The sequence below is a fragment of the Mediterraneibacter sp. ICN-202921 genome, from assembly GCF_037890075.1.
Taxonomy (GTDB): domain Bacteria; phylum Bacillota; class Clostridia; order Lachnospirales; family Lachnospiraceae; genus Mediterraneibacter; species Mediterraneibacter massiliensis.
This window is the reverse complement of sequence record NZ_JBBKBE010000006.1, coordinates 57672-155512: the sequence shown is the minus strand read 5'-3', so window position 1 is coordinate 155512 and position 97841 is coordinate 57672. Positions and strand designations below refer to the sequence as shown.

Annotated in this window: 105 protein-coding genes and 2 pseudogenes (1 of these 107 only partly in view); 105 read left to right on the top strand and 2 right to left on the bottom strand. The window is 41.1% G+C overall.

What is annotated here, in order from left to right; genetic code table 11:
- Nucleotides 1–130: 130 nt before the first annotated feature.
- From WKT01_RS07545 to WKT01_RS07285, 53 genes and pseudogenes are all read left to right on the top strand, one after another.
- A complete protein-coding gene (locus WKT01_RS07545; RefSeq protein WP_340311882.1) occupies nucleotides 131–325 on the top strand; it encodes a hypothetical protein in 195 nt (64 codons plus the stop codon).
- A gap of 19 nt (nucleotides 326–344) precedes the next feature.
- Entirely contained in the window at nucleotides 345–1292 is a 948-nt protein-coding gene (locus tag WKT01_RS07540) for a DUF1351 domain-containing protein (protein WP_340311881.1), read from the top strand.
- A complete protein-coding gene (locus tag WKT01_RS07535) occupies nucleotides 1289–1492 on the top strand; it encodes a hypothetical protein (RefSeq protein WP_340311880.1) in 204 nt (67 codons plus the stop codon). The genes WKT01_RS07540 and WKT01_RS07535 overlap by 4 nt, the downstream gene beginning before the upstream one ends.
- Complete coding sequence (locus WKT01_RS07530; protein ID WP_340311879.1) at nucleotides 1492–2271, top strand: ERF family protein; 780 nt, start codon at nucleotides 1492–1494, stop codon at nucleotides 2269–2271. Before WKT01_RS07535 ends, WKT01_RS07530 begins: the two co-directional genes overlap by 1 nt.
- Nucleotides 2264–2695, top strand: coding sequence for a single-stranded DNA-binding protein (locus WKT01_RS07525; protein ID WP_340311878.1), 432 nt, complete (start codon nucleotides 2264–2266; stop codon nucleotides 2693–2695). Before WKT01_RS07530 ends, WKT01_RS07525 begins: the two co-directional genes overlap by 8 nt.
- An 11-nt stretch (nucleotides 2696–2706) precedes the next feature.
- The gene (locus WKT01_RS07520; protein WP_340311876.1) at nucleotides 2707–3216 is read left to right on the top strand and encodes an ERCC4 domain-containing protein; all 510 of its coding nucleotides are present in this window, start codon (nucleotides 2707–2709) and stop codon (nucleotides 3214–3216) included.
- Nucleotides 3206–3688: a CHC2 zinc finger domain-containing protein gene (locus WKT01_RS07515; protein WP_340311874.1), complete on the top strand. Its 483-nt coding sequence runs from the start codon at nucleotides 3206–3208 to the stop codon at nucleotides 3686–3688. Before WKT01_RS07520 ends, WKT01_RS07515 begins: the two co-directional genes overlap by 11 nt.
- Before the next feature lie 11 nt (nucleotides 3689–3699).
- Complete coding sequence (locus WKT01_RS07510; RefSeq protein WP_340311872.1) at nucleotides 3700–3903, top strand: hypothetical protein; 204 nt, start codon at nucleotides 3700–3702, stop codon at nucleotides 3901–3903.
- Nucleotides 3884–4258: a TnpV protein gene (locus tag WKT01_RS07505; protein ID WP_340311870.1), complete on the top strand. Its 375-nt coding sequence runs from the start codon at nucleotides 3884–3886 to the stop codon at nucleotides 4256–4258. Before WKT01_RS07510 ends, WKT01_RS07505 begins: the two co-directional genes overlap by 20 nt.
- 366 nt (nucleotides 4259–4624) lie before the next feature.
- Nucleotides 4625–6544 (top strand): tetracycline resistance ribosomal protection protein Tet(O), encoded by a 1920-nt coding sequence (gene tet(O) / locus WKT01_RS07500; RefSeq protein ID WP_000691758.1) that lies wholly within the window; start codon nucleotides 4625–4627, stop codon nucleotides 6542–6544.
- 51 nt (nucleotides 6545–6595) lie between these two features.
- The gene (locus WKT01_RS07495; protein WP_002779755.1) at nucleotides 6596–6769 is read left to right on the top strand and encodes a cysteine-rich KTR domain-containing protein; all 174 of its coding nucleotides are present in this window, start codon (nucleotides 6596–6598) and stop codon (nucleotides 6767–6769) included.
- Nucleotides 6770–7259: 490 nt separating this feature from the next.
- Entirely contained in the window at nucleotides 7260–7769 is a 510-nt protein-coding gene (locus WKT01_RS07490; RefSeq protein ID WP_105116765.1) for a sigma-70 family RNA polymerase sigma factor, read from the top strand.
- A 94-nt stretch (nucleotides 7770–7863) separates the two neighbouring features.
- The gene (locus WKT01_RS07485; protein WP_000323895.1) at nucleotides 7864–8289 is read left to right on the top strand and encodes a sigma-70 family RNA polymerase sigma factor; all 426 of its coding nucleotides are present in this window, start codon (nucleotides 7864–7866) and stop codon (nucleotides 8287–8289) included.
- An 83-nt stretch (nucleotides 8290–8372) separates the two neighbouring features.
- Nucleotides 8373–8847, top strand: a pseudogene (locus WKT01_RS07480) (RNA polymerase sigma factor).
- Nucleotides 8848–9001: 154 nt separating this feature from the next.
- Nucleotides 9002–10034 (top strand): annotated as a pseudogene (locus WKT01_RS07475) (AAA family ATPase).
- Between the two features lie 517 nt (nucleotides 10035–10551).
- Nucleotides 10552–11517 carry a MobV family relaxase gene (gene mobV, locus WKT01_RS07470; protein WP_001820668.1) on the top strand — a complete coding sequence of 322 codons (966 nt, stop codon included), beginning with the start codon at nucleotides 10552–10554 and terminating at the stop codon, nucleotides 11515–11517.
- Nucleotides 11518–11525: 8 nt separating this feature from the next.
- Nucleotides 11526–12380, top strand: a complete 855-nt coding sequence (locus WKT01_RS07465) for a ParB/RepB/Spo0J family partition protein (RefSeq protein ID WP_000743700.1) — start codon at nucleotides 11526–11528, stop codon at nucleotides 12378–12380.
- Nucleotides 12381–12425: 45 nt separating this feature from the next.
- On the top strand, nucleotides 12426–12656 hold the full coding sequence (locus WKT01_RS07460; RefSeq protein ID WP_001206986.1) for a YdbC family protein: 231 nt from the start codon (nucleotides 12426–12428) through the stop codon (nucleotides 12654–12656).
- A gap of 71 nt (nucleotides 12657–12727) precedes the next feature.
- Nucleotides 12728–12919, top strand: coding sequence for a hypothetical protein (locus WKT01_RS07455; protein WP_001820669.1), 192 nt, complete (start codon nucleotides 12728–12730; stop codon nucleotides 12917–12919).
- 54 nt (nucleotides 12920–12973) lie between these two features.
- Nucleotides 12974–14830, top strand: coding sequence for a recombinase family protein (locus tag WKT01_RS07450; protein WP_001820670.1), 1857 nt, complete (start codon nucleotides 12974–12976; stop codon nucleotides 14828–14830).
- A 28-nt stretch (nucleotides 14831–14858) separates the two neighbouring features.
- On the top strand, nucleotides 14859–16559 hold the full coding sequence (locus WKT01_RS07445; protein ID WP_340311866.1) for a DUF927 domain-containing protein: 1701 nt from the start codon (nucleotides 14859–14861) through the stop codon (nucleotides 16557–16559).
- Between the two features lie 230 nt (nucleotides 16560–16789).
- Nucleotides 16790–17014 carry a hypothetical protein gene (locus WKT01_RS07440; protein ID WP_340311864.1) on the top strand — a complete coding sequence of 75 codons (225 nt, stop codon included), beginning with the start codon at nucleotides 16790–16792 and terminating at the stop codon, nucleotides 17012–17014.
- A 163-nt stretch (nucleotides 17015–17177) separates the two neighbouring features.
- Nucleotides 17178–17360, top strand: coding sequence for a hypothetical protein (locus WKT01_RS07435; RefSeq protein WP_340311862.1), 183 nt, complete (start codon nucleotides 17178–17180; stop codon nucleotides 17358–17360).
- A gap of 199 nt (nucleotides 17361–17559) precedes the next feature.
- Nucleotides 17560–17880 (top strand): hypothetical protein, encoded by a 321-nt coding sequence (locus tag WKT01_RS07430; protein ID WP_340311861.1) that lies wholly within the window; start codon nucleotides 17560–17562, stop codon nucleotides 17878–17880.
- A gap of 1 nt (nucleotide 17881) precedes the next feature.
- Nucleotides 17882–18076, top strand: coding sequence for a Lar family restriction alleviation protein (locus WKT01_RS07425; protein WP_340311860.1), 195 nt, complete (start codon nucleotides 17882–17884; stop codon nucleotides 18074–18076).
- An 85-nt stretch (nucleotides 18077–18161) separates the two neighbouring features.
- Entirely contained in the window at nucleotides 18162–18497 is a 336-nt protein-coding gene (locus WKT01_RS07420) for a YopX family protein (RefSeq protein ID WP_445299687.1), read from the top strand.
- Nucleotides 18494–18661 carry a hypothetical protein gene (locus WKT01_RS07415; RefSeq protein WP_340311859.1) on the top strand — a complete coding sequence of 56 codons (168 nt, stop codon included), beginning with the start codon at nucleotides 18494–18496 and terminating at the stop codon, nucleotides 18659–18661. Before WKT01_RS07420 ends, WKT01_RS07415 begins: the two co-directional genes overlap by 4 nt.
- Nucleotides 18662–18688: 27 nt before the next feature.
- Nucleotides 18689–19117: a DUF551 domain-containing protein gene (locus WKT01_RS07410; protein WP_340311857.1), complete on the top strand. Its 429-nt coding sequence runs from the start codon at nucleotides 18689–18691 to the stop codon at nucleotides 19115–19117.
- Nucleotides 19114–19323: a hypothetical protein gene (locus tag WKT01_RS07405; RefSeq protein ID WP_340311856.1), complete on the top strand. Its 210-nt coding sequence runs from the start codon at nucleotides 19114–19116 to the stop codon at nucleotides 19321–19323. Before WKT01_RS07410 ends, WKT01_RS07405 begins: the two co-directional genes overlap by 4 nt.
- Nucleotides 19324–19345: 22 nt before the next feature.
- Nucleotides 19346–19573, top strand: a complete 228-nt coding sequence (locus WKT01_RS07400; RefSeq protein ID WP_340311854.1) for a hypothetical protein — start codon at nucleotides 19346–19348, stop codon at nucleotides 19571–19573.
- 56 nt (nucleotides 19574–19629) lie between these two features.
- Entirely contained in the window at nucleotides 19630–19815 is a 186-nt protein-coding gene (locus WKT01_RS07395; protein WP_340311853.1) for a hypothetical protein, read from the top strand.
- 11 nt (nucleotides 19816–19826) lie between these two features.
- On the top strand, nucleotides 19827–20048 hold the full coding sequence (locus WKT01_RS07390; protein WP_340311851.1) for a hypothetical protein: 222 nt from the start codon (nucleotides 19827–19829) through the stop codon (nucleotides 20046–20048).
- Nucleotides 20029–20517 carry a hypothetical protein gene (locus WKT01_RS07385; protein WP_340311850.1) on the top strand — a complete coding sequence of 163 codons (489 nt, stop codon included), beginning with the start codon at nucleotides 20029–20031 and terminating at the stop codon, nucleotides 20515–20517. Before WKT01_RS07390 ends, WKT01_RS07385 begins: the two co-directional genes overlap by 20 nt.
- 96 nt (nucleotides 20518–20613) lie before the next feature.
- Nucleotides 20614–21252: a DUF4417 domain-containing protein gene (locus WKT01_RS07380; RefSeq protein WP_340311849.1), complete on the top strand. Its 639-nt coding sequence runs from the start codon at nucleotides 20614–20616 to the stop codon at nucleotides 21250–21252.
- Entirely contained in the window at nucleotides 21242–21601 is a 360-nt protein-coding gene (locus tag WKT01_RS07375) for a hypothetical protein (RefSeq protein WP_340311848.1), read from the top strand. Before WKT01_RS07380 ends, WKT01_RS07375 begins: the two co-directional genes overlap by 11 nt.
- 33 nt (nucleotides 21602–21634) lie before the next feature.
- Nucleotides 21635–22120 carry a hypothetical protein gene (locus WKT01_RS07370; RefSeq protein WP_117975376.1) on the top strand — a complete coding sequence of 162 codons (486 nt, stop codon included), beginning with the start codon at nucleotides 21635–21637 and terminating at the stop codon, nucleotides 22118–22120.
- On the top strand, nucleotides 22116–23444 hold the full coding sequence (locus WKT01_RS07365; RefSeq protein WP_340311886.1) for a phage terminase large subunit: 1329 nt from the start codon (nucleotides 22116–22118) through the stop codon (nucleotides 23442–23444). The genes WKT01_RS07370 and WKT01_RS07365 overlap by 5 nt, the downstream gene beginning before the upstream one ends.
- Nucleotides 23437–24789 carry a phage capsid protein gene (locus WKT01_RS07360; RefSeq protein WP_340311845.1) on the top strand — a complete coding sequence of 451 codons (1353 nt, stop codon included), beginning with the start codon at nucleotides 23437–23439 and terminating at the stop codon, nucleotides 24787–24789. The genes WKT01_RS07365 and WKT01_RS07360 overlap by 8 nt, the downstream gene beginning before the upstream one ends.
- A 9-nt stretch (nucleotides 24790–24798) precedes the next feature.
- On the top strand, nucleotides 24799–26469 hold the full coding sequence (locus tag WKT01_RS07355; protein ID WP_340311843.1) for a phage minor capsid protein: 1671 nt from the start codon (nucleotides 24799–24801) through the stop codon (nucleotides 26467–26469).
- On the top strand, nucleotides 26462–26728 hold the full coding sequence (locus WKT01_RS07350; RefSeq protein ID WP_340311842.1) for a hypothetical protein: 267 nt from the start codon (nucleotides 26462–26464) through the stop codon (nucleotides 26726–26728). Before WKT01_RS07355 ends, WKT01_RS07350 begins: the two co-directional genes overlap by 8 nt.
- Before the next feature lie 245 nt (nucleotides 26729–26973).
- Nucleotides 26974–27528, top strand: a complete 555-nt coding sequence (locus WKT01_RS07345; RefSeq protein ID WP_117975373.1) for a phage scaffolding protein — start codon at nucleotides 26974–26976, stop codon at nucleotides 27526–27528.
- A gap of 27 nt (nucleotides 27529–27555) precedes the next feature.
- Nucleotides 27556–28413: a hypothetical protein gene (locus tag WKT01_RS07340; RefSeq protein WP_117975372.1), complete on the top strand. Its 858-nt coding sequence runs from the start codon at nucleotides 27556–27558 to the stop codon at nucleotides 28411–28413.
- Between the two features lie 12 nt (nucleotides 28414–28425).
- Nucleotides 28426–28809 carry a hypothetical protein gene (locus tag WKT01_RS07335; protein ID WP_117975371.1) on the top strand — a complete coding sequence of 128 codons (384 nt, stop codon included), beginning with the start codon at nucleotides 28426–28428 and terminating at the stop codon, nucleotides 28807–28809.
- On the top strand, nucleotides 28806–29216 hold the full coding sequence (locus tag WKT01_RS07330; protein ID WP_117975370.1) for a DUF6751 family protein: 411 nt from the start codon (nucleotides 28806–28808) through the stop codon (nucleotides 29214–29216). The genes WKT01_RS07335 and WKT01_RS07330 overlap by 4 nt, the downstream gene beginning before the upstream one ends.
- The gene (locus WKT01_RS07325; RefSeq protein ID WP_117975369.1) at nucleotides 29216–29548 is read left to right on the top strand and encodes a minor capsid protein; all 333 of its coding nucleotides are present in this window, start codon (nucleotides 29216–29218) and stop codon (nucleotides 29546–29548) included. The genes WKT01_RS07330 and WKT01_RS07325 overlap by 1 nt, the downstream gene beginning before the upstream one ends.
- The gene (locus WKT01_RS07320; RefSeq protein WP_289070424.1) at nucleotides 29545–29976 is read left to right on the top strand and encodes a hypothetical protein; all 432 of its coding nucleotides are present in this window, start codon (nucleotides 29545–29547) and stop codon (nucleotides 29974–29976) included. Before WKT01_RS07325 ends, WKT01_RS07320 begins: the two co-directional genes overlap by 4 nt.
- 7 nt (nucleotides 29977–29983) lie before the next feature.
- A complete protein-coding gene (locus WKT01_RS07315; protein WP_340311839.1) occupies nucleotides 29984–30514 on the top strand; it encodes a hypothetical protein in 531 nt (176 codons plus the stop codon).
- Between the two features lie 93 nt (nucleotides 30515–30607).
- Nucleotides 30608–30946, top strand: a complete 339-nt coding sequence (locus WKT01_RS07310; RefSeq protein ID WP_340311838.1) for a DUF6673 family protein — start codon at nucleotides 30608–30610, stop codon at nucleotides 30944–30946.
- Complete coding sequence (locus WKT01_RS07305) at nucleotides 30943–31563, top strand: Gp15 family bacteriophage protein (protein WP_340311837.1); 621 nt, start codon at nucleotides 30943–30945, stop codon at nucleotides 31561–31563. Before WKT01_RS07310 ends, WKT01_RS07305 begins: the two co-directional genes overlap by 4 nt.
- 187 nt (nucleotides 31564–31750) lie before the next feature.
- Nucleotides 31751–35953, top strand: a complete 4203-nt coding sequence (locus WKT01_RS07300) for a phage tail tape measure protein (protein WP_340311836.1) — start codon at nucleotides 31751–31753, stop codon at nucleotides 35951–35953.
- Nucleotides 35953–36798: a hypothetical protein gene (locus tag WKT01_RS07295; protein WP_340311835.1), complete on the top strand. Its 846-nt coding sequence runs from the start codon at nucleotides 35953–35955 to the stop codon at nucleotides 36796–36798. Before WKT01_RS07300 ends, WKT01_RS07295 begins: the two co-directional genes overlap by 1 nt.
- Nucleotides 36786–37772, top strand: a complete 987-nt coding sequence (locus WKT01_RS07290; protein WP_340311834.1) for a hypothetical protein — start codon at nucleotides 36786–36788, stop codon at nucleotides 37770–37772. The genes WKT01_RS07295 and WKT01_RS07290 overlap by 13 nt, the downstream gene beginning before the upstream one ends.
- Before the next feature lie 16 nt (nucleotides 37773–37788).
- The gene (locus tag WKT01_RS07285) at nucleotides 37789–38646 is read left to right on the top strand and encodes a hypothetical protein (RefSeq protein ID WP_340311832.1); all 858 of its coding nucleotides are present in this window, start codon (nucleotides 37789–37791) and stop codon (nucleotides 38644–38646) included.
- Here the strand turns inward: WKT01_RS07285 and WKT01_RS07280 are convergent, their stop codons facing one another.
- Nucleotides 38647–38979 carry a hypothetical protein gene (locus tag WKT01_RS07280; RefSeq protein ID WP_340311831.1) on the bottom strand — a complete coding sequence of 111 codons (333 nt, stop codon included), beginning with the start codon at nucleotides 38977–38979 and terminating at the stop codon, nucleotides 38647–38649.
- A gap of 43 nt (nucleotides 38980–39022) precedes the next feature.
- On the opposite strand from WKT01_RS07280, the gene WKT01_RS07275 reads away from it, so the two are divergent.
- The 47 genes from WKT01_RS07275 to rfbA all read left to right on the top strand — a co-directional run bounded on the left by WKT01_RS07275 (nucleotide 39023) and on the right by rfbA (nucleotide 91220).
- Complete coding sequence (locus WKT01_RS07275; RefSeq protein ID WP_340311830.1) at nucleotides 39023–39703, top strand: carbohydrate-binding protein; 681 nt, start codon at nucleotides 39023–39025, stop codon at nucleotides 39701–39703.
- A gap of 7 nt (nucleotides 39704–39710) precedes the next feature.
- On the top strand, nucleotides 39711–40001 hold the full coding sequence (locus tag WKT01_RS07270; protein WP_117975354.1) for a CTP synthase: 291 nt from the start codon (nucleotides 39711–39713) through the stop codon (nucleotides 39999–40001).
- Nucleotides 40002–40014: 13 nt separating this feature from the next.
- Nucleotides 40015–40347, top strand: coding sequence for a ribonuclease (locus tag WKT01_RS07265; protein ID WP_117975353.1), 333 nt, complete (start codon nucleotides 40015–40017; stop codon nucleotides 40345–40347).
- Nucleotides 40348–40431: 84 nt separating this feature from the next.
- Nucleotides 40432–40620 carry a type II toxin-antitoxin system HicA family toxin gene (locus WKT01_RS07260; protein WP_117975352.1) on the top strand — a complete coding sequence of 63 codons (189 nt, stop codon included), beginning with the start codon at nucleotides 40432–40434 and terminating at the stop codon, nucleotides 40618–40620.
- A 36-nt stretch (nucleotides 40621–40656) separates the two neighbouring features.
- On the top strand, nucleotides 40657–41055 hold the full coding sequence (locus WKT01_RS07255) for a type II toxin-antitoxin system HicB family antitoxin (RefSeq protein WP_117975351.1): 399 nt from the start codon (nucleotides 40657–40659) through the stop codon (nucleotides 41053–41055).
- 75 nt (nucleotides 41056–41130) lie between these two features.
- Nucleotides 41131–41796, top strand: a complete 666-nt coding sequence (locus tag WKT01_RS07250) for a LysM peptidoglycan-binding domain-containing protein (RefSeq protein WP_270396056.1) — start codon at nucleotides 41131–41133, stop codon at nucleotides 41794–41796.
- A gap of 417 nt (nucleotides 41797–42213) precedes the next feature.
- Nucleotides 42214–43203, top strand: a complete 990-nt coding sequence (locus tag WKT01_RS07245) for a rod shape-determining protein (protein WP_059068970.1) — start codon at nucleotides 42214–42216, stop codon at nucleotides 43201–43203.
- 150 nt (nucleotides 43204–43353) lie between these two features.
- On the top strand, nucleotides 43354–45564 hold the full coding sequence (gene recD2 / locus WKT01_RS07240; RefSeq protein ID WP_117975253.1) for an SF1B family DNA helicase RecD2: 2211 nt from the start codon (nucleotides 43354–43356) through the stop codon (nucleotides 45562–45564).
- Nucleotides 45489–46244, top strand: a complete 756-nt coding sequence (locus tag WKT01_RS07235; RefSeq protein ID WP_445299686.1) for a ComF family protein — start codon at nucleotides 45489–45491, stop codon at nucleotides 46242–46244. Before recD2 ends, WKT01_RS07235 begins: the two co-directional genes overlap by 76 nt.
- 52 nt (nucleotides 46245–46296) lie before the next feature.
- Entirely contained in the window at nucleotides 46297–46722 is a 426-nt protein-coding gene (locus WKT01_RS07230) for a hypothetical protein (protein WP_330671077.1), read from the top strand.
- Nucleotides 46723–46725: 3 nt separating this feature from the next.
- Nucleotides 46726–47847 (top strand): hypothetical protein, encoded by a 1122-nt coding sequence (locus tag WKT01_RS07225; RefSeq protein WP_340311825.1) that lies wholly within the window; start codon nucleotides 46726–46728, stop codon nucleotides 47845–47847.
- A gap of 13 nt (nucleotides 47848–47860) precedes the next feature.
- Nucleotides 47861–48736, top strand: a complete 876-nt coding sequence (gene cdaA / locus WKT01_RS07220; protein ID WP_340311824.1) for a diadenylate cyclase CdaA — start codon at nucleotides 47861–47863, stop codon at nucleotides 48734–48736.
- The gene (locus WKT01_RS07215; RefSeq protein WP_117975248.1) at nucleotides 48723–49973 is read left to right on the top strand and encodes a CdaR family protein; all 1251 of its coding nucleotides are present in this window, start codon (nucleotides 48723–48725) and stop codon (nucleotides 49971–49973) included. The genes cdaA and WKT01_RS07215 overlap by 14 nt, the downstream gene beginning before the upstream one ends.
- 21 nt (nucleotides 49974–49994) lie before the next feature.
- A complete protein-coding gene (locus tag WKT01_RS07210) occupies nucleotides 49995–50270 on the top strand; it encodes an HPr family phosphocarrier protein (protein WP_059068980.1) in 276 nt (91 codons plus the stop codon).
- A gap of 57 nt (nucleotides 50271–50327) precedes the next feature.
- Nucleotides 50328–51245 carry a nucleotidyltransferase family protein gene (locus tag WKT01_RS07205; protein WP_340311823.1) on the top strand — a complete coding sequence of 306 codons (918 nt, stop codon included), beginning with the start codon at nucleotides 50328–50330 and terminating at the stop codon, nucleotides 51243–51245.
- Nucleotides 51246–51286: 41 nt separating this feature from the next.
- Entirely contained in the window at nucleotides 51287–52822 is a 1536-nt protein-coding gene (locus WKT01_RS07200; RefSeq protein WP_340311822.1) for an LCP family protein, read from the top strand.
- Nucleotides 52823–52951: 129 nt separating this feature from the next.
- Nucleotides 52952–54904 carry a polysaccharide biosynthesis protein gene (locus WKT01_RS07195; protein WP_340311821.1) on the top strand — a complete coding sequence of 651 codons (1953 nt, stop codon included), beginning with the start codon at nucleotides 52952–52954 and terminating at the stop codon, nucleotides 54902–54904.
- Nucleotides 54905–54914: 10 nt separating this feature from the next.
- Nucleotides 54915–56111, top strand: a complete 1197-nt coding sequence (locus WKT01_RS07190; protein WP_340311884.1) for a DegT/DnrJ/EryC1/StrS family aminotransferase — start codon at nucleotides 54915–54917, stop codon at nucleotides 56109–56111.
- 58 nt (nucleotides 56112–56169) lie between these two features.
- Nucleotides 56170–56850: a sugar transferase gene (locus WKT01_RS07185; protein WP_340311819.1), complete on the top strand. Its 681-nt coding sequence runs from the start codon at nucleotides 56170–56172 to the stop codon at nucleotides 56848–56850.
- A gap of 16 nt (nucleotides 56851–56866) precedes the next feature.
- On the top strand, nucleotides 56867–58108 hold the full coding sequence (locus WKT01_RS07180; RefSeq protein WP_340311817.1) for a glycosyltransferase family 4 protein: 1242 nt from the start codon (nucleotides 56867–56869) through the stop codon (nucleotides 58106–58108).
- A 1-nt stretch (nucleotide 58109) separates the two neighbouring features.
- Nucleotides 58110–59462, top strand: a complete 1353-nt coding sequence (locus WKT01_RS07175; RefSeq protein WP_340311816.1) for a nucleotide sugar dehydrogenase — start codon at nucleotides 58110–58112, stop codon at nucleotides 59460–59462.
- Nucleotides 59463–59474: 12 nt separating this feature from the next.
- Nucleotides 59475–60548 carry a Gfo/Idh/MocA family protein gene (locus WKT01_RS07170; RefSeq protein WP_340311814.1) on the top strand — a complete coding sequence of 358 codons (1074 nt, stop codon included), beginning with the start codon at nucleotides 59475–59477 and terminating at the stop codon, nucleotides 60546–60548.
- Nucleotides 60548–61084, top strand: coding sequence for an acyltransferase (locus WKT01_RS07165; RefSeq protein ID WP_340311813.1), 537 nt, complete (start codon nucleotides 60548–60550; stop codon nucleotides 61082–61084). Before WKT01_RS07170 ends, WKT01_RS07165 begins: the two co-directional genes overlap by 1 nt.
- Nucleotides 61085–61149: 65 nt before the next feature.
- The gene (locus WKT01_RS07160; protein ID WP_340311812.1) at nucleotides 61150–62289 is read left to right on the top strand and encodes a DegT/DnrJ/EryC1/StrS family aminotransferase; all 1140 of its coding nucleotides are present in this window, start codon (nucleotides 61150–61152) and stop codon (nucleotides 62287–62289) included.
- A complete protein-coding gene (locus tag WKT01_RS07155; RefSeq protein WP_340311810.1) occupies nucleotides 62279–63565 on the top strand; it encodes a glycosyltransferase in 1287 nt (428 codons plus the stop codon). Before WKT01_RS07160 ends, WKT01_RS07155 begins: the two co-directional genes overlap by 11 nt.
- A complete protein-coding gene (locus WKT01_RS07150) occupies nucleotides 63546–64877 on the top strand; it encodes a hypothetical protein (protein ID WP_340311808.1) in 1332 nt (443 codons plus the stop codon). The genes WKT01_RS07155 and WKT01_RS07150 overlap by 20 nt, the downstream gene beginning before the upstream one ends.
- Before the next feature lie 8 nt (nucleotides 64878–64885).
- Nucleotides 64886–65833: a D-glucuronyl C5-epimerase family protein gene (locus tag WKT01_RS07145; RefSeq protein ID WP_340311806.1), complete on the top strand. Its 948-nt coding sequence runs from the start codon at nucleotides 64886–64888 to the stop codon at nucleotides 65831–65833.
- 71 nt (nucleotides 65834–65904) lie between these two features.
- On the top strand, nucleotides 65905–67005 hold the full coding sequence (locus WKT01_RS07140) for a glycosyltransferase (RefSeq protein ID WP_340311805.1): 1101 nt from the start codon (nucleotides 65905–65907) through the stop codon (nucleotides 67003–67005).
- On the top strand, nucleotides 66998–68386 hold the full coding sequence (locus tag WKT01_RS07135; protein ID WP_340311804.1) for a lipopolysaccharide biosynthesis protein: 1389 nt from the start codon (nucleotides 66998–67000) through the stop codon (nucleotides 68384–68386). Before WKT01_RS07140 ends, WKT01_RS07135 begins: the two co-directional genes overlap by 8 nt.
- Before the next feature lie 2 nt (nucleotides 68387–68388).
- Nucleotides 68389–69357: a polysaccharide pyruvyl transferase family protein gene (locus WKT01_RS07130; RefSeq protein ID WP_340311803.1), complete on the top strand. Its 969-nt coding sequence runs from the start codon at nucleotides 68389–68391 to the stop codon at nucleotides 69355–69357.
- 49 nt (nucleotides 69358–69406) lie between these two features.
- A complete protein-coding gene (locus WKT01_RS07125; RefSeq protein WP_340311802.1) occupies nucleotides 69407–70849 on the top strand; it encodes an O-antigen polysaccharide polymerase Wzy family protein in 1443 nt (480 codons plus the stop codon).
- A gap of 1 nt (nucleotide 70850) precedes the next feature.
- Nucleotides 70851–71609 carry a hypothetical protein gene (locus WKT01_RS07120; protein WP_340311801.1) on the top strand — a complete coding sequence of 253 codons (759 nt, stop codon included), beginning with the start codon at nucleotides 70851–70853 and terminating at the stop codon, nucleotides 71607–71609.
- 1 nt (nucleotide 71610) lies between these two features.
- The gene (locus tag WKT01_RS07115; RefSeq protein ID WP_340311800.1) at nucleotides 71611–71991 is read left to right on the top strand and encodes a hypothetical protein; all 381 of its coding nucleotides are present in this window, start codon (nucleotides 71611–71613) and stop codon (nucleotides 71989–71991) included.
- A 24-nt stretch (nucleotides 71992–72015) separates the two neighbouring features.
- Nucleotides 72016–73029 (top strand): glycosyltransferase family 2 protein, encoded by a 1014-nt coding sequence (locus WKT01_RS07110; protein ID WP_340311799.1) that lies wholly within the window; start codon nucleotides 72016–72018, stop codon nucleotides 73027–73029.
- Between the two features lie 78 nt (nucleotides 73030–73107).
- Nucleotides 73108–76524 carry a GH25 family lysozyme gene (locus tag WKT01_RS07105; RefSeq protein WP_340311798.1) on the top strand — a complete coding sequence of 1139 codons (3417 nt, stop codon included), beginning with the start codon at nucleotides 73108–73110 and terminating at the stop codon, nucleotides 76522–76524.
- 147 nt (nucleotides 76525–76671) lie between these two features.
- Nucleotides 76672–78339, top strand: a complete 1668-nt coding sequence (locus WKT01_RS07100; protein WP_340311797.1) for a hypothetical protein — start codon at nucleotides 76672–76674, stop codon at nucleotides 78337–78339.
- A gap of 162 nt (nucleotides 78340–78501) precedes the next feature.
- On the top strand, nucleotides 78502–79710 hold the full coding sequence (locus tag WKT01_RS07095; protein ID WP_340311796.1) for a lipopolysaccharide biosynthesis protein: 1209 nt from the start codon (nucleotides 78502–78504) through the stop codon (nucleotides 79708–79710).
- An 8-nt stretch (nucleotides 79711–79718) separates the two neighbouring features.
- Nucleotides 79719–80765, top strand: a complete 1047-nt coding sequence (locus tag WKT01_RS07090) for an acyltransferase family protein (RefSeq protein ID WP_340311794.1) — start codon at nucleotides 79719–79721, stop codon at nucleotides 80763–80765.
- 19 nt (nucleotides 80766–80784) lie between these two features.
- Entirely contained in the window at nucleotides 80785–81993 is a 1209-nt protein-coding gene (locus tag WKT01_RS07085) for a hypothetical protein (RefSeq protein ID WP_340311792.1), read from the top strand.
- A gap of 26 nt (nucleotides 81994–82019) precedes the next feature.
- Nucleotides 82020–83258 carry an ATP-grasp domain-containing protein gene (locus WKT01_RS07080; RefSeq protein ID WP_340311791.1) on the top strand — a complete coding sequence of 413 codons (1239 nt, stop codon included), beginning with the start codon at nucleotides 82020–82022 and terminating at the stop codon, nucleotides 83256–83258.
- A complete protein-coding gene (locus WKT01_RS07075) occupies nucleotides 83258–83998 on the top strand; it encodes an aspartate/glutamate racemase family protein (protein ID WP_340311790.1) in 741 nt (246 codons plus the stop codon). The genes WKT01_RS07080 and WKT01_RS07075 overlap by 1 nt, the downstream gene beginning before the upstream one ends.
- 17 nt (nucleotides 83999–84015) lie before the next feature.
- Nucleotides 84016–84777: a 4-hydroxy-tetrahydrodipicolinate reductase gene (dapB, locus tag WKT01_RS07070; protein ID WP_340311789.1), complete on the top strand. Its 762-nt coding sequence runs from the start codon at nucleotides 84016–84018 to the stop codon at nucleotides 84775–84777.
- 15 nt (nucleotides 84778–84792) lie between these two features.
- A complete protein-coding gene (locus WKT01_RS07065; protein ID WP_340311788.1) occupies nucleotides 84793–85755 on the top strand; it encodes a glycosyltransferase in 963 nt (320 codons plus the stop codon).
- Nucleotides 85752–88091: an adenylyltransferase/cytidyltransferase family protein gene (locus WKT01_RS07060; RefSeq protein ID WP_340311786.1), complete on the top strand. Its 2340-nt coding sequence runs from the start codon at nucleotides 85752–85754 to the stop codon at nucleotides 88089–88091. Before WKT01_RS07065 ends, WKT01_RS07060 begins: the two co-directional genes overlap by 4 nt.
- Nucleotides 88092–88118: 27 nt before the next feature.
- On the top strand, nucleotides 88119–89252 hold the full coding sequence (gene rffA / locus WKT01_RS07055) for a dTDP-4-amino-4,6-dideoxygalactose transaminase (protein ID WP_117975696.1): 1134 nt from the start codon (nucleotides 88119–88121) through the stop codon (nucleotides 89250–89252).
- Nucleotides 89253–89261: 9 nt separating this feature from the next.
- A complete protein-coding gene (gene rfbB, locus WKT01_RS07050; RefSeq protein WP_117975697.1) occupies nucleotides 89262–90338 on the top strand; it encodes a dTDP-glucose 4,6-dehydratase in 1077 nt (358 codons plus the stop codon).
- Between the two features lie 12 nt (nucleotides 90339–90350).
- On the top strand, nucleotides 90351–91220 hold the full coding sequence (rfbA, locus tag WKT01_RS07045) for a glucose-1-phosphate thymidylyltransferase RfbA (protein ID WP_117975698.1): 870 nt from the start codon (nucleotides 90351–90353) through the stop codon (nucleotides 91218–91220).
- Between the two features lie 99 nt (nucleotides 91221–91319).
- Here the strand turns inward: rfbA and WKT01_RS07040 are convergent, their stop codons facing one another.
- Entirely contained in the window at nucleotides 91320–91544 is a 225-nt protein-coding gene (locus WKT01_RS07040; RefSeq protein ID WP_340311783.1) for a sporulation initiation factor Spo0A C-terminal domain-containing protein, read from the bottom strand.
- 279 nt (nucleotides 91545–91823) lie between these two features.
- Between WKT01_RS07040 and WKT01_RS07035 the strand changes: the two genes are divergently transcribed.
- The 5 genes in view from WKT01_RS07035 to WKT01_RS07015 are tightly spaced (at most 12 nt apart) and all read left to right on the top strand, a layout consistent with a single transcriptional unit that may run on beyond the window.
- Nucleotides 91824–92912, top strand: coding sequence for a glycosyltransferase family 4 protein (locus WKT01_RS07035; protein ID WP_117975700.1), 1089 nt, complete (start codon nucleotides 91824–91826; stop codon nucleotides 92910–92912).
- 12 nt (nucleotides 92913–92924) lie between these two features.
- Entirely contained in the window at nucleotides 92925–94043 is a 1119-nt protein-coding gene (locus tag WKT01_RS07030; protein WP_117975701.1) for a glycosyltransferase family 1 protein, read from the top strand.
- Entirely contained in the window at nucleotides 94043–95008 is a 966-nt protein-coding gene (locus WKT01_RS07025) for a glycosyltransferase family 2 protein (RefSeq protein WP_059069053.1), read from the top strand. Before WKT01_RS07030 ends, WKT01_RS07025 begins: the two co-directional genes overlap by 1 nt.
- Before the next feature lie 11 nt (nucleotides 95009–95019).
- The gene (locus WKT01_RS07020) at nucleotides 95020–96537 is read left to right on the top strand and encodes a lipopolysaccharide biosynthesis protein (protein ID WP_117975702.1); all 1518 of its coding nucleotides are present in this window, start codon (nucleotides 95020–95022) and stop codon (nucleotides 96535–96537) included.
- A 9-nt stretch (nucleotides 96538–96546) separates the two neighbouring features.
- Nucleotides 96547–97841, top strand: partial view of a DUF6020 family protein gene (locus tag WKT01_RS07015; RefSeq protein ID WP_117975703.1) — the 5' portion only. Its footprint extends 463 nt past the window's final position; only the first 1295 of its 1758 coding nucleotides appear in the window; it begins with the start codon at nucleotides 96547–96549; its stop codon lies off the right edge, out of view.

Below are 97841 nucleotides of genomic sequence, written 5' to 3'. Positions count from 1 at the left end.
CAGCAAATGTACCCCGATCGGCGAGGGTGATCACATCTGTGAAGAGAACCCGGCGTTGATCGTATTAGAAGACTATCTGCCGGCAGAAGATTTCTTCTGGTGCGGCGGGAGATATTGGGAGGAAGCGTAAATGGTAAAAAGTATGGTTCTAATAGATGCGGATGAATTTGCCAGACTGAATAGGGTTGATGCGCGGATGGATGCGTTGATCTCATGTATAGAAGAATATGAAGGTCGGGTAAAAAGAGCGAGAAATAAGAAGATACCAATACCGCAAATTGAACTCAATACAGTGAAGGCGATCATTGGAATGTGCGACGAATAAAAAAGGAGGTTATGCGACTATGAACAAATTAGAACTCCGGGTGCAACAAAACCCTGGAACAATCGAACTGAATTTCGATGAGCTGAATGCAGCTCTGGATGCCAGGCTGGCAGAATATGATGGTGCAGTTTTTACAGAAGAGACGAAGGATATTGCGAAGGGCGAGGTGGCGTCGCTCCGTAAGCTGAAGAAAGAGATCGATGACAAACGTAAACTTGTTAAAAGGGAATGGAATAAACCGTTCGAGATATTTGAAGCCAATATGAAAGTCTTGCTTGCTAAAGTGGACGAGCCGATCAATGCGATCGATGAGCAGTTAAAAGCTTTTGAAGAGAAGCGCAAGAAAGAAAAGAAGGAGAAGATTGAAGAGCTCTATGTTGAGCTTATCGAGGATATGGCAGAGTATATTCCTCTTAATAGCATTTATATGGCAAAGTGGGAAAATGCCACCACAACGATGAAATCAATCAAGGAAGAGATTGTAAGCGAAGTAAAGGCTGCGCAGGCTGCAGTTGCCATGATCAGCGGAATGCAGTCAGATGCAGTAGAGAAGGCTCTGGAAATTTACAGGAACACACATGATTCTGTGCAAGCTGTTACATACATTAATAACTATGAAAAGCAGAAACAGGAGATCATGAAGCGTGAGGAGGAGCGACGACGACAGGCAGAGATCGATCGGGTGCGCCGGATGGAGCGCGAAGCTCTGGAGCGTGAGGAACGTGCAAGAAGAGAAGCGGAAGAAGTAGCGCGGAAATCTATGGAGACAAATCAAGCATCGATGGATGTTGAGAAAGATTTTGAAAATCTTCCGAACGATACTGAAACTGATGAGTCTGAAATGCCATTTGTTACACCGTCTACAGTATCTGTAAAATATCGTATTGTTGCGACGGCGCAAGAGGTTGAGGAGTTAGAGGTAGCTATGGATAGTCTGGGAATCTTCTTTGAAAGGTTGGATGCATGATGAGGGACGGTAAGATACATATTCGGGCAAAACGGATTATACCAAATGAACAGGGAGTAATCAAACTTACACCGGAGGCATACAGTGCATTGGCAGAGGTGGCCAATGAATGTGGTAAAAGCATCCGATCAGTGGCGAGCGAGATTATACTGCAGTCCATTGAAAATGAATTGATTGTATACGACAGGGAGGGTGAGTGATGGGAAACGAACCATTGGAAAAAACTGAACCGAAGATCTACGCTGCCATTTTGGGCGTTATGAAAGACATCGGAGCAGTCTCTAAGGATAAGACATGTAAGTCGAATTTTGGAAGTTATAAGTTTCGCGGGATTGATGATGTCATGAATGCCCTTCATCCGGCAATGGTTAAGAATGGAGTATTTGTTGTTCCGGAAGTTAAAGAGAATATAAGAAAGGTTGTAACTTCCAAAAATGGAACGCATATGAATCATTCTATCTGCACAATCCGCTATGAATTTTTTGCAGATGATGGAAGTTGTTTGGAGTGTACTGTTGTTGGCGAAGGAATGGACACGGGCGATAAAGCTACAAATAAAGCAATGTCTATTGCGTTTAAGTATGCCTGCTTTCAGACTTTCTGTATCCCAACGGAGGATATGGATGATCCGGATGCTGAGCGGCCGGAGGAAATAGCAGATAAAGCTCCTGCAGGCAAAAAGAAGGAGAAGCCGGCAGAGAATTCAAAGCAGACACAGGCTGAAAAGTTTGCTCCGGAAAATAAAGTTTCCAAGAATGAACCGGAACAGGCAGCAGGGGATCAAAAGATCACGGAAGCAATGCTTGCTTCTATTCGAGCAGAGCAGGAACGAACAAAAGTAACGGACAAGGCGATTCTTTCCATGCGGGCTGTGAAAGCGAAGAAGATTGAAGATATGACGGTGAATGAGTTTAAGATCGTTATGAAAAAGTTTGAACTGACAAAAACGCCAGTAAAACAGGAGGGTGCAAATGAATAGTGCGAATTTGACCGGACGATTTACGAGAGATCCAGAAATTCGATACACAGACGGAGGAAGCTCTATCGCAAGATTCTTCGTTGCGTGTGATCGGAGATACAAGCAGGAAGGTGGACCGACAGCTGATTTTATTAGTTGTGTCGCATTTGGGAAAACAGCAGAGTTTATAGAAAAATATTTCAGGAAAGGCATGAAGATTGAAATATCTGGAAGGATCCAGACCGGCTCCTATACGAACCAGGAAGGAAATAAGGTGTATACAACAGATGTTATAGCTGAACAGGTTGGCTTTGCAGAAAGCAGAGCGGCATCGCAGGGAAACGGCAGAAATGAAAATAATCCCTCTGGCGGATTTGGACCAGAAGATGATGATGGCTTTATGGACATTCCAGATGGAATCGATGAAGAGCTGCCGTTCAACTAGGAGTGATTGAATTGGTAATACAGATTGACAGCCGGGAGAAAGCCAGAGCGATCAAAAAGATCGTTGAGGAATTCGATCGGCAGGGGGTAAAACACCCGGTATCGAAGTTAATGGTCGGGGATTATATGAATTATGATAATCCCCGGCTGATCATTGATAGAAAGCAGAATCTGTCGGAATTATGCTGCAATGTCTGCCAAGATCATGACAGGTTCCGGCGAGAGCTGATACTTGCGAAGGAAAATGGAATCCAGATCGTTTTTTTAGTGGAACATGGAAAAGGTATTGGGCGGCTTGATCACGTTGTCTTCTGGGAAAATCCGCGGAGATGGAAACGAAGGAAGAATCCAGATACTGGACAGTGGGAAGATGTCGAGACAAAGGCAATGACCGGAGAGGTTCTTTATAAGATCCTGCGGACGCAGGAACGGAAATATGGATGCAAGTTCCTGTTTTGCGATAAAGAACAAACAGGAAGCGAAATCATACGGATATTGAGTGGTAGAAGTTATGACGAGTGATGAGATAAAAGGTATGTGTAGCATGCAGGATATTGCAGAGCAGTATGGTTTTCATCCCAACAGGGCGGGGTTTATTCCCTGTCCATTTCATCAAGGGGATAGGGAACCGTCTATGAAGATATATAAGGATAGTTATTATTGTTTTGGCTGCGGAGCAAATGGGGATATTTTTAGTTTTGTACAGCAAATGGATGGACTTACATTCAGGGAGGCATTTCTAAGCCTTGGAGGGACATACGAAAAAGAAACATTCCATGACCGTATAGAGCTATATCATGCCCGAAAAGCGCAGGACATGCGCAAGAAAGAAAAGGAAAAGCTAAGGGCAAAGCGGAAGCTGAACAATGAGTTGATCGACATATATCGGAACGGATACCATACTGCAAAACCGTTTTCGGAGGCGTGGACAGATTGCTATAATGCCCTGCAATATCAGCTATACCTACACGAAATATTGAACGAACCGAGGTGAGAAGGAGTGTTATGAAACCTTTAAATAGTTATGACAGAAAAGAGATCCTGTCAGAAGAAGTATTCGTAGAGATCTTTGAGCAGGACGATGCGATCAGACGGGCACAGATGCTTCTTTCCTTCCAGGATCGTGCGAAGGATGTAGGACGGATTTTGCGGACATTCAAAATAAAAAAGAATGTGGAGGTAACAGACAATGGCAAAATCATTATTTGAGGAACTGGGCGGCAAATACGAAAGGCAAGGGGATTATTTGATACCGTGCTTAACTGTACCCGCCGAAGAAGAACAGGCAATAGGCATCTGGGGGCAACGGCATTTAGATCATCTAAAACAGTACCGTAAAGTTACATACACCAATCTTCTTACAAGCGGCAGGCTAAACGCCTACCTTGCCGACATCAACAGACAGGCACAGGAACGCTTTGAAAGGCTCATAGAGGGTATGAAACAGGCACAGGGCATAACGGAACAGCTAAAGGCAGAAAACGCCTTAGAATGGACAGGATGCCTCAATAACATAAGGGCTTGTGCGAGGGAGATTGTGGAAAAGGAAATTATTTTTGCATAAACAGATGATTAGTGGCAGGGGGAAATCCTGCCGCTTTTTCTGCTTTAGTTTGTCAGCTTGACAAATAAAGGGTTAAGGAATATAATTAGATTCAGTATTATACAAGGAGTTAATAAATATGCGGCAAGGTATTCTTAAATAAACTGTCAATTTGATAGTGGGAACAAAAAGTAGCAGTCCCGTTTCACTTTTAATATGGGGCTTAGTTTTTTGTACCCAGTTTAAGAATACTTTTATCATGTAATTTTATATGCCCGAAAACATATAAGTGTTTTGGGGCTATTGGAGTTATTTACCCAGTGATAGGAGTATTTATCACTGGGTATTTTTATGCCCTTTTTTGGGTGTTGATAGGAGGAAAATCACATGAAAATAATTAACTTAGGCATTCTGGCTCACGTTGACGCAGGAAAGACAACATTAACGGAAAGTTTATTGTATACCAGTGGTGCAATTGCAGAACTAGGGAGCGTAGATGAAGGCACAACAAGGACAGATACAATGAATTTGGAGCGTCAAAGGGGAATCACTATCCAGACAGCAGTGACATCTTTTCAGTGGGAGGATGTAAAAGTCAACATTATAGATACGCCAGGCCATATGGATTTTTTGGCGGAAGTATACCGTTCTTTATCCGTATTAGACGGAGCAGTATTATTAGTTTCTGCAAAGGATGGCATACAGGCACAGACCCGTATACTGTTTCATGCACTACAGATAATGAAGATTCCGACAATTTTTTTCATCAATAAAATTGACCAAGAGGGGATTGATTTGCCAATGGTATATCGGGAAATGAAAGCAAAGCTTTCTTCGGAAATTATAGTGAAGCAAAAGGTTGGGCAGCATCCCCATATAAATGTAACGGACAATGACGATATGGAACAGTGGGATGCGGTAATTATGGGAAACGATGAACTATTAGAGAAATATATGTCAGGGAAACCGTTTAAAATGTCAGAACTGGAACAGGAAGAAAACAGGAGATTCCAAAACGGAACGTTATTTCCCGTTTATCACGGAAGCGCTAAAAACAATCTGGGGATTCGGCAGCTTATAGAAGTAATTGCCAGTAAATTTTATTCATCAACGCCTGAAGGTCAATCTGAACTATGCGGGCAGGTTTTTAAGATTGAATATTCAGAGAAAAGGCGGCGTTTTGTTTATGTGCGTATATATAGCGGAACATTGCATTTGAGGGATGTTATTAGAATATCTGAAAAAGAGAAAATAAAAATCACAGAGATGTGTGTTCCGACAAACGGTGAATTATATTCATCCGATACAGCCTGCTCTGGTGATATTGTAATTTTACCAAATGATGTTTTGCAGCTAAACAGTATTTTGGGGAACGAAATACTGTTGCCGCAGAGAAAATTTATTGAAAATCCTCTCCCTATGCTCCAAACAACGATTGCAGTAAAGAAATCTGAACAGCGGGAAATATTGCTTGGGGCACTTACAGAAATTTCAGATGGCGACCCTCTTTTAAAATATTATGTGGATACTACAACGCATGAGATTATACTTTCTTTTTTGGGGAATGTGCAGATGGAAGTCATTTGTGCCATCCTTGAGGAAAAATATCATGTGGAGGCAGAAATAAAAGAGCCTACTGTTATATATATGGAAAGACCGCTTAGAAAAGCAGAATATACCATCCACATAGAAGTCCCGCCAAATCCTTTCTGGGCTTCTGTCGGGTTGTCCATAGAGCCGCTCCCTATTGGAAGCGGAGTGCAGTATGAAAGCAGAGTTTCACTTGGATATTTAAATCAATCGTTCCAAAATGCGGTTATGGAGGGGGTTCTTTATGGCTGCGAGCAGGGGCTGTATGGATGGAAAGTGACAGACTGTAAAATCTGTTTTGAATATGGATTGTATTATAGTCCTGTAAGTACCCCCGCAGACTTTCGGCTGCTTTCCCCTATCGTATTGGAGCAGGCTTTAAAAAAAGCAGGGACAGAACTATTAGAGCCATATCTCCACTTTGAAATTTATGCACCGCAGGAATATCTCTCACGGGCGTATCATGATGCTCCAAGGTATTGTGCAGATATTGTAAGTACTCAGATAAAGAATGACGAGGTCATTCTGAAAGGAGAAATCCCTGCTAGATGTATTCAAGAATACAGGAACGATTTAACTTATTTCACAAATGGGCAGGGAGTCTGCTTGACAGAGTTAAAAGGATACCAGCCAGCTATTGGTAAATTTATTTGCCAACCCCGCCGCCCGAATAGCCGTATAGATAAGGTTCGGCATATGTTCCACAAGTTAGCTTAACAGCTTGCAAAAGTCATATAAAATGAGATTTGAAAGGATTAGAGACTAATTATGATGAAATGCGAATGGATATTGTGTCCTGTTTGTGGGAGCAAAACCCGTAATAAAATTAGGAAGGACACTGTTTTGGAGAATTATCCCCTTTATTGTCCAAAATGCAGACAAGAAAGATTGATTAAAGTTGACAACTTGAAGATAACTGTCATCAAAGAGCCAGACGCTTAAGACGCAGAGCCGATGAAATTGTGGAACAATTCACGAATCATCGGCTCTTTTTGTTTCGTATTTGAAAGAACAAACTCACCAAATAAAAAAAACGATATTCGGGTGGGTTATTTTGTTATACCCTAAATTACCCTCTGAATTTGTTTTTAAATTTGGAGGGATTTTTTTATGTCCTTTTTTCGGGCAGTTATCTATCTGCTCATACGAAGCAAAATTTATCAATACATAGCATATCAGAGAACGGCAGGAAACCAGTTAAAAAAATTTCTGCCAGTGCAACGGTACTTCTCACCTTGAAAGTAGAAGTACAATCTCCATACAATAGAATTACTATTTCCTATAACCGTAAAGGTCACAGAGCCTTTGCGGTTTTTCTTTTGTCGATTTTTGTTGGAAAGTGCCGTAGGGCTGTTTCTGATATGCGGTGTCGTTCTCCGCCTCTCCATCTGGATTTTTTACATTTCAAAAATTCAGATGGGAGGTATTTATGGTGAAATATGCACCAAGAAAGGTATATATCAGAGAAAGTGGCGGCTATGTGGAATTATCCTACACGGAGTTCTGCCGTTGCAGGGAATCCGACCAGACCTATATGGACAAGCTGTTTATCCCCATTCAAGGCTGTCTGCTTGAAGTCGTGAGGGAGCAATACACAGACTTCTACCGTGACAAGGAACGGTGGCGTTATCTGCAAAAATTAGATACAAAGAATAGACTGCTATCTCTCGACGGATTTACGGACAGCGAGGGGAATCCTCTGGACTTTATCACTGATGAAGCGGTGGACATTGCAGAAACCGTTGTCAATGCGGTCATGGTGGACAGGCTGAAAGCCGCCCTGCCTTTGCTGTCGGATAGTGAACAGGAGCTGATACAGGCAATCTTTTTTGACGGACTTTCCGAGCGTGAAGTCGGGGCGAGGTTGGGCATAACCCAGAGCGTTGTAAACAAACGCAAAGCCAGAATCCTAATAAAACTAAGAAAGATAATAGAAAATTAAAATTTAAGGCGTTCAGCCCCCTTGTTTTTTCCTTTGGGAAGATGAGGGGGCTTTTCTCTGCCCTCTCAATCAATTCTGATTGGAGGAAGTAAGAATGGCATACAACCACGGACGGGAGGACAGGAAATGGCGTATCTGGAAAGAAGCGGAGGAAAAGCTGCTGCGTGAGTGCGGCGTTGATGAAGCGACCATTGAGCAGATACGCATGGCGGACAGGGCAGACTTCAATTCCAACAGGCGGTTTTACCGATGGACGAATGACGTTGCGGAATATCTTGAGGACATGGCAGGCAGGGAGCGGCAGGCGGAAGTGGGTACGGTTGCGGAGTTACTGGAAGAGATTGAGAGCGAAAATCTCTATCAAGTATTAGTCACGGTGGACGGGCGTACCTTGAAAATCGTCCTGCTGAAAATGCAGGGGTATTCCACAAAGGAGATTGCCCCGCTTGTGCATTTGACGACTGGTGCCATCTATGCGAGGTTAGACCATCTGCGGAAGAAGCTGCGGAAAATTTTATAGCTTCTAAAACAGCCTGCCATCCTGCGGGCTACTGGGTGAGGGATGGAAATCCCCTCACTCATTTTTTGCAGGAGGACAACAGGATGGCATACAGGGTTAAGGCATACACGCTTCGGGAGGAATCCACGGAAAGCGGCACAAGGTATTTTATCAGCTTTAAGGACGGGCAGGGCAAATCCCACGAGTTGGAAGTGTCGGAACAGTTCTTTATGGAGTTTCGGCAGATGGAGCGCAGGAACAGGAATCTTTTCTAATGGGACGAGCGGCACAGGGAGTTTAACGAGGTATGGGACGAAACCCTTTACAGACGGGCGTTGCGTGTGCCTAAGAGCCTTGATGAACGCATGGTTGAGGAAGAACGGAATGAAACGCTCTATAAGGCGGTTGGGAGCCTTCCAGAGATACAAAGGCGGCGTTTCCTGCTCTACTACGAGTATGAGTTCAATTTTTACCAAATCGCCGCTATGGAGCATTGCACCGCTTCGGCAATACAGAAATCTGTTGCGATTGCAAAGGAGAAAGTAAAGGCGGAAATTGAAGAAATATCTCCAACCGTGACCGACACCGCCCGAAAAAGAAATCTGTTTTTTATTTGTGTGGGATTGGCGGCATTACATACTCTCACTTTTTTCCGTGGGAGTAAATCTATTTTTAAGGAGGTCAACGCCTATGTGCAACGAAAACAAAGACACCGCCCGAAAGGAGGAAAGCCATGCAGAAGTTACAGACAGTCAACGCCGAAACGCTCCTTTATGAACCGCTTGAGAAACCATCCTTTGTGGTGGACAGCCTTATCCCGACAGGCTTATCGCTGTTCTGCGGCTCACAGAAGATAGGCAAAAGCTGGCTCATGCTGAAGCTATGCTTATGCGTGTCGCAGGGAATCCCTTTATGGGATATGCCGACAATGGAGGGCGATGTGCTTTACCTCTGCCTTGAGGACACGTTCTGCCGCATACAGGACAGGTTATTTCGTTTGACGGACGAAGCAAGCGGGCGGCTCCACTTTGCCGTGGCAAGCTGCAAGCTGTCAGACGGTCTTATCGTGCAGCTTGAAGATTATCTGAAAGATTACCCAGACAGCAGGCTCATTGTCATTGATACCTTGCAGAAAGTCCGTACAGCTTCAAAAGACAATGCCTATGCAAGCGACTATGGGGACATCTCCCTCATCAAAGACTTTGCCGACAGGCACTCTCTGGCGGTCATTGTCGTACACCACATCCGAAAGCAGAATGACAGCGACGTGTTCAACAAGGTGTCTGGGACGACAGGATTAACGGGGAGTGCGGACGCTACCTTTGTTCTGGAAAAGGAGAAACGTGCGTCTGACACCGCCAAGCTGTATGTGACGGGCAGGGACACGCCTTATCAGGAATACACGCTGCGTTTCCGTGATTGCCGTTGGGAGCTTGTGGAGCGGAAAACGCAGGAGCAGCTTGCGAAAGAAACGATACCAGATGTCCTTTTTCGGTTGGTGGATTTTATGAGGGATAAGGAAGAATGGATAGGCACGGCAACGGAACTGTTAGCCGCTATGGGGGAAACGGAAACCATACCCACGGTGATTACGAAATGGCTGAATGAATACCGCACCACATTTTTAAGCGAGAACCGTATCTGCTACCAGTACAGCCGCAGGAAAGACGGCAGGCGGATTGCCCTTGCAAGGAGGGCGGGTGACAGCGGTGATGGTGGTGACAGCGATATTAGGATACCCCCCTGTTACTGTCATTGACGCTTAAAGCCATGTAAAGCTGGCGGCTCTGCCCTGCGGGTGACAGCAGTGACGGTGGTGACAGTGATTTTAGGATACCCTGCCGCTGTCATCCCTACGGGAGAACACCCCGTAAACGCAAAATGCAGGCGTGAGATTTACTCGCCCTTTTCGGTCGTGTAAAACCACCCCTGCGGTCAGAAAAATCATTCCGATTTTTCCGACTGCGTTTACAGGGTGTAACACACTACACTTTGCCCTGCAAAGTCGTGTGCCAGACGTTCCCTCTGGACTCCCTTAAGGCAGGGCTGTGCCCTGCTATCCTACGCCTTACGGCTTCGGATAAAAGAATGGCGGCATGACGGTGACGGCTCTTGCGAGGGGGGTATCCCAAAAACACCGTCATCATCGACATGACCGTCATGCAGGGGGTGAGGGTGACAGTTGCGGCAGTCGGCAGGGGGTATCCCAAAACTGCTGTCACCACCGTCACCGCTGTCACCCCAAAGGACGGTCACCCGCCGAAAGAAAGGAGGAATCCGCCTATGCCTTATGCAATCCTGCGTTTCCAGAAACGAAAAGCGGGCGGCGTTGCGGCTTGTGAACGCCACAACGAGCGGAAGAAAGAAGCCTACAAAAGCAACCCAGATATAGATATGGAACGCTCTAAAAACAATTACCATCTCATAGCACCACCAAAGTACACCTACAAGAAAGAGATTAACCGCATGGTAGCCGAAGCGGGGTGCAGGACAAGGAAAGACAGCGTGATGATGGTGGAAACGCTCATCACAGCTTCACCAGAATTTATGAACCAGTTACCGCCCGAAGAACAAAAAGCGTATTTCCAGACGGCTCTTGACTTCATTTCGGAGCGTGTTGGAAAGCAGAATATCCTCTCCGCTGTCGTCCATATGGACGAGAGAACGCCCCATATGCACCTCTGCTTTGTGCCGATTACGCCAGACAATAAGCTGTCAGCGAAAGCTATCTTAGGCAACCAGAAATCATTATCCGAGTGGCAGACCGCCTACCATGAGCGGATGTCCTCACGGTGGAATCAGCTTGAACGGGGGCAGTCCTCAATGGAAACCAAGCGGAAACACGTCCCCACATGGCTCTATAAATTAGGCGGCAGGCTTGATAAACAGTATGAAGAAATCGTGTCTGCCCTATCCGACATCAACGCCTTTAACGCAGGGAAGAAAAGGGATAAAGCGTTAGATTTACTCTCTGCATGGCTGCCAGACGTGGAGAAATTCTCTAAGGAAATCGGGAAACAGCAGGCGTATATCGACAGTTTGAAAGAGAGAATTGGGCAGGAATCAGACTATGCGGGGCGTATGCGTGATGAAAAGTACGAGCAGGAACTAAAGGTGCAGAAAGCGAATCAGAAGATATTTGAATTGCAGAGAACCAACGAGCAGATGGGGCGGCTGCTGTCAAAAATACCGCCCGAAGTGTTGGAAGAATTGCAGAAAAATCATAGAAGCAGAGCGAAAGAAAGGTAGATATGTGAATGAAGAAACAGGATTTTAAGGTGTTAAAGACCAAAGACTTGTACCCGTTCCCCGACAATCCGTTTCATGTGGCAGAAGATGAAACACTGTCAGAGTTAGCGGAAAGCATCAAGGAATTTGGCATTGTCACGCCGATAATCACACGCCCGAAAGAGGACGGGGACGGTTATGAAGTGATTGCAGGACAGCGGCGTGTCCGTGCTTCTGAACTTGCAGGGATAAATACCGTGCCTGCGTTTGTCCTGCCCTTAGACCGTGACCGAGCCATCATCACCCTTGTAGACAGCAATTTGCAGCGTGAGAATATCCTGCCATCGGAGCGGGCGTTTGCTTACAAGATGAAATCCGAAGCCATGAAGCGGCAGGGTTTCCGCACAGACTTAACCTCGTCACAAGTTGTGACGAAGTTGCGGACGGACGACAAGGTGGCACAGGGCTTCGGCGTGGGCAGGATGACCGTGCAGCGTTTTATCCGCCTGACGGAACTGATACCGCCGATTTTGCAGATGGTGGACGAGGGGAAAATCGCCCTCACGCCTGCGGTGGAACTGTCCTTCTTGAAGAAAGACGAGCAGGAAAACCTCTTTGCCACGATGGAGAGCGAAGAAGCAACGCCCTCACTCTCACAGGCACAGCGGATGAAACAGTTAAGCCAGAGCGGGCGGCTTGACATGGATACGATATTTGCGATTATGACGGAGGAAAAGGGCAACCAGAAAGAAACCTTGAAAATCAACACAAGCAAGCTGAAAAAATACTTTCCGAAGAACACAACGCCGAAGCAGATGGAGGAAACCATCATCAAACTTTTGGAGCGTGAGTTGCAGAGGAAACGCAACCGTGACAGCCGCTAATCTTCTTTTTTCGGGAAGTAAATACAGAGAGTTGAGGTATGGAGAATGAGAGAAATCCAGTATGAAATCGTAAAGGAAATCGCAGTATTGTCTACGGGCGACAGTGGCTACACAAAGGAAATCAATCTCATTTCATGGAATGGGAAAGAGCCGAAGTATGACATCCGCAGCTTTTCCCCGAACCGTGAAAAGTGCGGCAAGGGAATCACGCTGAACGCTGATGAAGCGGCGGCACTCCTTAAAGCATTACAGAAAGAATTAAACAGCGAGGATTAATGGTATCTGATTGGCAGGGCGGGGACATTTCCAAACTCTTCCCTGCCCTGTCTGGAAAGGAAGATTTAAGTATGGGCGAGGATAAGAAAGCAGATAAAAAGAGAAAGCGTATCGTGCCAAAAGCACCAGTGCAGATGATAATCAGCCGTGAATATGTCGGCACACAGACCGTTACAGAAGCGTTTGTCCCGATTATCTCCGAGGATATTCGGAAGAAGATTGCCGAGGGCGACACCTTCGACAATGAGGGGCTGTCCGCTTAGAATGTACGCAATGGGACATGAAAACAGATAGGACAGATACGGAGGTTTTACAGTATGGCAGGAATCAAAGAAGAAAAGAAAATCTATTTAGTCGGCATTTATTGCCGCTTATCTAAAGACGATGGTACGGATAACGAGAGTGCGAGCATTGCGACACAGAAATCCATCCTCACGGATTATGTGAAAAAGCAGGGATGGCACATAGCAAAAACGTATGTGGACGATGGTTATTCTGGTACAAATTTCCAAAGACCAAGTTTCCAGAATATGATAAAAGACATTGAAAGCGGTCTGATAAACTGCGTGATTACGAAAGATTTATCCCGTCTGGGGAGAAACTATCTTGATTGTGGGTTATATCTGGAAGTTTTCTTCCCAGAGCATAACGTGAGGTATATAGCGGTCAATGACGGCGTAGATACCTTGAATAAATCTGCTATGGACATCACGCCTTTCCGCAACATTTTAAACGAAATGTATGCCGCTGACATATCTGTTAAGATAAAATCGGCATATCGGGCGAGGTTTCAACAGGGGAAATTCATGGGAACTACCGCCCCTTATGGCTATATCAAAGACCCTGCCGACCACAACCATCTGCTGATAGATGATAAAGTGGCACATGTTGTAAAAGAGATATTCGACCTTGCATTAAAAGGGAATGGAGTTGCCAAAATTTGCAGACATCTTAATAAACAGCATATCCTACGCCCTGCCGCTTATGCGGCGGAGCGTGGCGAAACAGGCTTTGAACGTCATTTTGAGGGGAACGAGGACAAACGCTATATTTGGAGTGGGAACAGCGTGAGGAGCATTTTAAGAAGCCCGATATATGCGGGAAATCTTGTAGGCTACAAACGGATTGCCGCCAATATGAAAAGCAAGAAACGCCCCTCTAAGCTGCCCGAAGAATGGGAAGTGATACCCAATACCCATGAGGGAATAGTCACGCAGGAGGAATTTGATATTGTCCAACAGCTTATTACAAGTCGTAGGCTTCCACAGAACAAGGGAGGATTTGTAAATATTTTTGCAGGCGTTATCAAGTGTGTGGACTGCGGATGTGCTCTGCGGGCAATGAACGTACACAGGAGGAAACGCCCAGAGATTATCGACTGTGTACAGTATTCATGTAATAATTATGCAAGAAACGGAAGAAGCGAGTGTAGTGCCCACAATATAGAAGCAAGGGATTTATTCAATGCCGTTCTTGCCGACATCAACTGTTTTGCGGATATGGCAGTGAATGATGAAAAGGCGGTCAGGGCCATAGAAAAGCGGCTCACGGAAACAGACCAGAGCAGGGCGAAAGCATTAGAGAAAGAACGTAAGAAGCTGAACAAACGCCTTGCGGAACTGGACAGGCTGTTTTCCTCTCTCTACGAGGATAAGGTCATGGAGCGTATTACCGAGCGGAATTTTGAGATGATGTCGGGGAAATACCAGAAAGAGCAGCTTGAAATTGAAGCAAGGCTGAAAGAGGTGACGGAAACTCTTAATGAAAGCTACGAGAAATCACGGGGAATCCGTGACTTCCTCGCCCTTATCCGAAATTATCAAGGCTTAAAAGAACTGGATGCAACAGTTATAAACGCACTCATAGACAAGATACTTGTTTCGGAGCGTGAGAAGATGGCAGACGGAACAGTGAAGCAGGAAATCAAGATTTACTATAAATTCATCGGCTTTGTCGATGAATTACATATCATACCTACAAAACGGTGGGCAGCAATGCCCGCTAAAAATTGTACGGTGTGCGGCGTTGAATATGTCCCGGGCTCTGGTGCATCAAGGTATTGTCCTGCTTGTGCCAAGAAGATACGGAGGGAGAAATCAAACGAGAGCAAACGCAGGAGCAGAGAACAGAAAAGGATAGCATGTATGAACTGTCCGCAAAAAATGACCGACTGAACTCGGCGTGAAGGGACAGTTTGACACGATGGTCAAGGCATTTGAGAAAACCGAAAAGGAAATGCAGAAGAAACAACAGTTAAACCAGACGCTGATTGAGAATTGGACAAACTTCACGGGAAAATACGATTCCATGAAGTGCGGCTCCTGGCTGGCTGCAGATAACGGGATCCGGACGTTCAATAAGGATTACTCTAATGAGGTCGTGGTCTGTTATCATCCAATCTTGCCGATCGGCCGGCTGAGGAACCTTGAGACCGGAGAGGAGCAGATCCGGCTCGCTTATAAGCGTAATCATCGCTGGACGGAGATCACGGTCCATAAAGATATTATATCTTCAGCAAGTAAAATCGTGACATTGTCAAAACTGGGAGTAGCCGTAACATCGGAGAATGCGAAACTGATGGTTAAATATCTATCAGATGTGGAGAATCTGAACGACGATGATATTCCGGTTCGGAGATCCAGTTCGAAACTGGGGTGGATCGGGGAAGGCTTCCTTCCGTACGATACGGACGTCATATTCGACGGAGACGGGGCATTCGGGCAAGTCTATGAGAGTATCAGGGAGCGCGGGTCCTGGCAGGAGTGGCTGGATCATGTGCGGGAGCTGCGACGGAGCGGTCGGCCGGAGATCAAGTTTTCACTTGCTGCGTCTTTTGCCAGTATTCTTGTAAGCCGGCTGGGGGCGCTGCCGTTCATCGTGGATCTCTGGGGTGAGACCGAAGGTGGCAAATCCGTATCAATGATGCTTGCGGCGTCGGTGTGGGCGAATCCGGACGGCGGACAGTACATAGGAGATTTCAAGACGACCGACACACAGCTTGAAATCCGAGCGGACCTGCTGAATCATCTGCCGATGATGTTGGATGATACCAGCAAGACCAGTAGCCGGATCCGGGACAATTTCGAGGGCGTGGTATATGATCTGTGTTCTGGGAAGGGTAAGAGCCGATCTAATAAGGAGCTGGGGATCCGCCGGGAGAACAGATGGAAGAATACGATCCTGACGAACGGGGAGCGCCCGTTGTCATCTTACGTGTCGCAGGGCGGTGCGATCAACCGTATCCTTGAAATCGAGTGTGGAGAAAAGGTATTCCAGGATCCACAGAGCACTGCAGAACTGCTTAAGAAGAATTACGGCTTTGCCGGAAAGCGGTTTGTGCAGATTATCAAGAAGATGGATATCGACGAGCTGCGCAATATGCAACAGGACATACAGCGGCAGATATTCAGTATCGACAAGATGCAGAAACAGAGTATTTCCATGTCTATCCTCCTTCTGGCGGATCGTATCGCCACAGGCCACATCTTTTATGATGAGGAGTATATCAGCGTTGAGGAGGCGGAGAGAGTCCTGGTGGATCGAAATGAAGTGTCAGAGCACGAGCGCTGTTATCATTATCTTCTGGACAAGATCAACATGAATCGGCAACGGTTCGATGTCACAGCAACAACGGAGCAATGGGGATTGATCAGCGAGGGTTATGCAGTCATGTATCCACAGGCTGTGAAAGAGCTTTGCCGGCAGGGGGATTATTCCTATAAGGCATTCATGAACTGGGCGGACCGGCAGGGCGTGATTCTGACAGACGGGAAGAATCAGACGAAACTCAAGAAAATCAACGGGAAACCAGTGCGCTGCGTGTTCCTGCGGCTGAATGAATTTCAGGACAAGGACGGATTTGAGCCGGCGGAAGTGACGCAAGAAGAGTTGCCGTTTAAGTAAAGGTAACAAAGTAACAAGGGTAACAATCAAAATCGCATATATATATCTGAAATATATGTATATATAGACTTTCGTTACTTATATAGGAATACGAACGTTACTTTTGTTACCGCATAGAAAAATCAGGACAAACCTAATAAATTCAACAGGTTGCAAGGTAACATTGCATTTTGTTACTTTTTCAAAAAAAGTGTTACAGAGTATGTTTTTTGTTACCACAGGAGGAATTTATGGAAAGAAGAATAAGAAATATACATAACAAGGTCGTGGATATCCAGAATGCGATGTGGGCTGCGTATAAAGAGGCGCTGGACAGCTGTAGTGCACGTCCGATCAACGACGCAGCCAAGAGACTGGAAGAGAAATATAGGATGGATGATACGGTCATGCAGTTTATCTGGTATGAAAAGGCAAAATGGGCTATAGTCGTGTCGGCGATCAGGGAGATGATGTGATGAAAAAAAAACAATCAAGAAGTCGAGAAAGCGAAGGCGGAAGATGTGAGGATATGTGCTTTGTGTGGAAGGACAATTATTGGAGATTATGATTATATCCGGACAAAGCGTAGAACTGAGATGTATTTTTGTAAAGGCATGAAGTGCCGGAAAGGAAATAAGAATGAAAAACGTGATTAGGAGTATCCGGAAAGGTTCTGTACAGTGGAACGAGGAAGATCGGCTTAAGATAGCAACATTGTTATTAAAGGCTGGATACTCTGTCAGAATCGGCAGACAGCAGATTGCGGAATCGGGTAATAAAAAACAGATGGAGTATACAGTGGAGTACTGGGAGGAAGCATGACAAAACAGACTAAAAAACTAAAGCGCCAAATAGGGAGCGATCGCATTTGTGCGGTATGGACAACGGTATCTGCGTATATGAATTTTTATGAGGATTGGGTTAGGACGTGCTGCCGGATTAGTCGGGATAAAAATAACCCGAACAAGAAGCTGCTTAAGCGGTGGGAGAATTAAGGCAAAACAAACGAAGGGAGAAAGCTATGAGTTGGGCAGAAAAAGAACTAAAAAGGGCGAAGCTGAAAAAGAAGATTGATGAAGCCATGAAAAGCCCGGAATACAGGAAAAGAGAGCAGGAACATAATCTGCGTACATTTTTGATCTACTGCATTATTTCTGTAGATTACCTGTACAGGAAGGAAAAGTACGGCGCAAAACGGATAAAGAGATTTTTAGATTTTGTAAAACAGCAGATGAAGTACGTATCAGAAGATGATAAATACGATTTTAAGCTGCTGAATGATGAACTGGAAAAAGAAACGGGCGTAAATGTGATGGGATATATGGGGTTTGAGGAGGACTGACATGCAGGAAAAGAAGATGGAAGAATTAAAGAAATGCCCGTTTTGCGGGGGAGAAGCATATATTAACTACGAACGCATTCCGGGAGATCGCAAAGGATATTGGGCGCAAGTCCTGTGTAAAAATTGTCACAGTAGAAGCGGAGGGACATGGTCAAGTAGTTATGATAAAGCCGAGCATAAAGAAGTAGCATTATAGAACAGGAGAGTGGAAGAATGAGAGAAATCTTTTTAAAGCAAAGAGAAAAGATAATGGTGAATGGGTAGAAGGTTATTATCTAAACATAGCTAAAATAAACCATTTTATTTGCACCGGAAAAATAAAACTTGATGGAGCGTTAAAAGGCATTATAGCTCCTGAAATGTATGCGATTGATCCAGACACCCTCTGCCAGTACACCGGACTTACCGACAAGAATGGCGAGAAGATTTGGGAGAATGATATTTTAGAACTTCCTGACGAATATGGTTATTTTAAATGTGAGTGGGAAGAAGATACTGCGAGATTCGTTTTGAGTGGAGATGGATTAACTGTTGATTTTGATAACTATTGGGGTTATCAAGTTGAATTAATCGAAAATGTTTTTGACAATGCAGGGCTGTTGGAGGTGGAGCGATGAAAGATCGTAGAAACATGGAAAAAGTATATGTAGCTGCTGAGTTGCTTAATAATTTTTGCGCAGACACAGCTTGCCCTGAGTGTCCAATACAAAAATTGTGTAACCGGATAGATAAAAATGATCCAATAGGTGCGGTAATATTAAAAAATATCGATAGAGATTAAATTAGGCGTTAGAAAGATGGTGAAGTAATGAACGTACTAGAGAAGATTTTGGAAGAGATATTGCAGTACAGAAAAGATAATAATGTACTAGCAGGGAAACAGGTAATGGCGATTGAAGAAATCATCCGTTCCCACATGGGCGAAACACCTAATCGCAGTGAATGTAGTAGACGTAAGTGGTATCAGATGGGATATAGAGATGGGGAGAACAAAGTAAAAAATGACGGTTGGATTCCGGTAGAAGTGAGATTACCGGAAGAAAAAAAGCCGGTATTAGTCCAATGGGAGAAATACGACAGATACTTAAATGTTACGTTGACATATTTGGATGTGATGTGGCTTGAAGATGAAGAGGATGTTGCATTTGAGACGATTAACGGAGTACCTAACGGAAGTGTTATCGCCTGGCAACCTCTTCCAGAGCCATACCGCCCGGAGAAAGGAAAGCAATTATGAAGCTGATGATAACATGGAGTAGGAAAAACGGAACGTGCAGAAGTTGGACAAATTCAGATCCCTGTAAGCATGCCTGCATGAGTTTATGTGCTTGGTCTGATGCCATAAAACGGTTAGGGAAAAAATGGGGATGTACGCCAGAAGAAGCTACAGAACAAATAAGTAGGGTATATGAACTGGCGAAAAATTCCCAGAATGACAAGTAAATTTGAGATTTAGGTGATTAAAATGAAGTTGAAAGAACTGGACATGCGCTGCGGAGAGTGTAAAGTAATTGATTTTTGCGGAGAGCCTTATTCCGATATTTGTCTATGCGCAAACGAAACTATAGGCAACATGGAAGAGGATGATTATCTTGAAACAGCAATATCAATTTGCAAACATTCTAAAAGAAAATGGAGCAATAAAAGCATAGAAAAAAGAATAATGAAGCTATGCAGATGTAATGAAAATTAGGATTTTATACAAGCAAAAGCAGCCATTGAGATTGTTGAGAAAGGTGGCATTTAAGCATGGGATATTTAAGAAAAGATTCTGTAATGAGTGCATTAGAAGAAGATAGAGAAACAACATTGATGTGCTATGGAGATGCTCCAACAAGAGCGATTGTTAAATTTTGTTATGAGAGCATGGAAAGAGTGCTGGAAGGACTTCCACAATATGTACCGGAAAATCTTGTTAAGCAAACTGAAATTTAGGAGACAAAGAAATGAGAACCATAAAAGAAACACACATAGACAGCCAGGAACATTACAACAGCATGGCAGAACATCCGCCGGATCCACATGCGTATGATTGGTTTAAACGTCCGGCAGGGGTACAGGGATTAATTAGGCGACAGGCGGAGCAGATCGAGCACAAGACAGTGGCGGAGTACATAGCAGAGAAGTACAAGATGGGTGGTGTTGCGGATGGACAAGAGCATACTTAGCGAATATGCGGATATGAAAGAGAAAAGCGAGAATGAAAAGAAAAAGGAATATCTGCGGAGCTATCGGAAACACATAAGACGGATCCATAGGATTAATGCCGAGATTGCAGAGCTTAGAGCCATGAAGATGTATCCGTCTATGAAACCGGATGATGGGATGCCGCATGGTAATGGAGGGCAGGACGATCTATCAGGGTATGCAGGTGATATTGATGAAATGATTCGAGAACTACAACATGAGCGTTATTTGCGGATTAAAACATATCAGCAAATTGTGCGGCAGATTAAGCGGATGCGGAGCGAGAATGAGAATGATATTCTATTTTATCGTTACATAAAAGGGCTTGAGTGGTATGAGGTCGCGGAAGTGATGGGATACTCTGAACGGCAGATTTTTCGTATTCATGGAAATGCTTTAGAACATTTTGTGATTCCGAAAGATGTCAGTGAATGTCAGTCGGAAGTGTGATATTATGGTATCATAGAAAAAAAAAGAAAACAGAGGGCACCTTACCAGACGGCAGGGTGCTTTTCTTGTATCTGTATAGACATAAGGATATAGAAAATGAGATATACGAATTTAAGAAACAATGAAAATATTGAAAAATATATATTTGACGGAGCGGGTAAATACGACATCCCAATACTTTACCCAGAAACGTATATAGGAAATCATGATTTTATCTCGTTTAATTACGGCAAATCGTTGAAAATAAAACAAGGGAAAGTATGTCACTTTTTTATCGACGACTACCAATTTATGAGAGTATGGTCAAATATCGACACATATATTCCCATGTTCCAAGAATTTGATTATGTTTTAACCCCAGATTTCAGCCTGTATCTGGATTATCCAAAAGCAATTCAGATTTATAACCATTATCGAAAACATTGGGTTGGCGCTTACATGCAGATGATGGGATGCAAAGTAATTCCAACAATAGCATGGAGTGACAAAGAATCATTTGACTGGTGTTTTGATGGGGAGCCAGAAGGCGGAACAGTGGCGGTTAGTAGTGTCGGATGCATGAAAAATAAAGACGATAAAAAATTGTTTATAGAAGGATATAAAGAAATGGTTCAAAGGTTACAGCCTGGGGCCATTATTTTTTATGGACAGATTCCAGAAGAGTGTATGGGAAACATTGTTCACATAAAAGCATTTGCTGATAAATTTAAGGAGGCGGAGTGTAATGGGTGGTAGAGGAAGCTCAAGTGGTGCCGGTGGCGCTGGTGGAGGTGGTGGAATAAGAGGTATTTCTGTTAATTTTAATGGAGAGGAAACCACATACTTTTTTGAAACAAAGAATGGCGTAAACTATTATAGCAGAGAGATGGGTGGAATAACGCAACCAACTCCGAATAATATGACGCCGAAAGAATTTAGAGAGCGAATTGAATCAAATGGAGCAAAAACTAAAACTATAGGTCAAAGGGAATATAAGAAAATAAAGCAAGAATATAAAAAAGACAGAGAAGAAACAAATAAATTTCTTAATACTTCATGGTTTAAGGACGCTCCACGTCCACGGAAAGGAATGAAAGGACATTGATAGAGATGATAACATGAAAGAGAGGTGAGCTGGATGGCGAAAGGCAAGTATCAGGAATGGCTAGAGCCAGAAGGCTTGCTGAAAATAGAAGGTTGGGCGAGGGATGGTCTAACAGATGAACAGATTGCACATAATATGGGGGTTGCATATTCCACGTTGAAAAACTGGAAAGACAAGCATATAGCTATTTTGGCTGCCCTAAAAAAAGGCAAGGAAGTCACAGATAGACAGGTAGAAAATGCATTGTTTGAAAGAGCCTTAGGGGGAGTACGTGAAGTAAAAAAGACATTTAAAGTTAAAGAAAAATATTACGATAAGAATGGAAAATTGTGTGAAAAAGAAGTATTGGAAACCGGAATAGATGAGATATATATACCAGGTGATACAACTGCTCAGATTTTCTGGTTAAAGAACCGAAAACCTCAGGATTGGCGAGATAAGCAAGAACGTCTTGACAATACGATTGAGGATAATGATATGGTCCTTAAATTCATCAAAGGGATGAAAAACCATGATTAAGCTTAGCGAGAAGCAGATAGAATATACAAAACAGGCAACACATCGCTGGAATATCAAGAGTGGTGCTGTTCGTTCGGGGAAAACGTTCGTTGATACATCCGCCGTTATTCCGGTTCGAATAATTGAAAGACTTGGGAAACCGGGTCTTGCTGTTATACTGGGGGTATCAAGAGACACGATTGAACGTAATGTTTTGCAGCCACTCAGAGAGATATATACAGACAAACGAGTAGGGACTATCAATAGTCGGAATGTGGCTTATTTATTTGGGGAAGAGGTTCATTGTCTTGGCGCTGAAAAGATTAGTCAGGTGGCAAAGATTCAGGGGTCTTCTATCAAATACTGTTACGGTGATGAGATAGCAAAATGGAACAAAGAAGTGTTCCAGATGCTTAAATCACGTCTAGATAAGCCATACAGTTGTTTTGACGGAGCCTGTAATCCAGAACACCCAACACACTGGCTGAAAGAGTTCCTGGACAACGAAGAACTGGATATTTACCTACAGAGATACACAATCTTTGACAATCCATTCCTTCCAGAAGAATATGTAAAGCAACTCTGCAAAGAATACGAAGGCACAATCTATTATGATCGTCTTATTCTTGGACTTTGGAAGCGTGCAGAGGGGGCGATCTATAAAAGGTTTGCAGATAATCCAAAGTCATTCCAGTGTCAGATTGTAGATGAACTCACACCGGATCCAGAGTATAGGCAGTTCCGGAAAGAAGACATCGTATCAATTGAGATTGGATTGGACTTTGGTGGGAATCAGTCCGGTCATTCTTTTGTTGCCAGAGGATATACAGACGATTATAGAGAGGTTGTAGTGCTAAAATCAAAAAGAATCATGGCAAAAGATGAAAATGAGGACATAGACAGTAATATGTTAGATGCAATGTTCTGCGAGTTCGTGAAGGACGTAATAGATAAGTATGCGGTTGTTGTTAAGCATAGTGAATACGTGGAGTATTGCAATGTGGAAACGGTTTATTATGACAACGCTGAGACAGTCCTAGGAAATTCCATACGGAACGCTGTAGAAAAGGAATTCCCTTGGATTGCAGTAAAACCAGCAAAGAAAAGAGCGATAAATGACAGAATCAGATGTACCGTCAAGCTTATGGGGGCAGGACGGTTTTTTATTACAAAAGATTGTGAGAGTTTAAAAGCAGCCTTATCCGATGCTGTGTGGGATAAAGATGTTATTGGAAAGGATGAGCGCTTGGACGATGGCAGCACTGATATTGATAGCTTAGATGCGTTCGAATATACGATTGAACGCGATATGAAATACCTGATTGAAGAGGTGGAAGATGTTTGATGGAATTAGAAAACTTTGGAAAGGACTAATGCGGATGTTTGGATATACGACATTAAAGCAGATCGTTGGTAAGGATATTACTCTTTCCGGCAGTATGATCAATGCTATAAACCAATGGAAGCAGATGTTAAATGGAGAGGCGGACTGGATAACGGACAGTATCGTTTCACTTGGGATTGAGGAAGGAATCTGCCGGGAGTTTGCAGATTGCGTTTTGGTGGAAATGGAAACCAGTGTGAGCAATGAGCGTCTGGATAAGATATACCAGAAAAACATTGCGGGATTAAATGAGAACCTACAGGAAGGTCTTGCGCTTGGTTCTTTTGTTTTAAAGCCGCTTGGGGGAACAGTTGCGGAGTTTGTATCTGCAGATAAGATCATCCCGATCAGTTTTGGGGATGATGGAAGACCGAATGATATGGCTTTTCTGACAGTGAAGAAAGTTGGTGATACAGATTATTTCACACGATTTGAGAGGCATTATTTCATAAACGAAAATCTGACGATAGAGAATAGGTGCTTTCATTCACAGACTGCAAATGATATCGGGCTTCCGTGCAGTCTGGAAGCAGTAGAAGAGTGGGCAAATATTGAACCCGGTCCAGTTACATACCCCGGCATGAACAGGATGGATTTCGGGTATTATCGGAACCCAATAAAAAACAAAGTGGACGGCTCCGCCTGTGGCGTTTCTGTATACGATTCTGCGATAGATCGGATTAGAAAGGCAGACATTCAGGGCGCAAGGCTTGACTGGGAATATGAATCTGGAGAACGTGCTATCCATGTGGATAATCGGGCGTTAAAACAGGATAAGTCAATCGGAAGATTTAGTATGGCAAGGCTTAACAAGAGACTTTACCGTGGTCTGAATCTGGAAGTTGGGAAAGACCAAGAACTCCTGAAGGAATATTCTCCAGAGATGCGAGATGAAGCCTTCAAGCGTGGTTTGGAAGAGTACAAACGAGAAATAGAATTTTCTGTAGGACTTGCCTACGGAGATCTGTCAGACGTACAGGAAGTGGCAAAGACAGCCACAGAGATAAAGGTATCTAAGAACCGGAAATACAACAGGGTAACAGCAATTCAAAATAATCTGTATGGTTGTTTGGAAGATTTTGCAGCCGGACTTGCGTTTTACAATAGCATGTTAAATTCTGGATATGAATTTTCTTGTAAATTTAACGATTCCATTCTGACGGATGATGAAGCAGAGAGAAAGCAAGACATGGCAGACGTGGCAGCAGGCTTTATGCATCATTGGGAATACCGTATGAAATGGTATGGTGAAGATGAGGATACGGCAAAAGCAAATGTTCCAGCGCAGAATAGTGTGATGGAGTAGGTGATCTGATTGCGGGAAGATTACAAAAAGCAGTTATCCGGCCAGATTGAGAAACACTTTTCTGATCTGGAAATTCGGATCATGGAAGATATTGTTCGGCGGATCCGGCAGACAGGGGAAATAACCAGTACTGCAGACTGGCAGATCAACAGGCTGCAGATTCTGGGGTACTCTTCCGAGGATATCGAACAGATGTTAAAAGAAGCATTGGATAAGTCTTATCCGGAGATGTTCGAACTGTACGACAAGGTGATTGATTGGGAATATGTTCGAAATAAGGACATATATGAACAGATCAATGCGGAGTTTATCCCTTACGAGGATAACGAGGAGCTACAGCAGATCACAGAAGCGCTTATTCAGCAGAGCGGGGATGAATTGAAAAATATAACAAATTCCCTTGGCTTTTATCTGGACTACGGAACAGGGAAACCGGTATTGACTCCATTGGCGGAAGTGTATCAAAAGTATTTGGATGCTGCCTGCATGGATATTGTATCCGGGGCGTTTGATTACAATACAGTCATAAGAAGGGTAGTAACGCAGCTGACAAACAGCGGATTGCGGCAGATTGATTATGCATCTGGCAGGGCAAACCGGATTGATGTGGCAGCAAGAAGAGCGGTTATGACAGGAGTATCACAGCTGTCCGGGAAAATATCAGAAATGAACGCACAGAAGCTCAGAACAGAGCATTTTGAAGTGGATTGGCATGCCGGAGCCCGACCTACTCATGCGGTGTGGCAAGGTAGGGTGTACAGTAAAGAAGAGCTTACAACGGTGTGTGGACTTGGATCCGTAACCGGGCTTCTCGGCGCCAACTGCTATCACATGTATTATCCTTTCGTTCCGGGCATTTCTGTCCGGAACTGGACAGATGAATGGCTGGAAGAGCAGAATCGCAAAGAGAATGTTCCAAAGGAGTTTCAGGGGAAGGAATATACTCTTTACGAAGCAAAACAACGTCAGAGACAGATGGAAACTTGTATGCGGGCGCAACGTGAAAAGGTTGACCTTTTGAAGAAAGGCGGAGCTGATCCGGATGATATCATGATCGCAAGAGCGAAATATCAGGGGCAGTTGAATGAATATAGTCGGTTCTGTAAGAAGATGGGTCTGACAGAAGAAAGAGAGCGTATTTATTATGATATGCGCGGAAGGATAGCAACAAATACGAAAAAGCAGAATCGTAAATATACGACAGATATGATTCGAAATGCGGATAGAGATTCAAAACAGTATTACCGGTACAGAAATATACTTGGAGATGATGTTGGCAGCCTTGCTGATTTCCGGCAGATGAAGTATAATGAACCTAATAAATTTAGTGCATTGAAAAAGAAAGTCGATACATACTCTGATATCGATAAAAAGGAATGGTCTCCTGAATTTAAACAGAAGTCAAAAGATGCGTATGTAAGATTTGAAAAAGAGGGTATATATTTGTCAGTTCACGCATTGAGTCGACTGCCAAGATTAAATAAGCCAGGTTATCCGAGCATTGAAGAAAGCGATGTTCTTACAATAGTGAAAGGGAATCCGAATTATTCAGAGGGAGAAAGCAAGTTGATTTTCTTTGACTTGGGCAAACAACTTGTTGTGGTGAAAAATAAAGAAACAGATGATATAGTTTCTATTGTAAGGCGAAAAATGCCAAAGGAGGTGTGGGAACGTGTTTGAAAAGATAATGAATTATATTAAAGAATTTTTGGAAGATACACCAAAGGATATTTATGAGTTCTCAATTATTTTGGAAGATGCTTTGGTAGATGATTATGATGAAATGCACAACGAACAGCCAAGGGCAACGGAAATTCTTGCAGATGAAACTCCAGATATTTGTGCTTCCGCAGAACCCGGTATGAAGCCGGATGAAATTGAGGCTTTCAAACGAAAATTAAAGATTGAATATGACAAGGCTATGAAAGCAGTCGTATAGATACCATTCATTCTTCGGAGTGAGTGGTATTTTTGTACCCAATTTTAGGAAAGGAGGATTGTCATGAAACTTTTTGAACAGGATGTAGGAAAGGAATGGTGATCCAATTATCTCCCGTTGAGACGCAGGGTGACGCGTCTTATTTTTATGCAAAAGTTTTGGTCAGTTGATGAGACCTTAAACAGTCGATTCGTGGCGGATGGTTACACGCCTAAAATAACCTAATACGAAAGGAGAGCAGGAACATGAAAACAGATTTTTTAAAAGGACTTGGACTGGAACAGGAAGTTATTGATAAGATTATGGCTGAAAACGGAAAGGATATTGCTGCAGAGAAGGCAAAGACCGCAAAAATCGAGGGAGAACGTGACAACTACAAAGATCAGCTTGCGACTGCAACGGAATCTTTGGAAAAGTTTAAGGATGTAGATCCAACAGCCATGCAGAGCGAGATTGATAAGCTCAATCAACAGTTAAAGGATAAGGATGCGGAATACGCTGCTAAAGAGGCAGATCGTATCTTTTCTGATACCATCAAAGAAGCCATTAAAACGGCCGGAGGACGTAACGAAAAAGCTGTCATGGCCATGCTTGATATGGACACATTGAAAGCATCGAAAAACCAGTCTGAGGACATTAAGAAAGCATTGGAAACCGTAAAGGAGTCTGATGCTTATTTATTTGGTTCTGACGAACCATTTAAGAACGCAGTGGGAGCAACAGGAGGAAGTGTTGATATTGGCGGAGATAATCTTTCAGCCATCAGAGCAGCTATGGGGCTTCCGGCAGAAAAGAAATAATTTTTAGAAAGAAAGAGGTAAAAAGATATGGCAAATACAATTGCATTAAGAAAAGCATATTCTACTATGCTCGATGAAGTATACAAACTGGCGTCTCTTACGGCGGTTTTGGACGGACCGAATGAGCTAGTGAAAGAGGGCGCTAACGCAAATGAGATTTTAATTCCAAAGATGTCCATGCAGGGGCTTGCAAACTACAACAAGCAGACAGGCTACGTTGCAGGTGACGTAACGCTGGAATATGAAACAAAGAAGTGCAGCTATGATCGTGGCCGTATGTTTACGATCGACGCTGTAGATAACATTGAGACTGCAGGTGTAGCATTTGGAAGATTGTCCGGCGAGTTCCTTCGTACAAAGGTAGTTCCAGAATTGGATGCTTATCGTCTTGCGGGGTATGCGTCTATTACTGGAGTGACAACAGTGGCAGCAGCTCTCGGAGATGGCAAAGCGGCTCTTGCGGCGCTTAGAGCTGCACGCGGAAAAATCGAGAATGCAGAAGCAAATCTTGCCACTTGCTATCTGTTTATTAATCCTACGATTTATGGAATGATTGAAGATTTGGATACCACAGCTTCTAAAAAGGCCATTGAAGGGTTCGCTGGAATTGTAAAGGTGCCAGAAGGCAGATTTTATTCTAAGATTGATCTTAATGCGAACGGAGAAGGCGGCTTTAAGAAAAATACAGCCGGGAAAGCAATTAATTTCCTGATCGTGGACAAGCAAACAGCTATCCAGTACCAGAAACACACGGTATCTAAAATCATTACTCCTGACCAGAACCAGGATGCGGACGCTTGGAAATTCGGGTACAGAACGGTTGGTATCGTGGAAGCTTACGATAACAAAAAAGATGGTATTTATGTGCACACAGTAGCGGAGTAGGAGTTGATTTGAATGAATCTGTATGCGGATTATAACTTCTATGTATCAGAATACAAAGGACAAGCCACAGAAGAAGAATTTCAAAGGCAGATTGTGAAAGCCAGTGCCCACGTTCGGAGGATAACCTTCGGGCGTGCGGATAACTGTATGGAAATGGAGGAAGTAAAACTTGCAGCATGCGCAGTTTGTGACATGTTAAATTCCGAATACGGTAATCAAAAAGAGTATAACGGCAGGCAGATCATATCAGAGAATACAGACGGATATTCTGTAAGTTATATGCAGGAGAGCGTATCTGGTGAGACGTTAGAAGAATTGGTTAACAGGAAAGTCTATGAGACAGCAAAGTTATATCTTGAACCAACGGGGCTCCTGTCCTGGGAGGTGTACGGATGATTACAAATGCTGCCATTACAATCTTTAATCAATTTCCGGATATGGAAACTAAAAAAATGGTATATATCCCACATTATATTGAGGCTGTCTGGCTTCATACGGACCAGGAAACAGCCATTGTTGATGGCGGTCTGGTAAGTGCGGATAAATACCGGATAAGAATACCCTATGAATATTGCAAGGCGTGGCTTCCTCCGTCTGACTTTATGGATCTGGCGGAGCCGGGAGAAAAGTGGACTGTACAAAACGATGATTTTTTCACTGTAGGGAAATGGTCTGGTGCGGAGAAAGTAAGGGGGATAACGGAAATAAAGAAAGGTTTTTCCGGTGAAGTTGGGAAGGTGTTGAGCCATTCTGAAAACTTTTTCGGGACATCCAAACACATCCGGATAGGAGGCGGTACCTGATGGGGACAAAAATAAGGCTGGATATAGATCCAGCGGATAAGATTCTGCTGAAAAGAAGCCTGAATAAGAATGGGAACGGACAGCGGTTTTTTACCCATGAAGTGCGTAGATTGTCTGATCCGTATGTGCCGTTTTTAACAGGCGTGCTAAAAAATACAGCCAGGGAAGAAATAAGCCGTATCGTCTATAACACTCCGTATGCCCGCAGACAGTATTACGAAAACAAAGGAAACGGACTGCGGGGAGCACACTGGACAGAGCGCATGTGGGCAGACCGGGGAAAAGAGATCATAAAAGCAACAGCGGCGTATTGCGGAGGTAAGGCAAAATGAGCGTAGCAAGTAAAGTAAAAGAGTTTATAGAAACCTGCCCGTTTCTGGAAGAATTTGGACAGGTTACATATCCGGTAGTGAACCTTAATGTGTTAGAGGAAGACCCGACTATGTACAGCATTGAGGAGACGCCGGCGGAACCGGTCATAAAGCGGTTTGCGAACGGGGATACGGTAAGGCAGTATGTATTCTCTTTGTGTTCCAGGGAACTGTACGGACCGGCGGAAAATGAAAAAACAGCAGAGTTTTATGAGAAGTTTTCTGACTGGCTGGAGGAACGCACGAGAGAAGGAATTCTTCCGGCATTATCCGGCCAGCTGCAGAGCAAATCGGTCAGAGCGACTACGAATGGATATCTGTATGATAACCAGGGAACCAGTTGCCAATATAGGATACAATGTCAATTTATTTATTATAAACGGAGGTAGTAAGAGTATGAAAATGGATATTCAGTTTTTTGCAGAAGAAACAAGTACAGGAGTGGAACAGAGATTTCAGCAGCCGGATTATCTGGATGTGTCTGGGGGAAGCAGTTCCCCGCAATTTGAGTTGTTAGGTTTTGGGGTGACGCAGTTAGATAACTCTCCATCCGCACAGACTACATCGAAACGGTATGTGAATCAGAAGTCCGCGACACAGCGGATCGGTTCCTATAAGTGGTCTGCGTCATTAGAATTTGACCTGATCCGTTCAGAAAAAGCGCTTGCATTTATTACGGACATCGGAGAGAACGAAAAAACAGGGGTGGATGCAGAGACGCTATATGTAAAGGTGTATATGAATAAGCCAGTACCGGAACAGACTACACAATATGAAGCAAAGCAGAGAAGAGTGGCTGTAGAATTAGCTGATTTTTCGGACAATGATGGTGAGATCCAGGGCAGTGGCAATCTGATCGCAGTTTCTGACTGGGTGAACGGAACATTTGATACGTCTACGAAAAAATTTACACCGGCGGGGGAATAATAGCCCCCGCAAATAATGCCTTGGTTGGCGAGGGCGCAGCAAATGAGGCAGAAAATATGACAGAAGCTGATGTGATAGGAGAGGAGTAGCGGTATGGAGATATATGGCGTTGCATTAGATTTTTCGTTGTACAACGAGGATAAAAAAGAAGTAAAAGAAAAGTATTTTGCAGAATTGGAGAAAATGTCCCACATAAAAGAGAATATGCCGGATGGAACAGAACAGGAGAAAAATAAATATCTGTGCGATTCTATTAAAAGTATGTTTGACAGTATATTTGGCGAGGGGACAGGCGTTAAGGTATGCGGAGAAGATAACGACCTTCTGCGGCACCTAGACGCATATGATCAGCTTGTAAGCGAACAGATACGGCAGCAGAATAAGTATGCCGGGATTATGAAACGTATAAGGAACATGAAGGTGAAAAAATGAGCGTCTTAACTTCTCCTTTTCCAATATCTCTCATGATAGGCGGTGTGGAGTGTCCGATCAACTCGGACTTCCGCATTGTTTTACGTTGTTATGAAATACAGGGGGGTAAAGCAGAGCTGTCCAAAGAGGAATTGCTCAAGATCCTGCTATTGTTTTATAAAAAGCAGAAGATGTTTACGGAGGAACATGTAAATAAGATGTACTGGTTCTTTTCCTGCGGCAGAGAGAAAGAAAAGAAGCGGTTTCCTAGGAAGGTCGCCGGGATAAACGATAAGCAGCCATTCGATTTTGAAAAAGACGCTGATTTGATTTATGCCGGCTTTATGCAGCAGTATGGGATTGACCTGCAAACGGAAGATATGCACTGGTGGAAGTTTATGATCTTGTTGGAGAATCTGGGAAGCGATACCCGACTGAATAAGGTAATGGAATACCGGACGATCGACACGAATAATAAGAACCTGTCGAAAAGAGAACGGGAATTCTACAAGGCTATGCAGAGATACTATGGCATTGATATAAAAATTCCGGAAATGAGCGAACGGGTGAAGCGGATAGAGGAAGCTCTGCTAAAGGGCGAGGATGTAAGTGCATTGTTAAGAGGTGATACAGATTGAAAAGATAAAATGTGAGAAATGCGGACATACCCTTCTTTTTGCGGAAATAGTAAAAGGAGAAATAAAGTGTCCACGCTGTAAAAAGATAAATAAGATTGAATATTCAGCAAAGGCGAGAGCCAATAGTCCTCACCATTGAGTAGGGGAGCGTGCCTACTTTGCATAACAACAAGGTAGGTGAAGTAAATTGGCAGACGGGAAAGTCGTAATTGAGACTGATCTGGACTCTTCCGGGATAGAAAAAGGATTATCCAGGCTGGGAAGCATAACTGCAAAAGGTCTGAAAGTGGCAACAGCCACGATCGCAGGGACAAGTACTGCGATGGCGGGAATGGCTGCTGCGGCAATCAAAGTCGGTTCTGATTTTGAAGCCGGCATGTCACGCGTGAAGGCAATATCCGGGGCGACAGGGGATGAATTTGAACAACTCCGGGAGCAGGCGATCCAGCTTGGAGCGGATACAGCATTTTCGTCCAGTGAAGCTGCGCAGGGTATGGAGAATCTTGCGGCGGCAGGTTTTGAAACGAAGGAGATCATGGACGCCATGCCGGGACTTCTGGATCTGGCTGCGGCATCTGGGGAAGATCTGGCAAGCAGTTCAGACATTGCAGCAGCAACACTTAGAGGCTTTGGGCTTGCCGCTTCAGAAGCGGGGCATGTGGCTGATGTCTTGGCAGAAAATGCAAACCGGACAAACTCTTCCGTAGCGGAAACCGGAGAGGCAATGAAGTATATTGCCCCATTGGCTAGGGCGGCGGGAATCAGAATGGAGGAAACAGCGGCGGCGATCGGTATCATGGCAAATGCCGGGATCCAGGGATCGCAGGCTGGTACGACACTGCGAGGCGCATTATCCAGGCTGTCCAAACCGACAGATGATATGCAGCAGGCAATGGATGAACTGGGTGTAGCGTTTTATGATTCCGAAGGGAAAATGTTGTCTCTGGCTGAACAAGTTGGTATGTTACAATCCGCAATGGAAGGCATGACCGATGAGCAGAAGAACAATTATCTGGTAACTTTATATGGACAAGAAGCGCTGTCCGGTATGCTGGCACTGATAAATGAGGGACCGGAAAGCCTATCTGATTTGACGGCGGCATACGAGGCGTGTGACGGTTCGGCAAAGACAGCGGCTGCAACTATGCAGGATAACCTTAAAGGAGCTGTAGAGCAGTTAAAAGGTTCTGCAGAATCGTTGGGGATCGTTTTTTATGACAGTGTCGCAGACAACATGAAAAATGCCGCTATTGCAGCGACTGACAGTGTGAACAATATCACAGACGCATTTAACAATGGCGGCCTGGATACTGCGATCGAAGCGGCGGGAAATGAGTTCGCAAATCTGGCAACGAAAGCGGCGGAGCATGCGCCGGACATGGTGGACGCTGCCGTTAGCTTTATTCAGTCTTTTGCGGAGGGAGTTATAAGTAATCGTGGGCAGATCATAAGTGCCGCAGGGGAAGTGGCACAGTCGTTCGCAGGGGGACTGGCAGAGCTGCTTCCATCCGAAATACAAGAACCGGTTGAAGAAGCGATAAGCGCTATATCAGAATCGCTATCCTCTGGGGGCTTGGCAAGCGCAGGAAAAACGGCAGTAAATACCCTAGACAATGTAATTAAGGTTGTTGGAAAACTGGCAGACGTGGCACTTCCCCCATTGACAAAAGCATTAGATTTTGCAGGGGAGAACCTAGAATTGGTTGCCTCTTCTGCGGCTGCTGCATTTGCGGCATTTAAGGGATATAAGGCGGTTACAAATACAACTTCTGCGCTAAGCAAAGGCATAAAAGCCTGGAAAAAAGCAGAGGCTGCCGTAGATGCTTATAATGTTATACAGATTGCGTGTACAGCAAAAGGTGTAGTATCCAATGCCACGCTTACAGTGGGGCAAGCAGTAGTAGGGTTATTTACAGGAAAAGTCACCCTTGCCACTGCCGCACAGACTGCGTGGAATGCAGTTATGTCTGCAAACCCGATCGGATTATTGCTGACGGCTGTAGGTGCTGTCACGGCGGGAATTGCGGCGTATGCTCTGACGACGGATGATGCGGCTAAGTCTACGGGAACATTAACAGATAAGCAAAAAGAGAATATTGAAGCGTCTAAACAAGCTATACAAAATATTGAAGACGAGGAAGCCGCACGCAGAAGAAACATCGTAACGTCTATGGCAGAAGTGGATAGTGCTGCGCTGCTATGGGGAGAACTGCAAAAGTGTGTTGACGCAAATGGACAAGTAAAGGCGGGATATGAAGATAGAGCGAGTTATATCACAGGTGAGCTGGCAAGCGCCCTGGGGATAGAAATTGAACTGATAGATGGACAGATCACGAACTACCAGGAACTGAATACGTCCATATATGATGTTATAGCAGCAAAACAGGCGGAAGTCGCATTGAGTGCTATGGAATCCGATTGGAGTGCCGCTAAAGATCAAGAATTGCAACTGACGGAAGATTTAGCTACAGCATACGACAATCTTAAAACAGCAAAAACGAATGTGAAAGACCTGACTACCCAGCTTGCAGAAGAGGAAGGAAAGGCGACCGAGGTAACAGATCAGGTAGGGAACACAGTAAAAATACAGACGGATAAGTATTATGACCTGCAAAAGCAATTGGAGGAAGCGAATGGAGAACTGCAGGTACAGCAAACTGCATTTGATGAGGCATCTGCTGCGGTAGATGCGAATGAGAAAAAGATTACAGACTACGAAAAAGTATTGGCGGCATCTATGGATAACGATACCCAGGCTATTAATGACGCCTTAGCAGAGATCCGTAGTGGGGTGGATACAACTCTTGAGGCTGGATCAGAAGCAGCTCTTTCGCAAGCACAGAATACCGGAAACACTCTGCTCTCTATTCTTGAAGCACAAGAAACTGGAATGAGCAATTTACAGCAATCTACCATCGACAATACCACAGAAAGCATGGGGCTTGCAATTAACACAATAAGCACATCTTCCGAACAAATGAAGTCTCTTCTCGAAAGTGTTGGAACGGATGGCGCTGTAAAAATGCTGATGGGTTTTCAGAACGCAGATCTTGCTGGAAATTTAAGTACAGAAGCACAAAGTGGTATGCAGGCATTGATTTCAGCGATGGCAGGCATGGAAGGGGAATTAAGCCAAGAATCTAAAGATGCCTTAAATAGTTTTATTTCTGGTTTTGATGGACTGAGTGAAGAAGCGCAAGCAGTCTGGTCGCAGGCCTGGTATGGTGCGCTAAAAGGTCTGGAAGGTTTTGAAGATTTAGCAGATCCAGCCGTGGAAGGCGCAGACGCATTTCTGGAAAGCCTACAAGAGGCGTTGAAAGTACAGAGCCCGTCGAAAGCGGTTAAAGAGATATTTTCCTATGTCTGGCCGGGGGCTGTAGAAGGGCTGTCTGAAGGGCAGGAAGAGTTAAATACAACAGGCGGCAATGTCATACAGCAGTTTTTAAGTTCCCTGGCAAACGGTGGACTGTTAGACGGGGCAAAACAGATCGGCTCAAATCTGATGTCGTTTTTCGGCGTAGGCGTTGGTTCCCAGACGGCAAACTCGCAAGCGCAAGGAAAGGCGAATGTAGAGGCGGCCAATAAGGGGGCGGGGTCGCTTAATCCGACTTCTACGGGCTCCAGGTTTTCCAGTCTTCTTGGCAAAGGAATCGGCAGCTTGGTCGGTTTTTTGTTTGGACAAGGAAAGGGATTAACGGACAGCGCAAATAGCGGCGCCGGAACTACGAACCCAACACCTACAGGAAGCACATTCGGAAGTAAATTAGGACAGGGGATCGGCAGTATGCTTTCCTTTGTTATCGAAAAAGCGAAAGAGCTGGCAGGAGGCGCAGAATCAGGTGCAAATACGGCAGACGGAGAAGGGATAGGTTCTAACTTTGGATCCGGTTTCGTAAATGGAATCGGTTCGTGGATCAGCAGCGCTGCGTCAAAAGCGGCAGAACTGGCGTCGAGTGCATATAATGCGGCGAAAAGCTGGTTGGATGAACATTCTCCTTCCAGAAAAACCAGAGAGATTGGTAAGTATTTTAGCCAGGGACTTGCTCTTGGAATTGAAGATGAGGAAAAAGCCGTTAAGAAGTCGTCCCAAAGCCTTGCAAAATCAGCTCTTGATTCCTTGGATATGACGGCTATATCGAACCGTATGCGAGAAACGATGGCGATAAATACCGGCAGGATCGCAAAGTCATTCGCTATGGAAACAAGCGCAACAGTTATGAATAATGCTGAGACAAATACAGTGTTCCATTTGGCAGATGAGGATATAGAGCGACTGGCGAAAAAGTTTGGCGCTACAGCGGCGGATATGCTGGCAGAGAATGTAGACGGCATGACAATGGAAGTATATGGCAGGGAATTTGCCCGTGTCGTAAAGGAGGCAGAAAAGTAATGATGGACATATACTACGTGAACAGCAAGGGGGTAAGGCTTGATCTGTTAAAGCCTCCTTACTGCTTACAGACCGGCGATATATTTGATTATGAATGGGGATATGAGAGTGTAGATACATCTGCTCTTGCCGGGAGAATAACAGATTTTACAAAAGGAATCGCAAAGAAGTCCTTGACGTTGAGTATCCTGAACTATTCGAAGGAAGCATATTATAACGCAATCGACAAGTTCCATGAAGCGGTGGAATATGATGTGCTGAACAAGACTCCTGGCAGGCTATTTGTTGGAAAACAGTATCTGCAATGTTACATAATATCGTCCCAAAAGACAGAATGGGAAAATGATATAGAGCTGTTGGATAACAACATTGAGATCGTGATAGAATATCCGTTTTGGATTACTGAGCAAAAGTTTGAATTTAAGCCCAGTACAGGGGAACAGACGGGGGAATATCTTGACTTTGATTTTGATGTGCCGTTTGATCTGCTCGGCGATCAGAAGGGTGTTGGAAATATAAACTATGAGCACTATTCTTCCTGTAATTTTCTAATGACAATATATGGCCCGTGTACAACTCCACGGATAACAATAGGAAGCAATGTATATGAAGTTAAGACGAAACTGGATACCGGAGAATATCTGCAGATCGATTCCCGTGCCGGTACGGTTTATCGTACACGGACAAATGGATTAAAGGTGAATGAATTTGATAACCGCAGTACAGAATCTGGCTCCATATTTGAAAAGATCCAGCCAGGCTATAATCTTGTGTCATGGGACGGTAGCTTTGGGATTGACATTTTGATCTACAAAGAGAGGAGTGAGCCGGAATGGACAGGATGATCGTAATTAATTCTACAGGACGGGAAATAGGGTACCTGGATTACAGTATAAATGTGGATATGGACTTGGGGAATAGTAATGACTTTGAATTTGAAATGAAGCTGGCGTCCTGGGATAGAGAAAAAATGGACTACGGTTTTATTATTGTTCTGCCTGACACAGAATATGGCGGGATGGTCGGGGATATACAGACAGTTACTAAAAATGCAAAAGCAGTAATGACAGGAGACACATGGCGGGGAATGTTGGCGAAAAAGATTATTGAGCCGCCGTCTGGGCAGGACTACAAAACCGTATCCGGCGAATTAAATAGCGTAATAAACAGCTTGATAGGCAGCCAGTTCGGCAGCCTGTTTTTTGTTTCGTCGAAAAATACAGGTATTTCCGTACAGAATTATAAATTTGATAGGTATTGTACATTACTGGCCGGAATAGAAACTATGCTGGCAAGCGTAGGGTACCGGTTAGATATACGTTATCGGAGGGGCGGAGCCGGTATCCCTGGATGGGTAGAATTGCAGGCAGTGTTAGTAGAAGATTTTTCTGGAAGTAAAGAATACAACCAGGATAACCGTATTAATTTTACAGCAAGAGATTACCGGCGTGGTATAAACCATTTGATCTGCGCCGGTACAGGGGAAGGCGCCGATCGGACTGTGATACATCTGTATGTCCAGAAAGATGGGACGATCGGCAGCAAAAAATATTATGCCGGGCTGGATGAGCAGGTGGCGTTATATTCCTACACATCGCAGTCTGACGTAGAAAAGCTGAAAGAAGACGGAACAAAGAGGCTGAAAGAGTTAATGAACTATAAGCAGTTCGATATGACCGTTGAAGATGTGGATCTGAATATAGGAGATATAGTATCCGGGCGTGATTACGTGACAGGTATTCTAGTGCAAAAGCCAGTTGTACGAAAGATATTAAAGCTAAAGAAAGGGAAGATTTCCATAGAATATAAATTAAGTTGAAAGGAGAGGATGAAAGATGGAGATCGTAACAGGATACGCAGGTAAGGCGCATATTACTGCGGAAGATTGGGCTGAACTGAACAGGGGGATCATGGGCGCAGATTCCGTTGTGCTGCAAACAGGGAGAGCATTTGAATCAGAACTGGTGTCCAACAATCTGCTAAAGATTTATGACGGATGTGGGCTGATGCAAGGACGGCAGTTTGTAATACCTGCCGGGAAAAGTGATGAGATCACGATTGATAACGGCACACAAGGGGAAAAACGGATTGATCTAGTGGTTGCACGGTATTCGAAAAATGAGGATACGAAGATAGAAGCCATAGACATCGTACTAATAAAAGGCACCCCTGCGGCGACGGCTCCGGCTGTCCCTGCGTACACAAACGGGGACATCCGGGCGGGAGATCTAACGGCGGATATGCCGCTGTACGAAATCGAATTGGACGGGATCAACGTCACAGAGGTGCGAAAGGTCTTTAAGATGTGCATGACAAATGCAGATTTGTCCGATTCAATCGGGCAATTGAGTGCGAACGCGATCGTAGAGGAAGGTAAAAATAGTAATGGGTACTATCGCAAATGGAACAACGGCACACTCGAAATGTGGGGCTCGCAATCGATTACACGTGCCACAGTAAACCAGAGCGCAGGCGGTGTATATCACAGCGATAATTATACTTTCTCGCTACCATACACATCCTTAACAAATGTAAGTGGTGTGTCATTGAATTTTAGATCAAACGCTGGCGTGTGGGCTGCGCAAAGCACTGGTGGAGATTTGAAAAAAACATTAGGTTATTGGGTTTTTGGCGGAACTAATACAACTGTATCCGGTTCTCTTAATTTTCGCTGTACTGGAACATGGAAATAATTATTTTGTAAAATAAAATTCGTGGATTCGGATTGTTGTACTAACAGGAATTGCTGCTAATGCTGTAACCGACCCATTTGAATTAACAGTGACTGGATAGTCTTTTGTACCGGTGGGCACGAATATGTTAAACGTAGTCCCCGGCCAATATCCTTTTGGGATATCAGCTATTTTATGTCCATTTTCGATTTGTTTTGTGACACCCGCATTAATCCAGATTTCTACTAGTTTCCCACTTTTTTTAATGAATTTCCCAAATGTTTGCTCACGATCTGGATACATTGTTAATTCGCCACCAGAAATAATGTCAAATTGTTCTATTTTATCTGACAAATCTGCATTTTTTAAATAAATTTAACGAAAGGATGATGAAATTATGAAAATTATATTTAATGATGCCACTGAACTACAGGTTCAGCAGGCCGTTTTACACGGAGATTATTTATTGTTCAAGACCGTCTCCGCCATGCCGGAAGAACTGCGGAAGCTGTTTGAAGATCCGGTAAAGACCAAGAAAATGACCGTAGAGGAAAGAGGACAGACGGTAGCAGTGTACGAAGGATACACGACATTTTACAGTACCACGGAGTACATCGGCCAGATCTACGGGGTTACGATGTACAAGCCGGGCGAAACGCCGGAAGCCCAGGAAGAAAAACAGGAAGCGGCGATCATCGTTGCAAAAATACAGGCGGAATCTTTTCCGGAGGAACAGGCCCTGCAAGTAAAAGCCCTATACGATATATGGAATGGGGACGGAGTAGAATACAAAACCGGAAAGTATATTACATATGAAGATGTTTTATACAAAGTAATCCAAAACCATACATCCCAAGCAGACTGGACACCAGACACAGCAGCCAGCCTATATGCCAAGGTGCTTACGGATCCATCCGGGGAAGTATTGCCGTGGGAGCAGCCACAGAGTACAAACCCGTATAAAAAAGGCGATAGAGTAACCCACAAAGGCAAAACATGGGAATCTCTTGTGGATGGCAATGTTTGGGAACCGGGAGAAGTTGGAACAGAAAGCTTGTGGAAAGAAGTAAAGGAGTAGACTACACATGGAGTTATTACAGCAAATTTTGAGCATTTGCGGTGCAGTAAGCATTGTAGGAGGGGCTGGGGCTGTAATCGTTAAAATTATTAAACCAGCATTTCAATTAACGAAGAGAGTTAATCAGTTGGAGATTTACAATGAAAAAGATTATAAAAGACTACAGTCGTTAGAAGAGATGCAAAAACAACAGTCTAAATGTCTTGCCGCCATGCTAAATCACCAGATTACTGGAAATGGGATTGAACACATGAAAGCGATAAGAGACGAACTTTTAGAAAGCATTATTGACAAGTAAAGGAGAATAAAATATGAGTATAGAAATTTTAATGCAATATGCAACTATGGTACTTGTTGCGATCGGCGTGCTGGCGTTTCTAACCAGCATAATTACACAGGTGATTAAGGAGATGCCGGGACTGGCCAACATACAGACCAATGCAGTGGCACTGGTCATATCCGTGATGATGACGGTTTTAGCGGTAGTTATTCTATGTATAGTATTTAAAATACAGTTATTGTGGTACTACATTGTAGGGGCGGTGATTGCGTCGTTTATAGTATATATGGTGGCTACGTCTGGCTGGGAAAAGGTCGCAGAGATGTGGCGGCGGACGAAATGGGAAGAAGTGGAGAAAAAATAAATACGTAATAATACATAAAATGTATTGACATACGTAATAATACGTGATAAAATATAAACATGATAAGGAAAGGAGATACAAGAGATGCCAATGACACCGAAAGAGATGATAAAACATCTCAAGAAAAACGGGTTTGAGGAAATCAGACAAAATGGTTCTCATATCACTATGAGGAATCATAAGACCGGAAAAACGGTAGTTGTTCCTTATCACTCCAAAGCCATGAAGAAAGGATTGGAGCAGGCTATACTTAAACAGGCGGGGCTTAAATAGTCCCGTGCCTGAAAAAAATAAATGGAGGTATTACGTATGGACAGATTATTTTATCCCGCAATTTTCCATACTGCAAAGGAAGGCGGTTTTTGGGTATCTTTTCCAGATTTGCCGGAATGTCTGACAGAAGGTGATGACCTGCAACAGGCTTATGAAATGGCAGTTGAGGCATTAGGGCTTGCGTTAGTAGGCAGAAAAGAAGAGAAAGAGTCAATTCCAGAACCGACGGAAATTAATAAAATTGATACAGAGGATGGGACGTTAGTAATTGTAGAATTTAATATGCTAGAGTACCAAAAGAAACATAATTCGAGGGCTGTGAAGAAGACGCTAAGTATTCCAGAGTGGCTAAATGAAGAAGCAACTGCAATGGGAGTAAATTTTTCACAGGTACTTCAAGAAGCATTAATGAGTAAACTAAATATTGGAAGGTAAGATATATTAATCAGAGGGCGAGTAATCGTCCTCTATATTTTTGCGCCGGCGCAAATGTCGGAGAAAGGAGAAACCATGTTATTAAAAGAGATAGCAGTACAGTTAATGGATCATTTATGCAGCCACAACTGGCATGGATATAGCCAGTATAGCCGATGGGGCGATGGAGAAGGAACATGCGATATTACCATAAACGGAAAAGTTTATAAATTGGAACAGGGCGACCGGGATTGCAGCTCTGCGATCATTTCCGCATTTGAAGCCGCCGGGATCAGCTGCGGAGGTGCTACATACACCGGGAACATGCGCTCCTGTATGACAGGGACAGGCAATTTTAAATGGCATCCCATGTCTGACGGATATATAGCGCAGCGTGGGGATGTCTATCTGAATGAAGCAAACCACACAGCTATGTGCACGTCTGCTGTGCCGGACATGCTGGCGGAATTTAGCATATCGGAGACGGGCGGAATTGACGGCGCTGAAGGCGATCAGACCGGATACGAGTCTTACATCCATTCCTACTACGATTATCCCTGGGACGGCATTTTAGAGTGTATCTGCCCGGACACAGACGGAGAAAGCGCCGGAAGCGATACAGGAACAACCTACACAGTACAGGCAGGAGATACGCTGTCAGGAATTGCGCAGAAATTCGGAACGACTTACCAAAAGATATCGAAAGAAAATGGAATAAGCAATCCAAACTTGATTTATCCGGGGCAGGTGCTCAAAGTATAAAAATTACCCCTGGTGTGATCCCAGGGGAAAGAATATTGTATCGTCTTTACCTTATAATAAAGAAATAAAATTGTTTAAAAATTATTTACTAGTATCATACTAGTATCAAATATGGAAAAAATATAGAAACTGCGCGGCGTATCGCATACGCAATCCTTAAGAAAAACTAAAAATATGAAAAAGGGGTTTCCATTTCAGAAAAAGTTTATTATACTAATTGGTGCAGATACCCTCAGTGTGTGGATAGACAAAATTGTGAGACGGTTTTGTCTGTTTCTCGTACACTAAGGGTAAAGGAGCATATGGGGATGGATGCTTTATCTGCAACAGTGATTGGATAAAATCTTGTCTTATGAGACAGAAAGATACAGGGGATAAGAGTGGAAGAGTATAGAGAAATTAGAAGGGAGAGTCGATATGTCAGTGGATATCGGGATAGATTTAGGTACGGCAAGTGTACTGGTATACGTAAAGGGAAAAGGCGTAGTATTAAAGGAGCCGTCGGTAGTGGCTTTTGACAGAGATACAAATGTGATCAAGGCGATCGGGGAGGAAGCGCGTCTGATGCTCGGGCGGACACCGGGGAATATTATAGCAGTCCGGCCTCTGCGTCAGGGAGTAATCTCAGATTACACAGTGACGGAGAAAATGATCAAGTATTTTGTACAGAAGTCTTTAGGAAAGCGTACGTTCAAGAAACCACGTATCAGCATCTGTGTGCCGAGCGGTGTTACGGAAGTAGAGAAGAAAGCAGTAGAAGAGGCTACTTTTGCGGCCGGCGCAAGAGAAGTACATTTGATCGAGGAACCGGTAGCAGCGGCTATCGGAGCCGGGATAGATATTGCAAAACCATGTGGAAATATGATCGTAGATATAGGCGGCGGAACAGCGGATATTGCTGTGATCTCACTGGGCGGTACAGTCGTCAATACGTCCATAAAAGTTGCAGGCGATGATTTTGACGAGGCGATCGTCAGATATATGCGGAAGAAGCATAATCTTCTGATTGGCGAGCGTACGGCTGAAGATATAAAGATCAAAATCGGAACAACGTATCCTCTGGTGGAGGAAGAGACACTGGAAGTCAGAGGAAGGAACCTGGTGACAGGTCTGCCCAAGACCGTGACGGTGACGTCCTCCGAGACAGAGGAAGCGCTCAGAGAAGCAACCGGGCAGATCGTAGAAGCGGTTATTTCTGTACTGGAACAGACACCGCCGGAGCTGTCTGCTGATATTTTGGACAGAGGTATCGTCTTGACAGGAGGCGGCGCTATGCTGCGTGGCTTAGAAGAATTGATAGAAGAAAAGACAGGAATTAATACGATGACGGCAGAAGATCCGATGAAGGTAGTTGCAATAGGAACAGGGCAGTTTGTCGAATTTATGAGCGGCAGAAAAGATTTTTAGATTGTAGGATAAAATCAACAAAGAACAGGGAACGGGGGTGTGGTCTTTGAGAGGGCATATCTCCGTTTCTATATGTTGTCTTTATATAGTTGTTTCTATAAATAATTATAGGAAAAATCGAGCTGTATACGGGGAGAGAAGGAGAAAAGCGTGGAAGTAGTTACTGGGTATGTGGAACATATTGTATTTCGGAATGAAGAGAATGGATATACAGTGCTGAATCTGGAAAATGAAGATGGAGAGATCACTTGCGTTGGAGAGTTTAATTTTATCAGTGAAGGAGAACTGTTGGAACTGCATGGAGAATATGTAAATCATAATGTATATGGAAGCCAGTTTAAGGTAGTTTTACATAAGGTAAAAGAGCCGGAAGACAAAGTATCTATCGAAAGATACTTGGGCTCTGGGGCTGTGAAAGGGGTAGGAGCAGCGCTGGCGGGGCGGATTGTGGCAAAGTTTCGGGAAGATACCTTCCGGATCATTGAGCAGGAACCGGAAAGGCTGGCAGAAGTAAAAGGGATCAGTGAGAGAAAAGCGCAGGAGATTGCTGAGCAGATAGCGGCAAAGAAGGATATGCGCCAGGCCATGATCTATCTTCAGAAATACGGGATCTCCATTACTCTGGCGGCAAAGATTTATAAGCATTATGGAGAAAAAGTATATCGTGTGTTGGAAGAAAATCCTTACCAGCTTGCAGACAATATAGAGGGAATCGGCTTTAAAACGGCAGATGAGATCGCTTCCCGGATCGGGATACACACAGATTCAGATTATCGGATCCGCAGCGGATTGTTTTACACATTACAGCAGGCAGTTGGGGAAGGGCATATTTATCTTCCGCAGGATATCCTGCTGAGAAGGGCAGGAGAACTTTTGGAGATAGAGATCCAAGATATTGAAAAATATGTGATGGATCTATGTGTGGAGCGCAAGACAGTAATGAAAGAGACGGAAGGAGAAATCCGTGTGTACCCCGCCCATTATTATTATATGGAACTCAATACAGCAAAAATGCTTCATGATTTAGATATAGACTGTAAAATGCCAGAAGATATGATGGAAAAGCGCTTGAAAAAAGTGGAGGAACAGGAAAATATTTCTCTGGACATATTACAGCACAAGGCAGTGATCGAAGCGATCAAGCATGGGCTTTTGATATTGACGGGAGGACCGGGTACCGGGAAGACGACGACCATTAATACGATGATACAATTTTTTGAAAAGGAAGGGATGAGTATTTTACTGGCAGCGCCTACCGGGAGGGCGGCAAAACGAATGACGGAGGCGACGGGCTATGAGGCGCAGACAATACATCGTCTGCTGGAGGTAAACGGCAACCCGGAGGAGGAAGGAAATGTAGGCGGTTTTATGAAGAACCGCGACAATCCTCTGGAGGCAGATGTGCTCATCATCGATGAAATGTCCATGGTGGATCTGCCGCTTATGCATGCGCTTTTATCCGCAGTGATTCCGGGCACGCGTCTCGTACTGGTAGGCGATGTGGATCAGCTTCCGTCCGTAGGTCCGGGAAGCGTCCTGAAAGATATCATTTCTTCAAACCGGTTTCCGGTCGTGACATTGACAAAAATATTCCGGCAGGCAGGACAGAGCGATATTGTGGTAAACGCACATAAGATCAATGCCGGTGAACCGGTGGTCTTGGATAATAAAAGCAGAGACTTTTTCTTTTTGAAACGGCAGGAAGCAGATGTTATCATCAGTGTAGTTATTACACTGATCCAAAAGAAGCTGCCGAAATATGTAGATGCACTTCCTACAGAGATACAAGTGATGACGCCTACCAGAAAGGGACTTCTTGGGGTAGAAAGATTAAACACGATCCTACAGAAATATTTGAACCCTGCGGAACCGCAGAAACAAGAAAAGGAAATAAACGGCAGGATATTCCGGGTGGGAGATAAAGTGATGCAGATAAAAAACAATTATCAGCTGGAATGGGAAGTCAGTACGAAGTTCGGGCTCGTGGTAGACAAGGGGCTGGGTGTGTTCAATGGAGATATGGGGATCATCCGAGATATTTATTTTTATGATGAGACGGTAGAAGTAGAGTATGATGAAGGACGCAAAGTAAAATATTCGTTTGACATGCTGGATGAGTTAGAACTTGCCTATGCGATCACGGTACATAAATCCCAGGGAAGCGAGTACCCGGCAGTGATCATTCCGCTTCTTCCGGGTCCTAGACTTTTGTATAACCGCAATCTGTTGTACACAGCTGTGACAAGGGCAAAAAAATGTCTAACAATTGTAGGGAGTGATGCGACATTTCAGGAAATGATACAAAACAAAAACGAACAGAACAGATACACAAGCCTGGCAGAACGCATAGCCGAATTTTAGATCTGTTATATCCACCGGTATGTCCGTTTTGTGGACGGATAGAAAGGAAAGGCATCTGTGCTGTATGCAGAAAAAAGATCGTCTATATAGATGAGCCGCGCTGCATGAAGTGTGGAAAACCATTGGAGACAGAAGAGGAAGAATATTGCAGTGACTGTCTGCGGCATACACTGTCCTATGCTCAGGGAAGGAGTCTTTGGGTACATAAAGAGCCGGTAAGTACGGCTATCTATCAGTTTAAATATCATAATAAAAGAGTGTATGCAGACGTTTTTGGAGAAGAACTTGCGAAACGGTATGGCAGACAGATAGAAAATTGGAAGATTGAAGAAATTCTCCCAATCCCTCTTCATTCGTCAAGACAAAGGAGGAGAGGTTTCAATCAGGCAGAGCTGGTGGCAAGAAAGCTTGGAGAATATACGGAGATCCCGGTAAACGCAGGCGCACTGCAAAGAGTTAGAAAAACGATGCCGCAGAAACTGCTCAGCGACAGTGAGAGAAGGAAAAACATACAAAGGGCATTTGGGGTGGTAAAAACGTGGAAGCCAAAGAGAAATGTATTGCTGATCGATGATATCTATACGACCGGAAATACGATACATGCGGCAGCAAAAATATTAAAAAAAGCAGGCGCTCAAAATGTATATTTTTTGACTATAAGCATTGGACAAGGGCTCTGAGTGTATGCTATACTAAAAATGATGTGTTAGCATAAGTGCGAGAAAAAATAACGTGAAGAATAGAAAGGTGTGCAGAGTATATATGTTGGATAAAGGCAGGATACGGCTGATGACAAAAACAGCAATTTACGAGAAACATCAGGCTGAAGAAGATTTGAAAATCAGCAGTTATTATAAAAAGGATTATGCAAGTCTCCATACATGGCTGACACTTGTGTGGATTACGATCGGATACGCCTGTCTGGCAGGCGGAATTGTGTTCTGCTATTCAGACAGTCTGCTGCAAAATCTAGATTTTACAAAATTATTTGTCCTAGCGGCTGTGGCGATCGGTGCTTACCTTGTTCTGATCGTTATATACGGGATCTGTGCGAGCAGTTTTTATAAGAAAAAACACAATAAAGCAAAGCAAAGAGTAAAGAAATATTACAGGGATCTATCCCGTATCGGAAAGTTGTATATGAAGGAGAAAAGGTAGATTATGAGTACATTACTTGTTTTAAAAGAACAGATCCAACAGATATATGCGAAATATTCTATGTATATTACAAAAGCGCTGCAGTTTTTATTTGGGCTCCTTTTATTTGGAACGATCAATGCAAATATCGGCTTTATGAAAGGCGCTTCTTCTATAATATGTACGGTGGGTCTGGCAGCTGTCTGTGCGTTTCTGCCGCTTCTGATCATGACGCTTGCGGCAACGGCTCTGGTACTGGTTCATCTGTATGCTCTGTCTATGCCGATCGCAGCGTTTGCGGCGGGGGTTTTTCTGTTGATGTATATTTTTTATTTCCGTTTTACTCCAAAAAGAGCGTGGGTGGTCCTTATAGCGGTGCTTGCCTGTGCATATAAAATGCCTGTAGTGCTGTCGGTGGCGTTTGGCCTTATGGGAGCTCCGGTTTTAGCTGTGCCGGCAGCGTGCGGTGTGATGGCATATTATCTGGTACATTTGGTGAAGGTTTCTTCCACTGCACTGCAGGGCGCAGATGCAGGAGGGATGATAAGTACCCTTATGACTTTCGCGAAGCAGGCGGTCGGAAATAAAGAAATGTGGACGATAGCATTAGCTGTTGTCCTTGGATTATTGGTTGTAAATGCGATACGCACTCGTGCTGTAGATCATGCGTGGAAGATTGCTTCCGCAGCAGGAGCGGTTGCTGCGGTCATTGTCGGGATGGCAGGGAATCTTGCCCTGGGACTGCATATTTCTTATGCTGTTCTGATCGGCAGCGGCATTATGGCAATGCTTGTGGGATTAGTACTGGAATTTTTATTCTTTTCTGTCGATTACAGCGGAACAGAGCATATACAGTTTGAAGATGATGAATACTATTATTATGTAAAGGCAGTTCCTAAAGTGGGCGTGGCAGTGCCTGAAAAAAGTGTAAAGCGTATTACCAAGCATCAGGGACAGGAGACAGTTGCGATCGATTCATCCGAACTGCAGCACATGTCCGATGGAGCGATGGAACTGAAAAGAAGAACAGCGAATAGAAAAGCAGTGGAAAACAGCAGAGAGGAAAGAGCAAAGTCCACGGATGAGATTCTCCTTACGAGGAGTCTGAGCAAGGAACTTGGGCTGGATGAAGAAAAACAGAAATAAGGCGGTGGCTTAGGTGAGATTATGGCTTAGTGGATTTTTTAAAAACTTCATAGACGGCTGGTATTTTCCAGATATACAAGTGACAGATATTATTGAAATTTTTATTGTTGCTGTCATTGTATATGAGATTATGTTGTGGATCAAAAATACGAAAGCCTGGATGTTGCTGCGAGGGATCATCATACTTTCTTTGTTTATTTTGGCTGCGGCGATCTTTCAGATGCATACGATCCTTTTTCTTGCAAAAGAATCGATCAATGTATTGGCAATAGCGGCGGTAGTTGTATTTCAGCCGGAATTACGCCGCGCATTGGAAAAATTAGGTGAAAAGAATCTTTTGAGTACCATCAACCCCTTTGACAAAAATAAGGAAAATCAGAGATTTTCAGATGAAACGATAGAAGGGATTGTTTCTGCATGTTTTGACATGGGGAGAGTATGTACCGGAGCTCTGATCGTTGTAGAGCAGGCAATCCGTCTTACAGAATATGAGATGACAGGTATTGAACTTGATTGTAAAGTATCTTCCCAGGTTCTTCTAAATATTTTTGAGCACAATACGCCGCTTCATGACGGAGCAGTGATCGTACGCGGAGACAGGATCACCTCGGCTACCTGCTATCTCCCTCTTTCTGACAATATGCAGATCAGCAAAGATTTGGGAACCAGACACAGAGCGGCTCTTGGAATGAGCGAAGTGTGCGACGCGCTGGTGATCGTCGTTTCTGAGGAGACAGGAAAAGTATCCATTGCGATGGCGGGATATTTGACCAGAGGAGTGACAAGAGAATATCTGTCTGCAAGACTGCATCAGATCCAATATAGGAGTCCTGAATCTAAGAAATTTACTTTGAGGAAGAAAGGACGGCGGAAAAATGAAGAAAGATAGATGGAAGCAAAATTTTGGCCTGAAGATCATGGCGTTTGTTTTCGCTGCCCTGCTCTGGTTGATCGTAGTAAATATAGATGATCCGGTGTCAAAGGCAACATTTTCAGATGTGGATGTCATGATCGTCAATCCGGAGATCGTAACGAATCAAGGAAAGGTGTATCAGGTTCTGGAGGAACAGAAAACTTCTGTAACTGTGTATGCGAAAAGGTCTGTGCTGTCCGATATTTCGAAAGAAGATATCGTCGCTACGGCGGACTTGAGCGAGATGGATACAAATACCTATCTTGTGCCTATTTCCGCAAGCGTAAAAGGATATTCGGACAAATATGAACTGGCAGAGGCTAATCCGCGGAATCTCAAGATCAAAGTAGAAGGAAAGACGAAAAATACATTCCCGCTGACAGTCAGTGCGACAGGAACTCCTAGGGACGGTTATGTAGTTGGAGAGATGACTGTCAATCCGGAGAAAGTTTCTATCGGCGGCTCGGAGTCCTTGGTACAGCAGATCAGCAAAGCTGCAGCAAAGATAGATGTATCTGGACTTTCGCGAGATACAGAACTAGAAGCTGAATTGATCTTATATGATGTCAATGGAAATGTGATAGATCAGACACAGCTGACAAATAACCTTGGAGAACAGGGAATCAGTGTATATATAGAAATGTTGGAAACAAAGACAGTGCCGTTGAATCTGTCTGTATCCGGCATCCCTGCTGAAGGCTTTGTCTACACAGGTTTGACGGTAGAGCCGTCAAGCATACAGATATGCGGTGACAAAGAAGATTTAGATCAAATCGAAGAGATCGTAATCCCGAACTCTGTGATAGATATCACAGGTCTCCAGGGCAAGGAAGAAAGAGCGGTCGATGTTCTTCCTTATCTTCCGGAAGGGGTCACATTGGCAGAGGAGACGGCAAATACGGTTGTGGTTACGGTCATGGCAGAGCAGGAGGGTGTCAAGACAGTAGAAATACAGGCAGAGTCTATAAAAGTGACAAATCTGTCAGAAAAACTGAAGGTCAGTTATGAGCCTGGAGCAGAAATCTCCCTGCAGTTTACGGGGAAAGAAGAATTGTTGGAAACACTGGATATTACAGAGGCTGTCTCCGTAGATCTGAAGAAATATACGGAGCCGGGCGTCTACAAAGTACCTGTGACTGTAGATGTGCCGGATGGCATTAGTTTAAAAGAGATTCCTTCCATCAAGGTTACACTGGAGGAAAAAGAAAGTTAGGAAAGGAAAGGCGTGTCAGGGATGGTTAGTGGAAAAGTGAAAATCAAAAATCCGACGGGTCTGCATTTAAGGCCGGCGGGATTATTCTGCAAAACAGCGATGCAGTTCGCAAGTAAGATCGTTATCCGGAAAATCAGCAGAGCAGAGGATGTGACCGCAAACGCAAAAAGTGTGTTGAGCGTTCTAGGAGCGTGCGTGAAGAGCGGAGATGAGATTGAGATTTTCTGTGAGGGAAAAGATGAAATAGAAGCTCTCGAAGAAATGATGCGGATTGTAGAAGATGGACTGGGCGAATAGGCACTTCAAGTGTGGTTTTACATAAAAGTATAGAAAAATCAGAGAAAGGAGAAAGTTATGAGCAGAGCTGCGTTGGTGGTCATGGCCGCAGGCATTGGGAGTAGATTCGGAGGAGGAATCAAACAGTTGGAACCGGTGGGACCAAATGGTGAGATCATCATGGATTATTCTATTTATGATGCTTTGGAAGCGGGATTCGATAAAGTTGTATTTGTGATCCGTAAAAATCTGGAAGAAGATTTTAAGGCGGTTATCGGAAACCGGATCGAAAAAATCGTGGAAGTGGAATATGCCTATCAGGAAGTGGAAGATATTCCCAAAGCCTATAAAAAACGTTTTGCCGGACGTACAAAGCCTTGGGGGACAGGGCAGGCGATCCTTTGCTGCAAAGAACTTGTCGATACGCCGTTTCTTGTGATAAATGCAGATGATTATTATGGGAAAGAAGCTTTTGCAAAAGCATATGCCTATTTGACAACACCTGTGAAAACTGATAAAATACAAATTTGCATGGTCAGCTTTGTTTTAAAAAACACGCTTAGTGACAACGGAGGCGTGACAAGAGGCGTTTGTCACATTGATGAAGATGGATACCTGTTAGATATAACGGAGACCCATCATATAGAAAAAGACGGGGAGAACGCAGTGATCCGAGAAGAAGGCAAAGAGACTGTGCTGGATGCAAACTTACCGGTTTCTATGAATATGTGGGGATTAAATCCCACCTTCTTTGGCATTCTGGAAGTCGGGTTTGCAGAGTTTTTGGATAATATAAAGGAAGAGGATTTAAAAGCAGAATATTTACTTCCGACGCTCATAGGTTCTTTATTGGCGGAGAAAAAATTGGAAGTAAAAGTATTAGAATCTCCTGATGAATGGTTTGGAGTGACTTATAAAGAGGATAAGGAAACGGTTGTAAACGCAATCCGTGGACTGATCCAAAACGGAGTATATCCTTCCACATTATTTGAATGATATAAAGACTGCGGGAAAGGTAATGGAGAAAAGAAAATAGGATGGCAAAGCAAACAAGGCGGGCAGATACTGCTGCACAAAGCAAAAGAAAGACAGATAAATATGCACGACGGTCAAAACGGAATCGGTTCGGTACAGTCTGTATCGTTCTTCAGACGATCGCCAGTATCCTTTTGATGATCGTCCTGTATCTTTTGGGCATGCTGCCTGTAAAATATCTGGCGTTGATAGCGGCGTTTTTATTTTTACTGTGGTGCATTACTTTGAATTCACAGGTGGCACGCCGCAGACGGGGAGTGCCCGGAAAAATATTCAGCCTTCTTATGACGATGGTTTTGCTGGCTGGTTCCTACTATGTGGCACAGGCAAATGATATGATTGGAAAGATCACAAGCGGCGGTTATAAAGTGGACAAGATGGTCGTGGCAGTGCGTGCAGACGATCCGGCAGAGGTTCTGGAAGATGCGGCAGATTATACGTTTGGCGTACAATTCCAAAAAGGCGCGGATAATATGCAGGCCGCGGTGACAGATATCCAGGAGGAGTTAGGGGCAGATATAGTGACTGCTGAATATGACTCTATTCAGGAACAGGCAGTAGCTCTGCGTGACGGTGAAGTAGATGCGATTGTTTACAACCAGGCATATACAAGCCTCATGGAAGAAGTTGTTCCGGATTTTAAAGAAAGTGTGAAGATCATTTACAGTCATGATATCCGCATACAGCTTGATTTTGGCGGCTCTGGAGACAGCAGTATTACAAAGAAGCCATTCACAGTGTATATCAGCGGTATTGATGTATATGGCGACGTGTCTGAGACGAGCCGGAGTGATGTGAATATTATAGCGGTCGTCAATCCGAAGACATATCAGATCCTGCTGGTGACAACGCCAAGGGATTATTATGTGCCAATCCCGGGTATTTCCGAAGGCTTGCCGGATAAATTGACCCATGCGGGAATCTATGGAGTAGATGCTTCTATGGAAACGTTGGGAGAACTGTATGAGACAGAAATCAATTATTACGCACGTCTGAATTTTACGTCACTGATCGATATTGTCGATACGTTAGGCGGCATTGATGTGTACTCAGAATATGCGTTTACTACGAGTCCGGATTCAGAGTATGTGATGGATGTACAGCAGGGAATGAATCATTTTACAGGAGAACAGGCACTTGCTTTCTCAAGAGAAAGGCAGAACCTGCCGGATGGAGACAACCAGAGAGGAAAGAACCAGCAGGCGGTGATCACGGCGATGCTGAAGAAATGTCTGTCGCCGACGATGCTCCTAAAGGCAAACAGCATTATGAATCAGGTGAGTAAGGATGTTGAAACCAACATGTCCCAGGATCAGATCAATGCTTTGATCAAATATCAGTTAAATAAAAACGCAAAATGGACGATCCAGTCGATAGCCGCAGAAGGGTATAACAGCGAAGGATACTGTTATTCCAGCGGAGATACGCTGCTTTCTGTTGTAGAGCCGGATTATGCGCAGGTAGACGAGATCATAGACCTGATCAATGTGGTGGAAGAAGAAGGCGGAACTTTAACGGACGGAGAATCTTTGAATTAAAATAAAAAGCACAATATATATACATTTTTTCGTTATATACTTATTGTATAATTTATAGAAGTTTGGTATTATATTATAGTATGTAAAAAAGTTGTAATAATTTGTAACAGTATTATCGGAGAGGATTTTATGAAAAATATACTTAGTCTAAAGACGTCAAGGACAAGAATGATTTTACTTTTTATCGTAGATATTCTTATGATTATTTTTGATACCTATGCTGCATTGATCATCCGGTTTAAGCTGGATAATGTGTATTCCGGCTGGGTGCCGGAAGAATATATGGCGAGTATAAAAGCTTATGTATGGATCAATATAGTGACAACTCTTGTAATCTTTCTTGTTTTAAATCTGTATAACAGGGTATGGTCTTATGCAAGTATGCATGAAGCAGGACTGATCGTCGGAGCCAGTCTGCTTTCTACGGCATTTCAGGCGATGGGGATGGGCTTTTTGTACCTGCCGGTACCGAGAAGCTTCCATATCTTTTATTTCTTTTTCCTTACAATGACAACATTGGCTACGAGATTTTCTTACCGGATCCTGCATGTGTTAAAAAGAGGACTGGTAAAGACCGGAAAGCGCCCGATCAATACGATGGTGATCGGGGCGGGAGAAGCCGGAAATATTATTATCACGGAACTGAAGACCAGCAGGCATTTGAATCGAAATGTGGTCTGCGTGATCGACGACAATCCTTCTAAAAAGGGAAAATATATCCGAGGTGTCCGTATTATGGGAGACCGAACAAAGATAAAAGAATTAGCCAAAAGATATAACGTTGATGAAATTATTTTAGCGATTCCTTCAGCAAATGCAAAGGATACAAGGGAGATCCTGCGGATCTGCAATGAGACAGAATGTAAGATGAAAGTACTTCCCGGTATGTACCAGCTGATAACAGAGGAAGTCAGCGTCTCAAAGCTGCGGGAAGTTTCGATCGAAGATCTGCTGGGAAGAGATGCGATCAAGATCGATATCGACAGTATCTCTGGCTATGTCAGGAATAAGGTCGTGTTAGTGACAGGCGGAGGCGGATCTATCGGCAGCGAACTGTGTAGGCAGATAGCGGCACATAATCCCAAGATATTGATCATATTTGATATTTATGAAAATAATGCCTATGATATTCAGCAGGAATTGAAGAAAAAATATCCGGCGTTGAAGCTGGAGGTACTGATCGGTTCCGTAAGAAATACAAAACGGATAGAAAGTGTGATGGACCTATATCGTCCCGATGTGGTCTATCATGCCGCAGCCCATAAGCATGTGCCTCTGATGGAGGACAGTCCAAATGAGGCAATCAAAAATAATGTCTTTGGCACATATAAGACAGCAAGGGCGGCGGATAAGTATGGCGTGAAAAAGTTTGTATTGATCTCTACGGATAAGGCTGTGAATCCTACAAATATCATGGGGGCGTCCAAACGTCTCTGTGAGATGATCATACAGACATTCAGCAGATATTCCCGTACCGAATTTGTAGCAGTTCGTTTTGGAAACGTGCTGGGAAGTAATGGAAGCGTTATACCGCTGTTTAAAAAGCAGATGGCGGCAGGCGGTCCGGTGACGGTGACCCATCCGGATATCATCCGCTATTTTATGACTATACCGGAAGCGGTATCTCTGGTATTGCAGGCAGGAGCTCTTGCCAAAGGAGGAGAAATCTTTGTCCTGGATATGGGAGAACCGGTGAAGATCGCGGATCTTGCCAAGAATTTGATCCGGCTTTCTGGGTATACTTTAGGAGTAGACATGGATATTGTCTATACAGGACTGCGGCCGGGAGAAAAATTGTATGAAGAGATCCTGACAAAGGAAGAAGGGCTTAAGAAGACAGCAAATAATCTGATCTATGTCGGAAAGCCGCTGGAATTTAACGAGGTGCATTTCTTAAGTGAACTGAAGCTGCTGGAGGAAGCGGCGGCAGACGAACAGAGAGATGTAAAGGAAATCGTATCCAGGATTGTACCCACTTATCATATCAGACCGGAAGATAAAGAACGAGACGAAGAAGCTTATCAGGAATTGTTAAGTCTTGGAAGAGCAAGTCATGAAAAACCAGTAGTGGAGGATAAATAGGATGAAGAACATGCATATAGCATTTTCCCCTCCGGATATTACAGAAGAGGAAATCGCAGAAGTAGCTGATACATTAAGAAGCGGCTGGATCACAACAGGGCCGAAGACGAAACTTTTTGAAAAGCAGATCGCGGCATATTGTCATACGAGCAGGGCGGTGTGTTTAAATTCCGCGACAGCGTGCAGCGAAATGACATTAAGGGTACTTGGGATAGGCCCAGGGGATGAAGTGATCACCAGCGCCTATACGTACACGGCGTCGGCGAGTGTGATACAGCACGTAGGCGCCAAGATCGTGCTGGTAGACGTGCAGCCTGATTCCTATGAGATGGATTATGAGAAACTGGAAGCGGCGATCACAGAAAAAACAAAAGCGATCATACCTGTTGATCTGGGAGGAGTAATCTGTGATTATGAGCGGATCTTTGAAATCGTAGAACGTAAAAAAGAATTATTTCATGCAGAGACAGAATTACAGAAGAAGATTGGCCGCATAGCAGTCGTTGCCGATGGCGCGCATGCCTTTGGTGCAGTGAAAAAGGGAAAACACAGTGGAGAGTTCGCGGATTTTACGAGCTTTTCTTTTCATGCCGTAAAGAATCTGACGACAGCGGAAGGCGGAGCAGTTGTATGGAAAGATATAGAAGGCGTGGATAATGAAGAAATCTATAAACAATACATGCTCCTTTCTTTACATGGACAATCCAAGGACGCACTGGCAAAAACACAGCTGGGAGCATGGGAATATGACATCGTGGCGCCCTATTTTAAATGCAATATGACAGATATCATGGCATCTCTGGGAATCGTACAATTAAGAAGGTATCCCGCACTTTTGCAGAGAAGAAAAGAAATCATAGAGATGTATAATGAAGGTTTGAAAGATCTGGATGTGCAAATACTCAGACATTTCGGAGAAGACTATGCATCCAGCGGACATCTGTATCTGGTAAGAGTAAATGGAAAGAACAGGGAAGAATGCAATCAGATCATCAGAAAAATGGCGGAAGCCGGAGTTGCGACAAACGTACATTATAAACCGCTGCCCCTCTTGACAGCATATAAAGATCTGGGATTTGATATAAAAGAGTATCCGAACGCATATGCCATGTTTGAAAATGAGATCACGCTTCCCCTTCACACAAAACTGTCGGATGAAGAAGTACAGTATGTGATCGATGTGTTCAAACAATGTGTTTCTGTCTAGGTACATGCCTTTTAGACAGGCGGCTTTGCCTGATTATGTGTAAGTGAGGAAAAGAAGTATGAGGAAGTGGAACGATCTTCCGAAAGATATGCAAGTGGAAGAAGTGAAAATATACTATGATATGCTGCAGAGGCGTAAAGGGAGTTTGCTTCTGAAACGTATATTTGATATAATAGCCGCAAGTATTCTGTTGCTTTTACTGTCACCGGTCTTACTTGTGTTAAGCGTCTGGATAAAGACAGACTCAAAGGGACCGGTGTTCTTCAGACAAGTGAGAGTGACACAGTATGGAAAAACATTTAGGATTTTTAAATTCAGAACCATGGTCGATCATGCGGATCAGATAGGTACGCAGGTGACGACAAAAGGTGACGCCAGAGTGACAAAAGTGGGAAAAGTGCTTAGAGGCTGCCGTCTGGACGAACTGCCGCAGCTTTTGAATATCCTGACGGGAGATATGACATTTGTAGGCACCCGGCCGGAAGTGGAGAAGTATGTTGCTCATTATACAGACGAAATGAAAGCAACGCTTCTTATGCCGGCGGGAGTGACGTCACTTGCCAGCATTGAATATAAAGATGAAGAACGTTTATTGGAATCTGCCGACAATGCGGATCGGGTATATATCGAAAAGATATTGCCGGAAAAAATGAAGTATAATTTGCAGTCTATCCGGAACTTTAGTTTTGGACAGGATATAAAGACAATGATCGCCACAGTTGTGGCAGTCATGAGATGATGAAGGAGAAACCTCGATGAACATATGGATTGTTAATCACTATGCAATACCACCGAGCATGGGAGGGTTAGTAAGACATTATTATTTTTCTAAGTATCTGCAGAAAAAGGGGCATACTGTAAAGATTTTTACTTCCAGTAAAATCCACAATACAGATATCAATATGATCCGTGATAAATCCCTTTACAGAGAAAAAATGGAAGACGGGGTGGAGTATACATTTGTGCGGAGCAGAGATTATAAAGGAAACGGAATGGATCGGATCATTAATATGATGGATCTGCCTTTTAAGACATGGAAGACCATGAAACAATTCTACAAAGAGCAGAGACCGGATGTGATCTATACGTCTTCACCAGATTTATTTGTTTCCTATTTTGCTTTGTTGTTCGGAAGAAAACATAAGATTCCGGTAGTAGTGGAAGTCAGAGACTTATGGCCGGAATCGATTGTGGAATATAATGGAATGTCCAGAAAAAATCCAATCATTCAGATACTGTATCAGTTGGAAAAATGGATCTATAAGAAAGCTGACCAGCTAATCTTCACGATGGAGGGCGGGAAAGACTACATACGTGATAAAGGCTGGGACAAGGTGGTAGACTTGAATAAAGTAAACCATGTAAATAATGGAGTGGATCTGGAAGAATTTAATTTTAATAGAGAAAAGTATATATTGGAAAATAGTTCAATATGTGATGATAAATCGTTTAAAGTAGTTTATATGGGATCTATCAGAAAAGTGAATAATCTTCAAACTTTGATCGATGCAGCCAAATATATTAAAGATTCCAATATTCGTATATATATATATGGCGATGGAACAGAAAAAGAAAAGTTGAAAAAGCAAAGCGATGCGCAAGGGCTAAAAGTCCTTTTTGAAGGTAGAGTGAGCAAAAAATATATTCCATATATTTTAAGTAAAGCAGATTTGAATATAATCAATGTAAAATCAGCGGGTATTAATAAATATGGTTGTAGTTGGAATAAATTGTTTGAATATATGGCGAGCGCAAAACCGATTTTGTGTAATTTGCCAGTTAATTATGATTTGATTCGGCGGAAAAATTTAGGAATAACCGAGAAATTCGCTGATGCAGAAGAATATGCAAAAGCAATTATGATGTTTAAAAATTTATCTGACAGGGAATATAAATCTTATTGTGAAAGAGCATATGAAGCGGCTAAGGAGTTTGATTATAAATACCTGACGGATAAAGTTGAGTATATTTTATGTAAAGCAATAGGAGTTCATTGAAATGAAAGATTTTGTGAATATTATGAAAGGAAATATTAAAATGAAAGAAATATTATTAAAAAAAATCGCAAACAGAGAAATTAAAGTCGGTGTGGTAGGACTAGGTTATGTAGGGTTACCACTGGCGGTAGAAAAAGCAAAAGCAGGCTTTAAAACGATAGGATTTGATGTGCAGGAAGAAAAAGTTCATATGGTAAATGCGGGACATAACTACATAGGCGATGTGGTTGACAGTGATTTAAAAAAATTGGTAGATGAAGGCATCTTAAGTGCGACAACGGATTTTAGTTTTGTGAAAGAAGTAGACTTTGTTGCAATTTGTGTCCCTACACCTTTGGATAAACATCAGCAGCCAGATATAAGTTATGTAAAAGCGTCTACAGAGGCGATTGCCCGGTATTTAACAAAGGGAACGATGGTTGTTTTAGAATCAACGACTTATCCGGGTACTACGGAGGAATTGATCAAACCGATCTTAGAAGAAGGATCTGGTCTGCAGGCAGGAAAAGATTTCTATTTGGGCTTTTCACCAGAACGTGTAGATCCGGGAAATTTAATTTATAAAACAAAGAATACACCGAAAGTAGTAGGCGCAATCGGAAAGGATGCAACAGAAGTAATAGCGGCAATGTATCGGACAGTTTTAGAAGGTGAGGTATATGAAGTTTCATCTCCGGCAGTTGCGGAGATGGAAAAGATACTGGAGAATACATACCGAAATATTAATATTGGTTTAGTAAATGAATTGACGATGTTATGTCAGGAAATGGGCATTAGCATGTGGGAAGTAATAGATGCAGCAAAGACAAAACCCTATGGTTTTCAAGCATTCTATCCGGGACCAGGTTTAGGAGGACATTGTATTCCTTTAGATCCTTATTATTTAAGCTGGAAAGCAAGAGAATATGGTTTTCACACGTCTATGATTGAAAGTTCAATGATGATTAATGATAAAATGCCGGAGTATTGTGTAGAAAGGGCTAATAAAATTTTAAATAGACATTCAAAAGCAATGAATGGAGCAAAAGTGCTTGTTATGGGCGTTGCCTATAAACAGGATATTGATGATTACAGAGAGAGCCCTGCCTTACGAGTGATCGAGGTACTAAAAGCGGAAAAGGCAAATGTGGATTTCTATGATCCTTGGATTGATGAATACAAATATGAGGGTAACACATATCAGGGAATTAAAGAGATTAACCCGGAAATCATTGCTTATTACGATTTAGTTATGATTACAACAGCACATTCTAATGTGGATTATAAAATGATACAGGAAAATGCAGTGGCAATTTTTGATACAAAAAATGTAATGAAAGATATTAAGGATAGAAACAATATAGAGATTCTTTAGAGGAGGAATAGCATGAAATATGCGTTAATCGGTTGTGGACGTATTTCTACGAATCATGTAAAAGCAGTGATTAATAATAAACTGGAATTTGTAGCGGCCTGTGATGTTGTGCCGGAACATATTGAAAATGTTTTAGCAAAACATGGTTTAGAAAAAGATACGACGATCAAGAGATATACAGACTATAAAAAAATGATAGAGGAAAATGGACTCGAGTTAGTGGGAATCGCTACAGAAAGCGGACTTCATGCAGAAATTGCGTTATATTGTATTGAGCATGGAATTCATGTGATTATTGAAAAACCTATGGCAATGAGTATGGAGGATGCAGATAAGATTATCCGGCTTGCAGAAGAAAAAGGAGTAAAAGTATCCGCCTGTCATCAGAACAGGTTTAATATTGCCGTACAGGAGATGAGAAAGGCTCTGGAGGCAGGAAGATTTGGAAAACTTTCCCACGGTTCGATTCATGTACGCTGGAACCGGAATAAAGATTATTATACACAGGCGCCATGGAGAGGAACATGGGAGCAGGACGGCGGCGCATTGATGAATCAGTGCATACACGGGATTGATCTTTTGCGCTGGATGATGGGCAATGAGATCGAAGAAGTGTACGGCGTAACCAAACAGCAGTTTCATCATTATTTGGAGGCAGAAGATATTGGAATGGCTGTTGTTAAGTTTAAAAACGGAGCCGTGGCAACCATTGAAGGGACTACGAATGTATACCCGCAGAATCTGGAAGAAACTTTATATTTGTTTGGAGAAAACGGGACAGTAAAATTAGGAGGGAAATCCACAAATAATATTGATGTTTGGAATTTTGCGGATGAGACAGAAAAGGATACAGCTAACAAAGGCCTGGAAGAACAGACAAGTAATGTCTATGGCAACGGGCATACAAGTCTTTATGCAGATGTAATAGAGGCAATACAAAATAATAGACAGCCATATGTAGATGCTTATGCGGGAAGAAATGCTTTGGAATTAGTATTGGCAATCTATAAGAGCCAAAAGGAAGGACAAGTTGTAAAACTTCCTTTAGGTGAATTTGCAAGTACAGATATGGTAGGAGAATTTTAATGAGTGAGTATTTTGTACATGAGAGCAGTTATATTGATGATCATGTAAAAATAGGGAAAGGGACAAAAATCTGGCATTTTTGTCATATTCAAAGTGGTGCTGAAATAGGAGAAAATTGTTCTTTTGGTCAAAATGTAAATGTGTCAAATCATGTGAAAATAGGAAATGGCGTGAAGGTGCAGAATAATGTATCTATCTACGAAGGCGTTGAATTGGAGGACTACGTTTTTTGTGGTCCTTCTATGGTATTTACCAATGATCTTACTCCAAGAGCCAAGTATCCAAAGGGAAATGCGGGATATAAAAAGACAGTATTAAAAGAAGGGGCAACCGTTGGAGCAAATGCAACGATCGTATGTGGTCATACCATCGGGAAATGGGCGATGATCGCTGCAGGAGCAGTGGTAACAAAAGATGTGCCGGATCATGCGCTTATGGCAGGCGTACCTGCTAAACAAATCGGGTGGGTATGTGAATGCGGCGAACGGCTCGACGAGAATAAGCAATGTAAAAAGTGCGGTCGTCAATATAAGTAAGCAGACTGCTAAATGGGTATTGAAAAGATCATAGATCTACTATGTATTGAAAGAGGGATGATAAAATGCAGTTTAGAGATTTGAAAACGCAATATAGAGTGTTAAAAGAAGATATGGACGCAGCAATTTCTTCAGTATTGAAAGATTGTAATTTTATAAGCGGAAATCAAGTCGGCGAATTAGAAAAAGAATTGTCGGATTACGTGGGGACAAAATACTGTATCACCTGCGGAAATGGTACAGATGCTTTGACAATGATGATGATGGCTTGGGATATTAAAGAAAATGATGCTGTGTTTGTACCGGATTTTACGTTTTTCGCTTCAGCAGAGGTTGTTGCGTTTGCAGGCGCTACTCCGGTATTTTACGATGTTTTTGAAGATACGTTTAATGCAGATACAAAGTCATTGGAAAAGGCGATCAAAGCTGTACAAGCGGAAGGAAAGTTAAAACCACGCGCTATTATAGCAGTTGATTTATTTGGTCAGCCGGCTAATTATATAGAACTAGAAAAAATTGCGAAAAAATATGGACTACTGATATTAGAAGACGGAGCACAAGGTTTTGGAGGTCAAATAGAGGATAGAAAAGCATGTAGTTTTGGAGATGCAGCGACAACTTCATTTTTCCCTGCAAAACCATTAGGATGTTATGGCGATGGTGGCGCAATCTTTACCAATGATGATAAGACGGCGGAATATTTAAGATCCATTCGTGTACATGGAAAAGGGAGTGATAAGTATGATAATGTAAGGATTGGCTGGAATTCCCGTCTGGATACGATACAGGCTTCTGTGCTTCAGGTGAAATTAAAAGCATTTAAAGAGTATGAACTTTCCAGGGTAAATCAAGTAGCGGAGAAGTATACGAAATTGCTGAAAGATCTGGTTGCGGTTCCTGTTATACCTGAAAAGTTTTACTCAAGTTGGGCTCAATATACGATAAAACTTTCTTCAAAAGAAGAACGAGATTTTATAAAACAATTTTTAGCAGAAGAAAATGTTCCTTCTATGATATATTACTCAAAAACCATGCATTGTCAGCAGGCATTTAAAAATTTGAAAGACTATGTAGAGTGTCCAAAAGCAGAAACCTTATGTGAGAGAGTATTATCTTTACCTATGCATCCGTATTTGCAGGATGAAGATATAATGAAAGTGGTTTCTAGATTAGAAAAAGGAATACGTATTTTAAATGGAAGATAAAAAAAATAGTATATTAGTCTTATTTACTAAAACATATCCGTATGGAGATGGAGAAAGCTTTATAGAAAACGAGATAGAGATAGCAGGTAAGTACTATGAAAAAGTTCTGGTAATAGCCTGTCAAGTAGTGGATAAAGTACAAACGCGGAAAGTTCCGGATAATGTACAAGTTTTTCCTGTCGAAGCCAGGAAAAAGCAGGTTATAGCCTTCTCTTGTTTAAAAAATCTTATAGCATTAAGAAGAAAAAAAGAGTTGTTCAAAGAGTGGAAAATATGTCATTCATTACAAAAAAAACTTTTTTGTATATATTTCTACAGCAAGGTACAATACTTAGAGAAAATATGTAAAAACATTTTAGAAAAAAATTTGGTTAAAGGAAAGAGTTATACATTATATAGCTATTGGTTTTTTGATATAGCATATTTAGCTTTAAAATTAAAAGAAGAATTAAAAGATCGTTATCATATACATTTTGTCACAAGAGCTCATGGATATGACTTATACGAATATCGTAATAGGTTGGGATATTTTCCATTTAGATTAGAAATTCTGAATGGTATTGACAGAGTATTTCCGTGTTCCCAAGATGGAGAAAATTATCTGAAAAAGACATATCCTGCATATGCAACTAAATTTCAGAAAAGCTATCTAGGGACATCGGATTTTGGAGAAAAGGAGATATGCCGTCATGAAAAGAAAACGGTTATCGTTACTTGTTCTAATTTGATTCCCTTAAAACGGGTTGAACGATTACCGCTTGTTTTAAAAAAACTTGAGGATACTGGTTATCCGTTGGAATGGATCTGTTTTGGAGATGGACCAGAAAGAAAAAATATAGAAGATAGCTGCCATAAATATTTAAAGACTACGAAAGTGACATTTAAAGGAAAAGTAGATAATCAAGAAATTATGAAATTTTATCAAAGTGAAGCAGTTGATATCTTTATTAATTTAAGTACAACAGAAGGTTTGCCGGTCTCTATCATGGAGGCAATGTCCTTTGGAATTCCGGCGATTGCTACAAATGTTGGAGGAACATCAGAATTAGTTGTGGATGGAAAGACAGGCATTTTGTTGGATGCTGACTTTACAGATATGCAATTGAATAAATCTATTTTAAAATTGGTACTATGTAAGGAAGAAGAAAAGAAACAATTGAGAAAAAATTGTCGGGAGTATTGGAAACATAATTTTTATAATGCTAGAAATTATGAAGAATTTTATAAGATATTATTAAGTTTTGAGGTGAATGATAATGCAATATGCAATAAATGATATAATTCTAATTGTTATATCCATATTTCTATTATATTATTTACAGAAGGAAAATTATAAAAATGCAGTAATTATATCAGTATTTGCATATTGTTGTGCTCCAGTTATAAAAATACAAGATACAGGCATTAATCCGGCATATTTATTTACAGGGATACTGGGAATTTGGCTCCTTAAATCTGTATGGCAAAAGAAGACAAATTGGAGCATACCTGTTTTCATTTTTATAATCGGCATGGGTGCTAGTATTCTTGTAATTGGAATATCGTGGCTATTAAATGCACAATATCAAATGGCACATATAATACATTTTATAGGAATGATTCAGTGGGCGTTGGGAGTTGTTGCACTGTATACTCTGTACACAACGGATGCAATGTTCGGGCAGTCTTTATATTTAGGTATAAAAGGTGTCATAGTTTGTAATTTTGTTTTAACGATTTTTCAAATATTTATTCCTAAAATAGGGATTGCATTAACTAAATTATTGTATACATATCCTGGAAAAGACGCAGCTATCAACGCTACTGAAAAAATTGGTAGATTTTTAAGAGGATTTGGAACTTTTTATTCTTCTACCGAGACGGGAGGCTTTTGTTTATTTGCAATTACAATGATGCTACTTATAATATGCAGGCAGAATAAATGGAAAAAGGAATTACCTTTTTTGTTTATGATACTTTTCGTTGGATTGTTTTCGTTTAGTAAAGCGGTTATCATTGGTGTATTTATAATATTTTTTGTTTTAGTTGGATTAATTTTTCTATTAAAAATAAGTGTAGATTACAAGAAAATATTATCTGCTTTATTTATAATATTGCTGACCTTTTTTGTGGTAATTACATTAGGAAAAACTGCAAACTTATCGGGACAAGTTGATTATTATTTTGGAAAATTATTAAATCCGTTTTCAGCATTTGAAACACGGTACGGAGATTTGGATAAATGGGATAAGGGGATTTCAAATACGGAAAATACAGGAAATACAGAGGGGAAGACAGAAGGAAACTTAGAGAAGACAATGGAAGTAATAAAGAAAAATATAGTGATTGGTGTTGGTCCGGCTTCTATAGAGGGAGAATTTGTCGGAGATTCTCAATATGTTGTTTCATTACATGATGGAGGGATCATAAATTTTTTGATTTATCTGTTGCTATATAGTTTCCTGTTTATAAAAGGATGGAAGGAAAAAAGACTTGAGACATGTACTTTAGTAGTAATTGTTGCTATGGAATGTTTATTTATTCCGATATTTTCCTGCGCATATGCGATTCCTTTCATTGCATGGTGCTTAGTAATTGAAAAGAGGTAAAAATATAAATGAAAAAGTTTATGCTGAATTGTTATAAATGGATAAAAATGTTATGTGGGGAAGACGTACTTCACGTGGAACAGGCATTAGGGAAAAATTTTGTTCCGGCTGAGCTGCAAGGATATTTTAATGATCTAACAGACAAAGTATTAAGGTGTGAAACAATAGATGAGTCAGATTTGCCGTGCAATTATACTAATACAGGTGAAAAGTGTAGACTGATAGTTGCTGTTTTACAATATGGTTTGGGGAGTTATGATTTATATTTAAGTACTTCTGAAAAGAAATATTATGACAAATTTATTGCCAGTGTAAATTATATTGCAGAAAAGCAAAAGGAAGATGGCAGTTTGGATATCTATGAAGGAATTAAAAATCTGCCAGAGGAAAAATCTGCAATGACACAAGGTCAGGCTGCGTCATTATTGTTAAGAGCATATAAACAAACGGGAGAATACAAATATTTTACAAAAGCGAAGGACGCAATAGATTACATGTTACGATCCACAGAGGATGGCGGGACGACAGTATATAATACAGATCAAACGTTTTATTTTCAGGAATTGTTTGATAAAGGACAAAATGCAATTTTGAATGGTTGGATTTTTGCTTTTTTTGGTTTATATGATTTTTGCTTAGTGAGTGATAATGAAAAATATGTAAAACTTATGGAAAAATCTATAGAATATTTAGCCGAATCAATAAAAAAATATGATAGAAAATACTGGTCTGATTATAATCAAGAAAATGTAATAGCAAGTCCTTTTTATCATAAATTGCATATAGCTCAACTAGAAGCACTTTCAATGATTTCTGATAGAAAAGAATTTTCATATTATAAAATGAAATGGGAGAGACAATATGCTAACAGGTTTATCTATTTTCGGGCTTTTACGGTAAAAGCATTTCAAAAATTAAAGAACCCGAATGATGCTAAGCTTGTTATAGTAAAATGATCATTTTAAGTTATGCGTAGAGACAAAAAATAGAATGAAAGGGTTATATCAGTAAGAAAGGTATTTTGAAGATGAAGAAAGTAAAAGTGTTACTTTTAATATCAGATTTGGGCATGGGCGGCGCAGAAAATATAACAATAAATATCGCGCAATATATAGATCAGAAGAGATTTGATGTGAAAATCATTTCTATGTTTTCAGAAGAGTATTGTGTAGATAAATATAAAGCTATAATAGAAAAATATAAAATACCGGTTATCTATTTAAATAAGAAACCAGGATTGGATTTAAGCATTATTTTTAAGCTAAGATCTATTTTAAAAAAGGAAAAACCGGACGTTTTACATACGCATAGATATTCCTGTGTGTATGCGCTATTACCATCTATTATTTGTAGAGTGCCAGGTAGGGTTCATACAGTTCATAATGTCGCGGATAAAGAGATACCTGGAGCATATAGAAAATTGATGAAAATAGCATATCATTTTTTTGGTGTTACGGCAGTAGCTATTAATGAAGGTGTAAAAGATAGTATAAGAGAATGCTATAAATTAGCAGGCGATGTTGTTCCAATCATAAAAAATGGAGTAGATATAACCAAGTTTTATTCTGGAAAGAAGGCTAGTACGCTTACACTAATAAACGTAGGACGTTTTTCACCGCAGAAAAATCATAAATTACTTATAAAATGTATGGCAAATATTCTAAAAGAGAATAAAAACATAAAATTAGTTTTAATAGGAGAGGGAGAATTAAAGAACGAAATTGAACAATTGGTGTCAGAATTAAAATTGAATGAAAATGTTCATTTTACTGGAAATGTGTCCAATGTAGAAGAATATTTAGCAGCAGCAGATATCTATGTTATGACATCAGATTATGAAGGTTTGCCATTGAGTGTGATAGAGGCAATGGCAGCGGGCTTGCCAATTGTTACTACTAAGGCAGGAGGGGTAGTCAATTTAGTAAAGGACGGTCAAAATGGCATACTTGTCGACGTTGGAGATGAAGAGGCTATTTCAGATGCAGTGCTAAACCTTATAAAAGATAGCGAGAAAAGGCAGGAAATGGGAGAAAAATCTCAAGAATTAGCAAAAGAGTATAGTGTAGAAAGAATGGTTGAAGAATATGAAAAATTATATTTAAAATTAAGGAAGCCAGAGAATGAATAAAGTTTTAAAATTTATAAAAACATCCAGTATCTATTTTGTTGGAAGTGTGTTGACAAAATTGATTTCATTTATTTTACTTCCACTATATTCTAATAAGTTAACAACAGATGCGTTTGGATATTATGATTATAGTATTACTATAGTTACGATCGTTGTTGGGGTTGCCTGCTTGGAAATATGGGTAGGAGCAATCCGGTTCTTGTTATTAAAAGACAATATAAACGATAAAAACCAAGTGACTTGCAATTGTCTGATTTTAGTAGGGTTTTCGGTTGTTGTTTTAAGCGCCGTTTTTATATTTTTAAAAACAGTATTTAATATTCCATATTTGAATTATATAGCAATGTATGCTGTTTTTTATATGCTGCAGTCTTTATACACATCGTTTATCAGAGGATATCAAAAAAATGTGGCATATATTATTTCGGGTCTATTATCCAGTACAGTAAACTTTCTTATGAATATTTATTTTATAGGCATTTGCGGGAAAGGACTTGAGTTTTTATATATTGCTTTTTCAGTAGGAGCTTTTTTACAAATTGTTTATATAGAATCTAAGATTCATACGATACACTGTTTAAAAAAGAAATATATTGATAAGAATTTATTAAAAAAAGTATTCATTTTTTGCTTTCCATTATTTATTAATAGTATTTCCTACTGGGTTTTGACAAGTTATAGTAAGGTAGTTATCATTGCTGAATTGGGGACAAGCGCAAATGGGGTTTATTCAATGGGTCTCCGGTTTGCCTCCGCCATCACATTGGTTACTACAGTATTGTCATTGGCTTGGCAGGAGATGGTATTTAGCGAAAAAGAAGATTCAAAAAAATTATATACCAATGGTTTGAGTATGTATTATCATCTGTTGATATATGCAATCGTTTTTGCTTTACCGCTGCTTAAAATAGTCTATCCCATAATAATTAATGATAAATATATAGAAGCAATGATAATTCTGCCAATATGTCTGCTTAATACATTGTGTAATGCATATTCAGATTTTGTAGGAAAGGTCGTTATCGCAGAAAATCAAACAAAATGGATCTTTGTTTCATCCGTTTTAGGTGCGGTTACTTGTGCAATCAGCGCGAATATCTTAGTGCATAGCCATGGATTGCTTGGTGTAGTCAGTTCCATCATGATGGGGTTTGTGGTGTCGATTATGTTAAGGTTAGGTTGGCTTTATCATCATTATAATGGAGCGATTTATATAAAAGATAGATGGATCCCTCTGATTCAATTAGGCATTTGTGTTAGTTTCTATTATTTCTCGGATATTAAAATCTATGTTGCGATCAGTATTTTAATACTTGGATGGATAATTTTTAGACACAGAATCTTAATTACAGAGACTATGAAAAGGATAAGGAATAGATAGAAATGAAAAAAATTATTTTATTTAATACTGCTATAGCGTCTCCGAATAAAGGTGATGACATTATTATGTCTTGCTGCAAGAAGCAGTTGAAATTTTTACTTGAAAATAACTATGTCCTGGAATTGCCTACACATACGCCGATTTCACATTGGTATCAAAATTTTAGTAAATTTAATATAGGAGATCACTATAGAGAGATAGACTATAAGTTTATATGCGGCACAAATCTATTTAATGCAAATATGTGTCTTCCCACACCTTTATGGAATATAAATGTTTTTAATTGTAAAGTGGCAAAAGGAGCTGTGGCTGTAGGAGTCGGGATGGGGAGTGTAAAGGCGACGCCCAATTCTTATACAAGATCTCTGTTGAGAAAGGTTTTGTCAACAGAATATGTGCATAGCACCAGAGATGAAAAGACAGCAAAATTTTTGAGAGGCTTAGGCTTTAAGGCATTGAATACAGGCTGCGCGACTACATGGGATCTGACAAATAATTTTTGTGCGGAAATTCGTGGAAAAAAGGCGGAGGAAGTTGTTTTTACTTTAACAGATTATGCAAAAGATATTGAAAAAGACAAATATTTGCTTAAAGTTTTGCTTGAAAACTATAAAAAAGTCTATTATTGGATACAGGGGATCGGTGATCTGCAATACTTAAAAGAGATATATGATGGGGATCAGGTTACATTGATAGGACCGACATTAGAAGCTTATGATAAAATTCTAGAAAAACAAATAGATTTTATAGGGACCAGGCTGCATGCGGGAATCCGGGCTATGCAAAAGAAGTGCCGTACGATTATAATATCGGTTGATAATAGAGCGGAGGATATGAAAAAAGATATCAATTTATGTATTTTACCAAGAAAACAGCTGGATAATTTGAGCGATTTCATATATAAAGATATCGAATTTCAGTTAAATATAAAGGAAAAAAATATTGAAATGTGGCGTGATCAGTTCAAATGAACCTCCTATGTAAACAGCAGAAAAATTGTAGGGCAAAAAGGAGGATGAAATGAAAAAATGTATTAGGTATATTTTTGTATTGCTATTTATTTTTACAGGAATAGCGGGAATTTATCTGAAAGACTATAACGTTTTTCTGGTATCCGCAATGAGTATTTGGATAGCGAATGTTATTTTTTCCTTTGAGAATCTGCAAAGAAGAATTTATTTTTTAATGTTTGAAATAACATTTTTTGTTTTTTTGCTGTCGCGTCCATTTATTAGTTTTTGCGAGGGAAAAGTTTGGTGGAAGTTATATGAAACGGAGCATGTAAAGTTTTCATTGGTGATTATTCTTCTATCACAGATAGGTTTAATGATAGGAACTTGGTTTATAGAGGAGAAAAGCAAAGCGAAAAAGGTACCGAGTACGCTTGGTTATAAAAAATCTAATGAAAAAAAAGAACTCATAAACAATATACAGATTATTTCTTTGCTTCTTTTCTATGTATCCGGAATTTTCTTTTTTATTCAAGAAGGCGAGAAGCTTTTAGCAACGTGGCAAAAGGGATATTTGGCTTATTATACAAGCTTTGAAGCACAGCTTCCCTTTTGGATTTATACGCTGGCCTCTTTTATGAAGGTAAGTTTTTGTGTTTATTTAGCCACATGGCCTAAAAAGAAAAATGCAATATTGCCCATTGGAATTTTTCTTTGTTCAGCATTGCCATCATTGATTATAGGGTTGAGAAATCCGATTATGCTAAATGCTGTTTTTGTCTTTCTGTATTTTGTTGTGCGTCATATATTAGATCAAGAAGAAAAGTGGATCGGTAAAATAGAAAAATATGCATTCATTGTAGGAATACCGTGTTCGTTAATATTTATGACTTTGTACAGTTATATTAGAAGCGGACTGCAAGTGGGAAAACAAGGAATACTGCGTCTGCTAATTGGGTTCTTTTATGGACAGGGGGTTACTTTTGATGTATTAGCCATAGGACATAAATGTATACCTTTATTACCGGAAAGAGAAATACGAAACTATACATTTGGAGAAATACTAGATTATTTTTTACATGGTTCAATTGCCCAGAAAATGTTTGGCGCAGAGGTGCTTGACAGTGGAAATACAGTTAAAAACGCATTGGAAAGCAATAGTTTGGCACACAATATGTCCTATATTGATATGGGAAAGGAATATTTAGAAGGTCATGGCTGGGGATCTTCTTATTTACTAGAGGTATTTATAGACTATGGATATATAGGAGTTCTGTTATTTAACATTATATTGGGGATTTTATTGATTTACGCTATAGACTTTTTGAAGAAAAATATTTTATGTTGTACAATAGTGTTTATGTGTCTGCAATCTGTATTTTTTATTCCAAGAGCAGAAGCTACGGGATGGTTATCTTTTTTATTTACAATACAATTTTGGTTAGCGATCATAGCAATTTACCTGGCAGCTTTACTATGTGTAAAAAGGTATTCAATGCGGAAGGAGAAATAATATGTTTGAACATTTTGGATTGAAAGATTTATTCGTGGGCTTATGGAAATATAAACTTATCTGGATTATCGTAGGAATAATTTCAGGAATGGGGATTTTAGGAATTGGTATTTTGGAAAAAAGAGAAACTGTTAAAATAGAAAGCGGACAGCCGGAAGAGGAAATTAAGAGATATGAGGCTTCCCGAGTATTTACATTTAGCATGGAAGGAAAGGCTTCCAATGATTTGGTAGTATTGTATAAGGAAATTACAGCAAGTGATGAATGCAAAGAATATGTGTTCACAAAATTGTTAGATGAAATAGAAATTGAAGAATTGAAGAAAAAGCTTCTTTTAGGTAAGATAGATGATGCCAATGTTAATAGTTCTTTATTAAATAATTATGTCTCTTATGAGACATTAGGGAAGCAGCGGGCTGCAACGCTTAAAATATTTACGCCAGACAGTGAGATATCAGAAAAGATCAGAGATTTATATTTTGAATATTATCAAAAATCTGCGGAAGAAAGTGGAATTGTAGAGTTTTCATTTTTAACAGATGGAAACACAAAGTATATATATAAGGAGATTTTTAGGGAAAATCAATATTCGGCGATAAAAACAAAAGTTGTGCTGCTGTTTTTAGGTATTTGGTTTTTATCCTTTGTTAGTATTTTTGTGTATATTTTATTTAATCCGACCTTGAATAGAAAGACAGATTTTTCAGAATATGATATAGAATTTTTAGGGGAGTTTCCGATAAAAAGAAATAGGAGATAGAATGGAAGGGGTAGCTATGGAAAGCAAATATCAATTAAACAAAAATGAAAAAGCAGCTGAAAAAATCAAATATATAGCAGAGTCTCTCAGAAAAAAATGTAAGGAAGGTAGCTATAAACGGATAGGAGTATTAACAAGCAGCAAATATAGGGAGTCAAAAGAAAAGATAGTAAAAGAACTCTCCCAAGTGTGTACAGGAATAGAATTTATAGATTTAAAACCTGTAAATATGTATGCGGATGTTATAAACCAGCTCAAACAATGTGATGGGGCAATATTGGTAGAGAAATATATAAGTACAACATATAAAGAATTTGAAAAAACATTGGAATTATTAAAAAAATATGATATAAAAGTGATTGGGCTTATCACATATAAATAGGGGAAAATAATTAAGGAGAAACACATGACAGTATCATTTTGCGTAATCGCATATAATGAAGAACATGCACTTAGATCATTATTTGAAGATATTAAGAATCAAAGCTATCCACATGAAAAAATAGAAGTGATATTAGTGGATTCCATGTCAACGGATAAAACGAAAGATTTGATGAAAAGCTTTGCAGCAGAAAAAAACGATTTTATGAGAGTCTTAGTATTGGATAATCCTAAAAAGATACAGGCAGCAGGGTGGAATGTGGCTATTAAGGCTTCCTCATGTGACATTATTATGCGGATTGATGCCCATACAATGATTCCGAAAGATTTTGTTTTGAAAAATGTAAAATGTATAGAAAGCGGTGAAAATGTTTCTGGAGGACCAAGGCCCAGTATAGCGGAAGAGGATACACCTTGGAAACATACATTGCTGTTGGCAGAAAGCTCGATGTTTGGAAGCAGTATAGCAGAATATCGCCGTAGTCACCATAAGCGATATGTAAAATCGGTCTTTCATGGGGCATATAAAAGAGAAGTATTTGAAAATGCAGGACTGTTCAATGAAGACCTGGGACGTACCGAAGACAATGAAATGCATTATCGAATAAAAAGGGCAGGATATAAAATTTGTTATTCGCCTAATATCATATCTTATCAGCACACGCGAAATACATGGCAGGGAATGATCCGGCAAAAATATGGTAATGGCTATTGGATCGGATTGACAATGGGGGTTTGTCCGCAATGTTTTTCGTTATATCATTTTGTTCCAATGCTTTTTATTATAGCCATTATTACAGCACTTATTTTAGCCGGAGCTGGTATTAAGTTACCTGGAACAATATTATTCGTGTGTTATTTTATATTAGCGATAGTCATGTCCTTATTAGCTTCAAAAGGAGAAAAAAAGTATTGGCAATATGTATTGCTGCCGCTCATTTTCTTTTCCTTGCATATATCGTATGGAATAGGAACGATCGTAGGGCTTATTAAAATGCCTTTTTGGAGATGCTCTAAGAAAAAAAGAGATAAAAAATAAAAGGCAAAAAAGCTAGAAGTTATGTGTATATGGCAAATGTATGTGGGAGTTATAATTAAAAAGGAGAGAAGTATAAAGATGAAAAAAGTGGGTTCGGTTTTGTTGGCTGTCCTTATGCTGTTTATGAGTATTTCTGAATTTGCGGTACAAGCGAATGGAGAGCCTGATGAATTAGAAAATAAACAAGAGGAAATCTTGGCAGCGGAAATAGAGTTAACAGATTTAAAAGATATTGTTGAAACTGAAGATTATGAAACCGGAAAAGAGTATGTCATTAGAATAAAAGACGAAGAAACGATTGTTGGTGTATATCCGGTGAAGTATTATATTGAACAGAATATCGAGGAATGTGAGGAAACTCCAACGGAGTCGGCGGAGGAATTAAAGGATTATGTTGCTGAAAATAGAGTAAAATATAAATTTGAAAATAGTGGTACATATATTCTGTTTGCAGAAATAAAGATATCAGATGAAAATATTTGTTATGTACATCGTAAAATAACAGTAAATGAAGCCGAAGGGTTAAGTGGGGATACTGAGGAACTGCCAGGAGCTCTAGAAGAACCAAGCGGAGATACGTCAGAATCTCTTCAACAGGAAGAAAATTCTAAACCAAAAGGAGATATTGCATTATATACAAAATCGGATTTGAGCGTAAAAGAATTTACTATAAATCCTTCAGATGGAACAGAAGCCGGTGGAAAAGTAATATTCAAAGCCGCAGCAGAAAAAGGGAGCGGCGCCTATCAATATCAGTTTTATGTGATCAGAGATAGACATGAGATTTTACTTAGAGACTATGGGAGCAGTGGAACCTATACGTGGGGACCGCTGACACCGGCGACTTATACAGTGGGAGTAAAGGTAAAAGACAGCAGCGGGACCGTAGTCAAGAAAGAAATCAGTAATTATAAGGTGGAAAATAGCCTTAGAATCAAAACATTTAGTGTAAGTCCATCGACCAGTGTGGGCGTGGGACAAAAGGTAACCATAAAGGCGGCAGCAGAAAAGGGAAGTGGGGCTTACCAGTATCAGTTCTATGTGATCCGTGATAAACAAGAAATCGTACTGAGAAATTATGGAAGTAGTGGAAGCTACACGTGGGGACCTTTGACACCGGCGACTTATACAGTGGGAGTAAAGGTAAAAGACAGCAGCGGAACGGTAGTCAAGAAGGAAATCGGTAATTATAAAGTAGAAAATACTCTTAAGGTAAAGACTTTCAGCGTGAGTCCGTCAAAAACCGTAGAGGTAGGGAAGAACGTTACGATTAAGGCAGTGGCAGAAAAAGGAAGCGGTTCCTACAAATATCAGTTCTATGTGATCCGTGATAAACAGGAGATCGTACTGAGAAATTATGGGAGCAGCGGAAGCTACACGTGGGGACCTTTGACACCGGCGACTTATACAGTGGGAGTAAAGGTAAAAGACAGCAGTGGAACGGTAGTCAAGAAAGAAATCAGCAATTACAAAGTAGAAAATACTCTTAGGGTAAAAAGCTTCAGCGTGAGTCCTTCAACAACCGTAGAGGTAGGGAAGAATGTTACGATAAAGGCAACGGCAGAAAAAGGAAGCGGCTCTTATCAGTATCAGTTCTATGTGATCCGTGATAAGCAGGAGATCGTACTGAGAAATTATGGGAGCAGCGGAAGCTACACGTGGGGACCTTTGACACCGGCGACTTATACAGTAGGAGTAAAGGTAAAAGACAGCAGTGGAACGGTAGTAAAGAAAGAAATCAGCAATTACAAAGTAGAAAATACTCTTAGGGTAAAAAGCTTCAGCGTGAGTCCTTCAACAACCGTAGAGGTAGGGAAGAATGTTACGATAAAGGCAACGGCAGAAAAAGGAAGCGGCTCCTATCAGTATCAGTTTTATGTAGTCAATAATGGGCAAGAGCAGGTGATACGACCTTATGGAAATAGTGGAACATATACTTGGACTCCGAAAACAGCGGCTGTATATACAATAGGAGTAAAGGTAAAAGACAGCAGTGGAACGGTAGTAAAAAAAGAGATAGAGGAGTATACTGTAGCAGAAAAAAAATTAAAGATACAGAAATTTACTTCAACAATTATGGGAGTTATAAATGTGGGAGAATCAACGACCTTGTCCGCAACTGCCGTTAATGGAAGTGAACCTTATGAATATAAATTTTATGTAGTCAGAGGAAAAGAAGAGATAGTTTTAAAGGATTTCAATGAAAAAAATGAGTACGTATGGAGCCCTTTGACCCCAGCAGAGTATGAAGTGCATGTTATAGTCAGGGATGCAGAGGGAAATACGGCAGATCAATCTATTCCTATTACAGTCGAGAAATACAAAATTCAGATTGATGAATTTAAAGTAGGGAATAACACCGGGGCATATGTAGGAGATAATGTACATATTTTTACAAAAGCAAATGGTGGAAAAGGTGATCTAACATACAGATACTACGTACTTCGTGATGGAAGGGAAATACAAATTCGAGAAAAAGGAAAAGAAAGTGCGTTTATATGGGGACCACTTACACCTGCGAAATATGAGGTGTGCGTCGAAGTTGAGGATTCGGTCGGGAATAAGGAGACAGCAAAGATTCCATTTGAGATAAAATATACAGATTTAAAAATCAGCCGGTTTTCTATGTCAAAAACAGGAATAGGATATACGAGCGAAGGAATTGTTTTATCGGCATCTGCAGAAGGAGGCAGTGGGAAATATCAATATAGATTTTATGTTATAAGAAACGGCTCTGAAATTTTACTTCAAGATTATAGCTCCAAGACCTCTTATACATGGACACCGATTACCCCAGCAGATTATTATGCATGTGTAGATGTAAAGGATTCTAACACCGGAACCGTAGTGACGCAATTATTGCCGATCACTATAAAAAACAGATTATCAACGGGAATAGATGTGTCAGAATGGCAGGGAAATATTGATTGGAAGCAGGTGAAAAATTCAGGTGTTGAATTTGCTATGCTTAGAGTTTTGTCAGGAACAATGAGTGGCTTGACAGTAGATCCTACATTTAACAAGAATATTAAAAATGCAACGGCGAACGGTATTTCTGTAGGTGTGTATAGGTATGGGTACGCAAAGACTGTAGCGGAAGCACGGCGGGAAGCTAATATGGTTGTAAATGCGTTGAAGGCAAGTGGATATGGTATCTCCTATCCGGTTGCATATGATGTGGAGGATGAGGCAACACAAGGAAAATTATCGAAGGCAGAATTAACTGCAATTATAAAAACTTTTAAGAGTATTATTGAAGCAAACGGCTATAAATTTATGATATATGCGAATAAGAATTGGCTAGAAAATAAGATTGATATGTCACAGTTTAGTCAGGATGATGTATGGATCGCACAATATCGTGATTATACGCCTAACCTCGGGTATCAGTACAATGGACCGGGAAATGTGACGATATGGCAGTATTCTTCCAGAGGAAAGGTGCCGGGAATATCAGGCGATGTAGACATGAATGTGGGATATAAACGATACTAAATATTAGTTTGGTATCTATTGGAAGTAAAAATAATTCAAAAGCACTCTTAAAGGGTGCTTTTTTGAAAATAGAGCAAGAAGAAAGAACTGAGATTTAACATAGAAATTATATTTAGGTGTGGATAATATAAAAATAGGTGGATAAATATGAAAGATAAATTTGTAAAATTATTTGATATAAAAAGAAAATATACTGTGGTAATACTTAGTTTTTTTCTATCTTTAGCAGTGGCTTTTTTTCTCTTTGTTTTTGATAAGATATATTATATGATGGCAGATGATTATCTTATGCATTTAATCAGTGCAGGAGAGTTTGGGACAGGTAAGGATGCATATTTAGTTTTTATCAATATAATTTTGGGTTATATTATTTCAGGATTAAATAAATTATTTCCTTGGGGCGATTGGTTTATTTTAGTATATATATTTACTATAGTAAATTGTTTTGCCTGTCTAGTATTTGTATTTTTAAGAAAAGTTAAAAGAGTTCTGCCTGTTGTAGGGTTGCTTTTAATAGAAACTATCATTTTTTATAATTTAACATTTTCGATCATAGCTTATCTATGCATAACCACATCCTTGATATATTGGTACTATCTTATTGATGAAAAAAGTAAAATTACTATCGGTAGAGTCTTGATTATATGTGCATTTTTTTGTATGGGTATTTTCTACAGAAAGAGCGTATGGTTATCAGCAGTTATTTTGTTCCTTCCATTAGTAGTAGTTCATATTAAACAAATTTGTAAAACAAGTACCATTATAATAGTCGGGAGTCTTGTGTTTGTATTTCTTTCAGCATGTTATATTAATGAACAAGCATATGCAAGTAGTTCTTTATGGAAAGAATATAAAGAATTTAATAAAATCCGCCCTCAAATTGTAGATAACATCCCAATAGTATATGAGGATAATGTTGATGAATTGCAAAAAATAGGATTGAGTGAAAATGATTTAAAATGTGTGTATCGATGGATTTTTGCTGATAAGGAGACTTTTTCTATAGAAAATATGCAGGAATTAGCAGAACTAAATCCAGTTAAAGAAAAATGGAATTTCAATATACCGGATATATTGAAAAAAATGCTGACTTTAAAATATAATTATTATTTTTTTATAATAATCGTGTTAGCTTTTTATTTTAATGAAAAAAAATGGTATCCATATCTTACTGCATCGGCATTGATCTCATATGCACAGATAGCAGCATTATATGTCAGAAACAGACCTGTGGAAAGAATTATGCTGCCGATTTATTTTATCGGAGCGGTATTGTTGTTTTTGCATAGTCAAAAGAAATTAGAACAAGGGAAAAAATATGCAGTAGTGAACATCGTATATTTGACCATATTTGTATTAACAGGAGTTGGCTTGATACTGGAGAACAGGGAAAAAGTCAGTATGTATGAAAATAAAAATGAACAATATAAAATAGCTTACGATTATATAAACAGTCATTCAGAAGTGCTCTTTGTAGGCAGCAGCACTACCATAAATGAGATTTCATATAGTGATCCCGTATTTGAAATCGGAACACAGATGTCATCAGAGAATGTCATAAAACTGGGTTCCTGGGATATTTATAGTTCCCGCTATTATCATCAAGCGAATAAATATGGGATTGAGGATAAAGACAGACTGATTTTAGGTATGGTAGATAATAAGAATGTGAATTATATAGTTCAGAAGCAAAACAAGGAAGAACTGATAATTTTAGAACAGTATATGAAGGAGCATACAGAAAAAGATATCGATTTTGTCTTAAAAGATGAGGTCTCTGGAATGAGTATTTATCAAGTTGTCACAATGAGATAGCAGGAAGTTTTAATGTAATCTATTAAATACAAAATGGAAAAAATAAAGAAAAGTCAGGGCTAGCAATAGGTAGGAGAATGCAAAGAGTTGACAAAGGCAGTTTTGCGTATTAAACTGGTTATGGCTGTGAAATCAAAGGATGAAACGTAAAGGTAGGAGATAGTGAAAAAGAATAGAAAAATCGCGGGAGATTTGATATATAGCATAGGTGCAATAGCGCTGATGAATATGGTTCTACAATTTATAGTCTATCCGCTCATGAATCGGACATTAGGGACAGAGCGATTTGGAGATATGCTTTTTTGGATAGGACTGGTCAGCGTTTTTGCGCCTTCTTTTGGCTTAGCAGTAAATAACGTCAGACTGGTATTCGTTCAGAGAGAGCGTACGCAAAATGGCGACTATAATAAAATATTGCTGCTTTTTTCTATAGTTTCCTGTTTTATACTTATAGGGATAGGAATAGGACAGAAAATAAGTGTGATTTCTGCTATAATGCTGAGTTATATTATGCTATTTTCTATTTTCCGAAACTATTCTACAGTAGAATATAGGCTGAATTTAAATTACAAAAGACAGTTTATTTTTTATAGCATTTTATCTTTGGGATATATTCTTGGAGGAATCTGCAGTTGGAAGCTAAAAGAATGGTTTTTTGTATTTATTATAGGAGAGACGCTTTCTGTTTTATATGTAAAATATAGAGGGAACATTTATAAGGAATTTTTTCATACAAGCGAGTATGCCAATGAGATTGCTAAACGCTGTGCGACGCTTTCAGCGGCATATTTAATGACAAATACGATGCTGAACTTAGATAGATTTGTCCTTAAGTTTTGTATTGGTGAAAGTGCCGTATCAGAATATTATGTTTTATCTTTAATAGGAAAAACAATTGCGATTATCGGCGGCCCTTTAAGCAGTGTGATCATAGGATATATTTCAAAGGATAAGTATAAAATAAACAGAAAACAATTTCAGAAAATTGTGGCTTTTATGTTAGTTGGCGGAGTTGTATTTTGGCTGGCAGCTTCTGTTGTGACACCTATTTTTATTCATATTTTTTATCCGACTCTGACGCAAAGATCTGTTGTCTTGAACATGGTCGTAAATGCGGCGCAGATCATATATTTTTTGACGAATCTGCTTTTAGTTGTGGTGCTTACATTGTGTTCTGAAAAGTGGCAGTTTGTTATTCAGTTGACATATACGATCAGCTTTTTGATATTATCTATTGGGCTTACATTATCTTTTGGTCTTATAGGTTTTGCGACAGCGGCATTAGTGGCAAATAGTATTTATATGTTGTTTACTATAATAATCGGGATAAATAAAAGTGCCGGAAATAAAAACTCAGTAGATATACAGTAGGAGAAAAAATGGGAAGAGAAAAATGGGTAGATTCTATTCGGTTTATATCGATAGAAATCATATTTGGCGTACACTTTATTGCGGCATGCGCACCTGATATGTCAAAATTATGGCATGAGGGTGTGACAGGAATGATTTTATGCGGTATATCGGGCAAATTGGCTGTAGCGATGTTCTCTGTTCTTTTAGGGTATTTTGCTGCACGGGCAGGAGCAAAGGCTGATTTTTCTATGTCACGCTATATGTGCAGGCGATACATAAAATTTAGCGTTGCTATTTTTGGTATTTTAGCTTTACTTGCAATGCTTTCTTTCAGCATGAAAGCGTTGGGGGGGACAAATGGAGCAAATATGGCAACTGCGAATTTTTTATTTGGTATTCCGGCTCTTTCTTTAAAGAATATTCTATTAGATGCATTTTTCTTTGAAGTTAATGTATTTCCGCTTCTATGGTGTATGAAAGATTTTTTCTTATGCTCTATAATTTCGGCCGCTGTTATATCCATCAGTGGAATAGAAAATATAAAGCGATTATGCGGAGTATGGGCAGGTATTATTTTGTTGTGCTGTTTGACCGGAAATGTTTGGCTTGCGATTGGTCTATTAGGGGCCGCTCTGTTTTCTGTGGAACAGATTGTAGCAGAACATACAAAATTTAGAAAAAGCCTAATTTTAGTTCTGATTTTACTTTTTGTATTTTATAAAATGTGCGCATGGAAATTTGCAGAAAATAATCTGTTACACATGTGTCAAGGGATTTTATGCTTTTTGCTTTTTCTGGTTTTAAAAACGGGCAGAATAAGAGAAAACAGAATATTGAATAATAAAATTCTGGCAAAATGTGGGGAAATTTCTTTTTATATGTATTTAAGTCATACGTTGATAAATTATACGTGGGGTTACTATTTTATGAATTTTTTACTAAACCATATGCAAAGAAGGTATGCATTGATTTTTACATTTATTTCCACAAATCTCATCGTAGTATTGGTTTCTTGTTTTTTGTATCAAATAATAGAAAATAAGATAATAAAAAAGCTAATAAGAAAGTTTTAAAGTAGAAAAGGAATGAAGAATGAAGAAAGTAAACAATAAAGAAAAAGATTTTGTAGTGTTTATAACGTGTACGACTATTTTTTATCTATTATATTTTGTGACAAATATATTAATGTATAGAGGAAGCAAAGATTTAGTTATCCATACAGATAATGCAAGTCTTTTAGCTTTTTCGGAATTGCCGGAATTTGTACGACGTTTTACGTATCCGCTCTATCATATCGTGACATCTTTTGTTAATCGAATATTTAATATTTCTATGTATGAAGCAGGGATATTGATTATTACTTGTTTTGGGACTGCAACCGCATATATTACCTATGTTATATTAAAGAAATTTTTGGCAGATTATTATTCTTTAATAAGTATCGGAGTCGTGACTTTTATAGTAACCTTTGTGTCTGCACTTTATGTACCGTGGTATAATAAATCCGTGTATGCAGGACAAAGCTCGCCTAATATTTATCACAGTCCCACACAGGCCATGGTGAAAGTTTTTGCTGTGGGTATCTGTTTCCTTTTTGTAAAATATTACTATGAGTATAAAGAGGGAAAAATCGAAGGGATATGGAAGAAAGTAGGTATATTATCTCTGCTGCTGTTTATCAGTTTATTGGCTAAACCTTCCTTTTTGCAGGCGTTTCTTCCGGCTGTATGCATTTTCCTTTTGATTGAGCTGATCTTGAGCAAAGGAAAAATCTTTAAATATTGCGTACAGATGGCAATTGCTTTCTTGCCGAGCTGCCTTTATTTGTTATATCAAGTCTTATTTTATTATGGAACGGAAAGTGAACACACACGCGGGGCGGTGAAGATTACATTTTTTGGGTTTATTGATAACAGTGCTCCCAATATCTGGATATCCTCACTTTTGTTATATGCGTTCCCATTATTTGTCATACTGTTTATTGCCAGAAAAGAAATTTTTACAGATAAATATTTGTGGCTGATTATTTTATTTGGAATCGTAGCTTTTATAGAATCCGGGTGTCTGGCAGAAACGCCTTCTAATGCAGCCGGAAATTTCTCTTGGGCAAAGCAATTATCGGTATATATTTTATGGGTGATTGCGATTATTCAATTTTTGCGCAAATATAAACTCTACGAGCAGTTGAAGATGAAAGGGAAAAAAGCTGTTTTTTCCATAGGTTTTTGCTTGTTGACAGGACATTTTATATCAGGGATATACTATTATATTTATCTGCTGGTATCCGATGTGTGGCTCTAACAAATGAAAGATAAGGTGAGATGAAAATGAAAAAAGTAATGATCTTAGGCGCGAACAATGGGCAGATCCCATTTATGAATATATGTAAAAAGCAGGGGGCAGAAGTGATTGCGGTAAGTATCGCAGGAGAGTACCCTGGTTTTCAGGTGGCGGATAAAAGTTATTATTGTGATATTAGTGATAAAGAGGGTGTACTAGAAATCGCACAGAAAGAAAAAATAGACGCTGTTCTGACTGACCAGACGGATGTATCTGTTCCGACAGCGGCATATGTCGCAGAAAGACTGGGACTAAAAGGAATCGGCTATGAAACGGCAGTGAAATTTTCTGATAAATATGTGATGCGGCAGGAGGCAAAAAAGGCGGGAGTAGGCGTACCTGCTTTTGAACAGGCAAGTGATTATCAAGAAGCGGCAGCGGCCGCAGTACAAATGCAGTATCCATTAATGGTAAAGCCGACAAACAGCAGTGGAAGCAGAGGCGTGCATAAAGTAAACCGGATAGAAGAATTAAGGGAGGCTGTGGAAGATAGTATACGTTATTCGGGAAATGGCAAGGCAATCATAGAAGAATTTATTGAGGGAAAAGAATATATTGTCGATGGGCTTGCGATTGATTATAATTATATCAATACAGATTTGGGAATAAAAGAATATTTTAATAAGCCCAATATGTATATTTCAAAAATGTGTATGTTTTCATCTGCGGATAGGATCGATGATGAAAAAGAAAAAATGGTTTTAGACGCAAATAAAAAATTAGTAGAAAGTATGCGGCTTAAATTCGGGATCACACATGGAGAGTATATCTATTCAAAGCGAGATGACAAAGTCTATCTTGTGGAAATTGCGGCACGAGGAGGCGGGGTGTATTTGTCGTCAGATTTAACGCCTTTGGCGTCCGGAATCCAGACAAACGAGATCTTGATCGATTATGTACTAAATAACACAAAATATGACCTGGGTTCTTTGAAATTTGCTGGAAAAGTTTCTGCATGGCGCTGTTTTGAATTAATACCCGGAACTATACGGACAATAGCAGGAGTAGAGGAGACAAAAAGAATACCTGGAGTATATAAGGTTTGTTTAGAAGATTTATATGTCGGCAAAGAAGTACAAGAGCTGATCAATGACACGAGAAAGCATGGACCGATTCTAGTATGGGGAGATTCCAGAGAAGAATGTTTTTCTTGCCTGCGGAAAGTTGAGAAAACATTGCAGATTGAAACAAGTGGAGAAAATGGAGTGCAGGGGATTTATTGGTGATGGAAAAAAGAAAAAACGACAGAATTGCATATGGTGGGTATAATGTATATGGTTTTGATATAGGAATACTCATGTTGGATTCTAAATTCCCCCGTATAGAGGGGGATGTGGGAAATGCGAAAACATGGCAGTATCCCGTATTGTATAAAAAGGTTCCGGGAGGGACACCACAAAAAGTAGTATTAGAATTAACAGAAGAAGATGTGCAGCCATTTATTAAGTCAGCGATAGAATTAGAGCAGGAAGGAGTAAAGGCAATTACGACTTCGTGCGGCTTTTTGGCATTATTTCAAGAAACACTGGCATCCGCTGTGCACATTCCTGTCTTTACATCTGCTTTGCTGTTGGTTCCTTTTGTGTCAAATTTATTGGGGAAGGGGCAAAAGGTTGGTATACTGACGGCAAACAAAAAAACATTGTCAGACCGACATTTGGAATCTGCGAAAGTCGATAAAAGTAAGTGTGTTATCATAGGGTTGGAAGAAAAAGAAAATTTCACGAATTTTACAGTGCAGAATTGGGATAAAGTGGATGTTGAATTATGCAGAGAAGAGTTATGCGAGGCGGCGCAAGAGTTAATGGATACAGGGGAGGATTTAGGAGCAGTTGTTTTGGAGTGTACAAATATGCCGCCATTTTCGGAAGATATACAAAGAATCACACAGTTGCCGGTTTTTGATATTGTTACGTTAACCAATATGGTACAGAGTGCATGGAATCCTCAAAGGTTCCTTAGATAAGAAGGTGGAGGGATAAAATGAATATTGCAGTATGTGGAATGGGAAGAGCTGGAAAAGAGTTAGCGAGAAAAGTTATTTCTGAAGGTAAAATAAATCTGAGTATGGCATTATGCAGAGACAGCAGCAAATCCGCGGGTCAAGATGTTGGAGAGCTGTTGGATATGCCCAAGCAGGGTATAACAATCTATAAATTATCGGAAGCAGTAGAAAAGTTAATAGAAAAGAAAGTGGATGTGGTTATTGATTTTTCTGCCAGAGAGACGTCCTTAAAACTTGCAGCAATCTGTCAGGAGGCAGGGGTAAATCTAGTGATCTGTACTACGAATTTTTCAGAAGAAGAAATAAAATATTTAAAAAATGTCGGAACTTCCGATAGGATGGGATTAGTGTACGCTCCCAATCTTACGTTGGGAATTAATTTGCTGATGGAATTTGTTGCAAAACTCTCTAAAATTCTTCCCGAATTTGATTTTGAAATTGTGGAGCGGCACAGAAGAGATAAACCGCGTGTTACAACAACAGCAAAATTGATTTCTAAGGCAATTGACCGTGGCAATACGCCGATATCATCTGTGAGAACAGGGGGATATGTAGGAGTACATGAAGTGACGGCGGCAAGTGAAGAAGAACGGATCACCATAGAACATGAATCCTTTTCCAGACAGGCTTTTGCAAAAGGCGCGCTTCTTGCCGCAGAATTTGTAAGTGAGAAAAAAGGCTTTTTTGAGATGAAGGATGTAATTGCGGCCTTGGAAGACAAGATAGAAAAAAAAGATTGAGAAAGGCAGATATAGATGGAAACAATATCGTTTGTAATTCCTTGTTATCGTTCGGAGAAAACGATAGGAACGGTTGTAGATGAAATAAAAGGGATTTTTGCAGAGCAGGAAGAATTCGATTATGAAATTATTTTGATCAATGATTATTCCCCGGATAATGTCTGGAGTGTAATTAAACAGCTCTCTGAAGACCCGAAAATAAAAGGGGTATGTTTAGCAAAAAATTTTGGACAAGCTTCAGCGGTCATGGCAGGATACAGCCAAGTATCCGGCGACTATGTGGTTACAGTGGATGACGATGGGCAAAGTCCGCTGGACAGTATGATGGCTGCGCTGAAATTGTTAAAAGAAAAAGAGTATGATGTGGTATACGGAACGTGTACAGAAGCAAAATTCAATATTTTTCGTAGGATTGGGTCTAAAATCAATGGTTGGATGGCAAAGGTCATGTTTGAACGTCCCAGTACAGAACGAGTTGTCAGTCTTTCTGTGGCGAGACGTTTTGTTATCGAGGAAATGTTAAGATATGAACATTCCTATCCTTATATTTCCGGCTTGGTATACAGAACGACAAGAAATATAGGATATCTTCCGGTTCAACATAGAAAGAGAATGATGGGAACATCCGGATATTCATTTAAAAAGCTGGTCAAGGTATGGCTCAATGGTTTTACCGCGTTTTCTATTAAACCTTTGCGTATGGCAACCGTGCTGGGTTTTGTGACTTCCATTTTAGGTTTGGCCTGTGCTTTGGTCACGATCATAAATAAACTGATACATCCAAATGTTGCAATAGGATGGAGTTCTACGATCAGTGTCACTCTGATCTTAGGTGGGATCATTTTATTAGTATTAGGTATGATTGGTGAATACTTAGGAAGAATATATATGTGTATCAATCAGACACCGCAGTATGTGATTCGGGAAAAATTGAATCTAAGTGTAAAGCATGAAGATAACAGGAGAGACTGTGAATGATAAATAAAAAAGAAATATGCAGATTAGTCAAAAAGAATAAAGCGCTCATTACTCATCTTTTAAAAACAAAAGGGTACGAATTTCTGTTTTTGAAAGATACAGATTTAATAGATATATTTCAAGGAGACTTGTTTATAAAAACAGAGTTGGACTCCTGTGATGAAACAAAAAAAGGAGCCATGCTCAGTATACAAAGAGATGAAAGTACACTAGAGGTAGAAGAAACTCTAGCCGATCTGAAAATATTCGTCATGGAAGAAGAATATTCCAGAATGGAAAAACAGTTAAGCCAGGTTGAAAAGAAGAATATTTTTGACCATCTTAGATTTTTTGGCTATTCAGACATATGCTTTGAAGGCGATGGCGAGCTTATCAATTTATTAAGGAAAAAGGCGGGAAGCATGGGACAGGAGGCGACCGGTGAAGCTGTTCTGTGTATTACAGAATATATTGATACAAGAAGCACAGACAGAAAGACATCCGGTTGTTGTCTGGGAATCCGTCAGTTCCTTTACGAACTGGAAGTATTTGCTACATTTCCGGATGAAATAACAGCTTGTCTGCAAAATGAGCAGAGGTTTGCCTTGTTTGCAGAGAGATTTGTGGATATATTTCAAAAGACGGGATGGAAAATTGTTTTTTCAGAAAGAACGCCTTTTGTTGATAAGCTGCAAGAAAAGAAAACCGAGGTATGCTATCTGCATGATCTTGGGAAAGGCCAAAAAGCGGGTTCCAAATTGATTTTGATAGAAAATGGAAATTTGGCAGAAGTATCTGCCTTTTACCATGAATATAAATCTTCCTGCTGGATCGTGGTAAGGCGTTTTATCATTTTATTCCGAACCTGGATTATGGAAAATCTGACTTCCTATTTTCAAGAGGAATTGGGGAAAAAGGGAGTGGAGTTATATGTGGTAAATTGGAATTGGGCATTGAATCATCCTTTATATCCGACAGAAACCATCACTTCGGAACAAATGGAAAAGAGAGAGGAATATAATCTCTATAAGATACGGGAAAACCAAGAAATGTATCGTCCATTTTTGAAAGAGATATATCGGGAAAAATATTCGGAAAGTTATGTGGAACAGGTGATGGACATTCCAAATAAAATGGAATTGGAACCGGGAAAAATCCGACATGAAAATAGAATAAGCAAATATATTAATATTATTAACGGGGAAAGAAGAACATGCGGACAGCCGGAAAAAAGCAGACATTCTATTTATATGCTGGGGGGGTGCGTATTTTTTGGCTATGCAGTAGAAGACGGAGAAACGATCGCCAGCTTTATGCAAAAGAAATTAAATGAAACGACTGCAGATAACGCCTGGAAAGTTGTCAATATGGGAACCTGGGGCGGGAATATAGACCAGACATATAAGACGATATATGATTTGAAATTCCACAGAGGAGATATTCTGGTCATAAGTTATGCAGGATATATGCCTTTAGGTGAGGCATATGAAACTATGGATATCAGCACAGCATTAAATACAAAAGTAATGGAAAGGCAGTTGTATTTTAATAGTCTGGTACATTGCAACGATCTCGGATACGAACAGGTGGCTGAGAGATTGTTAGAAATGTTTCAGGACAAAATCGGCAGCGGTGATTTTGGGCAAGAGGAAGGCTTTTATTTGAGCCAGCCAGACAGAAAAGAAAGTGAAAAGGAAAAACTCTATACAATGCAGGCGGAGGCGTATATAGAGAAAGTTAAGAAAAATACGCCAAAAGATTGGGATAAAGGGACTTGCGGAGCAATCGTTATGAATTGCAATCCGTTTACTTTGGGACATCAATATCTGATCAGACAATCAGCTGCAAAAGTGGAACATTTGTATATTTTTGTTGTAGAAGAGGATAAATCATTCTTTCCGTTTAAGGATAGATTAGAATTAGTAAAAGCCGGAACAAAAGATATTAAAAATGTTGTCGTGGTGCCAAGTGGGAAATTGATTATCAGTTCTGTTACATTTCCGGGATATTTTTTGAAAGATTCACCGGAAAGTATAGGTGTAGATACATCACAGGATGTAGATATTTTTGGAAGATATATCGCACCGCCGTTGAATATTAAAAAACGTTTTGTAGGAGAAGAACCCATTGATATTGTGACAAGAAGCTATAATGAAAGCATGAAAGAAATCCTTCCAAGATATGGTATTGAAGTAGATGAGATCCAAAGAAAGGAAGAAGCTGGTGATGTAATTAGTGCTTCAAGGGTGCGCAGAGCGTTAAAATCAGGGGAGTTTGAAACAATCAAAAGATTAGTTCCAAGTACAACATACGAGTATTTATTGGAGCGAAAGGAACAGTATCTGACAGAAGAATAGTATATGATAAAGGAAGCGAAAGAGAAAATGATACCATTTAATATCCCCCCATACGTAGGGAAGGAAGAAGCGTATATAAAAGAAGCGATCCAAGCAGGCAAGATCTGCGGAGACGGGAATTTTACGAAGAAATGCAACAAGTGGATGGAAGAAAGTACAGGGAGTAAAAAAGTGCTGCTGACGACCTCCTGCACACATGCGACGGAGATGGCAGCGCTTCTCTGTGATATCCAGCCCGGCGATGAAGTGATCATGCCTTCTTATACGTTTGTTTCAACAGCGGACGCTTTTGTGATGCGGGGCGGCATTCCAGTTTTTGTGGATATCCGTCCGGATACGATGAATATAGATGAAAATCTTATCGAGGAAGCGATCACGGACAAGACAAAGGCGATCGTTCCTGTTCATTATGCGGGAGTCTCCTGTGAAATGGATAAGATCATGGAGATTGCTGAGAAACATCATCTTTTTGTCATCGAAGACGCGGCCCAGGGAGTTATGAGTACGTATAAGGGACAGGCTCTGGGAACGATAGGAGATTACGGATGTTATAGCTTCCATGAGACGAAGAACTATAGTATGGGAGAAGGCGGAGCTCTCTTGATCCGGGATGAAGAGAATATAGAGGCAGCAGAGATCATCCGGGAGAAAGGGACGAACAGGAGCCAGTTTTTCAGAGGAATGGTGGATAAATACACCTGGGTAGAAAAAGGATCTTCTTATCTTCCAAGTGAATTGAACGCGGCTTATCTGTATGCGCAGTTGGAGCAGGCGGATAAGATAAATGCCCGGCGGCGTTCTATTTACAGCATGTATCATGAACAGTTGAAGGAACTGGAAGAAGCCGGATATCTGGAACTTCCGTTTGTGCCGGAAAATTGCGAGCACAATGCCCATATGTTTTATATCAAGGTGAAAGATCTGGAAGAGAGGACAAGGCTGATTTTTTATCTGAAGGAAAATGAGATCACGGCTTCTTTTCATTATATTCCGCTCCATACAGCGCCGGCAGGAAAGAAATATGGCCGTTTTTCAGGTGAGGACAGGTTTACTACGAAGGAAAGTGAACGGCTGCTGCGCCTTCCTATGTACTATAGTCTGAAAGACAGTGAAGTGGAGCAGACGGCAGAAACAATCAAGCGGTTTTGGAAAGAAAAATAGGAGAATGCTATGAGAACATATTTAGTGACAGGCGGGGCTGGATTTATCGGTTCAAATTATATTCATTACATGTTTCAAAAATATGGTGATGAGATCCGCATCATCAATGTGGATAAACTGACTTACGCAGGGAATTTGGAGAACCTAAAAGAAGTAGAGAAAAGAGAGAATTATATTTTTTATAAAGCGGATGTCTGTGATTCGGAGGCAATACGCGCGATTTTCAAGCAGTATGAAATCGACCGTGTCGTGCATTTTGCAGCGGAAAGCCATGTAGACCGCAGTATAAAGAATCCGGAAATTTTTGTGCAGACCAATGTACTGGGAACGCTTGTCATGCTGAATGCAGCGAAGGAGTCATGGGAACTGCCGGATGGGACGTTTAAAGAGGATAAGAGATTCCTTCATGTATCTACCGATGAAGTATATGGTTCTTTGGGAGAAACAGGGTATTTTTATGAAGATACCCCGTATGCACCGCATAGTCCGTATTCTGCCAGCAAGGCATCTTCTGACATGCTTGTGAAATCCTACATGGATACATACGGGTTCCCGGCAAATATCACGAATTGCAGCAATAATTACGGTCCTTATCAGTTCCCGGAAAAATTGATCCCGCTTATGATACATAACGCATTGTCGGGAAAGAAGCTGCCGGTATATGGAGACGGACTTAATGTCCGGGATTGGCTGTATGTGGAAGATCATGCCAAAGGGATCGATATGGTACAGGAAAAGGGAAGACTTTTTGAGACCTATAATATAGGCGGGCATAACGAAAAAACGAATATAGATATCGTCCATATCATTCTGGAAACATTGTTGGAATATCTGCCGGCACAAGATCCGAGAAGGAAAAATATCAGGAAAGATCTGATCACATTTGTAGAAGACAGGAAAGGGCATGACAAAAGATACGCCATTGCACCGGACAAGATCAGTCAGGAATTAGGGTGGTATCCGGAAACATGTTTTGCAGAAGGGATCAAGAAAACGATCCGTTGGTATTTGGAACATGAAGAGTGGGTAAACAATGTGACAAGCGGAGAGTACCAGAAGTATTATAAGGAAATGTATCAAGTCTAGGAGGAAACAGATATGAAGGGAATCATTTTGGCAGGAGGTTCAGGAACCCGTCTATATCCGCTTACATATGCGGTTTCAAAGCAGATTTTGCCGGTGTATGACAAACCGATGATCTATTATCCATTGTCTACTTTAATGCTTGCCGGTATCCAGGATATTTTGATCATCTCCACCCCACGGGATGTCCCTGTTTTTCAAGAACTGTTAGGAGATGGTTCCCGTTTTGGCCTGTCCATTTCCTATGCTGTACAGGAGGAACCACGAGGTCTGGCAGAAGCATTTATTATAGGCGAATCTTTTATCGGGCAAGACAGAGTGGCCTTGGTCTTGGGAGACAATATCTTTTATGGACAGAGTTTTTCTGATATATTGAGAAAAGTCGTACAGCGGCAAGAGGGAGCCACTATTTTCGGATATTATGTGAAAAATCCAAAAGCATACGGCGTCGTAGAGTTTGATGAGGACTATAAGGTGCGCTCCATCGAGGAAAAGCCGGCAAAGCCTAAATCTAATTATGCGGTGCCGGGGCTTTACTTCTATGATAACCAAGTGATCGATATTGCCAAAAATGTGAAGCCGTCAGCCAGAGGAGAACTGGAGATCACAAGTGTAAATAACGTATATTTACAGCAGGATCAGTTAAAAGTAAAACTGTTAGGAAGAGGTTTTGCATGGTTGGATACGGGGACGCCGGAAGCTCTGATCGATGCGGCGGATTTTGTGGCGGCTTTTCAGAACAGACAGGGACTTTATATTTCGTGCATTGAAGAGATTGCTTACAGACGTGGGTTCATCGACAGAGAGCAGCTGCTCAAGCTGGCGGAGCCGATTGAAAAGACAGCATATGGGCAGTATCTTTTAGATATTGCCGAAGGGCTGTAACAGTCCGCAAGAGGGCCCATAGAAATTATAGAATATTCCCGATAATGGGAATTTACCTTTAAATCTTCAAATATGAATCTTCCATAGAAATCAGCGCTTTTAACAGTTGATATTCTGTGGGAGATTCGTATTTTTTTCGACACAATTCCAACTTGTAGCGTAAAATAGAGCGATATCGACATACAGAGATTTTGTGATCAGATTTATACGTCTCGCATCATCCATGATCAGTAACATACCATATATAATGTAATCATATCCCGTACATGTGTTGCTGGCGCCCAGACAATCCAGGAGTCGGCTGATACAGTGTTTGCAATTCAATGACAATATCCCCCAATCCTTTTATAATCTCCGCTAACTATATTAAATTGGAAAATTATGGAAAACAATAGGGATTATTCGACTATTTTCGTAAATGTTCGATAGGGACCATTTGTTTTTGATTTCGAAATTTCCGTTACGCAATTGAGATACAATTATCCAAAAAATGCAGATTGCATTGACGTGAGCGTTTACTTCTGCGTATAATAGTAGAGAAGCAGATGAAAAGAGTCTGTTTTTGTAAAACCAAGGTGATAAAGCAAAAAACATGAGGATAACATGAAGAAGATATGTTTTGTAAATTATGATATGACAGTAACCGGGGGCGTTGAACAGGTGACAACTTCACTTGCCAATGCCTTCTGTAATGATTATGAGGTATATATATTTGCGATTTTCGGGAAAGATGGTAAAGTACCTTATCATTTAGATAAGCGGATCCATTACCATGCGGAATTAAAATGGGACTGCCGGATACGCAGGCGGATCACAAGATGCTTTCACCCCTTTAAAGCATATATAAAGATGAATCAGATAGATATTGTATTTTTGATGGAGAATCATCCGGCTCTTACGGTATCGCCGGTCCGCTTCTTTACTAGAGCGAAGTTTGTCTTCTGTGACCATGGTGCTTTGATCAACGAAGCGGAGAAAAGGGATATTACGCTGTTTCGGTTTTGGGCGGCCTTGATCTCACATCGTACGGTGACATTGACCGAACAGAACCGGCAGGATTATATAAAAAAGTTTCATATCAGGCCGAAGAAGATACAAAGTATCTATAACTGGATTGCACCGGAAGTGCTGGAATGTCGGCAGGAATATGACCGTATGTCCAAAAAGATCATTACAGTAGGGCGGTTCAGCGAAGAAAAAGGCTACGATATGCTTGTCGAGGTCGCAAAAAGGGTGCTGACTGTACATCCAGACTGGGAATGGCATCTGTATGGGACCGGAGATACGCTGGAGGATATACAGGATAAGGTGGAAAAATGTCATCTGACTTCACAAGTGATCTTCAAAGGAAATGTACAGCAGGTATACAGACAGTTTAAAGAGTATGCGTTCCTTGTCCTTACGTCTTACAGAGAAGGACTGCCCCTTGTACTTTTGGAGGCAAAGGCATGCGGACTGCCAATGGTAAGTTTTGACGTGATGACCGGTCCGAGAGAGATCATTGAAGAAGGCAAAGACGGGTATCTGATCCCGCCGTATGATCTGGATAAGATGGCGCAGCGGATCGAAGAACTGATATTGGATGAAGAAAAGAGAGCCGCATTTTCCTCCTGTACGCAGGAAGGTATAGAGCTCTTTGAAAAAGAACAGATATACAGACAGTGGCAGGCGCTGATTGAAGAATTGACATAGATAGGAGAAGCGATGAAAGTATTACAAGTAGGGTTATCTTTTAATCCGGGCGGAATCGAGAGTTTTGTGATGACATATTACCGGCAGATGAGAAAGATGGGAGTACAGTTTGATTTTATCAGTATGTTTCCCCATCTCGCCTATGAGGAAGAAATTCTTTCGCTGGGCGGGAAGGTGTTCCATACAAGAGACGCCAGAAAACATCCTTTTGCCTTTCATACAGAATTGCGGAAAATCTTGCAGGCAGGGAAGTATGACGTGGTACATGTCAACATGCTTTCCGCGGCAAATATTGTTCCATTGGTGACGGCCAAACAGGAGAAGGTCCCGGTCGTCGCCGCGCACTCTCATAATTCGTCTACGCCGGGTATTGTACGTAATATGCTGCACAGGATCAACAAAAGCTGGATCCCAAGATATGCGTCCATGTATTTCGCATGCAGTGAAGTGGCTGGACATTGGTTGTTTTCGGACAGGATCGTAGAGGGGGAGAAGTTTCATTTGATCCACAATGCCTTGCATATGGAAAAATTCCGATTTTGTGAAGCAGTCCGGGAAGAAGTCAGAAAAGAGCTGGAGTTAGAAGGAAAATTCGTAGTAGGGCATGTGGGAAGATTTGAAGAACAGAAAAATCATCTGTTTTTGCTGGAAATATTTAAAGAAGTAGCAAAGATGCGGGAGGAGGCCGTACTTTTGCTGATCGGCGACGGAGAACTGAAAAATGCGGTTCAGGAAAAGGCAAAGGAGTACGGTCTGGAGGAGAAGGTGCGTTTCCTGGGGATACGCCAGGATGTGGACAGGCTGTGGAAGGCAATGGACGTTTTTGTCCTGCCGTCCTTGTTTGAAGGACTTCCGATCGTTGCGCTGGAAGCGCAGGCTTCCGGTGTATATAGTATTATGGCAGATACGATCACAAAGGAAGTAAAACTGACAGACCGTGTGGAATTCCTTTCTTTAGAAGAGGAAAAGGAAAAGTGGCGAGACGCCATTCTTTCGGCGGAAAAGTCTGCACAAAAAGAGACATACAATGCTGTGATAAAGAAGCAGTTCTGTGAAGCCGGGTATGATATCGAGAGTGCGGCACAGACATTGCTGACGTATTATGAAAGTGGAAAGAAGGAGGCTGTGTGATGGCAGAGATCAGTGTGATCGTACCGGTGTATAAAGTAGAGCCATATTTGCATAAATGTGTGGATTCTATTCTGGAGCAGAGTTTTTCGGATATACAGGTGATCCTGGTGGATGATGGGAGCCCGGACAGTTGTGGGGATATTTGTGAAGAATATGCCCAGAAAGACACACGGGTACAAGTCGTGCATAAGGAAAATGGAGGACTTAGTGACGCCAGAAATGCGGGGATCGCCTATACAGAAGGCAACTATGTGATTTTTCTGGACAGTGATGACTATATTGAGAGAGATATGTTGGAATATTTGTATACAAATATCAAAACGGCAGATGCAGATATGGCAACATGCGGTATTTACGAGGTGTATAAAGACAGAATAGAGGCACAGGAAGAAACGCCGGGGTTTGTGTGCACCGGAGAGGAAGCGTTTCGCTGCATTTTGCAGGGACATACCATCCGCGGAGAGATATGGAATAAGCTCATCAAAAAGGAGTGTATGGAAGATCTGCGTTTCCCGAAAGGAAGACTGTATGAGGATATTTATTATACCGTAGATCTGATGCAGCGGATAAAGAAAGTGGCAGTCGGGACAAAGCCAAAGTATTATTATCTGCACAGAGAGGACAGTATTACGGGAAGGGCGTACAGACCGCAGCTGTTTGATATTATTGACGGCTATACAAAGAATTACCAGGTGGTAAAGAAGGCGTTTCCAAGTCTGGAGAGAGAGGCGCAGTGTCTGTGGATATGGTCCAGATTTATTGTATTGGACAAGATGCTGCTGGAAGAGGAGTATAAGAAGCTGGACGGCTATAAAGAACTGAAGCGTTTTATCAAGCGCCATCTGTTTGTGATCATGAAGAATCCTTATTTTCAGAAGAAACGGAAATTGTCAGCCTGGATCTTATTTTTGAATATAGGTGTGTACAGGCGGCTGGTATTTATCAGTGAAGAGAAGAAAAAGTAAAAGGAGACTGCATGAGAAGTAAACTGGCTTTTAAAAATATGGCGGCAAATCTGTTTTTACAGGTGATCGTGTTCTTGTCAGGGATCATACTGCCGCGTTTTATCCTGGAAGCATATGGCTCCAGCATCAACGGCATGATCACATCTGTCAATCAGTTTTTAATGTATTTGGGACTGGCAGAGGCCGGTGTGGGGACGGCCACAGTGGTCGCGCTTTATAATCCGTTGGCTCTAAAGCGCACAGATGAGGTGAATGGGATCCTTTCTGCTTCAAGGCGTTTTTACAATCGTTCGGGTATGTTATTCCTGGGGCTTGTATTGGTCTTAGTATATGTGTATCCGTTTTTGATCTCTCGGCAGTTAGATACGGGACTTGTTCGTGGGATGGTCTTTGTATTGGCGAGCAGTACGCTTGTGGACTATTTTTTCCTGGGAAAATACAGGGCGCTTTTAATGGCAAACCAGGAAGGGTATGTGGTTGCGCTGATACAGGCGGCTGGTACGATCGTGAATATGGCAGTTTCTATCGTGCTGATCTATATGGGTGCCAGTGTCCTGGCGGTAAAAGCAGTGGCTACAGGGGTATATATGCTTCGCCTGATTTTGGTCAGGACGTATGCAAAGCGCAGACATCCGGAACTGAATTTCCATGCCGAGCCGATAGAAGAAGCTTTGAATCAAAAAAACGCAGCTTTATTACATCAGGTCGTAGGGATCATCGTAAACAATACCGATACAGCGATCCTGACAATCTGCCTAGGCAGCAGGTCCTTGCTGGAAGTCAGTGTATACGGAACATATATGTTGGTAGTTAACGCAGTGAATCAGTTAATGACCTCTTTTTCCAATGGTTTGACTGCGGGCTTCGGGGAAGTGATCGCTAAGAAAGAAGATGCGGTCTTAAAGAAAAGTTATTCTAGTTATGAATACATGTATATGGTGATTTTGTTTATTGTGATCGCCTGCATGGGTGTGCTGATCCTTCCGTTTATTCGGATTTATACGATCAATTTGGAAGATGTTTCCTATGTACGTCCGGTGTTAGCTGTTTTATTTACGCTTATCGTGCTCATGCAGAATGTAAGAATACCGGGGCTTACGATCATCTGCGCGGCCGGTCATTATAAAGAGACGAGGCGGCAGGCAATCCTGGAAGCGGTGCTTCATCTTGTAGTATCGCTGTCTCTGGTCTGGAAATTTGGAATGGCAGGTGTGCTGATGGGTGCTGTGTGTTCCTACGGATACCGGTCCTGTGATATTGTATTATATAACAATAAATATCTTATAAAAGGTTCCGGGAAACGATCGTTCATCCGTATTTTTAGAAACGGGCTTGCGGCAGGCGTATTGATGTGGCTTGGACTTCTTTTGATTCCGCAGGAGATGACTTCTTTTTTTGTCTGGTTTGTCTATGCTGTAGGAATGGGAAGTGCATCGGTCGCAGGGATCGTGGCTGTGAATTATCTGGCGGAACCGAAAGAGTTTAAAGAACTGCTGGCAAGAGTGAAAGGTATATGTAGAAATAGGTGAGAGGGGAAAATGAAGAAGATCAAGACGGTGACAAAAAATATTTATATACAGGTACTGGTGATCACAGCGGCGCTGATCTGGACATTACAGCTGCGGACATCGAATATTTTTACTGTGCTGCTTTTAGTAGGTGTATATTGTCTTTTACAGACAAAGACACCGGCACAAGATAAAGTAGAATGTTGGATCGTCGGTATCCTTTCTGCCATTTTTTCTGTTTTGTGGGTGGCGGGAAACTATGAAGCCTATCAGCTGAGCGGTGTGAAAAAGATCGTACAGTATATGATCACGGTATATGGGCTGTATTTGCTGCTCTATCGTGTGTTAAGTCTGCTTTTTCATAAGCTGCTGTCTGTGGAATTATATAAAGAAAGAGAAGGGAAAATAAAGCCCTGGATGTTTTTTGCAGGTGCGTTTGTCATTTGTATGGTATGCTGGCTTCCGTATTTTCTAGCCTATTATCCGGGGATCATCACAGATGATGCAGAGTGGCAGCTGGCTCAGGCGCTGGGACTGCGCTCTTACAGCAACCATCAGCCCTGGATCCATACGATGTTGCACAGGCTGTTTTATGTACTTGGTTTTTCTTTGTTTCATACGCCGAACGCAGGTGTGGCTGTCTGTGTTTTCATGCAGATGTGTGTGATGGCAGGTACCTATGCCTACCTTTTATTGACATTTTATAAGGAGAAGCTGCATCCATATTTTATTTTAGGCTGTCTTGCCTATTTTGCGCTTTTTCCTGTCAATGCATTTTATGCAGTGACGTTATGGAAAGATGTACTGCTCGGGGCGGTCGTACTCTTGTTTTCTCTGTCCATATGGAAAATATGCAGAGAAAAAGAGGGGGAAAAAGGAGCGGGCAAATATATGTTGTTTTTTATAACAGGTGTGCTGCTCTGTATATTGAGAAGCAATGGATATTATGCATATCTTTTGTGTATCCCGTTTTTTATCTGGCTGTTCAAGGGCAGACGAAAAAGAATTCTGTTGTTATGCATGCTGGCAGTTCTGCTGGCTTCAGTTTATAAGGGGCCTGTCCTAGAGCAGTATCATGTAGTTCCTCCGGATGTGATCGAATCTTTATCTGTTCCGGCACAGCATATCGCCAGAGTCATCGCGGATGGCGGAGAACTGAAGAAGGAACAGTATGAACTGTTGGAAAAGGCCGTGGATGTCGGGCAGATTAAGGAAGTGTATGATCCGACGATTTCGGATCCTATAAAAACGCTAGTGAGGCAGACCGGCGACCAGGAATATATAAAAGAGCACAAAGGTGACTATTTCCGGCTATGGCTGGAATT

Bases quoted from the DNA above. Each gene is read 5' to 3' on its own strand.
- WKT01_RS07545 (WP_340311882.1), top strand. From the start codon at position 131: ATGGTAAAAAGTATGGTTCTAATAGATGCGGATGAATTTGCCAGACTG.
- WKT01_RS07540 (WP_340311881.1), top strand. From the start codon at position 345: ATGAACAAATTAGAACTCCGGGTGCAACAAAACCCTGGAACAATCGAA.
- WKT01_RS07535 (WP_340311880.1), top strand. From the start codon at position 1,289: ATGATGAGGGACGGTAAGATACATATTCGGGCAAAACGGATTATACCA.
- WKT01_RS07530 (WP_340311879.1), top strand. From the start codon at position 1,492: ATGGGAAACGAACCATTGGAAAAAACTGAACCGAAGATCTACGCTGCC.
- WKT01_RS07525 (WP_340311878.1), top strand. From the start codon at position 2,264: ATGAATAGTGCGAATTTGACCGGACGATTTACGAGAGATCCAGAAATT.
- WKT01_RS07515 (WP_340311874.1), top strand. From the start codon at position 3,206: ATGACGAGTGATGAGATAAAAGGTATGTGTAGCATGCAGGATATTGCA.
- WKT01_RS07510 (WP_340311872.1), top strand. From the start codon at position 3,700: ATGAAACCTTTAAATAGTTATGACAGAAAAGAGATCCTGTCAGAAGAA.
- WKT01_RS07505 (WP_340311870.1), top strand. From the start codon at position 3,884: ATGGCAAAATCATTATTTGAGGAACTGGGCGGCAAATACGAAAGGCAA.
- WKT01_RS07495 (WP_002779755.1), top strand. From the start codon at position 6,596: ATGATGAAATGCGAATGGATATTGTGTCCTGTTTGTGGGAGCAAAACC.
- WKT01_RS07485 (WP_000323895.1), top strand. From the start codon at position 7,864: ATGGCATACAACCACGGACGGGAGGACAGGAAATGGCGTATCTGGAAA.
- mobV (WP_001820668.1), top strand. From the start codon at position 10,552: ATGCCTTATGCAATCCTGCGTTTCCAGAAACGAAAAGCGGGCGGCGTT.
- WKT01_RS07465 (WP_000743700.1), top strand. From the start codon at position 11,526: ATGAAGAAACAGGATTTTAAGGTGTTAAAGACCAAAGACTTGTACCCG.
- WKT01_RS07460 (WP_001206986.1), top strand. From the start codon at position 12,426: ATGAGAGAAATCCAGTATGAAATCGTAAAGGAAATCGCAGTATTGTCT.
- WKT01_RS07455 (WP_001820669.1), top strand. From the start codon at position 12,728: ATGGGCGAGGATAAGAAAGCAGATAAAAAGAGAAAGCGTATCGTGCCA.
- WKT01_RS07450 (WP_001820670.1), top strand. From the start codon at position 12,974: ATGGCAGGAATCAAAGAAGAAAAGAAAATCTATTTAGTCGGCATTTAT.
- WKT01_RS07445 (WP_340311866.1), top strand. From the start codon at position 14,859: ATGGTCAAGGCATTTGAGAAAACCGAAAAGGAAATGCAGAAGAAACAA.
- WKT01_RS07440 (WP_340311864.1), top strand. From the start codon at position 16,790: ATGGAAAGAAGAATAAGAAATATACATAACAAGGTCGTGGATATCCAG.
- WKT01_RS07435 (WP_340311862.1), top strand. From the start codon at position 17,178: ATGAAAAACGTGATTAGGAGTATCCGGAAAGGTTCTGTACAGTGGAAC.
- WKT01_RS07430 (WP_340311861.1), top strand. From the start codon at position 17,560: ATGAGTTGGGCAGAAAAAGAACTAAAAAGGGCGAAGCTGAAAAAGAAG.
- WKT01_RS07425 (WP_340311860.1), top strand. From the start codon at position 17,882: ATGCAGGAAAAGAAGATGGAAGAATTAAAGAAATGCCCGTTTTGCGGG.
- WKT01_RS07415 (WP_340311859.1), top strand. From the start codon at position 18,494: ATGAAAGATCGTAGAAACATGGAAAAAGTATATGTAGCTGCTGAGTTG.
- WKT01_RS07410 (WP_340311857.1), top strand. From the start codon at position 18,689: ATGAACGTACTAGAGAAGATTTTGGAAGAGATATTGCAGTACAGAAAA.
- WKT01_RS07405 (WP_340311856.1), top strand. From the start codon at position 19,114: ATGAAGCTGATGATAACATGGAGTAGGAAAAACGGAACGTGCAGAAGT.
- WKT01_RS07400 (WP_340311854.1), top strand. From the start codon at position 19,346: ATGAAGTTGAAAGAACTGGACATGCGCTGCGGAGAGTGTAAAGTAATT.
- WKT01_RS07395 (WP_340311853.1), top strand. From the start codon at position 19,630: ATGGGATATTTAAGAAAAGATTCTGTAATGAGTGCATTAGAAGAAGAT.
- WKT01_RS07390 (WP_340311851.1), top strand. From the start codon at position 19,827: ATGAGAACCATAAAAGAAACACACATAGACAGCCAGGAACATTACAAC.
- WKT01_RS07385 (WP_340311850.1), top strand. From the start codon at position 20,029: ATGGACAAGAGCATACTTAGCGAATATGCGGATATGAAAGAGAAAAGC.
- WKT01_RS07380 (WP_340311849.1), top strand. From the start codon at position 20,614: ATGAGATATACGAATTTAAGAAACAATGAAAATATTGAAAAATATATA.
- WKT01_RS07375 (WP_340311848.1), top strand. From the start codon at position 21,242: ATGGGTGGTAGAGGAAGCTCAAGTGGTGCCGGTGGCGCTGGTGGAGGT.
- WKT01_RS07370 (WP_117975376.1), top strand. From the start codon at position 21,635: ATGGCGAAAGGCAAGTATCAGGAATGGCTAGAGCCAGAAGGCTTGCTG.
- WKT01_RS07360 (WP_340311845.1), top strand. From the start codon at position 23,437: ATGTTTGATGGAATTAGAAAACTTTGGAAAGGACTAATGCGGATGTTT.
- WKT01_RS07345 (WP_117975373.1), top strand. From the start codon at position 26,974: ATGAAAACAGATTTTTTAAAAGGACTTGGACTGGAACAGGAAGTTATT.
- WKT01_RS07340 (WP_117975372.1), top strand. From the start codon at position 27,556: ATGGCAAATACAATTGCATTAAGAAAAGCATATTCTACTATGCTCGAT.
- WKT01_RS07335 (WP_117975371.1), top strand. From the start codon at position 28,426: ATGAATCTGTATGCGGATTATAACTTCTATGTATCAGAATACAAAGGA.
- WKT01_RS07330 (WP_117975370.1), top strand. From the start codon at position 28,806: ATGATTACAAATGCTGCCATTACAATCTTTAATCAATTTCCGGATATG.
- WKT01_RS07325 (WP_117975369.1), top strand. From the start codon at position 29,216: ATGGGGACAAAAATAAGGCTGGATATAGATCCAGCGGATAAGATTCTG.
- WKT01_RS07320 (WP_289070424.1), top strand. From the start codon at position 29,545: ATGAGCGTAGCAAGTAAAGTAAAAGAGTTTATAGAAACCTGCCCGTTT.
- WKT01_RS07315 (WP_340311839.1), top strand. From the start codon at position 29,984: ATGAAAATGGATATTCAGTTTTTTGCAGAAGAAACAAGTACAGGAGTG.
- WKT01_RS07310 (WP_340311838.1), top strand. From the start codon at position 30,608: ATGGAGATATATGGCGTTGCATTAGATTTTTCGTTGTACAACGAGGAT.
- WKT01_RS07305 (WP_340311837.1), top strand. From the start codon at position 30,943: ATGAGCGTCTTAACTTCTCCTTTTCCAATATCTCTCATGATAGGCGGT.
- WKT01_RS07295 (WP_340311835.1), top strand. From the start codon at position 35,953: ATGATGGACATATACTACGTGAACAGCAAGGGGGTAAGGCTTGATCTG.
- WKT01_RS07290 (WP_340311834.1), top strand. From the start codon at position 36,786: ATGGACAGGATGATCGTAATTAATTCTACAGGACGGGAAATAGGGTAC.
- WKT01_RS07285 (WP_340311832.1), top strand. From the start codon at position 37,789: ATGGAGATCGTAACAGGATACGCAGGTAAGGCGCATATTACTGCGGAA.
- WKT01_RS07275 (WP_340311830.1), top strand. From the start codon at position 39,023: ATGAAAATTATATTTAATGATGCCACTGAACTACAGGTTCAGCAGGCC.
- WKT01_RS07270 (WP_117975354.1), top strand. From the start codon at position 39,711: ATGGAGTTATTACAGCAAATTTTGAGCATTTGCGGTGCAGTAAGCATT.
- WKT01_RS07265 (WP_117975353.1), top strand. From the start codon at position 40,015: ATGAGTATAGAAATTTTAATGCAATATGCAACTATGGTACTTGTTGCG.
- WKT01_RS07260 (WP_117975352.1), top strand. From the start codon at position 40,432: ATGCCAATGACACCGAAAGAGATGATAAAACATCTCAAGAAAAACGGG.
- WKT01_RS07255 (WP_117975351.1), top strand. From the start codon at position 40,657: ATGGACAGATTATTTTATCCCGCAATTTTCCATACTGCAAAGGAAGGC.
- WKT01_RS07250 (WP_270396056.1), top strand. From the start codon at position 41,131: ATGTTATTAAAAGAGATAGCAGTACAGTTAATGGATCATTTATGCAGC.
- WKT01_RS07245 (WP_059068970.1), top strand. From the start codon at position 42,214: ATGTCAGTGGATATCGGGATAGATTTAGGTACGGCAAGTGTACTGGTA.
- WKT01_RS07225 (WP_340311825.1), top strand. From the start codon at position 46,726: ATGAGTACATTACTTGTTTTAAAAGAACAGATCCAACAGATATATGCG.
- WKT01_RS07215 (WP_117975248.1), top strand. From the start codon at position 48,723: ATGAAGAAAGATAGATGGAAGCAAAATTTTGGCCTGAAGATCATGGCG.
- WKT01_RS07210 (WP_059068980.1), top strand. From the start codon at position 49,995: ATGGTTAGTGGAAAAGTGAAAATCAAAAATCCGACGGGTCTGCATTTA.
- WKT01_RS07205 (WP_340311823.1), top strand. From the start codon at position 50,328: ATGAGCAGAGCTGCGTTGGTGGTCATGGCCGCAGGCATTGGGAGTAGA.
- WKT01_RS07200 (WP_340311822.1), top strand. From the start codon at position 51,287: ATGGCAAAGCAAACAAGGCGGGCAGATACTGCTGCACAAAGCAAAAGA.
- WKT01_RS07195 (WP_340311821.1), top strand. From the start codon at position 52,952: ATGAAAAATATACTTAGTCTAAAGACGTCAAGGACAAGAATGATTTTA.
- WKT01_RS07190 (WP_340311884.1), top strand. From the start codon at position 54,915: ATGCATATAGCATTTTCCCCTCCGGATATTACAGAAGAGGAAATCGCA.
- WKT01_RS07185 (WP_340311819.1), top strand. From the start codon at position 56,170: ATGAGGAAGTGGAACGATCTTCCGAAAGATATGCAAGTGGAAGAAGTG.
- WKT01_RS07180 (WP_340311817.1), top strand. From the start codon at position 56,867: ATGAACATATGGATTGTTAATCACTATGCAATACCACCGAGCATGGGA.
- WKT01_RS07175 (WP_340311816.1), top strand. From the start codon at position 58,110: ATGAAAGATTTTGTGAATATTATGAAAGGAAATATTAAAATGAAAGAA.
- WKT01_RS07170 (WP_340311814.1), top strand. From the start codon at position 59,475: ATGAAATATGCGTTAATCGGTTGTGGACGTATTTCTACGAATCATGTA.
- WKT01_RS07165 (WP_340311813.1), top strand. From the start codon at position 60,548: ATGAGTGAGTATTTTGTACATGAGAGCAGTTATATTGATGATCATGTA.
- WKT01_RS07160 (WP_340311812.1), top strand. From the start codon at position 61,150: ATGCAGTTTAGAGATTTGAAAACGCAATATAGAGTGTTAAAAGAAGAT.
- WKT01_RS07155 (WP_340311810.1), top strand. From the start codon at position 62,279: ATGGAAGATAAAAAAAATAGTATATTAGTCTTATTTACTAAAACATAT.
- WKT01_RS07150 (WP_340311808.1), top strand. From the start codon at position 63,546: ATGCAATATGCAATAAATGATATAATTCTAATTGTTATATCCATATTT.
- WKT01_RS07145 (WP_340311806.1), top strand. From the start codon at position 64,886: ATGAAAAAGTTTATGCTGAATTGTTATAAATGGATAAAAATGTTATGT.
- WKT01_RS07140 (WP_340311805.1), top strand. From the start codon at position 65,905: ATGAAGAAAGTAAAAGTGTTACTTTTAATATCAGATTTGGGCATGGGC.
- WKT01_RS07135 (WP_340311804.1), top strand. From the start codon at position 66,998: ATGAATAAAGTTTTAAAATTTATAAAAACATCCAGTATCTATTTTGTT.
- WKT01_RS07130 (WP_340311803.1), top strand. From the start codon at position 68,389: ATGAAAAAAATTATTTTATTTAATACTGCTATAGCGTCTCCGAATAAA.
- WKT01_RS07125 (WP_340311802.1), top strand. From the start codon at position 69,407: ATGAAAAAATGTATTAGGTATATTTTTGTATTGCTATTTATTTTTACA.
- WKT01_RS07120 (WP_340311801.1), top strand. From the start codon at position 70,851: ATGTTTGAACATTTTGGATTGAAAGATTTATTCGTGGGCTTATGGAAA.
- WKT01_RS07115 (WP_340311800.1), top strand. From the start codon at position 71,611: ATGGAAGGGGTAGCTATGGAAAGCAAATATCAATTAAACAAAAATGAA.
- WKT01_RS07110 (WP_340311799.1), top strand. From the start codon at position 72,016: ATGACAGTATCATTTTGCGTAATCGCATATAATGAAGAACATGCACTT.
- WKT01_RS07105 (WP_340311798.1), top strand. From the start codon at position 73,108: ATGAAAAAAGTGGGTTCGGTTTTGTTGGCTGTCCTTATGCTGTTTATG.
- WKT01_RS07100 (WP_340311797.1), top strand. From the start codon at position 76,672: ATGAAAGATAAATTTGTAAAATTATTTGATATAAAAAGAAAATATACT.
- WKT01_RS07090 (WP_340311794.1), top strand. From the start codon at position 79,719: ATGGGAAGAGAAAAATGGGTAGATTCTATTCGGTTTATATCGATAGAA.
- WKT01_RS07085 (WP_340311792.1), top strand. From the start codon at position 80,785: ATGAAGAAAGTAAACAATAAAGAAAAAGATTTTGTAGTGTTTATAACG.
- WKT01_RS07080 (WP_340311791.1), top strand. From the start codon at position 82,020: ATGAAAAAAGTAATGATCTTAGGCGCGAACAATGGGCAGATCCCATTT.
- WKT01_RS07075 (WP_340311790.1), top strand. From the start codon at position 83,258: ATGGAAAAAAGAAAAAACGACAGAATTGCATATGGTGGGTATAATGTA.
- dapB (WP_340311789.1), top strand. From the start codon at position 84,016: ATGAATATTGCAGTATGTGGAATGGGAAGAGCTGGAAAAGAGTTAGCG.
- WKT01_RS07065 (WP_340311788.1), top strand. From the start codon at position 84,793: ATGGAAACAATATCGTTTGTAATTCCTTGTTATCGTTCGGAGAAAACG.
- WKT01_RS07060 (WP_340311786.1), top strand. From the start codon at position 85,752: ATGATAAATAAAAAAGAAATATGCAGATTAGTCAAAAAGAATAAAGCG.
- rffA (WP_117975696.1), top strand. From the start codon at position 88,119: ATGATACCATTTAATATCCCCCCATACGTAGGGAAGGAAGAAGCGTAT.
- rfbB (WP_117975697.1), top strand. From the start codon at position 89,262: ATGAGAACATATTTAGTGACAGGCGGGGCTGGATTTATCGGTTCAAAT.
- rfbA (WP_117975698.1), top strand. From the start codon at position 90,351: ATGAAGGGAATCATTTTGGCAGGAGGTTCAGGAACCCGTCTATATCCG.
- WKT01_RS07035 (WP_117975700.1), top strand. From the start codon at position 91,824: ATGAAGAAGATATGTTTTGTAAATTATGATATGACAGTAACCGGGGGC.
- WKT01_RS07030 (WP_117975701.1), top strand. From the start codon at position 92,925: ATGAAAGTATTACAAGTAGGGTTATCTTTTAATCCGGGCGGAATCGAG.
- WKT01_RS07025 (WP_059069053.1), top strand. From the start codon at position 94,043: ATGGCAGAGATCAGTGTGATCGTACCGGTGTATAAAGTAGAGCCATAT.
- WKT01_RS07020 (WP_117975702.1), top strand. From the start codon at position 95,020: ATGAGAAGTAAACTGGCTTTTAAAAATATGGCGGCAAATCTGTTTTTA.